The 92,206-nt window shown below is 61.3% G+C and carries 91 protein-coding genes and 1 pseudogene (1 of these 92 only partly in view); 48 read left to right on the top strand and 44 right to left on the bottom strand.

What is annotated here, in order from left to right; genetic code table 11:
• Positions 1–56: 56 nt before the first annotated feature.
• Entirely contained in the window at positions 57–1,079 is a 1,023-nt protein-coding gene (locus tag G9X64_RS35945; RefSeq protein ID WP_168310673.1) for an NAD(P)H-binding protein, read from the bottom strand.
• A gap of 94 nt (positions 1,080–1,173) precedes the next feature.
• Between G9X64_RS35945 and G9X64_RS35940 the strand changes: the two genes are divergently transcribed.
• Both G9X64_RS35940 and G9X64_RS35935 read left to right on the top strand, forming a co-directional pair.
• Positions 1,174–2,073, top strand: a complete 900-nt coding sequence (locus tag G9X64_RS35940; RefSeq protein WP_171378369.1) for a LysR family transcriptional regulator — start codon at positions 1,174–1,176, stop codon at positions 2,071–2,073.
• A gap of 105 nt (positions 2,074–2,178) precedes the next feature.
• Positions 2,179–2,694, top strand: a complete 516-nt coding sequence (locus tag G9X64_RS35935) for a GrpB family protein (protein ID WP_168310671.1) — start codon at positions 2,179–2,181, stop codon at positions 2,692–2,694.
• Here the strand turns inward: G9X64_RS35935 and G9X64_RS35930 are convergent.
• Positions 2,691–2,978, bottom strand: a complete 288-nt coding sequence (locus tag G9X64_RS35930) for a DUF2188 domain-containing protein (protein WP_003541669.1) — start codon at positions 2,976–2,978, stop codon at positions 2,691–2,693. The genes G9X64_RS35935 and G9X64_RS35930 overlap by 4 nt on opposite strands.
• Positions 2,979–3,209: 231 nt before the next feature.
• On the opposite strand from G9X64_RS35930, the gene G9X64_RS35925 reads away from it, so the two are divergent.
• Positions 3,210–4,307 (top strand): calcium:cation antiporter, encoded by a 1,098-nt coding sequence (locus tag G9X64_RS35925; RefSeq protein ID WP_171378368.1) that lies wholly within the window; start codon positions 3,210–3,212, stop codon positions 4,305–4,307.
• 105 nt (positions 4,308–4,412) lie between these two features.
• Here the strand turns inward: G9X64_RS35925 and G9X64_RS35920 are convergent, their stop codons facing one another.
• The 5 genes from G9X64_RS35920 to G9X64_RS35900 form a co-directional block, all read right to left on the bottom strand.
• Positions 4,413–5,282 (bottom strand): 3-deoxy-manno-octulosonate cytidylyltransferase, encoded by an 870-nt coding sequence (locus G9X64_RS35920; RefSeq protein WP_168310669.1) that lies wholly within the window; start codon positions 5,280–5,282, stop codon positions 4,413–4,415.
• 46 nt (positions 5,283–5,328) lie between these two features.
• Positions 5,329–6,315, bottom strand: a complete 987-nt coding sequence (locus G9X64_RS35915) for a glycosyltransferase family 8 protein (RefSeq protein WP_168310697.1) — start codon at positions 6,313–6,315, stop codon at positions 5,329–5,331.
• A 100-nt stretch (positions 6,316–6,415) separates the two neighbouring features.
• Positions 6,416–6,802, bottom strand: a complete 387-nt coding sequence (locus G9X64_RS35910; protein WP_168310668.1) for a type II toxin-antitoxin system VapC family toxin — start codon at positions 6,800–6,802, stop codon at positions 6,416–6,418.
• A 2-nt stretch (positions 6,803–6,804) separates the two neighbouring features.
• Positions 6,805–7,065, bottom strand: coding sequence for a type II toxin-antitoxin system Phd/YefM family antitoxin (locus G9X64_RS35905; RefSeq protein ID WP_003593113.1), 261 nt, complete (start codon positions 7,063–7,065; stop codon positions 6,805–6,807).
• A 97-nt stretch (positions 7,066–7,162) separates the two neighbouring features.
• Complete coding sequence (locus tag G9X64_RS35900; protein WP_168310667.1) at positions 7,163–8,365, bottom strand: pyridoxal phosphate-dependent aminotransferase; 1,203 nt, start codon at positions 8,363–8,365, stop codon at positions 7,163–7,165.
• A 378-nt stretch (positions 8,366–8,743) separates the two neighbouring features.
• Here G9X64_RS35900 and G9X64_RS35895 point away from each other — a divergent pair, with 378 nt between their 5' ends.
• From G9X64_RS35895 to G9X64_RS35885, 3 genes are read left to right on the top strand one after another with little or no spacing between them, the layout of a single operon-like run.
• Positions 8,744–11,137 (top strand): marine proteobacterial sortase target protein, encoded by a 2,394-nt coding sequence (locus G9X64_RS35895; protein ID WP_512700270.1) that lies wholly within the window; start codon positions 8,744–8,746, stop codon positions 11,135–11,137.
• Positions 11,127–11,900 carry a class GN sortase gene (locus G9X64_RS35890; protein WP_168310665.1) on the top strand — a complete coding sequence of 258 codons (774 nt, stop codon included), beginning with the start codon at positions 11,127–11,129 and terminating at the stop codon, positions 11,898–11,900. The genes G9X64_RS35895 and G9X64_RS35890 overlap by 11 nt, the downstream gene beginning before the upstream one ends.
• A 59-nt stretch (positions 11,901–11,959) precedes the next feature.
• Positions 11,960–13,102 (top strand): PQQ-dependent sugar dehydrogenase, encoded by a 1,143-nt coding sequence (locus tag G9X64_RS35885; protein ID WP_168310664.1) that lies wholly within the window; start codon positions 11,960–11,962, stop codon positions 13,100–13,102.
• Positions 13,103–13,106: 4 nt separating this feature from the next.
• Here G9X64_RS35885 and G9X64_RS35880 read toward each other — a convergent pair whose 3' ends face one another.
• Positions 13,107–13,574, bottom strand: coding sequence for a DUF3052 domain-containing protein (locus G9X64_RS35880; RefSeq protein WP_168310663.1), 468 nt, complete (start codon positions 13,572–13,574; stop codon positions 13,107–13,109).
• A gap of 99 nt (positions 13,575–13,673) precedes the next feature.
• On the opposite strand from G9X64_RS35880, the gene G9X64_RS35875 reads away from it, so the two are divergent.
• The 3 genes from G9X64_RS35875 (at position 13,674) to G9X64_RS35865 (ending at position 15,866) form a co-directional block, all read left to right on the top strand.
• Positions 13,674–14,564: a DMT family transporter gene (locus tag G9X64_RS35875; RefSeq protein ID WP_168310662.1), complete on the top strand. Its 891-nt coding sequence runs from the start codon at positions 13,674–13,676 to the stop codon at positions 14,562–14,564.
• A gap of 486 nt (positions 14,565–15,050) precedes the next feature.
• The gene (locus tag G9X64_RS35870) at positions 15,051–15,266 is read left to right on the top strand and encodes a cold-shock protein (RefSeq protein ID WP_003561293.1); all 216 of its coding nucleotides are present in this window, start codon (positions 15,051–15,053) and stop codon (positions 15,264–15,266) included.
• Between the two features lie 147 nt (positions 15,267–15,413).
• Positions 15,414–15,866 carry a BA14K family protein gene (locus G9X64_RS35865; RefSeq protein ID WP_168310661.1) on the top strand — a complete coding sequence of 151 codons (453 nt, stop codon included), beginning with the start codon at positions 15,414–15,416 and terminating at the stop codon, positions 15,864–15,866.
• 60 nt (positions 15,867–15,926) lie between these two features.
• Here the strand turns inward: G9X64_RS35865 and G9X64_RS35860 are convergent, their stop codons facing one another.
• On the bottom strand, positions 15,927–16,793 hold the full coding sequence (locus G9X64_RS35860; RefSeq protein WP_171378366.1) for an oxidoreductase: 867 nt from the start codon (positions 16,791–16,793) through the stop codon (positions 15,927–15,929).
• Positions 16,794–16,827: 34 nt separating this feature from the next.
• On the opposite strand from G9X64_RS35860, the gene G9X64_RS35855 reads away from it, so the two are divergent.
• A complete protein-coding gene (locus tag G9X64_RS35855; RefSeq protein WP_168310659.1) occupies positions 16,828–17,289 on the top strand; it encodes a winged helix-turn-helix transcriptional regulator in 462 nt (153 codons plus the stop codon).
• Here the strand turns inward: G9X64_RS35855 and G9X64_RS35850 are convergent.
• The 5 genes from G9X64_RS35850 to G9X64_RS35830 all read right to left on the bottom strand — a co-directional run bounded on the left by G9X64_RS35850 (position 17,286) and on the right by G9X64_RS35830 (position 21,537).
• The gene (locus G9X64_RS35850) at positions 17,286–18,662 is read right to left on the bottom strand and encodes an ATP-binding protein (protein ID WP_168310658.1); all 1,377 of its coding nucleotides are present in this window, start codon (positions 18,660–18,662) and stop codon (positions 17,286–17,288) included. The two genes, G9X64_RS35855 and G9X64_RS35850, sit on opposite strands and share 4 nt — an antisense overlap.
• A gap of 24 nt (positions 18,663–18,686) precedes the next feature.
• Positions 18,687–19,388, bottom strand: a complete 702-nt coding sequence (locus G9X64_RS35845) for a response regulator (protein WP_168310657.1) — start codon at positions 19,386–19,388, stop codon at positions 18,687–18,689.
• Positions 19,389–19,880, bottom strand: coding sequence for a MarR family winged helix-turn-helix transcriptional regulator (locus G9X64_RS35840; RefSeq protein ID WP_168314121.1), 492 nt, complete (start codon positions 19,878–19,880; stop codon positions 19,389–19,391).
• Positions 19,881–20,471: 591 nt separating this feature from the next.
• Positions 20,472–20,741 carry a hypothetical protein gene (locus tag G9X64_RS35835; protein ID WP_003541697.1) on the bottom strand — a complete coding sequence of 90 codons (270 nt, stop codon included), beginning with the start codon at positions 20,739–20,741 and terminating at the stop codon, positions 20,472–20,474.
• A 178-nt stretch (positions 20,742–20,919) separates the two neighbouring features.
• Entirely contained in the window at positions 20,920–21,537 is a 618-nt protein-coding gene (locus G9X64_RS35830) for a DUF1236 domain-containing protein (RefSeq protein WP_168310655.1), read from the bottom strand.
• Between the two features lie 286 nt (positions 21,538–21,823).
• Here G9X64_RS35830 and G9X64_RS35825 point away from each other — a divergent pair, with 286 nt between their 5' ends.
• Complete coding sequence (locus tag G9X64_RS35825; protein WP_168310654.1) at positions 21,824–22,519, top strand: MBL fold metallo-hydrolase; 696 nt, start codon at positions 21,824–21,826, stop codon at positions 22,517–22,519.
• Between the two features lie 113 nt (positions 22,520–22,632).
• Here G9X64_RS35825 and G9X64_RS35820 read toward each other — a convergent pair whose 3' ends face one another.
• The 4 genes from G9X64_RS35820 to G9X64_RS35805 all read right to left on the bottom strand — a co-directional run bounded on the left by G9X64_RS35820 (position 22,633) and on the right by G9X64_RS35805 (position 24,964).
• The gene (locus G9X64_RS35820; protein ID WP_168310653.1) at positions 22,633–22,974 is read right to left on the bottom strand and encodes a tRNA-binding protein; all 342 of its coding nucleotides are present in this window, start codon (positions 22,972–22,974) and stop codon (positions 22,633–22,635) included.
• Between the two features lie 10 nt (positions 22,975–22,984).
• On the bottom strand, positions 22,985–23,812 hold the full coding sequence (gene proC / locus G9X64_RS35815) for a pyrroline-5-carboxylate reductase (RefSeq protein ID WP_168310652.1): 828 nt from the start codon (positions 23,810–23,812) through the stop codon (positions 22,985–22,987).
• Between the two features lies 1 nt (position 23,813).
• A complete protein-coding gene (locus tag G9X64_RS35810; RefSeq protein WP_003541709.1) occupies positions 23,814–24,314 on the bottom strand; it encodes a type III secretion system chaperone family protein in 501 nt (166 codons plus the stop codon).
• Positions 24,315–24,703: 389 nt separating this feature from the next.
• On the bottom strand, positions 24,704–24,964 hold the full coding sequence (locus tag G9X64_RS35805) for an accessory factor UbiK family protein (RefSeq protein ID WP_003541711.1): 261 nt from the start codon (positions 24,962–24,964) through the stop codon (positions 24,704–24,706).
• A gap of 201 nt (positions 24,965–25,165) precedes the next feature.
• Here G9X64_RS35805 and lgt point away from each other — a divergent pair, with 201 nt between their 5' ends.
• From lgt to G9X64_RS35775, 6 genes are all read left to right on the top strand, one after another.
• Complete coding sequence (gene lgt, locus G9X64_RS35800) at positions 25,166–26,014, top strand: prolipoprotein diacylglyceryl transferase (protein ID WP_168310651.1); 849 nt, start codon at positions 25,166–25,168, stop codon at positions 26,012–26,014.
• A 20-nt stretch (positions 26,015–26,034) separates the two neighbouring features.
• The gene (locus G9X64_RS35795) at positions 26,035–27,135 is read left to right on the top strand and encodes a class I SAM-dependent methyltransferase (protein WP_168310650.1); all 1,101 of its coding nucleotides are present in this window, start codon (positions 26,035–26,037) and stop codon (positions 27,133–27,135) included.
• A gap of 111 nt (positions 27,136–27,246) precedes the next feature.
• On the top strand, positions 27,247–28,041 hold the full coding sequence (pgeF, locus tag G9X64_RS35790; RefSeq protein ID WP_168314124.1) for a peptidoglycan editing factor PgeF: 795 nt from the start codon (positions 27,247–27,249) through the stop codon (positions 28,039–28,041).
• Between the two features lie 5 nt (positions 28,042–28,046).
• Positions 28,047–29,198 (top strand): M24 family metallopeptidase, encoded by a 1,152-nt coding sequence (locus G9X64_RS35785; RefSeq protein WP_168310648.1) that lies wholly within the window; start codon positions 28,047–28,049, stop codon positions 29,196–29,198.
• A 91-nt stretch (positions 29,199–29,289) separates the two neighbouring features.
• Entirely contained in the window at positions 29,290–30,111 is an 822-nt protein-coding gene (locus G9X64_RS35780) for a hypothetical protein (RefSeq protein ID WP_168310647.1), read from the top strand.
• Between the two features lie 105 nt (positions 30,112–30,216).
• A complete protein-coding gene (locus tag G9X64_RS35775) occupies positions 30,217–31,149 on the top strand; it encodes a ribose-phosphate pyrophosphokinase (RefSeq protein WP_011652946.1) in 933 nt (310 codons plus the stop codon).
• 224 nt (positions 31,150–31,373) lie between these two features.
• Here G9X64_RS35775 and G9X64_RS35770 read toward each other — a convergent pair whose 3' ends face one another.
• Positions 31,374–32,915 (bottom strand): hypothetical protein, encoded by a 1,542-nt coding sequence (locus tag G9X64_RS35770; protein ID WP_171378365.1) that lies wholly within the window; start codon positions 32,913–32,915, stop codon positions 31,374–31,376.
• 406 nt (positions 32,916–33,321) lie between these two features.
• Here G9X64_RS35770 and G9X64_RS35765 point away from each other — a divergent pair, with 406 nt between their 5' ends.
• From G9X64_RS35765 to G9X64_RS35745, 5 genes are all read left to right on the top strand, one after another.
• The gene (locus G9X64_RS35765; RefSeq protein WP_168310645.1) at positions 33,322–33,930 is read left to right on the top strand and encodes a 50S ribosomal protein L25/general stress protein Ctc; all 609 of its coding nucleotides are present in this window, start codon (positions 33,322–33,324) and stop codon (positions 33,928–33,930) included.
• A 183-nt stretch (positions 33,931–34,113) separates the two neighbouring features.
• Positions 34,114–36,465 (top strand): EAL domain-containing protein, encoded by a 2,352-nt coding sequence (locus G9X64_RS35760; RefSeq protein WP_171378364.1) that lies wholly within the window; start codon positions 34,114–34,116, stop codon positions 36,463–36,465.
• Between the two features lie 26 nt (positions 36,466–36,491).
• On the top strand, positions 36,492–37,205 hold the full coding sequence (locus tag G9X64_RS35755; RefSeq protein ID WP_168310643.1) for a substrate-binding periplasmic protein: 714 nt from the start codon (positions 36,492–36,494) through the stop codon (positions 37,203–37,205).
• Positions 37,206–37,396: 191 nt separating this feature from the next.
• On the top strand, positions 37,397–38,128 hold the full coding sequence (pth, locus tag G9X64_RS35750) for an aminoacyl-tRNA hydrolase (RefSeq protein ID WP_168310642.1): 732 nt from the start codon (positions 37,397–37,399) through the stop codon (positions 38,126–38,128).
• Positions 38,125–38,586, top strand: a complete 462-nt coding sequence (locus G9X64_RS35745; protein WP_171378363.1) for a GNAT family N-acetyltransferase — start codon at positions 38,125–38,127, stop codon at positions 38,584–38,586. The genes pth and G9X64_RS35745 overlap by 4 nt, the downstream gene beginning before the upstream one ends.
• 14 nt (positions 38,587–38,600) lie before the next feature.
• Here the strand turns inward: G9X64_RS35745 and clpS are convergent, their stop codons facing one another.
• The gene (clpS, locus tag G9X64_RS35740) at positions 38,601–38,912 is read right to left on the bottom strand and encodes an ATP-dependent Clp protease adapter ClpS (protein WP_113545299.1); all 312 of its coding nucleotides are present in this window, start codon (positions 38,910–38,912) and stop codon (positions 38,601–38,603) included.
• Positions 38,913–39,254: 342 nt separating this feature from the next.
• Here clpS and ychF point away from each other — a divergent pair, with 342 nt between their 5' ends.
• On the top strand, positions 39,255–40,358 hold the full coding sequence (ychF, locus tag G9X64_RS35735) for a redox-regulated ATPase YchF (RefSeq protein WP_168310640.1): 1,104 nt from the start codon (positions 39,255–39,257) through the stop codon (positions 40,356–40,358).
• A 98-nt stretch (positions 40,359–40,456) separates the two neighbouring features.
• Here the strand turns inward: ychF and G9X64_RS35730 are convergent, their stop codons facing one another.
• Positions 40,457–41,575, bottom strand: coding sequence for a hypothetical protein (locus tag G9X64_RS35730; RefSeq protein WP_171378362.1), 1,119 nt, complete (start codon positions 41,573–41,575; stop codon positions 40,457–40,459).
• 81 nt (positions 41,576–41,656) lie between these two features.
• Between G9X64_RS35730 and G9X64_RS35725 the strand changes: the two genes are divergently transcribed.
• Together G9X64_RS35725 and G9X64_RS35720 are read left to right on the top strand one after the other, a co-directional pair.
• A complete protein-coding gene (locus G9X64_RS35725) occupies positions 41,657–42,148 on the top strand; it encodes a MaoC family dehydratase (RefSeq protein WP_168310638.1) in 492 nt (163 codons plus the stop codon).
• Positions 42,145–42,612 carry a MaoC family dehydratase gene (locus G9X64_RS35720; protein WP_168310637.1) on the top strand — a complete coding sequence of 156 codons (468 nt, stop codon included), beginning with the start codon at positions 42,145–42,147 and terminating at the stop codon, positions 42,610–42,612. The genes G9X64_RS35725 and G9X64_RS35720 overlap by 4 nt, the downstream gene beginning before the upstream one ends.
• A 21-nt stretch (positions 42,613–42,633) precedes the next feature.
• Here the strand turns inward: G9X64_RS35720 and G9X64_RS35715 are convergent, their stop codons facing one another.
• The 4 genes from G9X64_RS35715 to petA all read right to left on the bottom strand — a co-directional run bounded on the left by G9X64_RS35715 (position 42,634) and on the right by petA (position 46,072).
• A complete protein-coding gene (locus G9X64_RS35715) occupies positions 42,634–43,176 on the bottom strand; it encodes an adenine phosphoribosyltransferase (protein WP_168310636.1) in 543 nt (180 codons plus the stop codon).
• Between the two features lie 115 nt (positions 43,177–43,291).
• Positions 43,292–44,173 carry a cytochrome c1 gene (locus tag G9X64_RS35710; protein ID WP_168310635.1) on the bottom strand — a complete coding sequence of 294 codons (882 nt, stop codon included), beginning with the start codon at positions 44,171–44,173 and terminating at the stop codon, positions 43,292–43,294.
• 25 nt (positions 44,174–44,198) lie between these two features.
• Positions 44,199–45,479, bottom strand: a complete 1,281-nt coding sequence (locus G9X64_RS35705) for a cytochrome b (RefSeq protein WP_168310634.1) — start codon at positions 45,477–45,479, stop codon at positions 44,199–44,201.
• A 14-nt stretch (positions 45,480–45,493) separates the two neighbouring features.
• Positions 45,494–46,072 (bottom strand): ubiquinol-cytochrome c reductase iron-sulfur subunit, encoded by a 579-nt coding sequence (gene petA, locus G9X64_RS35700; RefSeq protein ID WP_138330388.1) that lies wholly within the window; start codon positions 46,070–46,072, stop codon positions 45,494–45,496.
• Positions 46,073–46,356: 284 nt separating this feature from the next.
• Here petA and G9X64_RS35695 point away from each other — a divergent pair, with 284 nt between their 5' ends.
• On the top strand, positions 46,357–47,289 hold the full coding sequence (locus G9X64_RS35695) for an endonuclease/exonuclease/phosphatase family protein (protein WP_168310633.1): 933 nt from the start codon (positions 46,357–46,359) through the stop codon (positions 47,287–47,289).
• On the opposite strand, the gene G9X64_RS35690 is transcribed toward G9X64_RS35695, so the two are convergent.
• Positions 47,245–49,158: an ABC transporter ATP-binding protein gene (locus G9X64_RS35690; RefSeq protein ID WP_168310632.1), complete on the bottom strand. Its 1,914-nt coding sequence runs from the start codon at positions 49,156–49,158 to the stop codon at positions 47,245–47,247. The two genes, G9X64_RS35695 and G9X64_RS35690, sit on opposite strands and share 45 nt — an antisense overlap.
• A 162-nt stretch (positions 49,159–49,320) precedes the next feature.
• On the opposite strand from G9X64_RS35690, the gene G9X64_RS35685 reads away from it, so the two are divergent.
• The gene (locus G9X64_RS35685; RefSeq protein WP_168310631.1) at positions 49,321–49,551 is read left to right on the top strand and encodes a CopG family ribbon-helix-helix protein; all 231 of its coding nucleotides are present in this window, start codon (positions 49,321–49,323) and stop codon (positions 49,549–49,551) included.
• Positions 49,552–49,660: 109 nt separating this feature from the next.
• Here the strand turns inward: G9X64_RS35685 and G9X64_RS35680 are convergent, their stop codons facing one another.
• Entirely contained in the window at positions 49,661–51,517 is a 1,857-nt protein-coding gene (locus G9X64_RS35680; protein WP_171378361.1) for an ABC transporter ATP-binding protein, read from the bottom strand.
• Between the two features lie 386 nt (positions 51,518–51,903).
• Here G9X64_RS35680 and G9X64_RS35675 point away from each other — a divergent pair, with 386 nt between their 5' ends.
• The gene (locus tag G9X64_RS35675; RefSeq protein ID WP_168310629.1) at positions 51,904–52,365 is read left to right on the top strand and encodes a tRNA (cytidine(34)-2'-O)-methyltransferase; all 462 of its coding nucleotides are present in this window, start codon (positions 51,904–51,906) and stop codon (positions 52,363–52,365) included.
• Positions 52,366–52,572: 207 nt separating this feature from the next.
• The gene (locus tag G9X64_RS35670) at positions 52,573–54,219 is read left to right on the top strand and encodes a Na/Pi cotransporter family protein (RefSeq protein ID WP_168310628.1); all 1,647 of its coding nucleotides are present in this window, start codon (positions 52,573–52,575) and stop codon (positions 54,217–54,219) included.
• Positions 54,220–54,222: 3 nt separating this feature from the next.
• Here G9X64_RS35670 and G9X64_RS35665 read toward each other — a convergent pair whose 3' ends face one another.
• Positions 54,223–54,483 (bottom strand): hypothetical protein, encoded by a 261-nt coding sequence (locus G9X64_RS35665; protein ID WP_168310627.1) that lies wholly within the window; start codon positions 54,481–54,483, stop codon positions 54,223–54,225.
• A 174-nt stretch (positions 54,484–54,657) separates the two neighbouring features.
• Here G9X64_RS35665 and hemF point away from each other — a divergent pair, with 174 nt between their 5' ends.
• The 3 genes from hemF to G9X64_RS35650 all read left to right on the top strand — a co-directional run bounded on the left by hemF (position 54,658) and on the right by G9X64_RS35650 (position 56,242).
• The gene (gene hemF, locus G9X64_RS35660; protein ID WP_168310626.1) at positions 54,658–55,569 is read left to right on the top strand and encodes an oxygen-dependent coproporphyrinogen oxidase; all 912 of its coding nucleotides are present in this window, start codon (positions 54,658–54,660) and stop codon (positions 55,567–55,569) included.
• Positions 55,570–55,672: 103 nt separating this feature from the next.
• Complete coding sequence (locus tag G9X64_RS35655) at positions 55,673–55,942, top strand: hypothetical protein (RefSeq protein ID WP_129419701.1); 270 nt, start codon at positions 55,673–55,675, stop codon at positions 55,940–55,942.
• 114 nt (positions 55,943–56,056) lie between these two features.
• The gene (locus tag G9X64_RS35650) at positions 56,057–56,242 is read left to right on the top strand and encodes a DUF1059 domain-containing protein (protein ID WP_003565542.1); all 186 of its coding nucleotides are present in this window, start codon (positions 56,057–56,059) and stop codon (positions 56,240–56,242) included.
• On the opposite strand, the gene G9X64_RS35645 is transcribed toward G9X64_RS35650, so the two are convergent.
• The 3 genes from G9X64_RS35645 to G9X64_RS35635 are packed head-to-tail and all read right to left on the bottom strand — an operon-like array spanning position 56,243 to position 58,763.
• Positions 56,243–57,496 (bottom strand): CCA tRNA nucleotidyltransferase, encoded by a 1,254-nt coding sequence (locus G9X64_RS35645; RefSeq protein WP_168310625.1) that lies wholly within the window; start codon positions 57,494–57,496, stop codon positions 56,243–56,245.
• Positions 57,493–58,143 carry a CoA pyrophosphatase gene (locus G9X64_RS35640; RefSeq protein ID WP_168310624.1) on the bottom strand — a complete coding sequence of 217 codons (651 nt, stop codon included), beginning with the start codon at positions 58,141–58,143 and terminating at the stop codon, positions 57,493–57,495. Before G9X64_RS35640 ends, G9X64_RS35645 begins: the two co-directional genes overlap by 4 nt.
• Complete coding sequence (locus tag G9X64_RS35635; RefSeq protein ID WP_168310623.1) at positions 58,140–58,763, bottom strand: DUF1285 domain-containing protein; 624 nt, start codon at positions 58,761–58,763, stop codon at positions 58,140–58,142. Before G9X64_RS35635 ends, G9X64_RS35640 begins: the two co-directional genes overlap by 4 nt.
• 158 nt (positions 58,764–58,921) lie before the next feature.
• Here G9X64_RS35635 and G9X64_RS35630 point away from each other — a divergent pair, with 158 nt between their 5' ends.
• The 5 genes from G9X64_RS35630 to G9X64_RS35610 all read left to right on the top strand — a co-directional run bounded on the left by G9X64_RS35630 (position 58,922) and on the right by G9X64_RS35610 (position 66,436).
• Complete coding sequence (locus tag G9X64_RS35630; protein WP_168310622.1) at positions 58,922–59,932, top strand: AAA family ATPase; 1,011 nt, start codon at positions 58,922–58,924, stop codon at positions 59,930–59,932.
• Positions 59,933–59,945: 13 nt separating this feature from the next.
• Positions 59,946–60,866 carry a DUF58 domain-containing protein gene (locus G9X64_RS35625; RefSeq protein ID WP_168310621.1) on the top strand — a complete coding sequence of 307 codons (921 nt, stop codon included), beginning with the start codon at positions 59,946–59,948 and terminating at the stop codon, positions 60,864–60,866.
• Positions 60,863–63,676 (top strand): DUF4159 domain-containing protein, encoded by a 2,814-nt coding sequence (locus G9X64_RS35620; protein ID WP_168310620.1) that lies wholly within the window; start codon positions 60,863–60,865, stop codon positions 63,674–63,676. The genes G9X64_RS35625 and G9X64_RS35620 overlap by 4 nt, the downstream gene beginning before the upstream one ends.
• Before the next feature lies 1 nt (position 63,677).
• Complete coding sequence (locus G9X64_RS35615) at positions 63,678–65,747, top strand: hypothetical protein (protein ID WP_168310619.1); 2,070 nt, start codon at positions 63,678–63,680, stop codon at positions 65,745–65,747.
• Positions 65,748–66,019: 272 nt separating this feature from the next.
• A complete protein-coding gene (locus tag G9X64_RS35610; RefSeq protein WP_168310618.1) occupies positions 66,020–66,436 on the top strand; it encodes a GNAT family N-acetyltransferase in 417 nt (138 codons plus the stop codon).
• A gap of 14 nt (positions 66,437–66,450) precedes the next feature.
• Here G9X64_RS35610 and G9X64_RS35605 read toward each other — a convergent pair whose 3' ends face one another.
• The gene (locus tag G9X64_RS35605; RefSeq protein WP_168310617.1) at positions 66,451–67,014 is read right to left on the bottom strand and encodes a GNAT family N-acetyltransferase; all 564 of its coding nucleotides are present in this window, start codon (positions 67,012–67,014) and stop codon (positions 66,451–66,453) included.
• Between the two features lie 193 nt (positions 67,015–67,207).
• On the opposite strand from G9X64_RS35605, the gene G9X64_RS35600 reads away from it, so the two are divergent.
• Positions 67,208–68,218 (top strand): glutathione S-transferase family protein, encoded by a 1,011-nt coding sequence (locus G9X64_RS35600; protein ID WP_171378360.1) that lies wholly within the window; start codon positions 67,208–67,210, stop codon positions 68,216–68,218.
• Positions 68,219–68,241: 23 nt separating this feature from the next.
• On the opposite strand, the gene G9X64_RS35595 is transcribed toward G9X64_RS35600, so the two are convergent.
• Positions 68,242–68,721, bottom strand: a complete 480-nt coding sequence (locus tag G9X64_RS35595; protein ID WP_168310615.1) for an NUDIX domain-containing protein — start codon at positions 68,719–68,721, stop codon at positions 68,242–68,244.
• Between the two features lie 70 nt (positions 68,722–68,791).
• On the opposite strand from G9X64_RS35595, the gene G9X64_RS35590 reads away from it, so the two are divergent.
• From G9X64_RS35590 to G9X64_RS35575, 4 genes are all read left to right on the top strand, one after another.
• On the top strand, positions 68,792–69,700 hold the full coding sequence (locus tag G9X64_RS35590; protein WP_168310696.1) for a metallophosphoesterase family protein: 909 nt from the start codon (positions 68,792–68,794) through the stop codon (positions 69,698–69,700).
• 159 nt (positions 69,701–69,859) lie between these two features.
• A complete protein-coding gene (locus G9X64_RS35585) occupies positions 69,860–70,420 on the top strand; it encodes a tetratricopeptide repeat protein (RefSeq protein WP_168310614.1) in 561 nt (186 codons plus the stop codon).
• A gap of 187 nt (positions 70,421–70,607) precedes the next feature.
• The gene (locus tag G9X64_RS35580; protein WP_129419689.1) at positions 70,608–71,117 is read left to right on the top strand and encodes an RNA polymerase sigma factor; all 510 of its coding nucleotides are present in this window, start codon (positions 70,608–70,610) and stop codon (positions 71,115–71,117) included.
• A gap of 2 nt (positions 71,118–71,119) precedes the next feature.
• Complete coding sequence (locus G9X64_RS35575; protein WP_168310613.1) at positions 71,120–71,965, top strand: anti-sigma factor family protein; 846 nt, start codon at positions 71,120–71,122, stop codon at positions 71,963–71,965.
• 343 nt (positions 71,966–72,308) lie between these two features.
• On the opposite strand, the gene leuA is transcribed toward G9X64_RS35575, so the two are convergent.
• The 3 genes and pseudogenes from leuA to G9X64_RS35560 form a co-directional block, all read right to left on the bottom strand.
• Positions 72,309–74,039, bottom strand: coding sequence for a 2-isopropylmalate synthase (gene leuA / locus G9X64_RS35570; RefSeq protein ID WP_168310612.1), 1,731 nt, complete (start codon positions 74,037–74,039; stop codon positions 72,309–72,311).
• A 345-nt stretch (positions 74,040–74,384) separates the two neighbouring features.
• Positions 74,385–75,615: pseudogene (locus G9X64_RS35565) on the bottom strand (benzoate/H(+) symporter BenE family transporter).
• 160 nt (positions 75,616–75,775) lie between these two features.
• Positions 75,776–76,360, bottom strand: coding sequence for an ATP-dependent Clp protease proteolytic subunit (locus G9X64_RS35560; RefSeq protein ID WP_168310610.1), 585 nt, complete (start codon positions 76,358–76,360; stop codon positions 75,776–75,778).
• Positions 76,361–76,589: 229 nt separating this feature from the next.
• On the opposite strand from G9X64_RS35560, the gene G9X64_RS35555 reads away from it, so the two are divergent.
• Complete coding sequence (locus G9X64_RS35555) at positions 76,590–77,348, top strand: DUF2076 domain-containing protein (protein ID WP_171378359.1); 759 nt, start codon at positions 76,590–76,592, stop codon at positions 77,346–77,348.
• A 125-nt stretch (positions 77,349–77,473) separates the two neighbouring features.
• Here G9X64_RS35555 and queF read toward each other — a convergent pair whose 3' ends face one another.
• From queF to G9X64_RS35525, 6 genes are all read right to left on the bottom strand, one after another.
• Complete coding sequence (gene queF / locus G9X64_RS35550; RefSeq protein ID WP_003541825.1) at positions 77,474–77,938, bottom strand: preQ(1) synthase; 465 nt, start codon at positions 77,936–77,938, stop codon at positions 77,474–77,476.
• Entirely contained in the window at positions 77,938–78,852 is a 915-nt protein-coding gene (gene emfA, locus G9X64_RS35545; protein WP_168310608.1) for a CDF family cation efflux transporter EmfA, read from the bottom strand. Before emfA ends, queF begins: the two co-directional genes overlap by 1 nt.
• Positions 78,853–79,006: 154 nt before the next feature.
• Positions 79,007–79,678: a DUF2161 domain-containing phosphodiesterase gene (locus G9X64_RS35540; RefSeq protein ID WP_168310607.1), complete on the bottom strand. Its 672-nt coding sequence runs from the start codon at positions 79,676–79,678 to the stop codon at positions 79,007–79,009.
• 15 nt (positions 79,679–79,693) lie between these two features.
• Positions 79,694–79,933: a hypothetical protein gene (locus G9X64_RS35535; RefSeq protein ID WP_003561395.1), complete on the bottom strand. Its 240-nt coding sequence runs from the start codon at positions 79,931–79,933 to the stop codon at positions 79,694–79,696.
• A gap of 127 nt (positions 79,934–80,060) precedes the next feature.
• Positions 80,061–82,250, bottom strand: a complete 2,190-nt coding sequence (locus tag G9X64_RS35530; protein WP_168310606.1) for an anthranilate synthase — start codon at positions 82,248–82,250, stop codon at positions 80,061–80,063.
• A 265-nt stretch (positions 82,251–82,515) separates the two neighbouring features.
• Positions 82,516–84,774, bottom strand: coding sequence for a TonB-dependent hemoglobin/transferrin/lactoferrin family receptor (locus G9X64_RS35525; protein WP_171378358.1), 2,259 nt, complete (start codon positions 84,772–84,774; stop codon positions 82,516–82,518).
• A gap of 269 nt (positions 84,775–85,043) precedes the next feature.
• Between G9X64_RS35525 and G9X64_RS35520 the strand changes: the two genes are divergently transcribed.
• Positions 85,044–85,997 (top strand): extensin-like domain-containing protein, encoded by a 954-nt coding sequence (locus tag G9X64_RS35520; protein WP_168310604.1) that lies wholly within the window; start codon positions 85,044–85,046, stop codon positions 85,995–85,997.
• A gap of 87 nt (positions 85,998–86,084) precedes the next feature.
• Positions 86,085–86,312, top strand: coding sequence for a hypothetical protein (locus G9X64_RS35515; RefSeq protein WP_168310603.1), 228 nt, complete (start codon positions 86,085–86,087; stop codon positions 86,310–86,312).
• On the opposite strand, the gene G9X64_RS35510 is transcribed toward G9X64_RS35515, so the two are convergent.
• Positions 86,291–87,970 (bottom strand): formate--tetrahydrofolate ligase, encoded by a 1,680-nt coding sequence (locus G9X64_RS35510; RefSeq protein ID WP_168310602.1) that lies wholly within the window; start codon positions 87,968–87,970, stop codon positions 86,291–86,293. The genes G9X64_RS35515 and G9X64_RS35510 overlap by 22 nt on opposite strands.
• A 258-nt stretch (positions 87,971–88,228) precedes the next feature.
• On the opposite strand from G9X64_RS35510, the gene G9X64_RS35505 reads away from it, so the two are divergent.
• Positions 88,229–88,759 carry a TIGR00645 family protein gene (locus G9X64_RS35505; RefSeq protein ID WP_168310601.1) on the top strand — a complete coding sequence of 177 codons (531 nt, stop codon included), beginning with the start codon at positions 88,229–88,231 and terminating at the stop codon, positions 88,757–88,759.
• A gap of 84 nt (positions 88,760–88,843) precedes the next feature.
• Here G9X64_RS35505 and G9X64_RS35500 read toward each other — a convergent pair whose 3' ends face one another.
• Positions 88,844–90,541 (bottom strand): COG3904 family protein, encoded by a 1,698-nt coding sequence (locus tag G9X64_RS35500; protein ID WP_171378357.1) that lies wholly within the window; start codon positions 90,539–90,541, stop codon positions 88,844–88,846.
• 482 nt (positions 90,542–91,023) lie between these two features.
• Between G9X64_RS35500 and G9X64_RS35495 the strand changes: the two genes are divergently transcribed.
• Positions 91,024–91,749 carry a helix-turn-helix transcriptional regulator gene (locus G9X64_RS35495; protein WP_168310599.1) on the top strand — a complete coding sequence of 242 codons (726 nt, stop codon included), beginning with the start codon at positions 91,024–91,026 and terminating at the stop codon, positions 91,747–91,749.
• Positions 91,750–91,795: 46 nt separating this feature from the next.
• Positions 91,796–92,206, top strand: the 5' portion of a protein-coding gene (locus G9X64_RS35490; RefSeq protein WP_168310598.1) for a PAS domain-containing protein. The gene runs 51 nt beyond the window's last position; 411 of the gene's 462 nt are visible here — the first part of the coding sequence; it begins with the start codon at positions 91,796–91,798; its stop codon lies beyond the right edge, outside the window.

Genomic DNA, 92,206 nt, shown 5'->3' with positions numbered 1-92,206 from the left:
ATCACAAAACAGCCAAAAACGGAATCCCCTCCGATTCAACTAAATCCGGATACGCTCTAACCGGCGTTCTGCGACGGGTGCCCGATAAAGGCAACTGCCGTGTCACGATGCGGTTCGGGCAGGCAGCCGAGCGCCACGAGCGAAGCCCTGACCGCCTCCTCGATCGGCGTCTGCGGCTCTTTGCCGAGTTCGGCCGTAACCTTGTCATTCCTCATCCGCAGCGGCACCTTCCAGAGATAGCGCATCTCCTTGAGCTCCCGCATGATGGGAACGAAGGGCGCCGCCAGCGGCACGATCCACCAGGGGAAGTTGCCGATCTTCGCCTTACCACCGGCAACGCGCTTGATCGCTTCGGCCATCTGCATGCCGTCCGCATCCCAGAAGCCCTCCATGTGATAGACGGCGAAGGCCGGCAACCGGTCGGCCCGCTCGATGAGCTGGGCGATGGTTTCCGCCATGTCTGGCAGGTAGGCCCATTGATGACCGATGCCGCGCCGACCCGGGTTCCTGATCGTGCCGACCGGCTTGCCTGGAGTCACGAGACCAGACGAAAACCAGCTATTGGCCGTCGTGCCTGGGCCGAAGAAATCCCCCGCCCTGACCATGATGACGCCGGCGCCGCACTGTGACGCCGCCTTCAGCCGCTTCTCCATTTCGACCCGGATCGCCCCCTTCTTCGTTACCGGATGCTGCGGGCTTTCTTCCGTCGGCGCCGGCAGCGCATCGGGACCAAAATTATAGACGTTGCCCGGCAGCACGATGCGCGCACCGACGGCGCGAGCAGCGGCGATGGTATTGCCGAGCATCGGCAGCACCAACGTTTCCCAGTCGCGGTAGCCGGGGGGATTGACGGCATGGACGATCAGGCCGACGCCTTCGGCGGCCCTCAGGACGTCACCGGCATTCATCGCATCGCCCTGCACCCATTCGAAAGCCGGCTCGCTCCTCGACGCCTTGGCGGCATCACGGTTGAGCGCCCGGATGCGCCAGCCGCGCGCAAGCAGCTTGCGGGCAACCGCGCTGCCGATACCGCCAGTCGCGCCAAGAACGAGGGCCATCGTCTTCATTTCACTGCTCATGACAATCATCTCCTTCAATCGGATGAGAGGATCATGCCATCAGAGCCGCATAAACGAAATTGACGAAAGAAATACATCTGCTATACAAAAATATATGGGCGTGGAGCCGAGCTGGGATTTCTACCGCAGTTTCCTGACCGTGCTTCAGCAGGGGTCGCTTTCGGCCGCCGCCCGCGAACTGGGGTTGACGCAGCCGACCATAGGCCGCCATGTCGATGCACTGGAGCTGGCGATCGGCGCCGAACTCTTCACCCGCTCACCGAACGGTCTGCTGCCGACCGACGCCGCACTGGCGCTGAAACCCTATGCCGAAACGCTGGCGGCAACCACCGCCGCCCTTTTGCGCACCGCATCCGGTGAGCGCGAGCGCGTGGCGGGAACGGTCAGGGTCAGCGCCAGCGAGGTCATCGCCGTCGAAGTGCTGCCGGCGATTCTCGGACCGCTGCAGGAGACCTATCCCGAACTGCAGATCGAGCTCTCGGCATCCGATATGATCGAGGACCTGGTGAACCGCGAGGCCGATATTGCCGTGCGCATGGCCGAGCCGCAGCAGGCTGCACTCGTCGTACGCCGCATCGGCGATATCCCGCTCGGCTTTCATGCCCATCGCCGCTATCTCGAGCGACACGGCATTCCGCAAACCCTGGCTGACCTCGCAAACCACCGGCTCATCGGCTTCGACCGACAGACGGCCTATGTCCGCATGGCGATGAAACGCTATGCGGTGCCCGGCATCGAGTTCTCCTACAGAACCGACAGCAATCTTGCCCAGCTTTCGGCGATCCGTGCCGGCGTCGGCATCGGTCTCTGCCAGAACGGACTTGCCCGGGGGAACGTTGACCTTGTCCACGTCCTGCCCGATGCCTTCGCCATACCGCTCGGCACCTGGGTGGCGATGCACGAGAGCCTGAAGACTTCGCCGCGCTGCCGTGTCACCTTCGATGCATTGGTCAGGGGCCTGCAGGACTATCACCAATATTCGGCCAGTGCGTGACCGCCAAATCGGAATCGATTTCCGGAAAGAATCATGCGCAAATTTCGAAAATGGAGCGTCCCTAGCGCATTCTGTCGGACGCGCGCCACTCCAGGCGAGATGTATATGACAACACACAGTCCGGTTGAACTCGTGCCCTGCGATCCGCAATGGCCGCAAGCCTTCCGGCGGATCCGTGACAGGCTTCTGGCCTTGCTACCGCAGGCGCTGTCCATAGATCACATCGGCAGCACGTCGATACCAGGCATGATCGCCAAGCCGATCATCGATATCGACATCGTCCTTCCCGGCCTCGGGCATATCGACGGCGCCACACGCGTGCTCCTGGCCGAAGGCTACGAGCCACGCGGCAACCGCTATGACGATCAGGTCTGGGCGTTCCTATCGAGAAATTTAGAGCCGGCGGAACGGGTCTACCTTTGCCCGACAGGCAACGGCACGCATCGAAACAGGCTGGCTTTCCGGGATTATCTCGTCGCGCATCCACTGGCGGCGGCCGATTATGCCGCACTCAAACGCAGGCTGGCAGCCGAGTTCCGGATGGACGGCGACGGCTATACTGCGCATAAGCGCGAATTCGTCGATGCGACCGTCGCGCGGGCATTGGCGGGAGATGGTTAGCTCCCGATGCCTTGTGACGCCTCGGCCGTGCGATCCTTCCACTGGCCGTCCACCACTTCAGTTTCCGGCCGGTCGCCGCCTTCGGCATATTCCTCATGCCACTTGCCGTTCTCGTCCTGCCAACTGATCTCGGCGGAATCGCCGCCGACCTGCTGTTCGGCCGCGACGATGCGCGCAGCTTCGAGCGCCTCGGCATGGGTCGGGAATGCCTCTGAATAGACACCTCCCAGCCTGTAGGCCCAGCCGCCGTCATGCGGCACGACTTCGTAGACCACCTTGATCATGCATCCGTCTCCTCATCTTCTTGTTGCGCATTCGCACGCTTCCGGAAAGGATCCGGATCATCGCGGCCGCTTGACGAGAATTCGAGGACGCCGCGATCTGCTTTCCGGCCCCGATGACGTTCAGTATTCCATTAAACGCCGAAGACTGCAAATGGCGCTCGACCAGGACTTGCTTGATATGCGAAATCAGTGACTTAGATAGAACGCATGAATCGGGACAGGAGCTGAGGCTTGGGGATCGCGTCACGCTTTAAAGAGGAAAAGTTTCTTGTCGCCGCACTTGCCGTTGCAGCGATCGCCTATTTCTTCGAACATGCGGTGATCGGGATGGGGCGCGGCGTCGCGCTGATTGCCGCCGCTGGCCTGGTCGGCACCATCGTGCTCGCCTCGATCCGCGTTGCCCATCATGCCGAGCTGCTCGCCGTCAAGGTCGGCGATCCCTATGGCACGATGATCCTGACGCTCTCGGCGGTCGCCGTCGAAGTCATCATCCTCGCCATCATGATGAGCGGCGAAAGCTCGCCGACGCTGGTGCGCGACACGATCTATTCGGCCCTGATGCTCGATATCAACGGCATTCTCGGCCTGGCCGCCCTGCTCGGCGGCCTCAAGCACGGCGAACAGCCCTATAACGACAATTCCGGCAAGACCTATGGCGTGATGATCCTCACCGCCATGGGAATCTCGATGATCGTGCCGGAATTCGTGCCCAGCGACAAATGGCACTATTATTCCGCCTTCACCATCGTCGCGATGATCGCGCTCTACGGCCTCTTCCTGCGCATGCAGGTCGGCCAGCACAGCTATTTCTTCAGCTACAGCTATCCGCGCTCCGAACGACAGAAAGAAAGTCCGGACGCGCATGGCGCCGACGAGTTGGCCGCGGTCTCGATCGCCACCATTCTGGTCGGCGTCGTCATCATCGGCCTGCTCGCGGAGTTCATGGCGACCTTCATGACGGAAGGTCTGCGCGACAGCGGCGCGCCGATCGCCGTGACCGCCGTCGTCGTCGCAGCGATTTCGGCCGCCCCGGAGATCCTGACAGCATTAAGGGCGGCACTCAGGAACCGCATGCAGGCGACGGTCAACATCGCCATGGGCGCCTCGCTGTCGACGGTCATCCTGACGGTGCCCGTCATGGAGGCGATCGCGCTCTATACCGGTCAGCCCTTCATCATGGCGATGACCCCGGTGCAGACGGTGATGGTGGCGATCACGCTGATTGCCGCCGCGATCAACCTCAACGACGGCGAGACCAACGCCATCGAGGGCATGACGCATTTCATCCTCTTCGCCACCTTCATCATGCTGACGGCGCTGGGGCTTTGAAGGCTTCGCCTTCCCGACAGGGGAACGGGTAGCAGTGATCCGCACGCGTAACGTCAACTCACAGAGCGGCTTGACAGCCCACCTTTTGAGGAGAGCTTTCGACAGTCATTCCTTCGACTTTTCGAGGAAACGCTGCTTGCGGGTTTTCGGCTTGAAGCGCCGGAAGAAACCCTCGATGGCACGGATGGATTTGGTGACGGACATGAGCCTGTCGATCTGGCTATTTGCGTTGTGGAGCCGTTCCGACAGGACTTCGGCCGCCGTCATCGCGATCTCGATCGGCGGCACCTGTGGAAACCGTCTGGCGAGTGCCGCATAGGGGCTGGCATCCACGCCGCCCATCATCGAGATCGTGCCCATCCGGGCAAAGAGACGCAGGAAGATCTGCTCGAACGTCCAGTCGTGCACGTCGAAGACCTTCCACTTCTCGCTCCTCTTGGCCGAAAAACCGGCAAGCAGGATCTTGCCCGGCAGTTGCAGCTCGGCGAGCCACAGCGCCACCGCAAAGCCACTCGTCGCGATCTTGCCCACCGGATAGAGGTCGACGAGCATTTTCGTCAGATCAAGGTGACGGGTTTCAGCGCCTTCGAAGCGGCCCTCCTCGCTGAAATTTTCCTCCGGGGAGACGCGAATGTTGACGACACCCAAAAAATCGTCGCCGGCAAAGAAGCGCAGAACATCCGCCGCCTCGCGCCGGTGGACGATATTGGCGCCCATCACGCCGCTGCGGGCAAACAGCACTGCATGGCCGGCGAAGGGTTCGTCGAGCACCTTATAAACATTGTTGAAGAAGACGTAGAGTGCCGTCTCCGGCAATTCGTTACGCAGCCGTTTGAAGTCTACGGCTTCACTGTTTGCCACCAGCACGATGTGGGAATAGTGCGACAACAGCGCCTTCCACGCATCCGGCGTCAGAAAATTGAAGCCGCTATCCGGGGCGGCCATGGTCTGCGTGTCGCTGGGGATTGCTTCCATATCGGCTCACATGCACTTTCCAAGGACGATGCGTTCTGCCGTCCCACTAGCTGTTGCTGAAATAAGCGCGTGTCCGCGCCAGCCGCGCCAGCCCGCCGATCCGCTTTCCCAAATGCGAAAGGAACCCCGCGATCCGGCCCGTCATCGATGGCTGCCTGCAGAAGGAAGTCCATGGCGTATTGGCGAGATCCTCGGCATAACGCTTGGCCATCCGGCGATGCACCCACGGCACAGTCGCCTGCCACGGCTTTTTCCGGCCGGTGAAATGGATGATCGCCGGCCGGCCGACGAAAGGCAGGAGGCCGGTCTGCGTGTTCCAGCGCGGATCGAGCACCAGCCAGTCGCCATCGAAAGCGACGTTCAGCGCATCCTGGTCGTTATTCTCGAAAAGATGCGACCGCTCCTCGAAGATCTCCCGTGCCCTGGCAAAAAGCCCCCTCGCCCGGCAGGCCGACCAGTCGAACAGCAGCACGCCGGCATTGAAATAGCGACCGCCCTCGTGCATGCCGATCTTCCGCTGCCGTGCGCCGGCCTTCTCGGGAAAGGCCATGACATAATCGTCTATGGCGGCAAGCGCCTTGCCTTGAAAATCCCTCGTGAAGAGTTCGTCGACGGACGAAACCGCCAGCACATCGGCGTCGAGGTAAAGCAGGCGCTCGATATGATCGGGTATATGCAAATCCATGTAGAGCCGCGCCAGCGTCGCACCCGACCAGCGGCCTCGCGCCTGCAGCGCCGTATCCGGCGTATTATAGGGCAGCACCTTGATTGCCATGCCGTGCAGCCGCGCGAAATTTCCGACCTCGGCGATCTCGTTCGGCTTGAGATCGATACCGAGAAGCAGGAACTCGACAGTGGAACTTGAGAGATTGCGCTTGACGGAAAGCAGGGTGCAGCAGGCGGCCGGCAGCATGTTGACATCCGAACAGACGATCACGGCACTCTGCTGCAAAATCCCGGCCTCCCGAAGCGGCGACTTAAACTGATGCCGGATATCTAGTTGGTTTGATGCCAACCCGCAACCGCAGATCACCCGCCGGACCGTCACTCTGCGTCACGTTTTGAATCGGAATTCAACGACTTGCGAGGCAAAGCGGATTCAGATGAGGAGCATATTGAATCGGAACGTGAACTTAGAGCCGCAGCGCCAATGGATGATCGACGAGCAGCCGGTCGACCGTCGCAAGCTGCAGCCCCTCGACCTTGCATTGCGCCAGCAGCAAGCGATCAAAGGGATCGCGCGTCTCCGGCTCGGGGTCGGCGGCGGTGATGACGTGCTGTATTTCTATCCGCAACAGTATCAGCCCTATCTCCTCAAGAGACCGCGCGATGTCTTCAAGCGGCATGCCAGGATCCAGCTTTCCCAATCGAGCCTTGATCGCCGTTTCCCAGAGACTTGCAACGCTGACGAAGCCCTCAGTCTTGCTATCACCAAGCAGCGTGGCAATCTCCGGGAACCGTTGCCCGACGTCCTTGCGGAGGATCGCGAGAACGATATGGGTATCAAGGAGAAGCCTCATGGCTACGGCAAAGGCTTTAGAAGAAAATCCTCGGGCAGCGGATCATCAAAATCATCCGCAATGAACGGCACGGGATTGGTGATGCCCCGTGCACGAAGATAAGCCTGACCGGCTTCCAGGTTCAAACCGCCGCGTTTTTGATGCGGCACGAGATCGAACACCGGCCGGCCGTTGCGTGTCACGACAATGGTTTCACCTTCCTCGACCTCACGGGCGAGTTCGGTCAGGCGGTTCTTCGCATCACGGATCGAAACGGTCTTCATGAGGGTAAATGTAGCTACATGCAGCTACATCGTCAACGTCGCCGCAAAGAAAAAGGTCCGCCGTCGCCAGCAGACCCTCGATCGATGCTGTATCAATTTACTTGCAGGCGCCGCAGAAGCGCTGGATGCGGCGGCAGGCCTCTTCGAGAAGCTCTTCCGACGTTGCATAGGAGATCCGGAAGTTCGGACCGAGGCCGAAGGCCGAGCCGTGAACAACGGCGACGCCTTCGGATTCCAGCAATTCGGAAACGAAATCCTCATCGGTCTCGATGACCTTACCCGACGGAGCCGTCTTGCCGATCAGGCCGGCGCAGGACGGATAGACATAGAAGGCGCCTTCCGGCACCGGGCAGACAATGCCCTTGGCCTGGTTCAGCATGGAAACGACGAGATCGCGACGGCCTTCGAAGATCTTCTTGTTCGCAGGGATGAAGTCCTGCGTGCCGTTCAGCGCTTCGACAGCCGCCCACTGGGCGATCGATGTCGCACCCGAAGTCTGCTGACCCTGGATCATGTCCATGGCCTTGATGAGCTGGATCGGACCGGCGGCATAGCCGATACGCCAGCCGGTCATCGCATAGGCCTTGGAGACACCGTTCATCGTCAGCGTGCGGTCGTAAAGCTTCGGCTCGACTTCCACAGGCGTGACGAACTTGAAGTCACCATAGGTCAGGTGCTCGTACATGTCGTCGGTCAGCACCCAGACCTGCGGATGCTTCATCAGCACATCCGTCAGCGCCTTCAGCTCGTCCTGTGTATAGGCCGCCCCCGTCGGGTTTGACGGCGAGTTGAAGATGAACCACTTGGTTTTCGGCGTGATCGCCTTTTCGAGATCGGCGGCCTGGAGTTTGAAGTTGTGCTCCTGGGTGGCCGAAACGAAAACCGGTGTGCCGCCGCACAGCGCCACCATCTCAGGATAGGAAACCCAGTAAGGCGCCGGGATAACGACTTCGTCGCCGGGGTTCAGCGTCGCCATGAAGGCGTTGAAAAGGATCTGCTTGCCGCCGGTGCCGACGATCGTCTGCTCCCAGGAATAGTCGAGGCCGTTCTCGCGCTTGAACTTGGCGGCGATCGCCTTGCGCAGTTCCGGGATACCGGAAACCGGCGTGTACTTCGTCTCGCCGCGGTTGATCGCGTCGATGGCGGCCGTCTTGATATTATCGGGCGTATCGAAATCCGGTTCACCCGCGCCAAGGCCAATGACGTCACGTCCTTTTGCTTTCAGCTCGCGCGCTTTCTGGGAGACGGCGATGGTGGCTGAAGGCTTCACACGGGAAAGAGCATCGGCAAGGAAAGCCATGATAACGGTCCTAATGGTTGAAACGGGCAGAAAGCCGGGACCGGAGTTCTGCGGTTAGCTCTATGTCCAATGTATGACGGCATTTCAAGCGGAAAGGCGTCATGGTGGCATGATTCTTATTGATCGGTTCGCCGAGCCGCCCACCCGGCACGCCGTCCCCTTCGGAGAGGCTTGCGTCACGCGGTCGAAGCGCCATGCGAAGATCTTGAATCAATCTCCGAAGTCATCCGGATTTATCCCCTGAAATCAGTGGCATCGTCGAATTCGGCCATTGCCACGAATAAGCCGCAACAAATGCCGCGCCACGCCGCAATTCGGTCGCGAGCGCGCCGAGATCAAAGCCGCATCATCCGGCATCCGAAATTGGTTATTGAGGGTATGCCAATGTTTCTGGAAGATGAGTTTGCCATAGGGCGCATTCGTGCGCGCCGAATTTCCGTTTCAGTCCTTGTTGCCGTCACCGCCTTTGCCGCCTGCATCGCCGCTATACTGGGGCTTGCCTCCGCCGCCCGCGCCGCCGAGACCCCGCAGGCATCCGCCCAGCTCGCAGCGCTTGTCCGGCCGAACGACGTCAATAGCGGCTCGCTGCTCTTTCCGTCGAAAGAGCCGGGCTTCTATGTCGAAGCGCCGCGGCTGAAAACCGATGTCGCCATCGATGTCTCCGGCCCGATCGCCAGGGTGAAGGTGACGCAGCGCTTCCAGAATCCGAGTCAGGGTTGGGTCGAAGGCACCTACGTCTTCCCGCTGCCGGACAATTCCGCCGTCGACGCGCTGAAAATGCAGATCGGCGAACGTTTCATCGAAGGCCAGATCAAGCCGCGCCAGGAAGCCCGCGAGATCTACGAGCAGGCCAAAGCCGAGGGCAAGAAGACGGCGTTGCTCGAGCAGCAGCGGCCGAACATCTTCACCAACCAGGTCGCCAATATCGGTCCCGGCGAAACCATCGTCATCCAGATCGAATACCAGCAGACCATCCACCAGTCGGGTGGCGAGTTCTCGCTGCGCTTCCCGATGGTCGTCGCTCCGCGCTACAATCCGGCGCCGATCGTCCAGACTGTAGAGTTCAACAACGGCGCCGGTTTCGCCACGCCGCGCGACCCGGTGGAAAACCGCGACAAGATCGAAGCCCCCGTTCTCGATCCGCGTGAGAACGCCAGGATCAATCCGGTTTCGCTGACCGTCGACCTCCGGGCCGGTTTCCCGCTCGGCGATATTAAATCGTCTTTCCATGCGGTCGATATCAGCCAGGATGGCGCCCAGGCGAGGACGATCAGCCTGAAGGCGGACACCGTTCCCGCCGATAAGGATTTCGAACTCACCTGGAAGGCCGCTCCCGGCAAGATGCCGAGTGCCGGCCTCTTCCGCGAAGTGATTGATGGCAAGACCTATCTGCTCGCCTTCGTCACCCCACCCACGGCCCCGGATACGGCAACGCCGCCGGCAAAACGCGAGGTGGTCTTCGTCATCGACAATTCCGGCTCCATGTCCGGCCCGCCGATCGAGCAGGCGAGGCAGAGCCTGGCGCTTGCCATCTCCCAGCTGAACCCCGGCGACCGCTTCAACGTCATCCGTTTCGACGATACGATGACGGATTATTTCAAGGGTCTCGTCGCGGCCACCCCTGACAATCGCGAAAAGGCAATCGCCTATGTCCGAGGCCTGACCGCCGACGGCGGCACGGAAATGCTGCCGGCCTTGCAGGCTGCGCTACGCAACCAGGGACCGGTCGCAACCGGGGCGCTGCGCCAGGTCGTGTTCCTGACGGATGGCGCGATCGGCAACGAACAACAACTCTTCCAGGAAATCACCGCAAACCGCGGCGATGCCCGCCTCTTCACCGTCGGCATCGGCTCGGCGCCGAACACCTATTTCATGACAAAGGCTGCCGAGATCGGCCGCGGGACCTTCACGGCGATCGGCTCGACCGACCAGGTGGCAAGCCGTATGGGCGAGCTTTTCGCCAAGCTGCAGAACCCAGCCATGACCGATATCGCAGCAACCTTCCAAGGCATAAAAGCCGAGGATATCACGCCGAACCCGATGCCGGACCTCTACAGCGGCGAGCCCGTCGTGCTGACCGCGCAACTGCCTGACGATAAGCCCGCCGGAAAGCTGCAGATCGTCGGCAAGACTGGCGATCAGCCCTGGCGCGTCGAGATGGATATCGCCAATGCCGCCGACGGCAACGGCATTTCCAAGCTCTGGGCGCGGCGCAAGATCGACGATTTCGAGGCCCGTGCCTATGAACGTCAGGATCCGGCCGCGCTCGACAAGGATATCGAGACCGTGGCGCTCGCCCACCATCTCGTCTCCCGCGTCACCAGCCTGGTTGCCGTGGATGTCACCCCGTCGCGCCCGGCCGATCAGCCACTCGGCTCGGCGAAGCTGCCGCTCAACCTGCCGGATGGTTGGGACTTCGATAAGGTCTTCGGCGAAAACACTGCCCCTCCTGGCGGCGGAGAGCGCCATGGCTCAGCCACGCCGGCAGGAAACGCCGGGCAGGAGCAAGCGGCGGCCGAAACACAGGATCTCGCCGCATCGCCTGAGATCGCAAACATGATGGCCGCAGCCCCTACCGCCAAGGCAGCCACCATGATCGCGCAAAAAAGCACGACCGTGAACCTGCCGCAGACGGCGACGCGTGCCGACGAGCAGATCATCCGCGGGCTGACCATGCTGCTCCTGGCGCTGACGGCGGCAAGCGGACTGGCCGTCTGGCGCCGCCGCCTCAAGCGCATAATCGCGGTCGGAGTCAAGCGCAATGGTCTCTAGGCTCTCCGCAAGCCAGACCGAGGAAGCGGCCGAATTCGAGCCGCTTCCGACCTATCTGGAACTCGCCATGGCCGCCGCCACGGCCCACGACATGCCGAAGCCTCGCCAGCGGAAGGGTTTCTTCCTCTGGCGTCTTTCCTCGATCGAAAAGGCGATCGCCCTTGCCATCGCCGGCCTTGCCTTCTATGGCCTGGCGCTGATCGGCGACGGTTTCCTGTTGAAGGCGAAGGCGGAACTCTCTCAGATCCTGCTGAAACGCGCCTTCGCCGCCGAATTGCGAGGCGAAGAGACAAAACCCTGGCCCTGGGCCGATTTCACCACGGAAGCCAAGGTGCGCGCTCCGCGCCTCGGCAAGGAGGCGATCGTGCTCTCCGGCGCCTCTGGGGAGGCTCTGGCCTTCGGTCCGGCCTGGCTCGTCAACACACCGCAGCCCGGCGAGGAAGGCACCTCTGTCATCGCCGCCCATCGCGACACGCATTTCCGCTGGCTGCAATACATAAGGCCGGGCGATACGATCGAGGTCACTCGCCGCGACGGCAAACTATTGACCTTCAAGGCCGGCGAGGGCCGCATCGCCCCATGGGATGCCAACGGCATCGATCCCTCCTCCGATGGCCACCGCCTGGTGCTGACCACCTGCTGGCCCTTCAACGCCACCGAACGCGGACCTTTGCGCTACATCCTCGAGGCGGAACTGGTCGACGACCAGGCGACGGGCTCGGTTCAGCCGCCGAACACAAAGCCGTTATTGCAGACCGAATGAGGTTGAAGCTCTCCCCTGCCCGCTCCACGTTCAGCCTGGATAGACGACGGGGAAGCAAGATGAAGAGAATGCCCGCCTTCCATTTCGCCGCAGCGCTGGTCCTGTTCGGCGCCGTGTCCGCGGATGCGGCCGACACCATCAACACGCAGGAACTCGCCGTCCGTGTCGAGAAGCTCGCCGACGGCCTCGAACATCCCTGGGCGGTCGAGGTGTTGCCGGATGGCGCTTATCTCGTCACCGAGCGGCCGGGCCGCATGCGTATCGTCCGCGACGGCAAGGTCTCCGACCCGATTGTGGGCGTGCCCAAGGTCAGCGCCCGTGGCCAGGGTGGCCTGATGGACGTGGCGCTCGCGCCGGACTTTGCGACATCTCGCAAACTCTATTTCACCGCCGCCATCGCCAGCAGCCAGGGCTCCGGCACCGAAGCCTTCAGCGCCACGCTTTCCACTGACGAGAAGACACTCGACGCCGTGACGCCTATCTTCACCATGCGGCGCTTCACGTCAGGCAATATCCAGTACGGCTCGCGTATTGCGATTGCCCCTGACGGTACGCTGTTCATCACCGTCGGCGATCGCGGCAACCGCGACCGCTCGCAGAACTGGCAGGACGATGCCGGCTCGATCATCCATATCAATGCCGATGGCAGCATCCCTGCCGACAATCCATTCAGGGACGGGGGCAAGGCGCTGCCGGAAATCTGGTCGAAAGGCCACCGCAATCCGCAGGGCATCACCTTCGACGCCAAGGATGGCAAGCTCTATACCGTCGAACACGGCGCGCGCGGCGGCGACGAGATCAACCAGCCCGAGGCCGGCAAGAATTACGGCTGGCCGATCATTACCTATGGCCGAGACTATTCCGGCGCCGAGATCGGCGAAGGCACCGCCAAGGAGGGGCTGGAACAGCCGCTGCATTATTGGGATCCTTCGATCGCGCCTGGCGCGCTTATCGTCTATCGAGGAGCCATGTTCCCGGAATGGGACGGCAATTTCATCGTCGCGGCGCTAAAGTTCCAGCTGCTCTCGCGCATGCAGCGTGATGACGGCGGCGCCTTCGTTACCGAAGAGCGCCTGTTCAAGGGCGAATACGGCCGCGTCCGCGACGTCGTCGTCGCACCCGACGGAGCGCTGCTGATGGTGACGGACGAGGATAACGGCGCGCTGCTCAGGATCTCGAGAGCCCAAGCTCGTAACGGCTGAGACGTCACAACGCGCCGCGCAGCTCCTTGCGGATGACGAACTTCAGCCCGGACCAGATCTCGTCGACCGCGCAGACTTTGACGTCGACCAGACCGCTTGGGAGCAGAACCTCCCGCAGCACGCCCTCAGTGATGTCGGTCGGCACGCGGGAACTCTTTTTCGGCCAAGAAATCCAGACCATCCCGTCCGGTCTCAGGGCACGGAAAAGCGCAAGCGCGGCCGCCTCCAGCGCCGCCCGTTCTGTCGTAAACAAATGCACATAGTCGAACATACGCTGAGGCGTCTCGGGAAGCGCGCGGACGACCGACGCAAAACCGTCGAAACCATTGATGGCGACGATCGTTTCAGGAATGCCGAGAAGAGCAGCCGCCTGCCCGTGTGCAAGGCCAAGTTTCCTGACGAGCGGCGTGCCGGAATAGCCTGCCGTCCTGGGCGCGGCATCACCGGCCGGCTTCCATTCTTCGCGTCGCATGGCCTCACCTCCGTCGCCAGGCATGAAATCTTCACCCTTGCCTGGAGGAAACGCAACTGCTAACCGCCGGGGCACATCTCCCTTCCCATTGAGGACGACATGACGCGCGTTCAGGCGAACCTTCTCCTATTGCTTGCAGCCGCCATCTGGGGCGGCGGCTTCGTCGCGCAGTCGACGGCGATGAAAGCGATCGGCCCCTTCTGGTTCATTGGGCTGCGGTTTGCCGTCGCCACGCTGGCGGTGCTGCCCTTCGTCCTTTTTGAAGCGCGCAGGGCAAAGGAGAAGACCAGCGCACGCCATGCGAAGCTCTATATCCTAATCGGCCTTGCCCTTTTCGGCGGCGCAGCCACGCAACAGGTCGGCCTGCAGACGACGACGGTTACGAATTCCAGCTTCATCACCGGCCTCTATGTCGTCTTCGTACCGCTGATCGCCGTGTTCTTTCTGCGCCGTGCCCCGCATTGGATCATCTGGCCGGGCGCGCTGATGGCGGTCACCGGCATCTATCTCCTGTCCGGCGGCCACCTCTCGGCGCTGACGCCTGGCGACCTGCTGACCGTCGTCTGCGCCGTCTTCTGGGCGATCCAGATCACCCTTGCCGGCACGACCGTTTCCGAGACCGGAAGGCCGCTTGCGCTCTCCGCCACGCAATTTGCCGTCACCGCGGTCTGTGCGCTGGCCGTTGCCGCAGCCGTCGAACCAGTCAGCCTTTCGGCAATACAGGCCGCGGCGCCGGAGATCCTTTATGTCGGCATCTTTTCCTCGGGCGTGGCTTTCGTGCTGCAGGTGATCGCCCAGCGCTATACGACGCCCTCGCAGGCCGCGATCTTTCTTTCTTCCGAAGCGCTCTTCGGTGCCTCGCTTGCAGCCCTGCTGCTCGGCGAGACGATGCCGGTAACAGGTTATGCAGGTTGCGCGCTCATGTTTATCGCTATGCTTGTGGTCGAGCTCGTGCCGGGATTCGCCCGCCGACGCCTGCCAGCCACGTGAACACGCGTCCAAATATGGGTGGGTCACCCATCGGGAAAAAAATTTATCGGATGCGGGAGACGCGTTCACGTTGCATTTTTGGGAAAATCTGCTCGGAACTTATATTGCAGACGATATAAAACGTTAATCATTCCCTGTCGGCGAAGGAAATTTTGCGTTTTTGCGCAAATTGGATATCGGCGGGGGTGTGCCCCGAACGACACGTTAAAAAACTTTTGCTTGCCAAAATCCTTTAAACGCAGCACTCTCAGCGCGTTCGGGCATTTTGCGAGCATGGGAAGTCCTTAAGTATTTGCGCGCCGGGAACGCTAATATCCCGGTCAGCCGGTTCCGAAAATGGCGGGCGAAAGTCCTGCCTGGAACAGGCCGAGGTAGAGGGGACCTTTTTCTCACATTTCAAGAATTGCCTGCCAACACCTCCCGCAAGGAGGCAATGCTATGATGCTGCCCGTGTGGATGGCGGGCAGAGAGAAAAGGACCTGAGGCATGGCAGAGACTGGCACTGTAAAATTCTTCAATACCGACAAAGGCTTCGGCTTCATCAAGCCGGACCGGGGCGGCGCCGATATCTTCGTTCACATTTCTGCCGTTCAGGCCTCCGGCCTGGCCGGCCTGACGGAAAACCAGAAGGTAAGCTTCGACACGGAGCCGGATCGCCGCGGCAAGGGCCCGAAGGCCGTCAATCTGCAGATTGCGGGCTGAACCCTTAACAAGGCTGGCGAATTCGAGTTGAAGCCCGGCAGCCATGCCGGGTTTTGTCGTTCAGCCTTCGTTCAGCTACAAATCTGTACGACTGCGACCATCGAGAAAGGGGCCGGCGTTCGGTTCCCGGGATTAGGATTTGTGCTTATGAACAGGCTCGCCAAGACCCTTCTGCTGACGGCAACCGCTGCCGCACTCACGCTTTCCACCATCGGTGAAGCCTCGGCCCGTGACCGCCACTGGCGCCATGGCAATCATCACGGCAACAACGATGCGTGGGTTGGCGGCGCCGTCGGCCTTGCCACCGGCCTGATCGTCGGCTCTGCCATCGCCAATGCCAATAACGGTCCGGTTTATGAAGAGCGCCGCTACATCGACCCGGCCTACGAGCCGGATTATTACGAGCCCGCTCCGGTCTATCGCGCCCCGCGCCGCGTCTATGTCGATCAGCCGCAATATTACGCGCCGGTCCGCGCGGCGGTGGAGCCCTGGTCGCCGCAATGGCAGCGTTACTGCTCCTACCGCTACCGCACTTTCGATCCGCGTAGCGGCACTTATATCGGCAATGACGGTCGCAGCCACTTCTGCACCGCCGGCTGAATCGTCGAATATCCTTGATGCAAAGCGCCGCTTTTCAGCGGCGCTTTTGTTTTGCCTGGGTCAACCGGCCTTCTTTTTCCAAGGTAGCGACTCGGCCTCTGCGTCAAAATCGGTCGAGACGCTGACGGTGCGCCACATCCGATCGGCTTCGATACGCGCCGCATCCGCCTTTTCGACATTGTGGACCGCATCGCTGCCGAGCAGCAGCCGGAATGGCGGCTCGTCGAGATCGGCGATGTGGATGATGACCGCAGCCGCTTTGGCAGGATCACCGGGCTGGCGACCATCATATTCACGCTGGAAGCGCACCGTAGCGCCGACCGTCTCCGCATAGTCCTGTCGCCCTTCGGCAAGCACCGTCGAAGAGCCGGCGAAATCGGTCCTGAAGCCGCCGGGCTCGATCACCGTTACCCTGATGCCGAACGGCGCGACCTCTTTCGACAACACCTCGGAAAAGCCCTCGACACCGAATTTCGCCGCCGAATAGGCGCCGCGCCCGGCAGGTCCAATCCGGCCGCCGACGGACGAGAACTGGATGATGTGTCCCGCTCCCTGCCCGCGCATCAGGGCGATGACTGCCTTGGTCATAATGATCGTGCCGAAGAGGTTGGTCTCGATCTGGGCCCGGAAATCGGCAAGGCTGGTATCCTCGATCGAGCCGACATTGCCGTAGCCGGCATTGTTGACAAGCACGTCGATGCGCCCGAACCTCTTCACACCAACCTTGACTGCGGCCGCTGCTGCCGCCTCGTCGGTCACGTCAAGCGCCAGCGTCAGGACCTGATTGCCATACCGCTCGGAAAGTTCGGCAAGCTGGCCGGGATCGCGCGCTGTCGCCACCAGATTGTCGCCGGCGGCCAATACCGCCTCGGCCAGCGCCCGGCCGAGACCGCGCGAACTCCCTGTTATCAACCAGACTCTGAACATCGGAAACCCTCCTTGTTTGGTTCCCGGTTCATCTATGGTCTATTGTATCCGATCGAAAGAAGGTACCCAGACGATCTATACGCACCTTGAGGTAACTGACGTGAGCAGCGACATGTTCGATTTCTGCAGCCGCATGACGGACGAACAGGATGGGCGGGCCCGTGAACTGATCGAACGGGCGGCGGCGAAATGGCCGCTGCGCATCCTGCATGTGCTCTCCGATGCCGGCGCGCCGCTGCGCTTCTCGCGCCTTATGGAGAGGGTCGATGGCATCAGCCAGAAAGTGTTGACGCAGACGCTGCGCACCCTCGAAAGGGATGGCCTCGTCATCCGCACGCTCTATCCCGAAGTGCCGCCGCGCGTCGAATACGAATTGACGCCGCTCGGACGCGATCTCCTCATGCAGGTCGCCGCGCTCTGGCGCTGGATCGTCCAACGCCTGGACGATTTCGATGCGCGCAAAGCCGTCAAGCTGACAGCTACCGCCAACGCTTAAGCCGGAATGCGGATCGTTGCCCTCAGCCCACCGAGCGGACTGTCGCCGAGCGTGACGTTGCCGCCGTGGCTGCGGGCAATGTCGCGGGCGATCGCCAGGCCGAGCCCGGTGCCTGATGCATCGAGGTTACGCGCCGTATCCAGCCGGAAGAACGGCTTGAACACGTCCTCACGGTTCTTTTCGGGAATGCCAGGCCCGTCATCGTCGAAGATGACGGTTAGCCATTTGGCATTGTGCTTGGCCTCGATGTCGAGCCTATCGGCATACCGGCGCGCGTTCGAAGCGAGGTTGGTGACAAGACGCATGAAGGCGTTCGGCCTGACGGAGATGTCGTCGTCGCCTTCGATGGAATAGCTGAATTTTTTACCGTGCAGGGCGAAATCGGATTCCAGCTTTGCGAAGATCTCGCTCAGTTTCAGCTCGCCGACATCCTCTTCGACCTCGCCGCGCGCGAAGGCCATGTAGGCTTCCAGCATGGTCTGCATATCGTTGACGTCGTCGTTCAGCCCATGCAGATCGGGATTGTCGCCGGCCAGCGCCAGTTGCAGCTTGAAGCGGGTGAGGATGGTGCGCAGATCATGGCTGACGCCGGAGAGCATCGCCGTGCGCTGCTCGATCTGTCGTTCGATTCGCTCGCGCATCAGGATGAAGGCAAGGCCGGCGCGCCTGACCTCGTCGGCGCCCCGCGGATAGAAATTATCGGGCTTCTGCCCCTTGCCGAAGCTTTCGGCCGCTCGCGCCAAGGTCAGGATCGGCCGGATCTGCCCGCGCAGGAAGAGGATCGAGATGCCGATCAGCACCAGCGAGGTGCCGACCATCCAGACAATGAAGATATGGGTGTTCGAAGCATAGGTCTGGCTGCGCTTGGTCAGCACCCGCAGGATCTTGTTGTCGAGTTTGATGCGGATCTCGACGAGGTTCGAGTTGCCGACCGTGTCGATCCAGAAAGGCCGATGGATCTCGTCGGTGATCTCGTCGCTGAGGATGCCGTCGAGGATCGAGAAGAACGGCTTGACGCGCGGTGGCGGCAGATCGCCGTCCGGCTCGATCGAAATCTGCAGGCTGAGCTGGTCGCGGGCGATGCGGATGATCTCACTATAATCCGAATTCTGCGGATAGGTCTCGATGATCTCGATGATCGCGGCGATGTCACGGGTGACAGCAAGCGACAGCCGCTCCGTCACCATTTGCCAGTGGCGCTCCATGAAGACGGCGGCGACGACGGATTGCAAGAGCACCATCGGAATGATGATGATCAGCAGCGAACGCGCGTAAAGTCCGGTCGGCAGCCGCCGGCGCAACCAGCGGACGATCGAGCGCCAGCCCGGCGCAGAAGTGCGGTCTTCCCGCCGCAAGCTGTCGATCGTCACCATCAGCGCCGGTCCCGAACCTTGAGTTTAGTCGATGCTCAGCCTGTATCCGATGCCGCGCACGGTCTGCAGCCACACGGGATTGGCGGGATCGTCCTCGATCTTACGCCTCAGCCGGTTGATCTGCACGTCGATCGTCCGCTCGCCGACTTCGGTATCGTTGCCGATCAGTTCATGGCGGGGGATCGTATCGCCGGCGCGCCGCGCAAAGAGCAGCATGATCTCCTGCTCGCGGTCGGTGAGCCGGATCACCTCGCTGGCTTTCTTCAGCTCCTTGCGGGTCAGCGAGAAAGTGTAGGGGCCGAACATCACCTGTTCGATCTTCGGTCCCTCGCCGCCGGCGTTGCGGCGCAGGATGTTGTTGATACGCAGCACCAGTTCGCGCGGGTCGAAGGGCTTGGAAAGATAGTCGTCGGCGCCTGCCTCGAGGCCTTCGATGCGGTTGCCCGATTCGGCCAGCGCCGTCAGCATGATGATCGGGACGTTCTTGATGGCGCGAAGCCCGCGGGTGACGTCGATGCCGGATTCGCCGGGCATCATCACATCCATGATGATCAGGTCGAAATCGAGACCCGTAAGCTTGCGCTGCGCCTCGGCGCCGTCGGCGGCGACGGTGACGCGGAAGCCGTTCTCGGCGAGATAACGATTGAGCAGCGCGCGGATGCGGGAGTCGTCATCAACCACAAGCAAGTGCGCCGCATCGTCGGAAATATCTGTCTTGACCGCCATTCAATCCGCCTTCTGTCTGTCCCGCATGCCGCTAAGGAAAGCTTTTACGCCCTCCCGCACCTCCGCAGAAGCCCCTTCGAATGCCCGCTCAATGCGGCGCGATTGCGGCTCGGCAAGGGCAAGCGCCAGCTCTCGCCCCGATTTCGTCGGATAGAGCTTGCGCTGCCGCCGGTCCTCCGGACCTGCCACCTGGCGAATATAGCCTGAATCGATCAGCTGTTTCAGCACCCTTGCAAGGCTCTGCTTGGTGATCTTCAGCGTTTCGAGAAGATCGGCTACCGTCATGCCGGGATTGCGGTTGACGAAATGCACGACGCGGTGATGCGCCCGGCCAAAGCCGCTCTTCTCGAGGATAGCATCAGGATCGGAAACGAAGTCGCGATAGGCGAAGAAGAACAGCTCGATGATCTCGAAATCGATGATCTCAGTGTCTTCCATCGGCGTGGCCAGCGGCTCTGGCTTGCCTGCTTTCGGGCCGGGCTGTCGTGACAATCGGCATTTCCTTTCTTTTCCGCGCGCTGCTGGAAGCTTTCGCGAAGATATGTCAGCCTCATTGACACAAATTTGCGTCGCTATTAGCTTCCGCCACCTCTGCGGGAGCCCCGTACGGTCCCTCATTTCCCTGGCATTTCCCTGGAAACCAAGGCCCGTCCGGCACTCCGACGCAATACGCGATCTCCCCTTGCGTCTGTGGATAAAACGTAATGGGGACAACAATCAACAGGCATAGCGCGTGAAGCGCCGGATGGGGTTAGGGAGGCTTCAGTTCATTTCGCCCACCCGGACGGCCAAATATGGTTCAACGGCGAGTTCGTCGCCTGGAAAGGCGCCAAGATCCATGAGCTGACCCGGCGAGCGCGCCCGTTGACGATCTCGAAACACTGATGAACGACGACACGAAGGAAGTCTATCCGGCGGCGATGGCCGCCGAATAAGGCCCTCACGCAATCGGTCCGACTACCGCATAGTTCCTTAAATCGGAATCGACTTAAGGATGAAATTATGCAGCAGTCAAAGTGCTACAGCGTCTTTTGCGCGTCTGAAAAGACGCGCGGCGCTGTAGATACAGACCCGTCGGGCCTTTTATCTATGCGCCCGTGCCATGACCAGTCCGGCAAGCGTCGACAGAATGCCGCCGCCGATCAGGCCGCCGATGCCGTCGGCGATCAGGCCGGTCATAGCCGCTTCCCCACCGACCATGCTGAGCAGCATGCCGCCGGCGACACCGCCGATCGCACCGGCGATCGTACGGGCGACGACGTTGATCGCCTGCTGCTTCAAAGCGGCGCTCGCGGCATTGCCGCCGATTGCACCGGCAATCAATTGTGTGATGAGCGGAAGTAGGGCTTCCATGATTTCCTCCTCTGGCGATCTCCCCGATCGCCGATCCACGCCGAACCTTCGGCATATTAGTATTTTATCATATTTTGGAGGAAAGCGTTAAGAAAAATCAACCGATGCGGGATTAAGGCAGGGAGAAGCGCCCCGGAACGAGGCGGTCCGATGTCCGCCTCGCCTCAGTTCCTGTCACTCATTGATAGACGTAGACGATCCGGCGCGTACCGGGATCGACCAGCACCGGCCGATCGTTGATCCTCGTATAGCGGTACTCGTAGTCGGGAATCGTCTGGAAGGTGACATCGCCAGGCACTTCCGCGCCGACGACGACGTCGCCTCCAAGCTGCACCGTCTGGCCCGGATTGGTGTCGATATAGGTGCGGACCGTCTCCGGCGGGGTGATGGTCTCGACCGCTCCGACGGGGCCGAGCAACTCGTCGCCCGGTGCCGGCTGCGGATCGGCCGGAACGACACTTGCGGTGGACTCGTAAGTCACGCTGGGAACGCCGATCTCGGCGCGGTGCTGTTCGACGATGACAGAGCTGCCGCCATGATCGACCTGCAGATAATCGGCATAGACCCAGCCGCGCATGCCGTTGACGTCGACACGGCACCAGCGGCTGCCTTCGATGCAGCCATCAAGCACCGCGGTCGAACCGCGGGTAGCAAGGCCGACCGTCGGATATTGCGGCCCCGGGCCGGCGCGAACATTGAGATCGTTGACCGTCGTGGCCATCATCTCCGCCTGCGCAAGACCACCGCTTGCCAGGAGCACGGCTCCAGCCAACAGAATGTTTCTCTTCAAGGTCATGTGAGCGTCTCCTTGGTTTCGATGGGCTGACAACGCACGGGGTTCCACGATGTTCCCCGGCACTCCGCCCAGCGAAATGCCGCTTGTGGGAGATTTCATCCAAGTGCCTTGAAGAATTGAAGAAAATTCGATTTTTCCGCTCTACGACAATGGCGAAGAGAGGCATAAACTCTTGTTTCAGTCCGTCTTTTTGCCGTGAGGCAGGCCGCAATGGCGGAAGATTCCGGCTATCCTTGCCGTGGTTTCGGACTATACCCGAAGCAACAGAGACACCAAGGAGGCACATATGGGCATGCTCCAGGCCGGCATCATTCCGGTGACACCCTTCCAGCAGAACTGCACGATCTTCTTCGATCCCGATACCAAGGAAGGCGTCGTCGTCGATCCCGGCGGCGACGTGCCGCTCATCCTGCAGGCGATTGCCCAGAACGGCCTGACCATCAAGGAAATCTGGCTGACACACGGCCATCTCGACCATGCGGGCGGTGCCAGTGAATTGAAGGAGGCCCTCGGCATCGACGTGGTCGGCCCGCATCAGGACGATCTGCCGCTGCTGCAACGGATCGAAACGCAGGCTGAAAAATACGGCATATCAGGATTGCGCGACGTCGTACCCGACCGCTGGCTGAAGGACGGCGACAAGATCTCTTTCGGCGCCCATGAATTTGAAGTCTATCACACGCCCGGCCACGCCCCCGGCCACGTCATCTATTTCAACCGTGCGCAGAACTTCGCTCATCTCGGCGACGTGCTTTTCAACGGCTCGATCGGCCGCACCGACCTGCCCGGCGGCAATCATCAGCAGCTTCTCGATTCGATCCGCGACAAGGTATTGCCGCTCGGCGACGACGTAGGCTTCATCTGCGGCCACGGCCCCGGCAGTCGCATCGGCGACGAGCGGCGAAGCAATCCATTCCTGCAGGAGATCAGACCTCGTAGAGGATCCGATGCGGCCACATCAGGCCAAGCCCCGAACAACTAATGCATTCGCCCAAGTGCGCAGCTGTTTTGGGATAACGACTTGCATCACATAAAGACTTGAAGCGTCGCGTGAATCCGAATTCGACGCGACGCGCTTTAAGTGTGAGCTCGCGCTCACATCATCTTTCGGCCGTTCGGCACCGGCTGTTCGATCGCAGCAAGCACGATCGCGCCGTTCTCGTCCTCGAAACCCAGCGTCAGCACTTCCGAGCGGAACGGCCCGATCTGGCGCGGCGGGAAATTGACGACGCCGAGCACCTGCCGGCCGATCAGGTTTTCCGGCGTATAATGCACGGTGATCTGCGCTGAGGATTTTTTAATGCCGATGTCAGGACCGAAATCGATCAGGAGTTTGAACGCCGGCTTGCGCGCCTCCGGAAAGGGACTGGCTTCGATGATCGTGCCGACGCGGATATCGACACGCTCGAAATCGGCGTAGGTGATCTCTTCGGCCATATGGTCTCCGTCAGCCAGCCAGTTCCTCGGCCCGCTTGCGCGCCGCCGCAAGGGCTGCGTCGAACAAGGGCTGCATGCCGTCTTCGGCCATCAGCACGGCGAGCGCCGCCGCCGTGGTGCCGCCGGGAGAGGTCACATTCTCCCGCAGCCGCGAAGCGTCGTCGGGGGACTGGTGCATGAGTTCACCAGCCCCCGCGACTGTTTCCCGCGCAAGACGCATGGCGAGGTCCGCCTGCAGGCCGAGTTTACGGCCTGCCTCCGCCATACATTCGACGAGATAGAATACATAAGCCGGACCGCTGCCCGAAAGCGCCGTCACGGCATCGATATCGGCTTCCGCCGGGACCCATTCGACCGGCCCCGAGACGCGCAGAAGGGAATGGACGCGTTCGTGTTGCGGATCGCTGACCCCTGAATTCGCAAAAGCGCCGGTGACGCCGCGCCCGACCATGGCTGGCGTGTTCGGCATGGCCCGCACCATGGCGGCCTTGCCGAGATGTTTCTCGAGGAAACCGAGCGTCTTGCCGGCCGCGACGGAGACGACGACCGTGTCCGGCCCGACGGCACTCTTCACCGCCGGCAACACCGTCTCCATCACCTGCGGCTTGACCGCGAGGAACAGCACGCTTGCCTTCAAATCCGTAGGAAGCGCGGTCAGATGGGTCGCGCCAGCCTCGTTGATCGTCGAAAGCATGGCCGGCGACGGGCCGGGATCGACAACGATGACGGCTGAGCCCGGAACGCCGCTTTTCAACCAGCCGGAGAGCATCGCTCCGCCCATGTTTCCGGCACCGATAAGAACGACGGGATGTGTCGAGGAAAAAGGGGGCGTCGGCATCTTATGCCTCGCCGACCGTTTCAAACAGCACGGCTTCCATCGCCTTCGTCGCTTCCATGCCGGACCAGACGACGAACTGGAATGCTTGGAAATAGGCTTCGCAGGTATCGAGCGCGCTGGAAAGCAGCACTTCCACCTGGCGATTGGTAGGCTCCGCGCCGCCCGCAAGCAGCAGCGATTGGCGGAAAATGACGACATCTTCCTGGCGCCAGAGGTCGAAATGACCCATCAGCACCTGCCCGTTGATAGCCGAGAGCAGCTTGACCACCTCGTTGACCCTGATATCGGGAACTTTGATATCGAAGGCGCACCCAAGATGCAGCGCCTCGAATTCCTCCATCCAGGAGAAGGAGACGTGGTAGTCCGTCCAGCGGCCCTCGACCGTCATCGCGATCTCGTCCTCGCCGGACCGTTCGAACGACCAGTCGTTGTTGGAGGCAACGTACTCGATCATATCGACCGGGTTCGACTGACGCTCGACTTCCAATTCCATCAGGTTCATGCAGCACCTTCTTGACCGGAACGAATGCGACCTAACTTGGTGTACGAACACAAGAAAGACACACGCAAAATACCGGAACCACCACTCGGATGATCGTTGAACCGCTGCCAGACTTAACGCAGATAACCTGCCCGGAGCTTACCAAGTCGCTTCGAATCATCATTTAAAATCAGTGTATAGCGCCCCTTGCCCCCTGCCAGCCCCCCGAACGGAAAATAGGACCGGCCACTGTGGAAAGGCTCTTCGAAATTCAATTCAGAAGGGAGAATAAGCGACTCTGCGAATTGGCTTTTTTGGCAGTGTCCACAGGTGGAAAACTCACCTGGTTTTTTTACGGAAGATGCGGCGTGTGGCATGAAGGCAACGCCGCATCTGTGTCTTATCGGGACTTAAGCGCCCTCGCCGGCAAGCTTCGCCTCGAGCGCTGCGATGCGGGCGGCAAGCGCCTCGTTCTCGTCGCGTGCCTTGATCGCCATCTCGCGCACGGCCTCGAACTCCTCGCGCTTGACGATGTCCATGCTGTTCAGCCAACGCTCGGCCTGGGCGTTGAAGGCGGTTTCGATCTCCTTGCGGACGCCCTGGGCGGCACCGGCCGCATCGGTCATCAGCTTGGCGAATTCGTCCATGATGCGGTTCGTTCCGGTCGTCATGGCGTTTTTCTCCCTTGGCATGAGGTGAATTCAGCCCTTCAGGGCCTCGAGGATTGAGGTAGGGCTTCGCCATCGACGATGCAAGCGCTTTACACGGGATAAGCTTGCCGGAACCGGCCGGGAACGGGCCATCACGAACAATGGACTTGACCGTCCGGGATCGCAGCGGCATGTTCCGCGCAACTCAACGGGTGGAAAACCTTGCCGACAGCAGCCGATCTCCTTGCCATCATGCCTTTCCCGGATATCGATCCGATCGCCTTTTCGATCGGTCCGCTGGCGATTCACTGGTACGGTCTGGCTTACGTCGCCGGGATCCTGCTCGGCTGGGCCTATGCGCGCCGCATCGCCGCCAATGACAGTCTCTGGCCCGGCAACGTCTCGCCGATATCAAAGACGCAGCTCGACGATTTCATCGTCTGGGCAGCGCTTGGCGTCGTCCTCGGCGGTCGTCTCGGCTATATTTTCTTCTATGATCTCCCCGCCGTCCTGCGCAGTCCCGTCCGTGCGCTGGAGATCTGGAATGGCGGCATGTCCTTCCACGGCGGTCTGACCGGTACGACGATCGCGATGATCCTCTTTGCCCGCCGCAACGCCATCCCGGTCTGGAGCCTGTTCGACATCGTCGCCGCCGTCGTTCCCTTCGGCCTGTTCTTCGGCCGCATCGCCAATTTCATCAATGGCGAACTGTGGGGCCGGTTGACCGACGTGCCTTGGGCCGTGGTCTTCCCGACCGGCGGTCCCTTCGCCCGCCATCCAAGCCAGCTTTACGAAGCCGGCCTCGAAGGCATCGTTCTGCTCCTGGTGCTGGCCGCCTTCGTCTATGGCTTGCGCGCGCTGAAAAGCCCCGGCTTCGTTACAGGCGTCTTCGTCTGCGGTTATGCGCTGTCGCGCATCTTCGTCGAATTCTTCCGCGAGCCTGATGCCCAGCTCGGTTACCTCCTCGGCACGAACTGGCTGACCATGGGCATGGTGCTCTCCTCCCCGATGATCCTGCTTGGCCTCTGGGCGATGCTGCGGGCCCGCCGCCAGGCTGCGCTGCAGCTGTGAGAAACGGCAGGACGCGCGACATGACCACCGCTCTAGGCGAAAAGATCAAGGCGATTATCCAGGCCAACGGCCCGATCAGTGTCACCGATTATTTCTCGCTCTGCCTGGCAGACCCCGAACACGGCTATTATCGCACCCGCGAGCCCTTCGGCCGTTCCGGTGATTTCGTCACCGCGCCCGAGGTCAGCCAGATTTTCGGCGAGATGATCGGCGTCTTCATCGTCCATGCGTGGCAGCGCCACGGCACACCGACGGGCGTCCGCCTTGTCGAGATCGGCCCCGGCCGCGGCACCATGATGGCCGACATGCTGCGCGTCATCTCCCGCATCGCTCCACCGCTTTTCGACGCGATGACCGTGCATCTCGTCGAAACCAGCGAGCGGCTGCGCGACGTCCAGAGTCAGACGCTCGAACCCCACGGCGAGAAGATCACCTGGCACGACGGCTTTGACGAAGTACCGCCCGGCTTCACCCTGATTGCCGCCAACGAACTCTTCGACGCGATCCCGATCCGCCAGTTCGTCCGCATGCCGACGGGGTTCCGTGAGCGCATGGTTGGTATCGACGCCGATGGCGAGCTGACTTTCGCCGCCGGCGTCGCCGGCGTCGATCCCACCTTGCTGCCCGAACCGGTGCAGAACGTGCCGGTCGGCACGCTCTTCGAGATTTCGCCTGCCCGCCAGGCGGTGATGATGGCGATCTGCGAGCGGCTGCGCGCCTTCGGCGGCACGGCGCTTACGATCGACTACGGCCATCTCGTCACCGGCTTCGGCGATACGCTGCAGGCCGTGCGCATGCATGAATTCGACCCCCCGCTCGCCCATCCCGGCGAAGCCGATCTGACGAGCCATGTCGATTTCCAGCAGCTCGCCGAAACGGCGCTTGCGGCCGGCCTCCATCTGAACGGCGCCCTGCATCAGGGTGATTTTCTGACCGGCCTCGGCATCCTCGAGCGCGCAACCGCCCTCGGCCGCGATCGCGAGCCGCAAACCCAGCAGGTCATCCAGGCGGCGGTCGAAAGGCTCGCCGGCGCCGGTGAAGGCCGGATGGGCGAACTCTTCAAGGTGATGGCGGTCTCCTATCCCGCCCTCGATCTCCTGCCCTTTCGTCCAGTGGATTGACAGGGCGCAGGCGGCTGGTTCAACATCCGCCTGAAACAAGAACTTGAAGCGCGCCGCATATGCGATGCGCTTGGGATAATAACAAACCCCTTAAAAACCCCGGAATCACAGATGCAGGACGCGGCCTCTCCCGCACCGATCGAAAGCGCGCTGCTGAACGAAGCGGCGGGCGCCACGATCCGGCACGGTTATTTCACTCGGGCCGGCGGCGTTTCCGAAGGGATGTATCGTGGCCTCAATGTCGGCCTCGGCTCCAGCGACGAACGCGACAAGGTCCTGGAAAACCGCCGTCGCGTCGCCGCCTGGTTCGGCTTGCCGGTCGAGCGGCTGGCAACCGTGCATCAGGTCCATTCCCCCGATGTCGTGACGATCGGCGCCGATTACAACGGCGCCCGCCCCGACGCGGATGCGATGGTAACGCGCACCCCTGGCATTGCGCTTGGCGTGCTAGCCGCCGATTGCGGACCCATCCTGTTTGTCGACCCCGACAATCGCGTCATCGGCGCTGCCCACGCCGGCTGGAAGGGCGCGCTGACAGGCGTGCTCGAAAACACCATCGCCGCCATGGAGGCTCTGGGTGCGGACCGCGCCCGCATCGTCGCTTGCCTTGGCCCCTCGATCAGCCAGGCGAGTTATGAGGTTGGCCCTGAGTTCGTCGAGCGTTTCGTCGCCGAAAACCCGGATGACGAGCGCTTTTTCGTGCCTTCCGCGACACCCGGCCACGCCATGTTCGACCTGCCGGCGCTGACGGTCGACCGGTTGACGAAAGCCGGCGTGCGTGCGGAAAGCCTCGGCCTCTGCACCTATCCGGACAATGAGCGCTTCTTTTCCTACCGCAGGACGACACATCGCAAGGAGCCGGATTACGGCCGCCAGATTTCCGCGATATCAATCAGGGAGACTTGAGCAGAATGGCACTGCATTTCGAAAAGGCCGAATTCGCAAGCCGGCTTGCGCGCCTCACCGAGAAGATGAAGGAAGAAAAGCTCGACGCCTTGTTGCTCTTCGCCCAGGAAAGCATGTACTGGCTGACCGGCTACGACACCTTCGGCTACTGCTTCTTCCAGACGCTGGTCGTCAAGAGCGACGGCACCATGGCGCTGATCACCCGCTCGGCCGATCTTCGCCAAGCCAGGCATACCTCGATCCTCGAGGACATCCATATCTGGGTCGACCGGGTCAATGCCGACCCGACGCTCGACCTGAAGAATCTGCTGGTCGAGATGGACCTTCTCGGCGCCCGCATCGGCATCGAATATGATACGCACGGCATGACCGGCCGCGTCGCCCGGCTGCTCGACGCGCAGCTGACCACCTTCGGCCAGATCGTCGACGCTTCCTATCTCGTCAGCCGCCTTCGCCTGATCAAAAGCCCGACCGAGGTCGCCTATGTCGAGCGCGCCGCCATTCTCGCCGACGATGCGCTCGATGCCGCGATCCGGCTGACAAAACCCGGCGCCGACGAGGCCGATATCCTCGCCGCCATGCAGGGCGCGATCTTTTCCGGCGGCGGCGACTACCCCGCCAACGAGTTCATCATCGGCTCCGGCGCCGACGCCCTGCTTTGCCGCTACAAGGCCGGTCGCCGCAAGCTCGACGCCAACGACCAGCTGACGCTCGAGTGGGCCGGCGCCTATGCGCATTATCATGCCGCCATGATGCGCACGATCGTCATCGGCGAGCCGACGCATCGCCACCGCGAGCTTTACAACGCCTGCCGCGAAACCATCGAGGCGATCGAGACTGTGCTCAAGCCCGGCCAGACCTTCGGCGATGTCTTCGACATGCATGCCAGGATCATCGACGAGCGCGGCCTGGCTCGCCACCGGCTGAATGCCTGCGGTTATTCGCTCGGCGCCCGCTTCTCGCCGTCCTGGATGGAGCATCAGATGTTCCATGTCGGCAATCCGCAGCCGATCGAGCCGAACATGTCGCTCTTCGTGCACATGATCATCGCCGATTCCGATACGGGCACAGCGATGACGCTCGGCCAGACCTATCTGACGACTGCGGACGCGCCGCGCGCGCTATCCCGCCATCCGCTCGATTTCATTGGGCTCTGACCGGTGAGAATCCGGAATTGACAGACGACCGTCCCCACCCGCATACATTCGGGTGGGGCTGATTGCGATTGCGGGAAGGACAGACCAAGGGATGACGCGAGCTGCGATTTTGCCCACGCTCCTGTTCGTCATGGCTCTACTGACAGCCTGCAACACGACCGATGCGCTGACGCCGCAGGTCGATATCGGCAATTCCGCCGGGGGCGCCCTGTCAAGCCCGGTGACGCAGAGCGAAGCCGAGCGTTTGGCGGGCACCCGCCAGCCGCGTTTTTCGGGAAGCTCGCAGCAGGGCGGCTACCATCCAGCCTATGATCAGTCGCAGCGGGCCTATCGACCCGGCACCGGCGCGGCGCCGACGACGATGCAGGAACAGGCAGACGCCCTGTCGAGAAGCGGCTCCTCGCCGGCCGCCTCTGCCCCGATCGACGGACAATCGCTGCCACCGCCGGCGGCCGGTGGTGAGCTTGCCGCACAGCCGGCTCCGCCGGCCGAGGCGCAACAGCCGCAGCAGACCGCCGCCCTCCCTCCCAGGTCCCCCACGGCTCGCGGCAATACCGTGCGCTTCCTACCGATCATCGGAGCGCCGGTGCAGGCCGTGACACCACTCTCGCGCCAGCTCGGCGCCGAGGCGCGGGCGCAAGGCCTTTCCATCAAGAGCTCGACCGATGCGAGCAGCGATTACATCCTCAAAGGCTATCTCTCCGCCTTCAGCGACGACGGCAAGGTCACCGTGGTCTATGTCTGGGACGTCCTCGACAGCAGCGGCGCCCGCCTGCACCGCATCCAGGGTCAGGAAAGCGTGCCGACCGCCGCGGCCGATCCCTGGGCGGGCGTTCCGGCCTCGGTGATGCAGCAGATTGCCTCGAAAACCATCGCGGAATTCTCTTCCTGGCGGCAAACTCAAGACGGTTAGTCACAAACTTTTTGCAAATATGGAAGCTTGTGGCGCCTTTGCCCTTGCATTCACAGGGAAGCTGACTAAAAAGCGCGGCTATCAGCGCGTAACAGGCGGACCAAAATGAAGGTTTTCGCAGGCAATTCGAACCGGCAACTCGCCGAAGCGATCTGCAACTATCTCAATGTTCCCTTGGGGAAAGCCAGTGTTCGAAGGTTTGCCGATCAGGAAATCTTCGTGGAAATTCAGGAGAATGTGCGCGGTGAGGACGTTTTCCTCGTGCAGCCGACCGCCTTTCCCGCCAACGACCATCTGATGGAACTGCTGATCATGATCGACGCCATGCGTCGTTCGTCAGCCCGTCGCATCACAGCCGTCCTTCCCTATTTCGGCTATGCCCGCCAGGACCGCCGTGCCTCCGGCCGCACACCGATCTCCGCCAAGTTGGTTGCAAACCTCATTACCGAAGCCGGCGCTGACCGCGTCATGACGCTCGATCTCCATGCCGGGCAGATCCAGGGCTTCTTCGATATTCCGACCGACAATCTCTTCGCCATGCCCGTGCTGACGCGCGACATCAAGAGCCACTATGACCTCAGCAATGTCGTCGTCGTCTCGCCCGACGTCGGTGGTGTGGTTCGCGCCCGCGCGCTTGCCAAGCGCTTGGACTGTCTCCTGGCCATCGTCGACAAGCGTCGCGAGCGGCCGGGTGAATCCGAAGTCATGAACATCATCGGCGACATCACCGGCAAAGACTGCCTGCTGATCGACGACATCGTCGATTCCGGCGGCACGCTCTGCAACGCGGCCGACGCGATGCTGGCCAAGGGCGCATCCAGCGTCACCGCCTATATCACGCACGGAGTTCTCTCGGGCGGCGCAGTCACCCGCGTCACCTCCTCGAAGCTTCGCGAACTCGTCATCACGGATTCGATCCAGCCGACCACGGCAGTTCTTTCGGCGCACAATATCCGCATCGTGACCACGGCCCCTCTGATCGGCGAAGCCATCAGCCGAACAGCTCAGGAAGAGTCCGTCTCCAGCCTGTTCGATTAAAGAGAGCCGGCATTCGACCGGCACTTTCGATTTTTGCATTAGATGGACCAAGCTATTATTGGGCATGCCCTCCGAGCCGCATGAATTGCTGACCGTCGATTGTGGCGGAGCCACGTTCGCAAGCGGCCGCCCGATCATTGGTTTCGGCGAAGCTTGTGACGTAAGGCGCAAAAAAGCCGGCACAAGGCCGGCTTCCTTTCATTTCGGATACCAATTGATAATGCTCAAGGCTGCTGCGGTGGCGCAGGTGCCGCATCCTGCCCCTGGTCCGGTTCCTGCTCGGTCTCCAGCCCCTGATCCTGATCCGGACCATCCGGCCCCTTGATCTGCTGGCCGTTGACGGCGACTGCACCATCGCGGCTGACACTGATGTCCCAGCGCGAGCGGCCATCTGCATCGGTCTTGGCGAAACCTTTTACCATCATGATGCCGAAGGAGACCTGACTAAGATCGGGATCCGTCTTGGCAAGCTCCTGAACCGCGGCAATCGTCTTGTCGAGATCACGGGCGAGGATCGTCGCCTCCATCGAATAATCCTTCTCGGTGTCGACCCGCCCCTCGATTTTGCCGGTCATGTCGAGGTCGTAGACATCCGATTTGGCACTGACCTTCGGGAACTCGACGACGAGCCGGCCGTCGCGGAAGAACTTCTTCGCCATCTCCTCGCCACTCGTCTCAGGCGCCTCGGCGCTGCTGAAATCCACCGCCATCAAGGCGTCGCCGAAGCTTGCGAAATCCAGATTCGGCATGGCGAGTTGCAACTCGAAGCTGGTCGGCAGGAAAGGCGAATAGCTTGCCGGCATCAAGGGCGTGTCGAGGCTGATGTCCTGGGCATTCATGCCGAAGCCGAAACGCATGGCGTCACTCGGCCCGTCCACGGCCACGTTGTAGTCGAATGCCTTGGCGCCGCCGTTGCCCATCTGGCTGCTGACAGTCAGATTGTTGACCCCGATCGTCTCGCTGAACGAAGCAAGAAGCGGGAAGGCTTGCTTGAGCATTCCCTTTATCTTGTCGCTGTTCTCCGGGCTTAGCTCCTTCTCCTCGAGATGCTCGAGAACGAAAAGGACGATCTCACGGATCTGCTTGGCCGGCAGGCCGTTCACCTTGGCCTCGAAATCGATCGAGTCGGCACGGATCTCAACAGGCGGCATTTGCAGGCCGGAAACCTGTTCGACGAAAGTCGACATCGAGCCGCTGCCCGCAAAATCGATACGCCCGTTGCCGCCTGCGCTGTCCATCGAGCTCAGCTTTTGGTCTATCCCGGCGATGCTGGCATGGACTTCCTCGGTCTCGGACTTGCTGGTGACCTTGATGTCCTTGCCGGTGAAGGTGCCGGAGCGCAGATAGCTGATCGCCGGATCGAAGACGCCGGTGTAGACAACCGAAGCGATGGAGTAGGAAAAATCCGTCGGCTTCTGGTCGGGGCCTTTGAAATGGCCGGAAACGTTGAGGTTGTTGTCACCCTCGATGTTCCAGAGCCCGCTGTCGAGCGGCGTGGCGAACATCGAGAACGGCGTCAGCCCGTTGATCGCGAATGTCGCCGGATCGGCTTTGGCAAACAGCTTCGCCAGATTGTAAATGATCTCGTATCGCGTCCCCGCCGGATTGACGGTGATCAGGCCGCTCTTCGCCAGATCCTCGGGAAGCAGCTTCGTCAGCGTCTCCTTGACCGCATTGGCGCCATCCTGATTTATCTCGACACCTTGGGCCGTGGTGACAAGGCAAAGTGCCAGCAAGCTCGTTGCCGTGACAAGTTTGAGACGCATAGTCCGATTTCTCCTCAGCCGCTTTTTTGAATGCGGGCCATCCAAAGATGCGAAGCGCGCCGATGTCAACCTCAGCTAGGGAAGAGATTGGCAATTTTGCCGTTCATACGGCCACGCATCCGGGGGAAAGGCGAGAACACCGCCCCTCGTATGCGGCATTCGGCTCACCGTTGACGATCGACGCGATGCTCGAATGCAGTCTCGGCTTGTCGAAGCGTATATATCACCGGAAAACGGCCCGAATCCGCAACTTGCGTTTCCGATCGACTTATAATATAGGCCACCGATCCGTGTAGACACCCTTGGAGGCAACGCGGATGAGGTCGGGTCATACCCGCCTCCGGTTCGTCGGAACAAGGCTTTTGCCCACCGCCGAACTCTCCAAATAACCTCGAAAGGAATAGCCATGAGCCAGGAAACTTACGAGCTCAAGGCCGAGGCGCGCGAACGGGTTGGTAAGGGGTCCGCCCGTGAACTTCGCCGCAACGGTTTGATTCCCGCTGTCATCTATGGTGACAAGCAGGCCCCCATTGCCATCGCTCTCAACACCAATGAGGTGACGAAGCGCATTCACGCCGGTGGTTTCATGACCACCGTGGCGACGATCGAAGTCGACGGCAAGAAGCACAAGGTTCTGCCGAAGGACTACCAGCTCGATCCGGTCCGTGACTTCACGATGCATGTCGATTTCCTGCGCGTCTCCGGCAACACCCAGGTGACCGTCGAAATCCCCGTTCACTTCATCAACGACGAGAAGTCCCCGGGCCTCAAGGTCGGCGGTGTTCTGAACATCGTTCGCCATGAAGTCGAAGTTCATTGCCCGGCCGATGCGATCCCTGAGTTCTTCAATATTGACCTCAGCGGCAGGAAGATCGGCGACAGCATCCATATCTCGGAAGTCACCCTGCCGAAGGGTGTCACCCCGGTCATCGACCGCGACTTCACGATCGCGACGATTATCGCTCCGGCTGCCGGCATCGACGAGAGCGCCGCGGAAGGCGAAGCCGAAGCCTGATCGCTTCGACCAATTTGTAAAGCATATGGCCCGCTTTCCCCTGGAAAGCGGGCTTTTCGTTGCCTGGAAAGCCCCCGTTTCAGCAACATTTAACAAATTCGTGAAAGCATGCTCCGTCAGCTGCGAAGAAGCCGCCTCAACGCGCGACAGCAAATATGGCCGGCCTGGGGAGTAGACGGAACCATGAACAATTCCGTTGAGAACAGATTTTTTGCGATAGTTTGTGGAGCACTGCTTGTTTTTGTCGCTCCCCTCTTTGTTCTCTTCCTTTTTCTTTCCTCGGAACGGGCCGACAAGGAAATACGCGACCATATCTCCGTTCTTCTTGTCGCCAATGCCCAGGCGCTGGCCAAACCCCTGTGGGACCTCGATGAGGACAGCGTCACCCAGATCAGCGCGACGGTCGTTTCCCAGGGCGCCATCGTCAAGGTCGAAGTGCGTGACCAGTCAGGCCAGCTCGACGTCAGCCAGTCCACCATTCCGCGCTCCTTCGACGGCAAGCTCGTGCAGGTGTCGCGCGCCATCATCTACAACACCGTCGACGGTCCGAAAAATCTCGGCAGCATCAGCGTCTATTATCCCGCGCTCGGCCTGTTTTCCGGCCTGAAGCAGGAAGAGGTCGTCTTCATCTCGATCTTCATCTTCGCGGTGCTGACCGTTTTCGGCACGGCGCTGATCGGCAACCGCTTCTTCGTCATCCAGCCGCTGATGCGGCTGACGGCGGCAATCGAGGCCACCCGCCAGCTGGGCTCCCGCCATCATGTCGACTGGCAGTCGAACGACGAGATGGGACGGCTTGCCCATAGCTTCAACGAGATGCAGACCAAGCTCGAAAGCGAGGAAAAGGAGCTGAAGCTCGCCCACCGCCGCGCCACCGACATCTACAATCTGACCCCCGCCATGCTCTTCTCGCTCGACGAGGAAGACCGCATCACCGCCGTCAGCGATTATTGGCTGCTTGCCACAGGTTATCATCGCGCCGCCGTCATCGGCCGCAACTTCGCCGATCTCGTCACCCCCGCGACCCGCGACAAATTCGTCAAGCGCCGCCAGGCCGAAAGCGGCATGACCGTCACCGTCAAGTTCGTCTGCCTCGATGGCCGCACCATGGACGTCCTCATCATGGAATCGGAGGCGGGAGCTGGCGCTCAAGACCACCTCTCGCTTTCGGTCATGACCGATGTTACCGAACTCAAGGCCTCCGAGGACCGCAACCACCGCCAGGCAATCACCGATCACCTCACCGGGCTTCTCAATCGCCAGGGCTTCGAAGCCGTCCTCGACAACAAGATCGCCGCCGCCGACGCCGCCGGCCAGGAACTCGCCTGTCTCTTCGTCGATCTCGACCGCTTCAAGTGGATCAACGACAATATGGGCCATGCCGCCGGTGACACGGCGCTGGTCGAACTCGTCGAGCGCCTGAAGACCCATCTTGCCCCCTCCGACGAGGCGGCTCGTCTCGGCGGCGACGAATTTGCCATCCTGCTGCCGGCAAAGGACGCCGAAAACCGCGCCAAGGTGATGTGCGAGCAGATCGCCTCGATCTTCGAAACGCCATTCGCCCCCGACATGCATCTGAGCGCTTCCGTCGGCATCGCCATCTATCCGCATCATGCCGAAACCGCGGCCGAACTGCTGCAAAAATCCGACATGGCGATGTATGCCAAGAAACGCGACGGCAAGAACGGCGCACAGCTCTTCGACAATGCCATGCTCGACCGTGCCCGCAGCCGCGCCGAAATCGAGGCCAATATCGAAGCCGGCCTCGTCGACAACTGGTTCGAGGCCTTCCTGCAGCCGATCGTCACCCTGAACGGCCGCGGCATTGCAGGTTTCGAGGCGCTGATGCGCCTCAACCATCCGCAGAAGGGCCTGATGCCGCCGGCCGAGATCATCAGCGTCGCCGAGGAAACGGCAAAGATCGTCCGCGTCGGCAACGTCATCATGGAAAAGGCGATCGCCAACCTCGCGAAGATTTCCCGCATATCAGGCATGCAGGATACCTATCTCGCCATCAACTTCTCGCCGCTGCAGTTCGAGCCGGCGCTGCCGGCCCGTCTTGCCGCCATCGTCGGCCGCCACGGCATCCGCCCCGAGCGCATCGTCGTCGAGATCACCGAAGCCGTGCTGATGCACGACAACCCACAGATCCGCTTGATCGTCACGGAGCTTCGTCGCTTCGGCTGCCGCATCGCGCTTGACGATTTCGGCACGGGCTATTCGTCGCTGAGCTATCTCAACCGTTTCCCCGTCGACATCATCAAGATCGACCAGTCCTTCACCCGCGCGATCAACGACGGTGACGACGACGTGCGTCAGAAGAGCCGCATGCTGATCGAAGGCATCACCACGCTTTCCCACAAGATGAACTGCACCGTCATTGCCGAGGGCATAGAGACCGAAGAGGAATGCCGCACGCTCCATCAGATGGGGCTTGACTATGGACAGGGCTATCTCTTCCATCGTCCGCAGCACGCAGCCACGCTGATCGACGAACTGACGGCCTCGCAATCGGCCGTCGCACGCGCCTCGTGAACGAAGAACCAAAGGAGATGATACGGATGAAAAAGCTCCTGCTTCTCGCATGCCTGGCGCTGCCCTGCACCGCCCATGCGCAAACGGTGACGTTCACGACCGAGGACTATGCCCCCTTCAACTATCGCGAAGGCAAGGAGATCAAGGGCGCGACCGTCGAGCAGGTCGAAAAGGTGATGGCCGCGATCGGCGTCGACTACACCATCGAGATCATGCCCTGGGCGCGCGCTTTCGGCCTTGCCCGCACGGCGCCGATGACTTGTGTCTTTGCGACCGCCCACAACGGCGCACGCGACCCGTTGTTCAAATGGATCGAGCCGCTGCTCATCGACCGCAACATCCTGATCACCCGCAAGGGCTCGGGCGTCACCGCCAGCAATCTGGACGAGGCGAAGAAGTATACGGTCGGCACGCAGCGCGAGGACTATACCGAGACGATCCTGAAGGAGAAGGGTTTCACCAAGCTCGATGTCGCCAGCGACTTCAATGCGACGCTGCGCAAGCTGCTTGGCGGGCGCATCGACATGATGCCGATCTCCGAACTCTATTACGAAAAGCTGAAGGCCGACCAGCCGGTGGAATTGGTGACCGTGCTCTCCGCCCAGCCAATGGGCATCGCTTGCGAGAAGAACTTTCCGGACGATCTGCTCGCCAGGATGCAGGCTGCTCTCGACAAGCTGATCGCCGATGGCGACCAGAAGCAGATCTTCCTGAAATACGGCATGAACCTGTCGGAATGACTCCGAAGACAACCGCCCTTTCCGCTTGACTTTGCTTTCATTTCGCGGTGGTGAACGGCGGGAAGTTCTAAAGCGCGTCGCGATCTTTCGGATTCGCTTGTCGTGCTTTAGGTCTTTGTTTTTACGCATGTGGTTGTCGCAAAACCGCTGCACCCTTTTGCGCGACATGCTTTAGCGAGGAAAGACAGGCCATGCTGATCATCGCGGGTCTCGGCAATCCCGGCGGCAAATACGCCGGCAACCGCCACAATATCGGCTTCATGGCCGTCGACGCCATCCATCGGCGCCACGGCTTTTCGCCCTGGTCGAAGAAGTTCAGGGCCGAGATCGCCGAGGGCGAGATCGGTGGTGAGAAAGTGCTGCTGATGAAGCCGCAGACCTTCATGAACCTTTCCGGCGAGTCGGTCGGCGAAGCCATGCGTTTCTATAAGCTCCAGCCGGCCGATCTCGTGGCCATCTACGACGAGCTCGACCTTCCTGAGGGCAAGGCGCGGCTGAAGACCGGCGGCGGCCACAACGGCCACAACGGCATCAAGTCGCTCGATGCGCATTGCGGCAGGGAATACCGGCGGCTACGTCTCGGTATCGGCCATCCCGGCATCAAGGAAATGGTGCAGAACCATGTGCTCGGCGATTTCGCCAAGGCCGACAAGGCCTGGCTGGAGCCGCTGCTCGACACGCTCGCCGACAATGCCGACATGCTGGTGCGGAACGAGGATTCGCAGCTCATGAACAAGATCGCACTGGCCCTGGGCGGCACGACCGAAGAGGAAAAACCGCGTAAGGAAGGCAAGAATACCGAAAAGAACTCGGGCGGCCAGTCGCATATCCACCAGGCCCGCAATCGCAATCAACCGAAGCTGCCGGCCAGCGGCCCGATGGCCGATATGCTGAAGAAGATGTTCGGCAACAAGGGGGAGTGAGGCCGGTGCCGGATCAGGACTTTGCCATCCGCCCGGCCGCCGCCGGCGATCTCCCGGGGCTAGTTGTACCCTACCATTATCTGAATCCGACCGATGCCATTCTGGATGGAGCCATCGCCGAGGAACGCTTCTCCGCCATCCTCACCCAACCCGGCATGAGGATCCTTATTGGCTTTGCAGGTGATCTCGCCGTTGCGACCGTCACACTGATCGTCGTGCCGAACCTGACGCGCGGCGGCGCCTCTTATGCACTCATCGAAAACGTCGTGCCCCACGCCGATCACCGGCAGCGCGGTTATGCCGGCGCCGTCATCGGCCATGCGTTGACGCAGGCCTGGAAAGCCGGCTGCTACAAGGTGATGCTGCTTACCGGCTCGAAGAACCCGGCGACGCTGCGCTTCTACGAGAATTGCGGCTTCGCGCAGGACAAGACCGGCTATCAGATCCGCCGGCCCTGAGCCCAAAAAAATGCCTATTCCTCCGGCTCCGTGGTGAACATCAGCGGATAGCCCATGCCCTTGGCGAGGTCGATGCCCTCCTTGGCCTTGGTCTCGGCGATGTCCCTGGCGCAGACCACGACCACGCAGGAACCGAGCTTGTGCGCCGTCATCATCACCCGGTAGCCTGTCTCCTCGCTCATGCGGAAGACGGCCTTCAGGATCATGATGACGAATTCACGCGGGGTATAATCGTCATTGACGAGGATGACCTTGTAAAGCTTCGGCTTGTCCAGCTTCGGCTTCACCTTGGTCTTCGGTTTCAGGGCGATGTCATTGTCACTCATCGGAAAAATCCACCCGTTGATGACATGGGGTTAGTAATCTTCAAAATCAGCTAATCATTGTCGATGACGAATTTTCGACCGTCAGCCGGCGTGGCTCCCGGCCTCAAACAGGCAGGAGCTGGTCGCCGGGTTCGACACCGAGAAGGTCAACTGCGTCTATGCGAACAGCGACCGGTATTCTGGTGAAATCAGCAATACGTCGAAATCTCCGTCGCTTTCAAGAATAGGCCAGCACCGATCCGTCGGCAAGTGAGCGACGCTAAAAGCTCTCTAAGACTTGACCATATTGCTCCTTTATCCCATAGGCACCAGCAAGGAATTCAAGAACAGCAGGTTTTAGCCATGGGCTTCAAATGCGGTATCGTCGGGCTGCCGAATGTCGGCAAATCGACCCTCTTCAACGCGCTCACCAAGACGGCCGCCGCACAGGCGGCGAATTATCCCTTCTGCACCATCGAGCCGAACACCGGCGAAGTCGCCGTTCCCGATCCGCGCATGCGCAAGCTTGCCGACATCGCCAAGTCGAAGGAACTGATCCCGACCCGCATCTCCTTTGTCGATATCGCCGGCCTGGTGCGCGGCGCCTCGAAGGGTGAAGGCCTCGGCAACCAGTTCCTCGCCAATATCCGCGAGGTCGATGCCATCGTCCATGTGCTGCGCTGCTTCGAAGACAGCGACATCACTCATGTCGAGGGCCGCATCAACCCCGTCGCCGATGCCGAGACGATCGAGACCGAGCTGATGCTTGCCGACCTCGAAAGCCTGGAGCGCCGCACCGAGCAGACCCGCAAGCGCGCCACAAGCAAGGACAAGGATTCGGTGGCGATGCTGCCGATCATGGAAGCCTCGCTGAAGCTGCTCAACGACGGCAAGCCGGTTCGCACCCTGCTGTCGACGCTCGATGCGGAGGAAATCGTCATCCTCAAGAGCCTCAATCTTCTGACCTCGCATCCGGTGCTCTACGTCTGCAACGTCGCCGAAGGCGATGCCTCGACCGGCAATGAATTCACCGAGGCCGTTGAGGTGATGGCGAAGGAACAGGGTGCCGAAACCGTCGTCATCTCGGCGGCGATCGAAGCGGAGGTTGCCCAGCTTCCCGAAGAGGAAGCCAAGGAATTCCTCTCTGCCCTCGACCTTGACGAGGCGGGCCTCGACCGGCTGATCCGCGCCGGCTACAAGCTGCTTCACCTCATCACCTATTTTACCGTCGGCCCGAAGGAAACGCGCGCCTGGACGATTGAGCGCGGCACCAAGGCGCCACAGGCCGCCGGCGTCATCCATTCGGATTTCGAGCGCGGCTTCATCCGCGCCAACACCATCGCCTATGACGACTACATCAAATACAACGGCGAAGTCGGCGCCAAGGATGCCGGCAAGGCACGCGACGAAGGCAAGGAATACGTCGTCCAGGACGGCGACGTCATCCATTTCCGCTTCAACACCTAAAGGAGTTCTAGGAAAAGCTGAACCGCTCTAATCGGAAACAGCTGCTATCCCGGCCAATGCTTGTTGCCCAACTGCTCAGCAGATTGGGCGACGTAGCTTTACGGGGTCGCCGCCAAGACGGCAGGCGGCAGTCTTTGCGAAATGGCGGCCGGCAGCGCCCGCAGCACGATGCGGCGCAGCGGCATCCAGCCTGTTCCGATGATGAGCACGATCGCTCCGACGACGATCAGCGTCGTGAAGACATAGGTATCAACAGTCGCACTCCCCTGCCGGAAAATGCCGTAGATCGCAAAACCGAGCGACAGCAGGCCTGACGTGACGAAGGCGCGCCGGTCGATGACAAGGCCGATCAACATCAACACCGCCACACTGATGACAATGATGGGCGTCTTGATCGACACGGTCTGGGCAACATCCAGCAAATTGCCGTCGAATGAAATCAGCAGCCTTACGCTGAAGAGCAGAGCCGGTGCCGCGCCGAGGTGAAGCCAGAAGGCGATATCGGAGCGTGTCGTCCGGCGCAACCGGTCGCCGAGGTCGAAATAGAGCGCCGTTGCAAACAGCCCGAGCGCGCAAACGAGGAAGACCACCGCGAGCAGGAGGGGATGGTTGGAGAAGAATTGCGGATCGCCACTCGCCCATTGCATGAGGCGCAACAGCAGGGTGAGCACCAGCGCAAGGGCCGACATGATGCAGAGCGCCAGCGCCAGCGGCACGCGGTACCGGGCATAATAGAGGCCGAGAATGATCGGGAAGCCGGCGACGAACTGCGTCGCCTCCGCCCCGATATCATTGAAGGCTGATGTTACCGGCTTGAAGAAGAAGGACATCAGCAGGAATGTCCAGCAGAGCAGCGCAATCGTCAGGCTGACGGCCGGCAAAGCGAGCCGCTGACGGCGCACCAGGATTTCCGAAAGCACGATGATTGCAGGCAGCACGGCATAAAGTGCGGCAAGCCCCCAGAGGCCGCCAAGCGCCACCACGACGCCGATGGTGATCAGCACGTCGTGAAAGCCGCGCACGAAGCGTGGCGTCTCGGTATCCGACCAGGCCTGCCCCTCCGCCGCCATTGCCGGCTGCGCCTCAGCGACGCCGACACCGCGCCCGGCGACGACGACCCCGCGCTCCGTCAGGAACGGCAAAAGCCGCCCGCCCGCCTCCGGCGAAATCAGCTCCTGGCGCACGGCCTCGTCGAGTATCGACCTTAGTTCAGTCATGCCGGTTTATCTCCCCGGAATCATTGAGCCCGCGCGGATGCTATTGTAAGCATTGTGCGCTGCATATGGCGGGAGGAGCGAATGTCGGCAGAAAAGCTTTCCTTCGAGGATTTCCAGCCCGGCCGCCGCTTCGCGCTTGGCCCGAAGCTGGTGACCACCGAGGAAATCATTGAGTTCGCAAGCGAATTCGACCCACAACCGATGCATCTCGATGAGGCTGCCGGCCGCGCCAGCATTCTCGGCGGCCTTGCCGCCTCCGGCTGGCATACCTCTTCGATGTTCATGCGCATGATGGCCGACAGTTATGTGCTGCATTCGCTCTGCGAAGGTGCGCCGGGCGTCGATCTGATGGAATGGCGCAAGCCGGTGCTTGCCGGCGACACGCTGTCCGGCCACTCGACCGTGCTTGAAGCCCGGCCGATGCGATCGCGCCCCGGCATGGGCATCGTCAAGTTTCGCCACGAGGTGGAAAACCAGCGCGGCGAACTCGTCTGCATCTCGGAGAATTCGGTCATGTTCGGCATGCGCGCCCGGCCCGCGGACATCGGCATAAACCCGGAGACATCAGCATGAGGATGTCGGAGCTTTACGCGGTTGGCGAGAAGGCCGAGATCGGCAGCTACACTTTTACCGAGGAAAACATCATCCGCTTCGCGACGCGCTACGATCCGCAGCGTTTCCACGTCGACAAGGAAGCTGCCAAAGACACCCTCTTCGGCGATCTCTGCGCCTCGGGCTGGCACACCACCGCCGCCTGGATGCGAACCTTCCTCGCCTTTTGGGAAAGACAGAGCGCCGCACTCGCGCAAAACGGCCTGACGTCGCCGAACCTCGGCCCCTCACCCGGCTTCCAGAAACTGCAATGGCTGCGGCCGGTCTTCGTCGGCGACGTCGTCACCTATTCCGTCGCCTTCCTCTCCAGCCGGGCGCTTGCGTCGCGGCCGGGCTGGCACCTCAACACCATCCTCTGCGAGGGCGTCAATCAGAACGGCGAGCCGGTCATCCGGTTCGAAAGCAGCGTCCTCGAATTCGACTGACACAGCCGCAATGGCACCCGGTCAGTGCCCGGAGAATTCGACCAGCGTGTGCACGTCGACGCCGAGCTCTTCCAGCTTCCTGCGGCCGCCAAGATCCGGCAAATCGATGACGAAGCAGGCGCCGACCACTTCCGCGCCAATCTGGCGCAAAAGCTTCGTCGCGCCGACCGCCGTGCCGCCGGTGGCGATCAGGTCGTCGACCAGGATCACCTTCTCGCCGGGCTGGATAGCATCGCGATGCATCTCCATCTCGTCGACGCCATATTCCAGGCTGTAGGCGATGCGCACGGTCTCGTGCGGCAACTTGCCTTTCTTGCGGATCGGTACGAAGCCTGAGGAAAGCTGGTGCGCCACCGCGCCGCCGAGGATGAAACCGCGCGCCTCCATGCCGGCGATCTTGTCGATCTTCGTGCCCGCATAGGGCTGCACGAGTTCGTCGACCGCCCGGCGGAAAGCCCGAGGGTTGCCGAGCAGCGTCGTTATGTCGCGGAAGATGATGCCGGGCTTGGGATAGTCGGGAATGGAGCGGATGCTGGCTGCGAGCTCCGAAGTCGTATTGTTCATGGAAAATCCATATCTGCGAACGCATGAAACTGGCCGGACTTTACCAATTGCCAGGGGCGGAACCAACAAAAAAGGCGGCCCGTAGGCCGCCTTTCGAAATCCGGCGGGGAACCGCTCAGTGTTCCCTATTGGCGTAGATCGAGCGCTTCGTCAGGTAGATCAGCACCGTGAAGATCGCCAGGAAGATCATGACCATGAAGCCGGTGCGCTTGCGCTCATCGAGATGCGGCTCGGCGGCCCACATCAGGAAGGCGGTAACGTCCCTCGAATACTGGTCGACCGTCGCCGGCGCGCCATCGTCATAGGTCACCTGGCCGTCAGAGAGCGGCTTCGGCATGGCAAGGACGGCGGCAGCATTGAAATAAGGGTTATAATGTCCGCCCTGCGGCACCTGGAAACCGGCCGGCGGCTCTTCATAGCCGGTCAGCAGTGCGTGGATATAGTCCGGGCCGCTTTCCTGATATTGCGTGAAAATGTCGAAAACGAACTGCGGAAAGCCGCGCTCGACTGAGCGGGCCTTGGCGATCAGCGAAAAATCGGGCGGAGCCGCGCCATTGTTGGAAGCAGCCGCGGCTTCAGCATTGGGGAAAGGCGATGGGAAGTAATCGGAAGGAACCGCCTTGCGGGTAAACATCTCGCCGCTGGCGTCGGGACCGTCCTGGACTTCGTAATTCGCGGCGAAGGCCTTCACCTGCGCCTCGGAATAGCCGAGCTCGTCGAGCATGCGGAAAGGCACGAGCTTCATCGAATGACAGGCTGCGCAGACTTCCGTGTAGACCTTGAGGCCGCGCTGGAGCTGGCCCTTGTCGTAATGGCCGAACGGACCGGCGAAAGACCATTCCTCCTCCTTCGGATGCTTCAGCGGATAATGCGGCGTCTCACCTTCCGCGTGATGGGCCGGAGCCGCACCGTTGGCGGGCGCCTCCTCGGCCAGAGCCGCGCCGCTGAGACCGGCAACGACAGCGAGCGAGAGAATGCTTGCAACAAGCGTTTTCATGTTTCTGTTCCCTTCCGTCGCGCGCTTACGCATTGGCCGCTGCACTGGCGGCAGCTGTCTTGTTGCGCTTCTCGAGCACCGCTTCGGTGATCGAGTTCGGGATGCGACGCGGCGTTTCCACCAGGCCGAGCACGGGCATGGCAACCAGGAAGAATGCGAAGTAGAGGAGCGTGCAGACCTGAGAGATCCAGACGAAGTCACCTTCTGCCGGCTGCGATCCGAGCCAGCCGAGGATGATCGCGTTGATCACGAACAGCCAGTAGAACAGCTTGTACCAGGGACGGTAGACCGCGGAGCGAACCTTGGAAGTGTCGAGCCAGGGCAGGAAGAACAGCACGATGATCGCACCGAACATCACCAGCACGCCGCCGAGCTTGGAGTCAATCGGGCCGATGTTGAAGGTGATCGAACGCAGCATTGCGTAGAACGGCAGGAAATACCATTCCGGAACGATGTGGGCCGGCGTCTTCAACGGGTCGGCCGGGATATAGTTGTCGGCATGGCCGAGGAAGTTCGGCATGTAGAAGACGAAATAGGCATAGACCAGCAGGAAGATCGATACGCCGAGCGCATCCTTCATGGTCGCATAGGGCGTGAAGCGCACCGTGTCCGTCTTCGTCTTGACCTCGACGCCCGTCGGGTTCGTCTGGCCGACGACGTGCAACGCCCAGATGTGCAGGACGACGACGCCGGCGATCATGAAGGGTAGCAGGTAGTGGAGCGAGAAGAAGCGGTTCAGCGTCGGCTGTTCGACGGCAAAGCCGCCGAGCAGGAACTGCTGGAGCGATTCACCGATCATCGGGAAGGCCGAGAAGAAGCCGGTGATGACGGTCGCGCCCCAGAAGGACATCTGGCCCCAGGGCAGGACGTAGCCCATGAAGCCGGTGGCCATCATCAGGAGGTAGATGACGACGCCGAGGATCCAGAGGATTTCACGCGGCGCCTTGTAGGAACCGTAATAGAGGCCGCGGGCGATATGCAGGTAGACGGCGACGAAGAAGAAGGATGCTCCGTTCGCATGCATGTAGCGCAACAGCCAGCCGTGGTTCACGTCGCGCATGATCTTTTCAACGGAGTTGAATGCAATCGCCGTGTCGGCGGCGTAATGCATGGCGAGCACGACGCCCGTCAGGATCTGCACGACCAGCATGACGGAGAGCATGGCTCCGAAGGTATAGGCATAGTTCAGGTTTCTCGGAACCGGATATGCCACGAAGCTGTCATAGACCATGCGCGGCAGCGGCAGGCGCGCATCGACCCATTTCTCGAAGCCGGTTGATGGTTCGTAGCTGGAATGGCCACTCATGAATCAGTCTCCCCTCAACCGATCTTGATTTTGGTATCGGACACAAATGAAAAGGTCGGGATCGCCAAGTTCTCAGGCGCAGGACCCTTCCGGATGCGGCCGGCCGTATCGTAGACCGAGCCATGGCAGGGACAGAACCAACCATTGTATTCGCCGGCCTGACCGAGCGGGACGCAACCAAGATGAGTGCAGGTACCGACCATGACGATCCAGTTTTCCTTGCCTTCGCCGCCCGAGCGGTCGACGCCCGTTGCCTGAGCCTCGGCAGGAAGGTTTGCATTGCGGGCTGCCGGATCCTTAAGGTCCGACACCGGAACATCGGCTGCGGCCTTTACTTCTTCCGGCGTGCGATTGCGGATGAAGATCGGCTTGCCGCGCCACTTGACTGTCAGCGACATGCCGGGCTCGAGGCTGGCAACGTCGACTTCGATGGAGGCGAGAGCAAGCGTCGAAGCGTCAGGACGCATCTGATCGATGAACGGCCAAGCGACCGCGACGGCGCCGACGGCGCCTGCCATACCAGTGGTGAGATAAAGGAAATCACGGCGAGTGGGTTCGCCCGTGCCCTCGCTTGTCGTTTCGTGTTCGCTCACGGCTAACATCCTCTGCGCAATTTTCGCGGAATTCCGCCCTGCCCCCTCTACCGGCGAATCTCTCCAGACACAATTCGGCCATAGATTCCCCGGCAATCCGGCGCGTTCTATGCTTGATCGCAAATTATGTCCAGCCTTGGCAAGGGGATGAGGGCACAATGTCGCGGGAAATTTCGGATGAATTTTTTAAGGCAAACACGCGCTTGCCATTATGTTGCATTGCAACAAAAATGCCCTCGTGATAGGCGCAGTCCGAGCCATGCCAGTGAGCCGGACCGGAGCGGATGAGAGACACAATTTTTTGCGTATTCAGTGTTCTTACGACGCTTGTTCTCGCCATCGTCTCCCTGCGATACGTCACCGATTTCTATCTGCTATCCTTCTTTTACAGCTTCCAGGTTCATCTGGCGGCAGCCGGCGCGGTGGCCTCGGTGGCTGCCCTTCTCGTCAAGCGGCACTGGTATGGCCTGCTGACCCTCGCGGTATCGGTGGTCCTTGCAGTCCATGGCATCGTGATGATGCGCGAATTCGTCGAGCCGGCCGTCGAGGAGAGCCGCCCGGCCCTGTTCAGGCTGATGTCCTTCAATATCGAGAACGATAATTTCGCAAACGGCCCTGACATCGCCGATATGGTCATCGCCTCAGGCGCCGACGTCGTCAACATCCTGGAGGCCGAGCCGCTGCTGTCGGAACTGCCGCGGTTGTTGAAGATCTATCCCTATTATATCGGCTGCGGTGTCGGCATGGAGCAATGCGATACGCTGGTGCTGTCGAAGCGTCCGCTGATCGAACCCCGCATCCGCAATCTCGGCCTGCTCTGGCGCAACCGGCTGACGATCTCGACGATCGATTTCGATGGCCAGAAGGTCAATTTCCTCGCCGCGCACCTGACCAAGCCTTATTACGACGAGTTCCACGGCCTGGAGGTCTGGGATCTCGCGGAGGTCATCCCTACCCTTTCGGGACCGCTCGTTCTCGCCGGTGATTTCAATACGTCGATTCTCGCGCCCGACGTGCAGTATCTCATGCGCACTCAAGGCTTGGGAACGGCATCGCTGGAGCCCGCGACATGGCCGATCCACGCCGGCGCCTTCGGTATTCCAATCGATCATGTCCTTACCCGGGCGCCGCTGCGGCTGAAATCGGTCCGCCGCATCGAGAACGGCTTCGGATCAAATCATTTTGGCCTGATGGCGGAATTCGTCATCGACCGCTGAGCCGGCATCGTCGTCCGTCGCGAGGAAGCCGCCGGACTGGCGTGCCCAAAGTTCGGCATAGAGCCCGCCGTGACGAAGCAGTGCGTCATGGCTGCCTTCCTCGATGATCCGTCCGAGATCGACGACGATCAGCCGATCGAGCGCGGCGATCGTCGAAAGCCGATGGGCGATCGCAAGCACCGTCTTGCCTTCCATGATCCGATGAAGATTGGACTGGATCGCTTCTTCCACTTCCGAATCAAGCGCCGACGTCGCTTCGTCGAGAACGAGGATCGGCGCGTTCTTCAGCATGACGCGGGCAATGGCGATACGCTGCCGCTGCCCGCCGGAGAGTTTGACGCCGCGCTCGCCGACATGCGCATCGAAACCTTTACGGCCCTGCTGATCCTGCAGACGGGCGATGAAGTCGATGGCTTCGGCTCGCCTGGCCGCCTCGACCAGCGCCTCCTCGCCGGCATCCGGCCGTCCAAACAGGATGTTGTCGCGCACCGAACGATGCAGCAGCGAGGTGTCCTGGCTGACGACACCGATTTGCATCCTGAGGGATTCCTGCGTCACGGCTGATATATCCTGGCCGTCGATGAGAATGCGGCCATCCTGAATATCGTAAAGGCGCAGCAGCAGGTTCATCAGCGTCGATTTCCCGGCGCCCGAACGACCGACGATCCCGACCTTCTCGCCCGGGCGGATGGTCAGCGAGAAATTCTCGACGACCGGCTGATGACCTTCGCCGTAGCGGAAGGAAACATTGTCGAAGCGGATGCCAGGCTGCCGGATCTCCAGGCTTTTGGCATCCGGCCGATCGACGAGTCCCAGAGGCTGCGAGATCAGCTCGGCGGCGTTCTGGATGGTGCCGAGATTGCGCATGATGCCGTTGAACTGCGTCATCAGCCGTCCGAGCAGGAAATTCAGCCTGAGCACCAATGCCAGCGAGAATGCCACGGCACCGGAGCTGACCAGGCCGCGCAGCCAGAGATCGACGCTCAACCCCGCCATCGTCACAATCATCAGGCCGGAGAGCAGCGCCATCGAGGCCCTGACGCCGGTGATGAAACGCGTGAAGCGCAGCACCGTATCCTGATAGATATCGAAGCCCTGCCGCATGTAGCGGTCGCTCTCCTCGTCGCGTGCAAACAGCTTCAACGTCTGCATGTTGCTGTAGGAATCGACCATCCGGCCGTTCAGCATCGATCCGGCTTCCGCCGTTTCGCGGGAATGATGGCGGATCCGCGGGACGAAGTGGCGGGCAAGCAGGCTGAAGGCGCCAAGCCAGAACAGCACGACGGCGGCAAGGGAAAAATCCAGCCGAGCGACGAGCACGAGCGTCGTCACGGCATAGATGCCGACGAACCAGACGCTTTCCATCAGCGAGGTGACTAGATCGCCAGTGGCCTGCCCCGCCGACCAGACCTTGGTCACGATGCGTCCGGAGAAATCGCTCTGGAAAAACGACAGCGACTGTCTGGAGACGTGGAGATAGGATTGCCAGCGTGCGAGATTGTAGAAGCCCGGCGTGATCACCTGCTGGTCGATCAGGGCAATCAGGAAGGCGACGACGAAGCGTACGAGCCCGATGAGGGCGAGCATGCCGAACAATTCGGCGCCATGGGCGGCAAGAAGGCCGCTCCAGCCGGCACCCGGCGTGATGCTGCCGAGGATATCAACGAGCCGCCCGACGAACCAGAAGAGCGCCGCCTCGATCGCCGCCGATGTTCCACCCAGAACGAGCATGGCGATGAACGGCATCCTCGCCTGGCCGATATAGAACCAGATGAATCCGAGCGTCGAGCGCGGCGGCTGGAGATTGGCGCGTGGGCGGAACGGATCGATCCAGGTTTCGAACCGGCGGAGGATGGGGTTCAGCAACATAGAAGCGATATAGGCGGATTAGCCGGACCGGCAAAGGGAATGAAAAGCAGACAGAATGTTATATTTTGGTAATTATCGGTAACATCGGCGGCATACGCATTGAATGCCCCCGAACCGGTCACAATCTGACGTTACGATCGCGCTTTACCGGAGACCACTTCCATGGAAACGAAAATGCTCGATGTGCATGTTCCGCTTCCGCTTGCAGAAAGGCTGGATGCCCTGGCATTCGCTCTGGGGTTGCCGCGCGATGAGATCGTCGCCGAGGCCATTGCCACCTGGATCGATCAGGAGGAGCACCGCCGCCTCGTCGCGCTGCGCACGATCGCCGCCGCCAACACCATGATGGTCGTCGAAACTCACCGCGTGATCGATTGGGCCGACAGCCTTTGAGCGGATAGGACGCAAACGCGCTCAGGCCTTCAGCACCGTCGGCAAGCCGGAAGCCACCCTCAGAATTCAAGAGGCCCTCTCCGCTTTCGCAGGGAGGGCCTCTTTCATCTTATTCCGCAGCCTCTTCGGCTTCGTCGGCGTGATCGGAGAGGAAGCCGCCGGACTGGCGGTTCCAGAGGTCGGCATAGATACCGCCTGCCTCGATCAGTTCGCTGTGCGAGCCGGCCTCAATGATCCGGCCCTTGTCGAGCACGATCAGCCGGTCCATCTCCGTCAGCGTTGACAGCCGGTGGGCGATGGCGATCACCGTCTTACCCTCCATCAAGGCAAAGAGGTTTTCCTGGATCGCCGCCTCGACTTCCGAGTCGAGCGCCGAGGTTGCCTCGTCGAGCACCAGGATCGGCGCGTCCTTCAGGAAGACGCGGGCGATCGCGATGCGCTGACGCTGGCCACCCGAGAGCTTGACGCCGCGTTCGCCGACCTGCGCGTCGAGCCCCGCGCGGCCCTGCATGTCGACGAGGCCTTCGATGAACTCCCAGGCATTGGCGCGTTTGGCGGCCTCGATCACCTCGTCGTCCGTTGCTTCGGGACGACCATAGGCGATGTTGTCGCGGATCGAGCGATGCAACAGCGAGGTGTCCTGCGTCACCACGCCGATCAGCGAACGCAGGCTTTCCTGCGAGACGCCGGCGATGTCCTGCCCGTCGATGGTGATGCGGCCGGCCTCCAGGTCGTAGAAGCGCAGCAACAGGTTCATCAGCGTCGTCTTGCCGGCGCCGGAGCGACCGACCAGGCCGACCTTCTCGCCCGCCTTGATGTCGAGCGACAGGTTGTCGATGACGCCCTTGCTCTTGCCATAGTGGAAGCGGATGCGATCATAGTGGATCGCGCCCTTCTTCGCCGTCAGGGTGGGCGCACCCGGCTTGTCGACGATGTCGTGCTTTTTGCTCATCATCTCCATGCCGTCATAGACCGTGCCGATATTCTCGAACAGCGCCGAGACTTCCCACATGATCCATTGCGACATGCCGTTGACGCGCATGGCAAGACCGATGGCGATGGCGATGGCGCCGACCGAGATCGCTCCGTTCAGCCAGAACCAGATCGACAGGCCCGAGATGACGAAGAGCGCAACGCAATTGTTCACGTAGACGCTGATGTGGAAAAGCGTCACCTTGCGCATCTGCTTGTGCACGGTCTGCAGGAACTCGTCCATGCCCTCCTTCGCATAGACCTCCTCGCGGCCCGCATGCGAAAACAGCTTGACCGTCGCGATATTCGTATAGCTGTCGACCACGCGGCCCGTCATCATCGAACGCGCATCCGCCTGCGCCGCCGCGATCTTGCGAAGCCGCGGCACGAAATAGGCGACGATGCTGATATAGACCGCGAGCCAGACGAGGATCGGGATCATCAGCCGCCAGTCCGCCGCCGCAATCACGATGATCATCGTCAGGAAGTAGGTGACGACATAGACGAAGACGTCGAGGATCTTCATCACCGTTTCGCGTACGGCAAGCGAGGTCTGCATCACCTTGGTGGCGACACGCCCGGCAAACTCGTTGGCGAAGAACGACATGCTGTGGCGCAGCAGGAAGCGGTGCATCTGCCAGCGTGCGATCATCGGATAATTGCCGAGCATCATTTGATGCATGATGAGAGAATCGAGCCCGGCCGTCAGTGGCAGGCCGACCAGCACCAGCGCCGCCATCCAGAAAAGCTTGTGGCCTTCTCTCTCCAGGAATGTGGCGCGATCGGCATTGGTCAGCCAGTCGACGATGTCGCCGAGGAACTGGAAGAGCGCCACTTCGCCGATAGCGATCAGCGCGGTCAGCACGGCCATCAGGCCGAGCCAGGGCGCAGCCGGCTTGCTGTAATGCCAGCAAAAGGCAAAGAGACCTTTCGGCGGGGCGACAGGGTCCTCACTTGGAAAGGGGTTGAGTCGCTGTTCGAACCAGCCAAACATGAAATTGCTCCGAAACGTCAGCATTCCGGCTCCCGGCTTCGCGCCATCCCAGCGCTATGCAAGCACATATGGGAACCGAACGTTCAAGGGGCGAGGCTGAGACAGCCGCACAATGGATCAAAAAAGGAAATTCAGGGAAGAAACCCGCACTATCGGCGGAAAATCGCACCGCTTGGCATCACGGCCGGGAGGCGCACATACAGCAAAATATTCATTCTGGCGCTCCTTGCTGGCGATTGAAGATATGCACCGATAACGCGAAAACGAGGAATTTTCCAGCCCTGTTGTGCCAAAAATTTCATCTCTTCGGGTCAAAGCGCGCCCTGTTGCGCCGAAATCACAGTTGCATTAGGCCTTGAGCGGCGAAAGCGGGAAAACGGCGCATCATGACTTCACTCAGACTGGCACTCTATCAGCCGGATATTCCCGGCAATACCGGCACTATCCTGCGTCTTGCCGCCTGCCTTGGCTTCGCGGTCGATCTAATTGAACCCGCCGGCTTCGACATCTCCGACCGCAACCTGAAACGGGCCGGCATGGACTATATCGCCACAGCCGCCCTCACCCGCCATGTCAGCTGGGACCGCTTCGAGGCGTGGCGTCTGACCACCGGCCGCCGCCTGATCCTCGCCTCGACCAAGGCCGCGGAGCGCTACACCGATTTTGCCTTCCGCCCGGACGATGTCCTGCTCTTCGGCCGCGAAAGCGCCGGCGTGCCGGATCAGGTTCATGAAGCAGCCGATGCACGCATCCTGATCCCGATGGTCGACGGCCAGCGCTCGATCAACGTCGCTGTTTCGGCCGCGATGATCGTCGGCGAGGCGATGCGCCAAACCGTCTGGGCCTGACAAAAGCAGGCGCCGGCGGAGCAAAGCCCGCGGAATTGCCGATCCACTCCAGAATATGTCGCAGAATAGCGTTGTCTATCCGTCAAACCGGCGTATATTTATTAGCCGAGCAATCAAAAATTCAGTATTGGCCTCCACGATTCCAATAAGTTGGAATGACCAAACCGCACTTCTCGATATCTGTGAAAGAAGAATAAAAACAACAAAATGGACTCTATAATCATCATGATCAACCTGTTCGGCGCCGTGGCTCTGCTGCTGTTCGGCCTCGCGCAGGTGAAGGATGGCGTGTCCAGGGCCTTCGGGGCCCGCCTGAGAACAGGTCTGGCGACCGGCACACGCGGCGGTCTTCGTTCTTTCCTGTCAGGCCTTGTCGCGACCATTGCGCTGCAGAGTTCCACGGCAACAGCGCTGATGACGGCCTCCTTCGTCGAGCGTGACCTGATCAAGCCGCGCATGGCGCAGATTGTCCTGCTCGGCGCCAATGTCGGCACCGCGATCACCGCCTGGATCGTGGCAACGGGCATCGAATGGCTCTCTCCACTTCTGATCCTTGCCGGCATCGTGCTTTGCCGCGGTCGTTCCAGCGCCAGTCAGGGCGGCGGCACAGCGCTGATCGGCATCGGGCTGATGCTGTTGTCGCTGCACCTCCTTGGCCTTGCGACGGAACCGATGCGCGCCTCTCCCGCCCTTGCCGCCTTCATCGGCCTGCTGGACAGCGCCCTGCCCGTGGCAATGATCGTCTCGGCAGCACTTGCCTTCGCGTCCTCGTCGAGCCTTGCGGTGGTGGTGCTCATCCTGTCGCTCGCCTCGGCGGGGATGGTCTCCGCCGAACTCGTCATCGTGCTCGTGCTCGGCGCCAATCTCGGCGGCGCAATACCACCAGTCGTCGCGACATTGTCCGGCCCGGTTTCGGCTCGGCGCGTCACCCTCGGCAATCTCGCCGTCCGCGCGCTTGGCTGCCTCATCGCCCTGCCGCTGGCGGGATATGGCGCGGAACTCATCCAAATGCTGCCCTTCGGCCCTGCCAAGCTGCCCGTCGACGCGCATCTTGCCTTCAACCTTCTGCTGGCGGCGCTGGCCTGGCCATTCTCCCGACCGCTCGCCGCCCTGATGGCCCGGCTGGTACCGGATCAGGCCGAGCCCGACGGCGCCCCGAAATATCTGGATGCGCAGGAGCTTTCGACGCCGGTCGTTGCCCTTGCCAGCGCCACTCGTGAAGTGCTCGGCGTCGGTGACCTGATCGAGCGCATGCTGATCCGGGTGTCCGAAGCTTTCGAGCGTAACGACGCATCGAAGCTTGCCGAGATATCCGCCCTCGAAGAGCGCGTCGACCGGCTGCAGCAGGCGGTAAAAGTCTATCTCTCGAAGCTCGGCCGTGAGGGTCTCAGCGACGAGAATGCCCGCCGCTCGATCGTCGTCATCGATTATGCGATCAATCTCGAACATATGGGCGATATCATCGAGAAGGGCTTGCTGGAGCAGGTGGCGAAGAAGATCTCCCTTGGCCTGAACTTTTCCGAGGATGGTCATCAGGAACTGCGCAAGCTGTTCGACCTGACGATTGACAACCTGCGCGTCGCCCAGACGATCTTCGTCACCCGCGATTTCAATCTCGCGCGCCAGATGATGGAGGTAAAGGTCGAGGTACGCCGGATGGAGAAACAGTCTGCCGAGCGCCACCTCGAACGCCTGCGTGACGGCCGCGCCGACAGCCTGCAGACGAGTTCGCTGCATCTCGACATGCTGCGCGACCTGAAGCGCATCAACGCCCACATCGTCTCGGTGGCGCATCCGATCATGGATGAAAACGGCCTGCTGATCGAAAGCCGCGTGCGGGCGACTGCGAAGTGAAGGTCAGTCTGCCGAAGGCAAGCGGCGCATGGTGAATTCGATCTGGTCGCCGTCGAGCTGGCGCCAGCTTTCCACCTCGGTCCAATAAGCGGCTTTCGGATATTCGTCGAACCATTCGCGCGCCTTGGCGCGTGCGTCCATGAGGCCGAGGCAATATGTCTCACGCACGAAATGGTCTTTCTTGCTCGGGGGATTTTCCGCCCGATGTCTCGCTATCCTGCGCTTCAGGCCGTCGAAGGACGGAGGCCCTGGGATTTTTTTCATCAAACTACCTCCTCCGAAAAGGTAATATCGAAATTCTCGATTTGCGAGTCGAATCTTGGAAACGCCGGGTGCTTGCCTTGGCTTGGCGAGATGCGTCACCAACTGCTAATCATGGCGCGCAATGAAGAATGAGCGAGTCGCCTCTAAAGGAGATGTCGACCGTCGGAGGCGTAAATGGAAAGACCGGAACTGCCGATCGGCTTGCCTGACGATATCGAAGACAAGAAGGCTGCCGCCCGCAATTGGTTCGAGGGATTGCGCGATACGATCTGCGCTTCCTTCGAGGCCCTCGAGGACGAATTGGAAGGGCCGCTCTCCGACCAGGAGCCCGGCCGCTTCGCCGCCAAGGACTGGTCACGCGAAAACGGTGCCGGCGGCGGTGGCCGGATGTCGATGATGGAAGGTCGTGTCTTCGAAAAGGTCGGCGTCCATACCTCCACCGTCTACGGCGAATTCACCCCCGATTTCCGCGCCCAGATACCCGGCGCCAAGGACGATCCGCGTTTCTGGGCCTCGGGCATTTCGCTGATCGCCCATCCCGTCAACCCCAACGTTCCGGCCGTGCACATGAACACCCGCATGGTCGTCACCACCAGCCGCTGGTTCGGCGGCGGGGCCGACCTGACGCCGGTGCTGTCGCGTCGTCGCACGCAGGAGGACGAGGACAGTCAGCTCTTTCACAAGGCCATGGAGATCGCCTGCCGCAATCATGCCGTCGCCGATTACGATGCCTACAAGGCCTGGTGCGACGAATATTTCTTCCTGAAACACCGCAACGAGGCCCGCGGCATCGGCGGCATCTTCTACGACTGGCTGCATTCAAGCGAGGAAGTCGGCGGCTGGGACGCCGATTTCGCCTTCACGCGTGATGTCGGCCGGGCCTTCGCCATGGTTTATCCCAAAATCGTCCGCTCCAATTTCAATAAATTGTGGACAGAGGCCGATCGCGACGAACAATTGATCCGCCGGGGCCGCTACGTCGAATTCAATCTGCTGTATGATCGCGGCACGATCTTCGGCCTGAAAACCGGCGGCAACGTTGAATCCATTCTCTCATCGCTGCCCCCCGTCGTGCGCTGGCCATGAGACTGTGATATCTCGTCGATAAATTCGAGTTGATAGACCTTCACGAAAATTCAGTGCGTCCTAACTTTATATGTATGTGCGTAACAATCGGAGGAGGATTGTCATGACGATACAAAGTGGCTCGCCAACGTCTACGGATGTCCAGGAAACATCCCGCACGATCGACACATCCGAGTTTTTGACGCGCATCGCGGAGAAACTGCGGGCCAAGAGCGGCTCGGATCTGCCGCTGTCCTGTTTCATCGAGCAGGTCAAGCTGCAACTGGCCGGCGGAAAGTCGCCTGAACAACTTCAGAACGAAGCCGCAGCCGCCAACAGCAACATGCCCGGCCACCTCTTGGATACCTACAAAGCCTGGGCGATGCCCGACTGACACGGCCTTTACTGGCCGGCATGTCGATGCCGGCCGGAACCTTCCCTCCCCTCGCACATTCATAAATCGCGTAAGATCGCGATCGTCGTTGTGTTTCGAACAGAGGAGAAGACCATGCGACTTTTCGAATGCGGCACTCTCGTTCCGGGCTGCGCCTGGCATACACGGGCAGATAGCGACGCCGAGGTGGTCCGCCGTGCCGTCGAGCACCTGAAAAATGCTCACGGCGAGACCACGATCCGCGAGAACATGGTGGATAATATCAAGGCTCGCATTCGCGACGAGGTGAACGCCGCCTGATTATTGCACGCGTTCCTGCAGCCGGGCGAGCAGCGCCGCCCGGTCGGATACGAAATTTTCCTCCACCCATTGGTTTTCCAGGCCGGCAAGCAGCTCGCCGACGCGCGGGCCGGACGCCACTCCTGCCGAAATCACGTCGCCGCCATTCAGCGGAAACCGAGGCTTCTGCCATTGCACTGCCCTGTCCAGCAGCTTGATGAGCCGCGCCGACCGCGCCATATCGTCGAAATCGCCTTCAGCTTTGCCGCGCGCAACCGCAAGCGCGAGCTTCAGCCGTGTCGTGATGCCGTCGGCGCCGTTGCGGTAAAGCAGCCGTTCGAAGGCCGCCGGTGACATGTCGTCATTAACAGGCGCTGCCATGGTCCAGGCCCTGAGAGTGGCCGCTTCCGCATTCGAGAGCTTGAGCCGGGCGGCAAGCGCCTCCACGCGCGCCGCATCGGGCGGCACGATCGCCGCAAGACGCAGCAGCGGATCGGGCGTCCAGCCGAGCGCCTTTTCGGTGGCGATCAGCGAAGGGATCGCATCGATCCCCCATCGTTCGGTTTCCGGCAGGATTTCCGTCAGCACTGCCACCTGCCGCATCCACAGCAGCGCCCGGCCAGGATCGTCGGCACCAAGCAGCTTTCGCAGTTCAGACCAGACACGTTCTGCCGAAAGCGTCGTCAGTTTCGAACGCGCGAGGGAACATGCCTTCAGTCCCTCGGCATCCGGCCGCCCGGAACCGTAATAGGCAAAGAAGCGGAAGAAACGCAGGATGCGCAGATGATCCTCGGCAATACGCCTTGCGGCATCGCCGATGAAGCGGATGTTGCGCGTCTCGATATCGGCAAGTCCGCCGACGAGATCCACCACCTCGCCGTCGGCATCGGCGTAAAGCGCATTGATCGTCAGATCCCGCCGTTCAGCATCTGCCTTCCAGTCGGCGCTGAAAGCAACCTTGGCATGGCGTCCGTCGGTCTCGACGTCGGTGCGAAGCGTCGTCACCTCGAAGGGCCTGCCGTCGATGACAAGCGTCACCGTGCCGTGCTCGAGGCCGGTTGGCACCGCCTTGATGCCGGCCGCTGCCGCCCGCTCCATCACCGCCTCCGGTCTGAGTGTCGTGGCGATGTCGACATCATTGACCGGCAGGCCCATCAGGCTGTTGCGCACCGCACCGCCAACCACCCGCCCTTCCCCGCCATCGGCGTTGAGAAGCGCTAAGATCCGGCCAAGCGCCGGGTCGCGGAACCATGCTTGCTCGGCGATGCCGGTCATGCATAAAGCCTTTCGTAAAGTGTGCGGACGATGCCGGCGGTGATGCCCCAGATCATTCTGGTTTCATAAGGCACGCGGTAGAAATGCCGGTCGATGCCGTCGATGACACGTCTGTCGCGGGTGTGATTGGCAGGATCCATCAGGAAGGAAAGCGGCACATCGAACACGTCGTCCACCTCGGTCGGGTTCAGCGTCAGCGCAAAGCCCGGCGAGACGACGCCGAGCACCGGCGTAATGCGAAAGCCCGTCGAGGCAAGATAATTCGGCAGCCGCCCCACGGTTTCGACGAAGGAACCGGCCAGGCCGATCTCCTCCTCCGTCTCGCGGATCGCCGCCATTTCCGGAGAGATATCGGCGGGATCGATCGAACCGCCGGGAAAGGCGATCTGGCCGGAATGTTTGCGCAGCGTCGCCGTGCGCTTGGTGAATATCACATGCGCCTCCTCGCCGTCGTCGACGACGGGCACGAGCACGGCGGCGTCGCGCAGCTTCAAGGTCTCGACCTCGGCGACGATATCGGGGTTGAGGATATGATCCCCGTGATCGCGCCAGGCATGATCGACCGGCCCACCATTCTGGTTGAGCGCGCGGCGGCGGAATTCGGCTGCGGAAAACAGCGGATAACGTTGGGTAATCGCATCATTCATCGGGAAAGCGCATCCAGTTCATCGGCCGGCATCATCGCAAAGACCTCTCCGGCAGAGCGGACGGCAAACATCGCCTGTCCCTCGACCTCGAGCGTCTCGCCGAGCGCCACCAGTTCATACATCACCGCACGCGACACCAGCGCCTCCAGCCGCCCGCGCACATGCAGATAGGGTTTCAGTTCGGCATTCTCGCCCGCAATGGCAAAGCGCAGCCGATGCTCTCCTCCCGCCTCCACGACATCGCCGACATTGGTGCGGAAGGTCAGCAGCTGCTGGCCCTGCCGCTCCGTCACGCTCACCTCCACGGCGATGAAAGGCGCGTCGATGACCCTTATCCCGACCTTTTCCACAGGAGTTACCAGATAGGTCTTCTGGTCGTCGTCTTTTCTTAAAACCGTCGAAAACAGCCGCACCAGCGCCGGCCGGCCGATCGGCGTGCCCATGTAGAACCATGTGCCGTCGGCCCGGATTTCCATGTCGATATCGCCGCAGAAAGGCGGATTCCACCGCTCGACCGGCGGTAACCCGCGTTTTTTACCGGAATTTTCCTGAGACGCGCGCGAAATCAGTGCGGCAAGTCCCGCCGCATCCGCCTGTCCGCTGATTTCCTCGGCTGCCATTCTTCCGTCCCGGTTTGTCCTTAACGAAGTAAAGTCACGAGATAGTCATTCGCAACGAACTTGTCAGCCCGTCACATCTCCATAACTCTATCGGGTATGAGGCACATGTATAAGTCTGCCGATTCGCTGCCGAATGATTTCAGCCGTTGGAGATACGCATGGGTATGATGAAGACCGAAGCCAGCCTCGATGAAAAGGCGATCGTCGCCGCCGCCGAAAGGGCGCTCTCCGATATCGCCGCCATCCGTGGGGAAGTCTCGAAAGTGATCTTCGGTCAGGAAAGCGTCGTCGAAAACACCATTCTCGCTGTGCTGTCAGGTGGTCATGCCTTGCTCGTCGGGGTTCCCGGCCTTGCCAAGACCAGACTGGTGACGACGCTCGGCGAGGTGCTCGGCCTTGCCGCCAACCGCATCCAGTTCACGCCGGATCTGATGCCCTCGGATATTCTCGGTTCCGAGGTGATGGACCAGGACGACAGTGGACGGCGCTCCTTCCGTTTCGTCAAGGGCCCGGTCTTTGCCCAACTCCTGATGGCCGACGAGATCAACCGCGCCTCGCCGCGTACCCAGTCGGCCCTTCTGCAATCCATGCAGGAATATCACATCACGATCGCCGGCCAGCGCTACGACCTGCCGGCGCCCTTCCATGTGCTCGCCACCCAGAACCCGCTCGAGCAGGAAGGCACCTATCCCCTGCCCGAAGCCCAGCTCGACCGCTTCCTGCTGCAGGTCGACGTCCACTACCCCGAACTCGCCGCCGAGCGCCAGATCCTGCTCGAGACGACGGGCCTGGGCGAAACCCGGCCGGAAGCCATCATCGATGCCCAGCGGCTGATCGAGATCCAGACCCTGGTGCGCCAGATGCCGGTGAGCGACACGGTCGTTGATGCCATCCTGGCGTTGGTGCGTTCCGCCCGCCCCGGACAAGGCAATGCCTCGACCGACAAGAACGTCGCCTGGGGTCCAGGCCCGCGCGCCGGCCAGGCGATGATGCTCTGCGCGCGTGCCCGCGCACTCTACGAAGGCCGTCTCGCACCCTCTCTGGACGACATCTTCGCGCTCGCCGAACCCATTCTGCAGCACCGCATGGCGCTGACTTTCGCCGCCCGGGCCGAAGGCATGTCGGTGCGCGATGTCATCGCCGGACTGGTCAAGCAGGCAAAGGGATAAGGAAGCCGGACGCGTGGCATCTATCGGACAGATCGTCAATCCGACACCCGGCAGCGATGCCCTTTCCCGCGCCAGGCAGCGGGCCGCCTTGGTGCCGGATTGCCTGGTGGAAGCCAAGCGCATCGCCAACACGGTGATCGCCGGCTGGCATGGCCGTCGCAAGCGTGGCATCGGCGAGAATTTCTGGCAGTTCCGTCCTTATGCCGAGGGCGAAAGCCTGTCGCGCATCGATTGGCGCCGCTCCGCCCGCGACGACCATACCTACGTGCGCGAGCGCGAATGGGAGGCGGCGCACACGATCTGGCTCTGGTGCGACATGTCGCCCTCGATGATGTACAAGTCGAGCTATGGCAGCGTTTCCAAGGAAAGCCGCGCGCTGGTCATCATGCTGGCGCTTGCCGAAATCCTCGCCCGCTCCGGCGAGCGCATCGGCTGCCCCGGCATCATGGAACCCGCTTCCGCCCGTAACGCCGCCGAACGCCTCGCATCCGCGCTCATGCACACGCCGCTGACCGGCGGCCTGCCCGAAACGTCGATGATCCGCGGCTGGAGCGACCTCGTCCTTATCGGCGATTTCCTCGACGATGCGCCGGCAATCATGGAACGGCTCGGCCCGCTTGCCCGCCGCGGCCTGCGCGGGCACGTGGTCGAGATATCAGATCCCGCCGAAGAGATATTTCCCTATAACGGCCGCACCGAATTCACCGATCCGGAGAGCGGCGCCAAGCTTATCTCCGGCCGTGCCGAACATATCCGCGAGGCCTATCGCAGCGCCTACCTCGCCCGCAGGGAGAGCCTCGGCCAGTCGCTGCGCCATCTCGGCTGGACTTTCGCGAGCCACCGCACCGATCATCTTGCGTCGGAGGCGCTGGTCGCAGTGCACATGTATCTGTCCGGCATGCCGGCCAAGGCAACGCATGGAGGGCAGCTATGAACGCCCTTCCCTTCGCTTTCGCCTATCCCGCCATTCTCGGCGCGCTCGTCGCCTTGCCGGTCATCTGGTGGCTGTTGCGGCTGACGCCGCCTCGTCCGAAGACCGAAGTCTTCCCGCCGCTGAAAATCCTCGCCACCGTGCTGAAGCGCGAGGAGACGCCGGCGCAAAGCCCTTGGTGGCTGACGCTGCTGCGCATGCTGCTCGCCGCCGCCATCATCCTTGCGATCGCCGATCCGGTTTTCAATCCACGCACCAGTTCGCTCGCATCCGGTGGCCCGCTCGTGCTCTTCGTCGACAACAGCTGGGCAGCGGCACCCGACTGGGAACGCCGCATCCAGACCGCCGACGCGTTGATAGACGACGCCGAATCCGCCGGCACGCCTGTGTCGATCGCCTTCACCGCCGATCCGACCAACGACGCCGTGCCCGCCACCGCCGCGAGCGCCCGCGACAAGTTGCGCGCCGCCGAGCCGCGACCGCTGGTACCGGACCGCGAACGCGCCTTCCAGGCGCTGCGCGCCGCGCTGAACGGCATCAAGCCCGGCACTCTCGCCTTCCTGACCGACGGCGCCGCCGCCAAGGCTGACGACGCGACGGTGCGCAGGCTCGCCGAACTCCAGCCCGCCGATCTCCGCCTGATCGAGGGTGATGCCGCGCGGACAGTCGCGATTACGGCGGCCAACAATGCGGCTGATGCCATGACCGTCAAGGTCACGCGGCTCAACAGTTCGCAGGCCGCATCGGTAGCGCTGAACGCCGTCGATACTCAGGGCCGCTCGATCGCCAATGGCAGGGTGGATTTCCGCCCCGGCCAGAGCGTCGCGACGAGTTCGATCACCGCCCCCTTCGAGATGCGCAACGATTTCGCGCGCGTCAGCGTCGACAATGGCGCGACGGCGGGCGCCGTCCACCTTCTCGACGACGCATTCAAGCGCCGCCGCGTCGTCCTGCTGTCGGGTGAAGGAGGGGACGAGTTCCAGCCGCTGCTCTCGCCGCTCTATTATATCCAGCGGGCGCTGCAACCCTATGCGGATCTGATCCAACCTGCCGATTCCGATCTTTCGGTCGCAATACCAAAACTTCTCGCCAGCAATCCGTCCATCATCATCATGGCCGATATCGGCCGGCTGCCGGAGGAGACCTACGAGCCTTTGACGCGCTGGATATCGAATGGCGGCATGCTCCTGCGTTTTGCCGGCCCGCGCATGGCGGCAGCCCCCGCGGACGATCCGCTGATCCCTGTCATCCTGCGTCAGGGAGAACGGGCGTTGGGCGGGACCTTGTCCTGGAGCGAGCCGCAGTCGCTTGCCGAATTTCCGAGTTTCGGACCTTTTGCCGGCATAGCGCGTCCGGCCGATGTCGTCGTCAAGCGGCAGGTGCTTGCCGAACCGACGCCCGATCTTGCCGAACGCACCTGGGCGAGCCTGGCTGACGGCACGCCGCTCGTGACGATGAAGCAGATCGCCTCCGGCCAGATCGTCCTGTTTCACGTCACCGCGGAAGCAACCTGGTCCGATCTGCCGATCTCAGGCACTTTCGTCGACATGCTGCGTCACCTCCTGCAGATATCGCGCTCGGGCGGCGTGACACCGGAGGCGCGCGGCAATGCGCGTGCCTCCGAAACCCTGCCGCCATTCCGCATGCTGACGGCCAAGGGCACACTCGTCTCCGAGACGGGATCGGCGCGGCCGCTCATTCCACTGGCCGGAGTCGAACCGACGGCAAATTTCGACAACCCGCCCGGGCTCTACGGTTCGGAGGATGGTTTCACCTCCCTGAACGTGCTGCCCGAGAACGCCGAACTGAAGCCGCTCGACACGACAGGGACCAGTGCCGTGCGCGAAGGCCTGATTGGCGGCGAAAGCTGGTCGGCAAAACCCGCGCTCTTTCTCGCAGCCTTTCTGCTGCTCTTGGCCGATAGCCTGATCGTCCTCTTCATGAATGGCGCGTTCTCGCGATTGCGCCCGGCTGTCCGCACCGCAGCGATGATCGCGGTCGCCGTCGGCGCCGGCTTTCTCATCCAACCCGGCACGCTTCACGCCGACGACTCCCAGCCCGGCGACGACCTCATCCTGCAGAGACTTGATAATACCCACCTCGCCTATGTCGTCACCGGCGAACAGGATGTGGACAATATATCCGAGCGCGGCCTCGAGGGACTGACCCAGTTCCTGACTTTTCGCACGACGCTGGAGCCGGCACCGCCCGTCGGCATCGACCTCACCAAAGACGAGCTCTCCTTCTATCCGATCATCTACTGGCCGGTTTCGGCAACGGCGCCGATGCCGTCGACGGCGGCGATCAGCCGTATCGATGCCTATATGCGCAATGGCGGCACCGTGCTTTTCGATACACGCGATCAGATCAGCGCATTGGACAATGGCGGCAATGTGAGCGCCAACGGTGAGAGGCTGCAGGCAATCCTCGCCAATCTCGACATTCCGCCGCTCGAGCCGGTGCCGTCCGATCACGTGCTGACGAAATCCTTCTATCTCCTGTCGAGCTTTCCCGGTCGTTATGCCGGCAGCCCTCTCTGGATCGAGGCCCGGCAAGGCGGTCAGGGGCCGAGCGAAAAATCGGCGGCGACGGCCGACGGCGTTTCGCCGATCTTGATCACCGGCAATGACTTCGCCGGCGCTTGGGCGATCGACGAGAACGGCGTACCGATACTGCCGACCATACCGTCGGATGAAACGCAGCGCGAATATGCCTACCGTTCCGGCGTCAACATCATGATGTACATGCTGACCGGCAACTACAAGACCGACCAGGTCCATGTTCCCGACCTCCTCGAACGGTTAGGACAATGAGATGACATTCGACTTTTCGCCCTTCCTGCCCTGGTCGGTTCTGGCTGCATTGGCTGTCGTCAGCGCGATCACCGCCGCCTTCGCGATCTGGCGCGGCATTCGCGGCGCCTGGATCAGAACGCTGGCAGCACTCGCCATGCTGACCGCGCTTGCCAACCCTGTGCTGCTGCAGGAGGATCGGGATCAGTTGTCGACCATTGTCCCCGTTCTTGTCGATCGAAGCCAGAGCCAGCAGACGCCCGATCGCGTCAAGATGACCGACGATGCGCTTGCGGCCTTGAAGGGACAGCTTGCCCGCTTCCCCCAGATTGAGCCCCGCTTCGTCGATGTCGAAGGCGACGTCAATTCCGACGTGCCGTCCACGCGCCTGTTCGACGCGCTGTCGGCCAACATTGCCGATGTCCCGCCCGCCCGTATCGGCGGCGCCATCATGCTGACAGACGGTGAAGTCCATGATGTTCCGGGCGCCAATCAGGCGCTCGGTTTCGACGCGCCGATCCATGGCCTCGTAACCGGCAAGGCCAACGAATTCGATCGCCGCATCGAAGTCATCAAGGGGCCGCGCTTCGGCATCGTCAACGAAGAGCAGCAGGTGATCTTGCGCGTCTTCGATGACGGCCCGAGCCCCGGCGGCACGGCCGATGTCACGGTAAAGCTGAATGGTGACGAGATCGCCACCCTGCAGGCAATACCCGGGCAGGATACGCCCTTCTCCTTCAAGGTGCCGGGTGGCGGTAGCAATGTGCTCGAATTCTCGGTCGCAGCACTTCCCGGCGAAGTCACCACTGCCAATAACCGCGCTGTCCACGTCATCGACGGCATCCGCCAGAATCTCCGCGTCCTGCTCGTCTCCGGCGAGCCGCATGCCGGCGAGCGCGCCTGGCGCAACCTGCTGAAATCCGATGCCTCGGTCGATCTCGTCCACTTCACCATCCTGCGTCCGCCGGAAAAGCAGGACGGCACGCCGATCAACGAGCTGTCGCTGATCGCCTTCCCGACACGCGAGCTCTTCGTCGACAAGATCAAGGATTTCGACCTGATCATCTTTGATCGCTACCAGCACCGCGGCGTGCTGCCGCTGCTCTATTACGATTACATCGCGCAATATGTCGACAATGGCGGCGCGCTGCTGATCGCCGCCGGTCCCGAGCATGCCGGCCCCGATTCCATTGCACTGACGCCGCTTTCCTCGGTCCTGCCCGCAACGCCCACCGGAGAGATGATCGAGAAGGCCTTTTATCCCCGCCTCTCCGAGGAAGGCCGCAAACACCCCGTCACGCGCGGCCTGGACGGTTCGGGCGAGGACCCACCGCATTGGGGTCGCTGGTTCCGCAGTGTTGATGTCGACCGGCCGCAGGGCGAGACGATCATGCTCGGCGCCGACAACCATCCGCTACTGGTGCTCAACCGCGCCGGCCAGGGCCGCGTCGCGATGCTGCTTTCCGATCAGGGCTGGCTCTGGGCGCGCGGCTTCGAAGGCGGCGGTCCCAACGTTTCGCTCTATCGCCGTATCGCCCATTGGCTGATGAAGGAGCCGGCGCTCGAGGAAGAAGCGCTGACGGCGCGCGCCTCCGGCCGGACCCTTGAAGTCACCCGCCAGACGATCGGCGACAATCCCGGCAATGCCACCGTGCGTTATCCCTCCGGCAAGACCGAAACCCTGCCGCTCACCCAGTCCGAACCGGGACTCTACAAGGCCGAGAAGAGGATGGACGAAATCGGCCTCTTCGAGATCCGCAACGGCCGGCTGTCGACGCTTGTCCATATCGGCGCCGTCGACGCACCGGAATTCAAGGCGATGATCTCGACGACCGATGTACTGCAGCCGGTCGCCGACAGAAGCAAGGGTCTCGTCGCCCGCGTCTCCAACGCAAATGGCGCGATCTCCGTGCCGCCGATCCTGCCGGTGCGCGGCCAGGTCCGCGTCTCCGACAACGATCGCATGATGATCCGCATGACCAGCGAGACGGTCTTGAAGGGCATCAACACGCTGCCGCTCTTTGCCGGTTTCGCCGGCGTCGGCATCCTGCTGCTCGCCTTCGGCGCCATGTGGTGGCGTGAAGGGCGTTAGAGCCTTTCCTGGTCAGATTGAAGCATTCTGTTGGCTCAAACGGAGTCGGATGGTCGACCGGCCGGCGCGTCATAGTCCAGCTCTACGGCCAAGCCGGCCGGTCGATCAGCCGGCCCGTTTCAGCCAACCCGAAGGGCCGGGCATCTTTCCGCCAGGATCAAAGGCGATCGGCTCGGACGTACCTTGGGGTATGCTCGTCGCCAATCGCCTCTGCCCTGACGAAAACCTGCTCCGGCAGAATGCTTCAATCTGACCAGGAAAGGCTCTCACTCATGCCGGAATTCGAGCTCACCGCCTCGCCCTCGCCGGAGGAACTGGCAGTGATCACCGATGCACTTTCGGCCTTCAACAACGCCGATGTCGGCCCATCGGATCGCCGGTCTCTCGCGGTCCTGATCCGCGATACCGACGGCAAGGTGACAGGCGGTCTTTCAGGCTTCACCGCCTGGGGCTGGCTGTTCACCCAGATGCTCTATATTCCCGATACGTTGCGCGGCACCGGTATCGCCGGCAATATCCTCGCAAAGGCGGAAGAAGAGGCGAGAGCCAGGGGATGCCGCAGCGCCTGGATCGACACGTTCAGCCCGCATGCCCTGCGCGTCTATCTACGTCAGGGTTATGAGATTTTCGGAGAACTTAAGGATTTCCCGGAAGGCCGCACGCGCAGCTTCCTCCGGAAAAGTCTCTAGCGGGCTGTGCAAGATCATTCGCGCCAGGCGATCGTGCCCTTCAGCCGCGCGTGCACGCCCTCGGCGATTGGAACGACGAGCACACGACCGGGATCGACGGGGCCTGGAAAAGAAAGCGCGTTGTAGGCCACCTTCTCGAAGCCGAGCGGGCCGTAATAGGGGGGATCGCCGACGAGGATGACGGCTTCCGAGCCCTTGCGTCTTGCCGCCTCCACCGCAATCCGCACCAGTTCCCGCCCGATGCCTTTGTTCTTGTGGGAGGGGCGGACGGCGAGCGGGCCGAGCAGATGTCCCTTCACCGTGCCGGCCAGCACCGGCGTCATGCGCACGGAGGCGATCGTCTCGCCATTATCGGTGCAGATGAAGGAGAGCGACAGATCATGCGGTCCCTGCTCACGGATGCGCGCGGCAGCGCGCGTGAAGCGGCCCGGACCGAAGGCTTCTTCGTTGATGAGTTCGATGGCGGCGTCATGGGACGCGTCTTCGGTGAGGTAGACGAGATCGTGCTTGTACATGATGACAGAAACCGGATGGACAGATTGATGGGTCTCGAACACGCCTTGGGCGTTCGGGAGCATCAGCGTCGTCGCGGGTTTCTGGAAATGAACATCAAGCAGGGTCCGAAAATCGTGAAAAGGCCGATAGCAGGAAAAATTTCCGTCGTCCAACGCAAAATGCACGACGTGACGCACTGTTCAATCTTTGCCGCCTGTAAAGCCCTGTCATCTGCGATATCTTCCGTTTCAACACGCAATCAAGGAAATGAAGATCATGGGAATGCTGGTGGACGGCGTCTGGCATGACGCCTGGTACGACACGAAGGAGAGCAAGGGCCATTTCAAGCGGCAGCCCTCGCAGTTCCGCAATTGGGTGACATCGGACGGTGAGGCCGGCCCTTCCGGCAGTGGCGGCTTCAAGGCCGAGGCCGGGCGTTACCATCTCTATGTCTCGCTCGCCTGCCCCTGGGCGCACCGCACGCTGATCTTCCGCAAGTTGAAAAAGCTCGAAGAGCTGATCTCGGTTTCGGTCGTCGATCCGCTGATGCTCGAGAACGGCTGGGAGTTCAAGGTCGGCGACGGCGCAACCGGCGACCACCTCTTCGGCGCGTCCGCGCTTTGGCAGATCTACGTCAAAGCCGATCCGCACTATTCCGGCCGTGTCACCGTTCCCGTGCTCTGGGACAAGAAGACCGGCACGATCGTCAACAATGAATCCGCCGAGATCATCCGCATGTTCAACGGTGCCTTCGACGGGCTGACCAGCTCGACAGCCGATTTCTATCCCGAGGACCTTCGCTCCGAAATCGATGCGCTGAACGCCACCGTCTACGACACCGTCAACAACGGCGTCTACAAGGCGGGCTTTGCCACCACCCAGGAAGCCTATGCCGAAAACGTCGGCGCGCTGTTCGAAACACTCGACATGCTCGACGAACGCCTCGGCAAGGGCCGCTACCTCTTCGGCAACCGTCAGACCGAGGCCGACTGGCGCCTGTTCACCACGCTGGTGCGCTTCGACGCCGTCTATGTCGGCCATTTCAAGTGCAACATCCGCCGCATCGCCGACTACCGCAACCTGCCTGACTATCTGCGCGATCTCTACCAGACGGCAGGCGTTGCCGAGACGGTGAACCTCAATCACATCAAGCAGCACTATTACCGCAGCCACAAGACGATCAATCCAACCGGCATCGTTCCCGTCGGCCCAGCACTCGATCTCGACAGTCCCAACGGCCGTGCTACAGCGCCGCGCGTCTTTTCAGACGCGCAAAGGACGCCGTAGCAGTTTGAATGGCTGCCTGAGGTTCACCAGCGGTGGGCGGGCTCCTGCTCGCCGCGAAGCTCGGCGAGACGGCGATGCGTCGCCTTGGTCGTGCCCTCGGGCAGGCTGTCGAGAGAAAAGAAGCCGCTGTCGGATATCTCCCAGTCCGGCGGCCGCGGCGCCGTCTGCTCGACGGTCGCGCGGTAGAAGACGACATGGTCGCGCTTTGTGGTCGTGGTATTGAAATAGACCTGGAACAGCTGCGGCTTGCCGATGATCCTGAGGTTGCCCTCCTCGCGCAATTCCTTGATGAGCGCTTCCTCGACCGTCTCGTTGCGCTCCAGCCCGCCGCCCGGCATGTGCCAGCCGCCGATATAGCTGTGGCGGACGAGAAAGATGCGCCCGTCTGCATCGAAACAGGCAGCCCGCACGCCCACGGTCATGCTGCGGACGAAACTGAAATAGACATGCAGCAGGCGCAACGCCACCCTCATGTAAAGGGGCCGGTTCTCTTTATCCACCATCGCTCCGTTTCAGCTCTTCATCGCGCCGGATGTGTTTGATTTGTCAATAAGCTGGTCTATGTCTGGTAGCATGTTCAAGCTCGCGCATATCTCCGACGTCCACCTCGGGCCGTTGCCCAGTCTTTCCATTCAGGAGCTGTTTTCAAAACGCATCACAGGCTTTGTGAACTGGCATCGAAATCGACGCAAGCACCTTTTCGGCAGCACGTTGGATCTGCTGCTCGACGACATTCGCGCCCGTCAGGCCGATCACGTGGCCGTCACCGGTGACCTCGTCAATCTGGCGAGCGGCATCGAGATTCGCGCCGCCGCTGCATGGCTGCGCGCGCTCGGCGATCCCGCGAACACGTCGGTCGTTCCCGGCAATCATGACGCCTATGTGCCAGGCGCCTATGAGAAGACGATGCGCGCCTGGTACGATTACGTCCGCGGCGATCTGGCCCCGTCGCAATGGCAGGACGACCGCCATATCTTCCCCTATCTGCGCGTCCGCGGCAAAGTCGCTATTGTCGGCTGTTCGACGGCGGTCGCCACTCCGCCCTTCGCCGCCTCTGGCTTTTTCGGCGCGCGACAGGCCCGCGATACCGTCAACATACTGCGTGCGGCTGGCGAAGCCGGTCTCTTCCGCGTCGTCATGATCCATCATCCGCCGATCCGGGGCGCCACGGCCTTCTACAAACGGATGATCGGCATCCGCCGCTTCGCTGCCGTGATTTCGACGGGCGGCGCCGAACTCGTGCTGCACGGCCATACACACCTGAACACGCTGCATTGGCTGCGTGGCCAGATGCAGCCGGTACCGGTCGTCGGCATCGCCTCTGCCTCGCAGGGACCGGGCAGCATCAAGCCGCCCGCCGCCTACAACCTCTTCTCCATCGACGGCTCCCCCGGCGCTTGGGAGCTCAGCGGCGAGCGCTTCAGCCTCAACAAGGCCGGCGACGCAGTGATGCAGGAAAGCGCCGATATTTTCGCGCCTTAACGTCACTTCCGGACTCTTTTTGTGCAGCAGTTGAATCGATCCGCGAGGACATCAAGCCACCGTCGCAACATTTGCCGTGGAGGTTGCTTACCCTCTTGGTATTTTTAGTGGTAAGCGTACAATTCGAGCAACTGCATTGCCTGCGAACGGAGCGCGCCGATGACTTCTTCTTTCCGCCACCTGTCCAGACTTTCGCTCGCCGTTGGCTTTGCCTTCGGCATCGCCACGACCGCTCTCGCGGCCGGCGACAGCAACGATGATACCAATCCGCCGCCGAAGACCCAGACGACCAAGACCTGCACCGGCGGCAAGGTCTGGGACAAGACCAAGAAGGAATGCGTCAACCCTAAGAAGAGCAGCTTCAACGACGACGATCTCTATCAGTTCGCCCGCGAGTTTGCCTATGCCGGCCAGTATGACAACGCCATCACCGTGCTCAATCTCGCTCGCAACCAGAACGACCCGCGCGTCCTGAACTATCTCGGCTACGCCAATCGCAAGGCCGGCCGCATGGAACTCGGAATGTCCTACTACCGCAAGGCGCTGCAGGCGGACGAGAATTATATCCTCGCCCGCTCCTACATGGGCATGGCGCTGGTCGAACAGGGAGACATCCAGGGCGCTCGCGTCCAGCTTGTCGAAATCCGTGATCGTGGCGGCGAAGGCACCTGGGCCTATCGCTCCCTGCTGCAAAGCTTGAACGGCTACAAAACATATTGACGCAAGCTTTGCAGGCCACAATACGAAAATCCCTTGGGAAAGAGGGATGAAGACGACCGGATGCTTGCGAAGTGCAGGAGACTTGTTTCATAAAGCACATGCATCGACGGCGTCGATAAAGTCGGTTTCGTGCCCGACGGCGAACCCTTCGTCCGCGAAACCATTGTGAATGCTTCTTGGATAGACAATGCGTCAGCCCGCAACGACCATCGATCTCCGGCGTGATCTCGTCGGCCTCCTGCCCCGCCTTCGCCGCTTCGCGATCACGCTCGCGGGTGAGGTTGCCGTGGCCGATGAACTCGTTCAGGCCGTCTGTCAGCGCGCCATCGCCAAAGGTCACCAATGGAGCGGCGAAGGCCGGCTGGAAAGCTGGATCTACACGCTTGCCCGCCAGCAATGGACCGACGACAACCGCAAGCGCAAGCCGAAGGCTTCCGTCCGCGGCAACGTCACCGATATTCGCGAGGCCGCGCGCGAACGCTCGGCCGCGGTCGATCCCGACACCATCCATCACATGATTTCCGATATGCCGGATGGCGTTTCCAGCATGTTCCTGCTGGTCGACGTCGAAGGCCACAGCTACCAGCAGGCGGCCGACATCATGGGCATTCCGGTGGCAAACGTCGTTTCGCAGCTCGCTACCGCGAGGCTGCATTTCGCCGGGCTTGCCGGCACCCACCCGATCCACAGGTTCTGAATTTGCTCGATCTTAGGAAATTGCCGCTCGAAGCCCAGCTCACCGCCCTTCTCGACGGCGAAGTCTCGCCCGAACAGCGGCACGAACTGGAGCAGCGTCTGGCAAGCGACGAGAATGCACGCCGGCTGCATGAGAAGCTGCGCCACGGGGCTGATTTCGGCCGCCGCCGCCTCGACGATATCCTGAAGGAGCCGGTGCCGCTCGCCCTCGTCCGCTCGATCAAGAGCACGCAGCCGCCGAAGACGCCGATCGCCCAGCGCGCCACGCGCCCGCAAGTGAAACTGGCGCCGAGCGGTCCGCAGGCTCTGGCCGCTGCCCTGATCCTCTTTGTCGTCGGTTGCGGTATCGGCTATTTCGTCGGCACCGCGCCGGATGCCGACGAGATTGCCAGCACGGCTACCACCAATACGGCACCCGCCAATACCAACGACTGGCTGGGCGACGTCACCGCCTATCAGCGCCTGCTGATCCGCCAGCCCCGTCATCTCGTCGAGGTGCCCGCCTCGCAGGCCGAGGAAATCTCCAGCTGGCTGACGACGGCGATCGGCGTGCCCTTCCGCGTGCCGGATCTGAGCGCCGAAGCCTGGACCTTCCAGGGCGCGCGCGTCATCCTCGGCGACAGCCGCCCTGTCGGACAGCTCGTCTATTCTAATTCCGATGGCGACATCATCTCCATTTGCTTCCGCAAGGACGCGCAGCCGCCGGAGACCGACGACTTCAAGGAAACGATCAAGGACGAGATCGGCCTCGTGACCTGGCACAATGCCGGCACCTCCTATGTGCTTGCCGGCCCCTCCGCCGAAGCAACGCTCGGCCAACTTGCAATGGAGATCGCTACCGCGATCTGATTCCACCTATCGTATGTGGCGAATGGTGAGCGTGCCGCGAAGCTGAAACGGTTTTATGGCAAAATCGACCATCAGCACCAGCCGCCCCCTCATCCGCCTGCCGGCACCTTTTCCTCGAGGGGAGAAGAGACGTGTGGCAACGTCTCGGCTCCTCAAAGCGTCTGTAGTAGGAAGGCATAGCGAAAGGCTTGCTCCCTCTTCTCCGCTCGGGGAGAAGGTGCCCGTAGGGCGGATGAGGGGCCACACGGCGCGCCTTTATTGCTCTTGCTCAGTGACGACGCAACGAAGCCAACCTAATCGTCAGGCCGCACCGACACGGGTCGCGGCCTGATTCTTTCCCGGATCAGGCTTTGCCGGCCTTCACCTCCAGCACGCGGTTGGCTGCCGAGACGATCGCTTCCAGCGACGCCGCGACGATGTTGGTATTGATGCCGGCGCCGAAGAGTTTGCCGCCGGGATAGGAGGTCTCGACATAGGAGATCGCCGCCGCGTTCGAGCCATGCTGGAGCGAATGCTCGGAATAGTCCTCGACCGACATCTCGATGCCGAGATAATGCGACAGCGCATTGATGAAGCCGTCGATCGGACCGTTGCCGCGCCCTTCGATGCGCTTGATCTCCCCATTGTCGGTGATCTCGGCTGCGACGATCCGCTGGCCCTTGCGCTCGGTGTCGGGATAGGTGTGATGGTCGATGAATTTGAGGCGCGCCTCGGGCTGCGTAACGTAACGCTCGATGAAGCGGTCGTAGATGCGCTTTGAGGGAAGTTCTTTTCCCTCTACGTCGGTGATGCGCTGGATGTCCCCGCGAAATTCGACCTGCAGGTTGCGCGGCAGGTTGAGCCCATAATCCTGCTGCAGGATATAGGCGATGCCACCTTTGCCGGACTGCGAATTGATGCGGATGATCGCCTCGTAGGACCGGCCGACGTCGCGCGGATCAATCGGCAGATAGGGCACTTCCCAGACCGGATGGTTGGCGACCTGGGCAGCCTTCATGCCCTTGTTGATCGCATCCTGATGTGAGCCGGAGAAGGCGGTATAGACCAGCTCACCGACATAGGGGTGACGCTCGGCAATCGCCATCTGGTTCGAATATTCGAACACTTCCTTGATGCGCTCGATGTTCGAGCAGTCGATGCCGGGATCAACACCTTGCGTGAACATGTTGAGCGCCATCGTCACCACGTCGACATTGCCGGTGCGCTCGCCATTGCCGAAGAGCGTGCCTTCGACGCGGTCGGCGCCCGCCAGCAGGGCTAGTTCGGCGGCGGCTATACCGGTGCCGCGGTCGTTATGCGGATGCAGCGAGACGATCAGGTTCTCGCGATTGTCGAGGTTGCGGCACATCCATTCGATCTGGTCGGCATAGACGTTCGGCGTCGCCATCTCGACGGTGGACGGAAGGTTGATGATCAGCTTGTTGTCAGGCGTCGGCTTCACCACCTCGATGACGGCATTGCAGATTTCCAGCGCCACTTCGAGTTCGGTGCCGGTGAAGCTCTCGGGCGAATATTCGAAACGGTAGCCGCCGCCTGCCCTGGCCGCCATGTCGGTGATCATCTTGGCGGCATCGACGGCGATCTGCTTGATCCCCTGCACATCCTTGGAGAAAACGACGCGGCGCTGCAACTCGCTGGTCGAGTTATAGAAATGAACGATCGGCCGGTTTGCGCCTTCCAGCGCTTCGAAGGTGCGGGTGATGAGTTCCGGGCGGCACTGCACCAGCACCTGCAGGGAGACGTCGGCGGGCACGTTGCCCTCTTCGACACACCAGCGGGCGAAATCGAAATCGGTCTGCGAAGCCGAGGGGAAACCGATCTCGATTTCCTTGAAGCCCATATCGAGCAGCAGCTGGAACATGCGCGCCTTGCGGTCGTGGCCCATCGGGTCGACAAGCGCCTGATTGCCGTCGCGCAGGTCTACCGAGCACCAGACAGGCGCCTTGGTGATGGTCTTGGTCGGCCAGGTGCGGTCGGGAATGTTTACCTGCGGATAGGGCCGGTATTTCACCGCGGCATCGGGCATGCCCTTGGCGGAAGCGTTTGCGGAGGGTCGGCTGGTGGTGTTGTCCATTGTCTTGTCTCCTCGTCCCGGCATTTGCCCCGCCTCTTAGCCGATCGCATCGGGCTTGGCGATAAACAAATGCGGACCTTCGTCGGTCGTTTAGATCAATTTTGAAAATGAGTCGCGAGGAGCGATGCCGGACGGGCTTTCGGCCGCCGGGCGCTCCTCAAAGGACCCGGCAACCGCGCGTAAGGCCGAGGAGAAGAAGCGAGGTCAGGGCGCGCGTATTGTCACGCAAGGCGATGCGGCCGCGTGCAATCGTGTCAGAAATCTTGGCGCCAGTGGTCTTCATGGCCGCGCTTATAACCTCGGGCAGCGAAACTGGCAAGCCCTCACAGCCCGCTGGCGTTCCCGTCACCTCTGCTGAGCCCGGTCTTTTGACATCTTCACCAGCCACGATAGTGCCAACATCAGCCCGCCGGCGATCAATCCCCAGAAAGCGCCTGAAATGCCGCCGAAGGAAACGCCGGATGCGGTAACGAGGAAGGTGATCGCCGCCGCCTCGCGTGAATCCGGCGCCTGGAAGGCCGACATCGCCGAGGACGAGAAGGCTCCGACCAGCGCCAGCCCCGCCACTGCCTCGATCAGGATGGGAGGCGCCAAGGCGACGAAGGCCGTCACCGCGCCGGCAAGCAGCCCGAGGATGACGTAACCGACGCCGGCGATCAGCGACGCCCAGTAGCGCCGCTTCGGATCGGCATGGGCATCTTGGCCCGCGCACATCGCCGCGGTGATCGCCGCCAGATTGACGGCGTGGCCGCCGAAAGGCGCCGACAGCAGCGAGAAGAAACCGGTGACGGCAAAGAGCGGGCCGGGTTTCGGATCGTAAAAATTGACCTTCAACACCGCGATGCCGGGAATGTTCTGAGAGGCCATGGTCACGATGAAAAGCGGCAGCGCGATCGAGATGAAACCGGCGAGGTTGAACACCGGCGGCACGATTTCCGCCGTCGGCACCAGCGATCGTTCGAGCGAGGCGAAGGCACCGTCGGGAATATCGACGCCGAAGGCAAGCACCAGCACGAAGGCCGCGAGTGCGGCCGGCACCGCCCAGAGCCGTTTGAAGGCGCCGACGACGATCCAGGAAATGACGATCGGCAGTCCGAGCAGCGGATTGAAGCCGATCGCTTTCACCGGCGCAAAGCAGAGACCAATCAACACGCCGGCAAGCATCGCATTGGCGAGCGGCGCCGGAATGGCGGCAACCGCTCGCCCGAGCGGCTTGAACAGCCCGGCGACGACAATCAGCGCAGCACAGATCAGGAATGCCCCGACCGCCGCATTGAAGCCGCCCTCGATCGCCCCGGTGCTTGCCAGCAGCGCCGCACCCGGTGTCGACCAGGCGATACTGATCGGCGATCGCGCCACCGCACTGAGCACGATCGCGCAGACGCCCATGGAGATCGACAATGCCATCAACCCGGACGCCGCCTGTGCATCCGTCGCGCCGACCGCCTCGAGCCCGTGCAACACGACGGCGAAGGAACTGGCGGAGCCGACGAAGGCGGTCAGCAGCCCCATGAACAGGGCCTGGACGGAAAAATCTTTGAGCATGGCGGAACTCTAAGCTGCGGGAATGGCGCATGGAGCATGATGGCCGCAGCACGCGCAAGCCCAGATTCAGCCCTTTCCGTTCAGCGCCCGCGTCGTCCGATCGGCCGGCCTCTCCATGCCGACCAAAACAAAACGCCCTCGCCTGCGATCGGCAGGCAAGGGCGGTTCTTGGCAGCTTTGGCCGAGAAAACTCAGATATCGGCCTGCGAGGTCACGACCCGAGAAACGAGGCCGTAGTCCTTCGCTTCTTCGGCCGACAGCCAGTAGTCGCGATCCGTATCCTTGGCGATCTTGTCGAGCGGCTGGCCGGTGGCCTCCGCCATGATCTTGTTCAGGCGCTCGTTCATCTTGATGATTTCGCGCGCCTGGATCTCGATGTCGGATGCCATCCCGCGCGTGCCGCCGGAGGGCTGGTGCAGCAGGAAGCGGGTGTTCGGCAGGCAGAGGCGCCGTTCCTTCGGAGTGGCGACATAGATCAGCGCGCCGGCCGAGGCGACCCAGCCCGTGCCGATCATCCAGACTTTCGGCTTGATGAACTTGATCATGTCATGGATGGAATCGCCGGATTCGACATGGCCGCCGGGCGAATTGACATAGATGCGGATGTCGTCGTCGCTGGCTGCGGCAAGCGCCACGAGCTGCGAGCAGACTTTCTGCGCCAATTCCTGATTGATCGGTCCGTAGATGAAGATCGAACGCGACTTGAAAAGATTCGCCTCCGTTTCCTTGCCGAGCGGCAGTTCCTTCGTCTTGTCGTCCTGGTCTTCGTCGTTCATTCGAACCTCTTGGAGATGAATTCGGGTTCCTCGCACATAGTGCGACTCAATGCCTAAAACAATGCGGGAAAAACACAAGGCACCGAAGCGATGGAGATATCCTTAAGAAGCCGCGCGCCGTTCTGCAAGCCTTACCGAATTGTAACGGCGAAAGGCTTTGAAAAGCCCAAATCGGTTCCTACCTCAACCTCACGCGGCAAACGCCGCATTCGACAATAGGAGGCAGGACATGTCACCCGAAGAAAGCCAATTGCTGACCGCCCTCTTCGACCGCGTACGCACCGCCGCGGCCACACCGCGCGACCGCGAGGCCGAAGCCCTGATCGACCAGGCGACACGCGAACAGCCCTCCGCCACCTATTATCTGGCCCAGGCCGTCATTGTTCAGGAAAAGGGGCTGGAGGCGGCAGCCAATCACATCAAGGAACTAGAGGAGCATGTCCGCCAGCTGGAAGCCGGCGCGAGCGAACACCGCCAGGCCGAACAGGGCGGCGGCTTCCTGAGCTCGATCTTCGGCAATACGCAGACGCAGCAGCCTGCCCCCGTTCCCGCCAATCCCGGTCCCTGGGGCCAACAGTCTCGCGGCTATGATGACTCTCGCAGCTACGACCGCGATGTCCGCCAACCCCAGCAGCAGCCGACCGGCCCCTGGAGCCAGCAGGCCTATGCGCCGTCGGCCGGCGGCAGCTTCCTGCGCGGCGCGCTCGGCACGGCAGCGGGCGTGGCGGGCGGCATGCTGCTTGCCAATTCGCTGAGCGGCATCTTCGGCAACCACATGTCCTCGCTCGGCTGGGGCTCGCCCTCCGGCGCCAATCCCTTCGGCAATGCCAGCGCGCCGACCGAGGAAACCGTCATCAACAACTATTACGGCAATGACGACACCCGCCAGGCCTCCGACAATGTCGACGACAAGGACAACGACAATATCCAGCAGGCCGATTACGACGACAACGACGACTCGTCCGGCGACGACACGACGGATGTGTGAGATTTAGCGGGCAGAGATGGGCAGCGATTGCCGCACCGTTGCCCGGCCCTTCGCTCTAGGCTCAGGGCGTTCGCCGCTGCAATCGATTCACTGGATCGATTGCTCGGGCTTTGCCCGACCGCGGCTCACCCACGACCGCGGTAGGTGGCAACGCCCTGTTCCGGCAGCCACACGCCTTCCGGCGGCTTGCCCGTCTGCCAGAAGACGTCGATCGGAATCCCGCCGCGTGGATACCAGTAAGCGCCGATCCTGAGCCATCTTGGGTCGAGCAGCTCGACGATGCGCTTGGCGATGTAGATCGAGCAATCCTCGTGGAAGGCGCCGTGATTGCGGAAGGAATGCAGGAAGAGCTTCAGCGACTTCGATTCCACCAGCCATTCGCCCGGAATGTAGTCTATGACGATATGGGCGAAATCCGGTTGCCCGGTCATCGGGCAGAGCGAGGTGAATTCCGGCGCGGTGAAGCGCACGACGTAATCGGTGCCGGCATGGTTGGACGGCACTTTTTCAAGCACCGCCTCCTCCGGCGACTGCGCGGTTTCGGTTTGTTGGCCCAGCATCGACAGGCTGGAAACATCGGTATTCGGCATCATGCCTCCTTGACGACTTTGACGCGGATGCCGTGAGCCTTTTCGCCCTCCGGTTCCACATGAATTGCAATGGTGGCGCCCTCGTGCACCGCCCTGATGGCATCCTCAAGGCGGTCGCATATATCATGCGCCTGCCGAACCGACATCGCGCCGGGCACCACCATGTGGAAATCGATGAAGGTGATGGTGCCCGCCCGCCTCGTTTTCAAGTCATGCACGCCGATCGAGCCCGCCGCGTGGGTGGCGATCGCCTGCTTGATCGCCTCCTCCTCCTGCGGCTCGACCGCCTGGTCCATCAGCCCGCCGATCGATTGCGAGATCACCTTCCAGCCCTGATAGAGAATGTTGACGGCAACGAGAATGGCAAGCACCGGGTCGAAGATCGCATATCCGGTTGCCAGCGCCAGCAGCAGGCCGACGAGCACGCCGACGGAGGTCACGACGTCGGACATGATATGTTGCCCATCCGCCGTCAGCGCCGCCGAGCGATGTCTGCGTCCGGTTCTGATCAGCAACCGCGCCCAGACCGCATTGATGACACCGGCCGCGAAGTTGATCGCAAGGCCGAGCACGGGTGCGTCCAACATGCGCGGCTCGGCGAGATAACCGACAGCCTCGTTGACGATCAGCAGGGCAGCGACGACGATCAGCACGCCCTCGGTGACAGCCGACAGATATTCCGCCTTGTGATGGCCGAAGGGATGGTCGTGATCAGCCGGCTTCTGCGCATAGCGGATGACGAAGAAGGCGATGAAGGCGGCAACGACGTTGACCGACGATTCGAGCCCGTCCGACAGTAGCGCCACCGACCCGGTGACCCACCAGGCCACCATCTTCAGCCCCATGACGCCGAGCGACAGCGGAATCCCCCACATCGCCAGCTTGCGAACCGTAAGATCGCCGTTGTCACTCATATCGTTCCCCTGCGGTTGCGAATGAATTGCAGCTTTCGAGCCGTTGAAACGCAAAACCGCCCACGCGAATGTCGCGCAGGCGGTTCAGTTGATGGTGATATGGGGGAAGAGAGCGGATTTGTCAAAGGGCAATGAGATTCCCCTTCCGCGTGGCTCAAGGAGCAGGCTCGAAGAGAATAGTCTGCGGCCAGCGCAAGAGTGCCGCCTGCCCTGCAGGCGTCAGGGCGTAGACACCCTTCTCCTTGCGTTCGAACCATCCGTAGACGTTGTCGAGCAGGATTCGGCCGGCATTGGGCACCTGAGCCTTCATATCCCGCGGCCGCCCGACCCCACGCTCGATTGCGGCGGCACAGAGCAGCACCTGCTGACGATAGGCGGTCATGATCGGTGCCCGCGTGCTGCCGCCGACGGCGGGATCGCCGTGGCGGCGCTGATGCTCCTTGACGAGGCGCGTGCGCCGCTTGGGATTGGTGCGCGGCATCGGCGAGACGGAACTGACGATGATGCTGACCTCGCCAGCATCGGAGACGCCGAGCATGCCGATGCCGAGCCTGCGGCAGAGATCGCGGTAACGTTTGTCGGTCTCCCGCCCCCGACCCTTGGCAGAGACGCGGGCCGCGATCCAGACCTCATCGCTCATCGCCGCGCGGTCGACCGCCTGGAGAACAAGCTCGAGGTTGAAGGAGAGCTTGAGTTCGCAGACCACCACGACCGGCGGCTCGACATCGCTGAGGCCCACGAGATCGCACCCGCCGACTTCACCCTTCACGACATAACCCGCCGCCTCCAGGAAAGCTTTGACCGGCAGGTAGAGCGACGTCTCCATAGTGAAAACCGCGCCTCAGGCGGCGTTGAGATCGGCAATCTCGCCATATCGTGCAAGCAATCGCGGCGACGACATATCGCCGGTTTCCTCATCGACGATCACGGCATAAGCCGCCACGCCGACGAAACGCTCGGCCATCGCCGAAGCGATCTTTTCCGCGCTGACGGAGTTCGATGCCTGGCGCATTTCACCGGGGACGAGATTGCCGCGGTTCTTGCGGTAAGGGAGAACGATGAACTTTTCAGCATTGGCCACGTCGAATATCCCGATTGATCGTTCCTGAAATGTTCTGATTTGCCTGAAGAAGTCAACCGGCCTTTCGAAAACGGCCTGCCCCTCCCAGCAGTGGGGGAAAGGGCAGGCCGGATAACTCTCGAAATCCTCAGGCAGCCTTCGTCTTCACCTTGCGCGCCAGATGCGCCACGACATTTTCGATCATCCGCATCCCGGCATCGCCGCCGAGCGTCATGATCGACTCCGGATGGAACTGCACCGCGGCGATCGGCTCCTTGGCGTGTTCAATACCCATGATCGTGCCGTCGTCGCTTTCCGCGGTGATGATGAACTCACGCGGCAGCGTCGAGGGATCGGCGAAGATCGAGTGGTAGCGGCCGACCGTCACCTCCTTGGCAAGGCCGGAGAAGACGATGCCCGGTTCCAGCACGCGGATGCGCGAGGGCTTGCCGTGCATCGGCACCGCCAGATGACGCAGTTCCCCGCCATAGGCTTCGGCGAGCGCCTGCAGACCGAGGCAGACGCCGAAGATCGGCAGGTTGCGCGCCCGTGCCTTCTTGATCGTCGCCTTGCAGTCGAAATCCTTCGGTGCTCCGGGTCCGGGCGACAGCACGACGAGGTCGGGGTTCAGCCGGTCGAAGATTTCCTCCGGCACCGGCGTGCGCACGGTCGAAACCGTCGCCCCCGTCTGGCGGAAGTAATTGGCGAGCGTGTGGACGAAGCTGTCTTCGTGATCGACGAGCAGGATGCTGACGCCCTTGCCGACGCTTGCGACGTCGCGCTGGACCCTGCCGGAATTGCCCGTCTTGGCGTCTCGGATGGCGGAAAGCATGGCAGAGGCCTTCAGTTCTGTTTCGGCTTCTTCTTCGTTAGGAATGGAATCGTTGAGCAGCGTCGCACCGGCGCGCACCTCGGCGATACCATCCTTGATGCGTACGGTGCGCAGCGTCAGGCCGGTGTTCATGTCGCCGTTGAAGCCGACCATGCCGATCGCTCCACCATACCATGCGCGTGGGCTCTTTTCATGGCTCTCGATGAAGCGCATCGCCCAGAGCTTCGGGGCGCCGGTGACGGTGACGGCCCAGGCGTGGCTGAGGAACCCGTCGAAGGCGTCCATGTCGTCGCGCAGCCGCCCTTCGATATGGTCGACCGTGTGGATGAGGCGCGAATACATCTCTATCTGACGGCGGCCGATCACCTTGACCGAACCCGGCTCGCAGACACGGCTTTTGTCGTTGCGGTCGACATCCGAGCACATGGTGAGCTCGGACTCGTCCTTCTTGGAATTCAGCAGCTTCAGGATCTGCTCGCTGTCGGCGATCGGGTCGTCGCCGCGCTTGATCGTGCCCGAAATCGGGCAGGTCTCAATGCGACGGCCGGAAACACGCACGAACATTTCGGGCGAGGCGCCGACCAGATATTCCTGATGGCCAAGATTGATGAAGAAGGAATAAGGCGACGGATTGATCGCCTTCAGCCGCTTGGATATGTCGGACGGCTTGCTGTCGCAGCGCTCCATGAATTTCTGCCCGGGCACGACTTCGAAAAGGTCGCCCTTGCGGAAACTTTCCTTCGCCTTGGTGACGAGCTCGGCATATTCACCCGGCCGGTGATCGCTCTTCGGCGGAATGGCATCCGTGTGTTTGAAGGGCTCCGCTGCGATATCCTGCGCCTTGCCCTCGGTCGTCACGCCACCTTTTTCGAAGTCGTAACGGTCGACCCAGGCCTTGGCGGCGTAGTTGTCGACGACGAGGATCTCGTCCGGCAGGTAGAGCACCATGTCGCGCTGGTCGGAGGGTCGCGTCAGCTTTAGATCGATCGCATCGAACTGGAAGGCGATGTCGTATCCGAAGGCGCCATAGAACCCGAGGCTCGCATCCGCCTGCGAATAAAACAGGTCGGTGACGGCGCGCAGCACGGTGAAGACGGTCGGCATCTTCGAACGTTCTTCCTCGGTGAACACCCGGTCCGGCGTCTTGACGGTGAGGTCGAGGCGGCTGGCTGAGGAAGCGCCGAGCACGATGTCGGAGACTGTCTTCAGTCGTTCGGTCACAAAGCCGAGAATCACCTCGCCGCGTTCATTATAGGCCTCGATCCAGACGTCGCGCCCGAAGGAAGAGATGCCGAGCGGCGGATCGACGACGGCGGTATCCCAGCGCGTATAGCGGCCCGGATATTCGTAGTTCGACGAAAACACCGCGCCGCGGCGCTCATCGAGCTTGTCGACATAAGAAGAGACCGCATCGCCGTAGGGGATCGCCCGCCGCTGCCGCGTGACAGTAATGCCGCCCTTGGTCTCGTAGATTTCCGCACCATCATCCCGCAGGATCGTTACCATTGTTCCACTCCGTTATCGGGGCCCGGACGACAGGCGGCCATATACAAAAAAAGCCGCCTCGAAGTTTCGGGCGGCTCACTCGTCGTCTTTGGACACGATTGGTCGAGGCCGCCTTAGCGAACCCACCACCAAACAGCAATGTTCAAGGACTTGATCATGAAAAAATTGTTAGCCTGAGATCAGCCATTGCGCAAGAGGCGAATGCGGGAATGAAAAAGGGCGGCCCGAAAGCCGCCCCTCCCCAGCCTTGAAGGCGTGATCGCGATCAGAAAGTCTTGGTGATCGAGACCTTGAACGTACGGCCCGGCTCCGAATACCACTCCCGCGGCTGGGACGCCGTCGCCGAGCTCAGATTGACCTCGCGCACGGCGAGCGCGTTGTAATGTTCCTGATCAAAGATGTTGTATACGCCTGCCTGCACGCGCAGACCCGGCACCTGTTCAGGCGTCCACCAACCGGTCAGGTCGACGATCGCGTAGCCGGGCGCATCGAAGGTCGTGTCGGCAGTGTTGGTGACGGGCGTATTGAGATGGTCGGTGAGCATGCCCGCCGAAAGCGTCGAAGAAAGATCGAAGCCGAAATTCTCGTTGCTCCAGCCGCCGCCGACGATCGCCTTGAACGGTGCCACCGAGCGTAGGCGCTGAGTGGTTTCTTCATTTCTGCCATATGCATAGGCAAGTGACGCATGCAGATTTATGCCGTTATTGAATGTCTTGGCGGCGCTGGCTTCAATACCGGAGATCGTGGCCGCAGCCACGTTGGTGTAATTAAACTCCGTAAAGCCGGTCGCGTCGACGCTCGTCACCGTCTCGATAAAGTTCTGGTAGCGGGTGTGGAAGGCCGCGACCCGACCGGTAAAATCGCCCGTGTCAAAATTAGCGCCGATTTCGACGCCGCGGCCGATTTCGGGTTCCAGATCGGGATTGCCGAGCTGGGCGTAGCGGCTCGTCGGGTTGTAGAAGCGGCTGTAGAGTTCATCCACGGTGGGTGCGCGGAAGCCGACTGACAGCTGCATGTAGAGCTGCACGTCAGGCGTCAGCTCGTATGTCGCAAGAATCTTCGGTGACAGGCCGGCTTCCGTGCGGTCGTTCAGGTCCCCGAAACGGGTAAGCCCGGTATTGCTTGCGAAACTCCCGCCGGTCGAGGGATTGTAGTTGAACCAGTCAAAGCGGAAGCCGGGTGTCAGCGCGAAGCCGGTATTGCCGATTTCGATCTTGTCTTCGACAACAAGCCCAAGATTCTGGCTGTCGACACTGGGCACTTCCGCCTGATTGTTCAGCGCCGGGCACGTTGTGGGCGTCGGGCAAAGTGCCCAGCTATACTGGCTCCAACTCGAAACGCCGACGTCGAGGCCCACTCGAACGGAGTGGCTGAGACCGGAATATTCGAAATCCTTCGTTGCCGTGCCACTGAAGCCCCAGGTTTCGTTTTCAATCTCGTTGTTACGTCCATAGGCCACATTGGCGGTCGTACGGCCCCTGCTGCCGGCTTCCTTCTTCAAATCCAGCCAATAGAGCGTGGCACGCGCACTGCTGAAGAACGCGTCGGAGGACTGCGCTTCATAATCATAATCGAGCGATACACGATCGCGGTCACGCAGTTCGCGACCGTCATAATTGTTGATCATGAAGTTGCGAGGACTGGTGCCTCCCTGGAGTTGGCGCAGGTCGGTCTTAAGATCGCGGCGGAATCGTTCCGCTGCCAAGCCGATGCGATGGCCGCCTTCCAGCTCCTGGCGCAGTTTGAAGAGCAGGTTGTTCTGATCGAAATCAGCCGGATTCGCCTCGGTGCGAAGAGCACCGTAGCTGTCGTTGTCGCCCATATTGTCGCGTTCATGGCCCTTGCGGTAGCCGCCCTGAAAGAGGATCGACGTGTTGCCGATCTTCTTGGCAGCGGCGGCCGAGCCGGAAATGCTGCGGTCTTCGCTGTCATAGGTCGACTTGACGATAGCACCCCAATCCCGGCCTTCGGGAATAAGATCCTCCGGCTCCAGGGTATTGAGAACGATGGCGCCGCCGAGCATGCCGGAACCGCCCTTGCTCGAATCCGCGCCGCGCACAATATCGAGCGAGGACAGTGAATCGAAATCGAAGGTGTCGCCGCCGCCGTTGGCGTTGGCCGGCGCGAAAGCGCCCTGACGCGAGCTGTTCGAAATATAAGGTATCGGAATGCCGTCGATGGTGGTCAGGATGCGAGCGCCGGAAAGGCCGCGCAGGTTGAAGCCTGCGTCACCACGCGAATAATTCACGCCTGCATCGACGCTGCGGCCGATATCGTCATAATTGGTGACCTGCTTTTCTTCGAGCTGCTTGGCAGTGATCTCGGTGGCAAGCGGCGTGTCGGCAACGCTGCCCGGCGCCACGCGTTTGCCCTTGACGACGATCTTCTGCAGGACAGTGCTGTCCTCAGCTGTGGCTTGCGGCTCGGTTGCCGTAGCGCTTTGCGCGAAAGACTGCGAAACAGGAAGAACAACTGTGGCTGCCGTGCAGACCAATAGAACCGAACGCCAATGCCGGACGATCATAACCTACCCTCTAATGATGATTACCGGGCTGGCTGGTCGTGGCGTGTCGCACGCTCGAGGGGCTGGCTGGGCTTTTGCGGATGAAGACGAAGTAGAATTCTGCCTTCTTTTCGCCGCATAAAAAACATGAGGAGCATTGTCAACATAACTCATCGTTTTATGTTGAATATATCTATCAAGTTTTACCGATCTTCAAGGACGTTGCACAATTGCAACGAAAAACGCCCTCATGCGTTGTCTTTAGCCACGGATAGGAGGAATCGGACGCGTTGAGAAAACTTTCGACATTGGCGATCCTTTGCGCCGCTACCGCCTTTCTTGCCGGCGCCCGCCTGCCCCCGCAAGGCCCGATGCCCGAACCTCGGCCAGATGCCGGACAGGCGACCAGCCCCACCTCCCCCTCCTCGGAAAAGGCGGAACCGCCCGCGCCTGAAGAAGTCCCGGCCCCTCAGCCGAAACCCGATGTCAACGATCCGGAGGCACCGGCATCGGGCCAGCCGCCAGCGCCGCAGGCCGCACCGTCAAAGCCCGGGCCGGCAGAGCCGATGCAAGGTCCGCCGCGGCCGTCGGGCAGCCCCGAAAGCTCGCAGCCGCCGACGGAAGAAGGTAAGCCGCCCGGCGAGCAGACACTTGAAGAGCAACACCTGACGATCGAACCCGAAAGCGATGCCGAGCATGCCGAATGCACGGCCGCACTCCAATCCCTGGGCGTCGTCTTCAAGGACACGCCGCGCATCGACGACGGCAACGGCTGCGGCATCGACAAGCCGATCATCGTCTCTGAAGCCCTGCCCGGCATCAAGCTGAAGCCGGAGGCGACGATCCGCTGCCCAGCGGCACTCGCCCTTGCCCGCTGGATGAAGGACAGCGTCATCCCCGCTGCCTCCGCTGCCCTGCCGGAGCAGGGCCGCATCACCACCGTCAACCAGGCAACGTCCTATATGTGCCGCCTGCGCAACGGCGCCGGAACCGGCAAGATCTCCGAACATGCCCGCGGCAACGCCATCGATATTGCGAGCTTCCATTTCGAAAAGGGCGATGATGTCGCCGTCCGCTCCCGCCGCGAGGATTCGACCCTCACCGGCGCCTTCCAGCGCACCGTTAGCGCCGCCGGCTGCCTCTACTTCACCACCGTCCTCGATCCCGAAAGCGACGCGGCCCACGAAACCCATTTCCATCTCGATATCATCGAGAGAAAGGGCGGTTATCGCTACTGCCACTGATCATTCAGTGGTTGCGATCCTCGCTTGAATCGCACGGCGAAATAACCACATAGAAGCTGCAAAATGGGTGGAGGGGGACTACGGCGAATGAAGATCATAGCGAACATCATCGCGGTTCTCCTGATCGTCGCTGTCGGCTTCATCTTTACCGGTGAATTGCATTGGCTCTTTGCCATCGCGATGCTGTTGCTCGGCACGCTGCAGAGCCTTTTCATCTGGCTGTTTATCGATCCAGACTTTGAAAAGCGCCGGCAGCATCGCCTGGTCGAGCGTTTTGGAAAGCCATCCCCTGATCAGAACAACCCCTCGATATAACCTTGATCATTGAGGAAAATCCGTTCCGCCGACGGCGATTTCGGCAAGCCTGGCATCGTCATGATCTCGCCGGTGATGGCGACGACGAAGCCCGCTCCCGCCGAAAGCCGCACCTCTCGCACGGTGACGATGTGGCCTTCCGGCGCGCCGCGCAGGTTCGGATCGGTGGAGAAGGAATATTGCGTCTTCGCCATGCAGATCGGCAGCTTGCCGTAACCCTGCTCCTCCCATGTCTGCAACTGGTCGCGCACCGCCTTGTCGGCCGTCACCTCGCCGGCGTGATAGATCTTCGAGGCGACGATCTCGATCTTCTCGAACAGCGAAAGATCGTCGCCGTAAAGCGGCTGGAATTTCGCCTGCCCGGATTCGGCCAGTTCCACCACCTTGTGCGCCAGTTCCTCGATGCCGGCCGAACCCAGCGCCCAATGACGGCAGAGGATCGCCTCGGCGCCGAGCCTCGAGACGAATTCCTTGACCGCCGCGATCTCGGCCTCGGTATCCGAGACGAAATGGTTGATCGCCACGACGACGGGCACCCCGAAACGGCGCACATTGGCGACGTGCCGTCCAAGATTGGCGCAGCCCTTCTTCAGCGCCGCGACATCCTCCGTGCCGAGATCGTCCTTCTTCACCCCGCCATTCATCTTCAGCGCCCGGACGGTCGCGACGATCACCGCCGCATCCGGCTTCAGCCCCGCCTTGCGGCACTTGATGTCGAAGAATTTTTCCGCTCCGAGATCGGCGCCGAAGCCTGCTTCCGTCACCACATAGTCGCCGAGCTTCAGCGCCGTCTTCGTCGCCGTTACCGAATTGCAGCCATGGGCGATATTGGCGAAAGGCCCGCCATGCACGAAGGCCGGATTGTTCTCCAGCGTCTGCACCAGATTCGGCTGCATCGCATCTTTCAGCAGCACCGCCATGGCGCCATCGGCCTTCAGGTCGCGCGCATGCACCGGCGTCCTGTCGAAACGATAGCCGATAATGATGTCGCCGAGCCGCCGCTCCAGATCCTTGAGATCGGTGGCAAGGCAGAGGATCGCCATCACCTCGGAGGCGACGGTGATGTCGAACCCGCCCTGGCGCGGGAACCCGTTGGCGACGCCGCCGAGCGAGGAGACCATACTGCGGAGCGCCCGATCGTTCATGTCCATGACCCGCCGCCAGGTAATGCGGCGGATGTCGATATTCTCTTCGTTGCCCCAGTAGATGTGGTTGTCGACCATAGCCGCGAGCAGATTGTGCGCCGATGTGATCGCATGGAAATCGCCGGTGAAATGCAGGTTGATGTCTTCCATCGGCACGACCTGCGCATAACCGCCGCCAGCCGCCCCGCCCTTGACGCCGAAGCAAGGGCCGAGCGAGGCCTCCCGGATGCAGACTACGGCTTTCTTGCCGATCCGGTTCAGCGCGTCGCCGAGCCCGACGGTGGTGGTCGTCTTACCCTCGCCCGCCGGTGTCGGATTGATCGCGGTGACGAGAATCAGTTTGCCGTCCTTCTTGCCCGCCTGCGCGGCGATGAACTCGGCGCTGACCTTCGCCTTGTCGTGACCATAGGGAACGAGCTGCTCGACCGGAATGCCCAGTTTCGCCCCGATTTCGAAGATCGGCTTTTTGGCCGCGGCGCGCGCGATTTCGATATCGGATTTGATTGATGGCATGGATGTTCCCCCGTCCGCCTCCGCGGGAGCGGAGTCGCTGTTTTTCTCCTCATCGAGATAGCGAAATATCGACGGGGTGTGAATAGCGCTGCGCCTTGCGGCCGCCACGCTTACAGCGCCGCGCGTCTTTTCAGACGCACAAAGGACGCTGTAACACTTTGAATCTACGCATCGACCCGAAAATCTGTTTCGATTTTCGGGTCGATGCGCTAGGCGTTTATGTGGCAGTCAACGATTGCGGCTTCTTAGGGTGAAGACATGAAAGCATTGGAAATCTTCGTCGAGCGCATCATCCTGTCGAGCCGCTGGATCCTCGTGGCCTTCTATATCGGCCTGGTGCTGGCGCTCGCCGTCTATGCCGTTTCCTTCGGCTATAAGCTTCTGAAGATTGCCGCCGGCGTCTTCGTACTGGACGAAGCTGGGATGATCCTTGCCATGCTCAGCCTGATCGATGCGGCCCTCGTCGCAAGCCTGATCGTCATGGTGATGATCTCCGGCTACGAGAATTTCGTCAGCCGCTTCGACGAGGTCGACGAGGCCGACAGCGAAGTCTCCTTCCTCGGCAAACTCGATTCAGGCAGCCTCAAGATCAAGGTCGCCTCCTCGATCGTCGCAATCTCCTCGATCCATCTGCTGCAGGTCTTCCTCAACGCCGACCAATATGCGGACGGCAAGATCATGTGGCTGACCTTCATGCATCTCGCCTTCGTCGCCTCCGCCGTCATGCTCGGCTTCCTGGAGAAGCTGATGAGCGTCACGTCGAAAAATGATCTGAAGGATAAGGATTGACGAGCGGCACAGAGGCGCCTTCGGAGGGTGAACAAGCGGCAGCTCGACGCAGAACGCCGAGCTATCCTCTTTCGCGTCCTGAGATCAATTGACCGAAGCAGCAACAGGAACGATTTCTGCCTCAGCCTTTCTCGGGCATCGAAGGCTTTCCTTCGCCTCTGGTCCACAGACATGCACGCCGGGCTCTTCATCATAAGGGATGATACCATTGATGATGCCAAGCTTGAGCGCCTCAGAAGGAAGTATGATACTTCCTCGCTCAGTTGATGTGGCGGGCATCATCGTCTCGTATGTCTCGGCATTGACGCCCATCTCGTCGAAATAAACGAAAAATCTCGTATATTCAGCCGTCGTCGGCCTGACGAGGCCGATCGAGGAATATCCGACAATCCGCGGCGTTCCGCTCATCAGGACAAGAGTACAGCTCGAAAGGCAGTACGCACGGCCGGCAAAGACTTCGCCCTCGGTCGGTCCGCTTTTGGCGATGCTGGTTTCGCAACGCGGATCCAGCTTTGGACAATTCGGCAACTGCGTTCTGCCAACCGAGGTCTCCAAACCTGCAGCACGGATCATACGCCCCATCGCGAAAGCCGCATCCATGTCCCCGCCATTGGACTGAAGGACGATCGGCAGCTTTCTTTCGCCGAGCGTCGTCAACACCGCCTTCAGCCGAGCCGGCGTATCCGGCGTTATGTCTCCATCCGCAGAAATCCACTGCGTGCACTCTTCCTGGCAGTTGCCATTGGACATCAGGAGGAAGTCCATCGGCTGGGTTTTCGGCAGACTCCCGCTTGTGTCTGTGGCCGCATTCTGCGCGGGCGCCTCAGATACCGGCGTCTTAGATCCAGGCGCCTCAGCCGCCACAGGCGCTTTGGCTGCCGGATGGTCGTGACAGACAGCATCGGCCGCTGCATTCGGCGCGCAGAGCGGCATCCCCGGCCATTCATTATAAGCCAGCATGTCCGTTGAAAGTCCCATTCGAAGGGCATCTGCGGGCGCTACGATGTTGATGCTGTCAGGCGTGGCGCTCATCATCAGACCAATCAGATCCTCGCTGACATCCATTTCTTTCAGATAGGCCGTCAAGGCAGCGGTGGCCTTCTTTCCAAGCTTGGTGGAACTGCTTCGCCCCGCCACCTTGCGTCCGACCTCCTTGCGGGAGATCTCCTTTTTCTTGCCGTTCACGATCTTGTATTCGATGCGATAGGAAACTCGCACCTTGTTGTAGACGGTCGTGATCTGGTGGACGCCGATAAAGGCCCATTGCGATGCGACACGCGACGTACCGCCGGCGAACGCCAGCGGACAAGCGGAAAAGCAGTATGCACCGGACGAATAGGTGTAACCGATTGCGCTACCGTCTTTGGCAATAGCGGCTTGGCAGCGCGTATCCCCAACCGGGCAATCTTTGAGCCGCGTGCCGCCGACCGCCGTTTCCAGCCCGGCCTTGCGGATCATCCGGCCCATCGCATAGGCGGCATCGACGTCGCCGCCTTCCGAACGGAAAACGACAGGCAATTTACGGCCGCCGATCTTCTTGAGTATTTTTCTCAGCCGCGCGGGCGTATCGGACGTTATGCGCCCCTCCGCCGATATCCATTCCGGACAGTTTTCCTGGCAGAGAAGACTACGCACAAGGATGAAGCTCATCGGCGGCTGTGCCGCCTTCTTCTCCTCGGCAGCCTGCGAGGTTGCCGCTCCGATCGGCAAGGTCAAAAGGAGAAAAACAAGTAATAATGTGGAAAATAGACACTTCACCAAAAAAGAAATTGCAAAGCGCACGATTAAATTGCCTCAGTTGTACTGAGCATACGCTTAGCAATTGGACCGACTGCCAGCAAGTCGGATTTCGACGCCCGCTGCGGTCCTCTTATCTTTGTTCTCTCATTCGCAATCCGGCTGACATGGCGACCCGCTGCGGCCGTGTTCACGGCAGATCACCCGGCCAACGCAAAGCGCTGCAGGCGGACCGGCCCATCGCCTTTACGCCGGTGCCTGAGGGATCCGTGTTCTGTCCCCGAAATTCTCCAAAGTGATTCTCTCCCTGCCCAGCTGGGCGAGATCTATAGCTAGGCGGCAATGGAGGAACTCAAAGTGATACCGCGACGCTATCTTTGCAAGTCGAAACTCAACCGAAGCGCGAGCTGCTGTGGCTAATTTTTCACAATTTGAATGAATCGGCTTGCGTTAGGTCAATTGGGGCTAGCATCCCGCCGATTTTCTGTATTTGATAGCGGTAACATGGGGCTGCCGGGGGCGTACAAATGTCTTACATGACTACCTCTGAAAGACAGTCATTGCTTTCGGCAGAGCTTGCGACCGCACGGACGCGCAGCCTGTTCGCGCAGGCACTCGGCAGGGTCTCCACAGCCTTCGGATTGTCGCATGCGACGCTGATGCACGCTCCTTCCCCCGAAGACCTCCTCTTGAAACCCCTGCTGATCGAGAGCTCGCTTCCGGCAGCCTATGTCAGGGATTTCGACCGAGCCCACATGATGCGCGGCTGCCCTTTCGGCGTAAGGTTAAGAGCGTCTGCCGTGCCGCCGGCCTGGCACCTCAACGACGCCTCCAATGGTCAGGCTTTCCCCGCCGAACTTCGTGCCCTGATGCTGCGCCATTCCATACCTGCAGGCGTTGCCATGCCGACCATTGCAGCCGACGGCCAGCGTTTGGTCTTCTGGTTCTGCGGCGAGCGCGCCGCACTCGGCCAGAGCGAAATCAACGAGCTGGCAATGATCATTCTCCATGCACTCGATGCATACAATGCAGTCAAGCGCAGCGAGGAATGCGCGCATAACGCGCTGTCGACTCGAGAACTAGAGGTTGTGCGCTGGACTGCCCAGGGCAAGACCTCGATCGAAATCGGTCAGATCCTCACGCTCTCGGATCATACGGTGAACGCCTATATGACGAACGCGATCAAAAAACTCGATTGCGTCAACCGGACCCAGTTGGTAGCTAAGGCAATTCGATTGAAGCTGATCAACTGAGGAATCAGAAGAGAGTCGGCACGTCGTCCCGTGATCTGGGGGAATCGTGCCTCTTCGCTTCGAACAGCCCGTTATTGACAAGACAGAACAATCCCGTGCCCACATCGGCATCACCGATGGGGAAGTCGTCCAGATGCTTGCTGCCTATCGTCTTTTCGGCTTCTGGCGCATCGACATCGAGACAGGACATTTCTTTGCAAGCGAGGATGTCCATGCGATCTTCGGCCTCTCCTACAGCGACGGTCCTGTCAACCTGACAGAGCTGATGTCGCGCATCCACGAGGAGGATCGCAGCCTGATCGCCCAAACCTTCGAAGAGGCGAGCCTTCACGGCCTCGGCTTCCATTTTGTTTATCGTGTCGACAACCGGCTTGGCGGCTACAAGCTGGTGCGCAGCGTCGGCCGCTTCCGAAACGATGAAAGCGGCGGCGGCATCGTCGGCATCACCTATGAATTC

The sequence above is a fragment of the Rhizobium sophorae genome (genome assembly GCF_013087515.1).
In the GTDB taxonomy this organism is placed as follows: Bacteria; Pseudomonadota; Alphaproteobacteria; order Rhizobiales; family Rhizobiaceae; genus Rhizobium; species Rhizobium sophorae.
Note: the sequence above shows the minus strand (reverse complement) of the source record. Positions and strands in the feature narration are given on the sequence as shown.

Coding starts and splice junctions, on each gene's coding strand:
- G9X64_RS35945 (WP_168310673.1), bottom strand. CDS start 1,079: ATGAGCAGTGAAATGAAGACGATGGCCCTCGTTCTTGGCGCGACTGGC.
- G9X64_RS35940 (WP_171378369.1), top strand. CDS start 1,174: ATGGGCGTGGAGCCGAGCTGGGATTTCTACCGCAGTTTCCTGACCGTG.
- G9X64_RS35935 (WP_168310671.1), top strand. CDS start 2,179: ATGACAACACACAGTCCGGTTGAACTCGTGCCCTGCGATCCGCAATGG.
- G9X64_RS35930 (WP_003541669.1), bottom strand. CDS start 2,978: ATGATCAAGGTGGTCTACGAAGTCGTGCCGCATGACGGCGGCTGGGCC.
- G9X64_RS35920 (WP_168310669.1), bottom strand. CDS start 5,282: ATGGAAGCAATCCCCAGCGACACGCAGACCATGGCCGCCCCGGATAGC.
- G9X64_RS35910 (WP_168310668.1), bottom strand. CDS start 6,802: ATGAGGCTTCTCCTTGATACCCATATCGTTCTCGCGATCCTCCGCAAG.
- G9X64_RS35905 (WP_003593113.1), bottom strand. CDS start 7,065: ATGAAGACCGTTTCGATCCGTGATGCGAAGAACCGCCTGACCGAACTC.
- G9X64_RS35900 (WP_168310667.1), bottom strand. CDS start 8,365: ATGGCTTTCCTTGCCGATGCTCTTTCCCGTGTGAAGCCTTCAGCCACC.
- G9X64_RS35895 (WP_512700270.1), top strand. CDS start 8,744: ATGCCAATGTTTCTGGAAGATGAGTTTGCCATAGGGCGCATTCGTGCG.
- G9X64_RS35890 (WP_168310665.1), top strand. CDS start 11,127: ATGGTCTCTAGGCTCTCCGCAAGCCAGACCGAGGAAGCGGCCGAATTC.
- G9X64_RS35885 (WP_168310664.1), top strand. CDS start 11,960: ATGAAGAGAATGCCCGCCTTCCATTTCGCCGCAGCGCTGGTCCTGTTC.
- G9X64_RS35880 (WP_168310663.1), bottom strand. CDS start 13,574: ATGCGACGCGAAGAATGGAAGCCGGCCGGTGATGCCGCGCCCAGGACG.
- G9X64_RS35875 (WP_168310662.1), top strand. CDS start 13,674: ATGACGCGCGTTCAGGCGAACCTTCTCCTATTGCTTGCAGCCGCCATC.
- G9X64_RS35870 (WP_003561293.1), top strand. CDS start 15,051: ATGGCAGAGACTGGCACTGTAAAATTCTTCAATACCGACAAAGGCTTC.
- G9X64_RS35865 (WP_168310661.1), top strand. CDS start 15,414: ATGAACAGGCTCGCCAAGACCCTTCTGCTGACGGCAACCGCTGCCGCA.
- G9X64_RS35860 (WP_171378366.1), bottom strand. CDS start 16,793: ATGTTCAGAGTCTGGTTGATAACAGGGAGTTCGCGCGGTCTCGGCCGG.
- G9X64_RS35855 (WP_168310659.1), top strand. CDS start 16,828: ATGGTCTATTGTATCCGATCGAAAGAAGGTACCCAGACGATCTATACG.
- G9X64_RS35850 (WP_168310658.1), bottom strand. CDS start 18,662: ATGGTGACGATCGACAGCTTGCGGCGGGAAGACCGCACTTCTGCGCCG.
- G9X64_RS35845 (WP_168310657.1), bottom strand. CDS start 19,388: ATGGCGGTCAAGACAGATATTTCCGACGATGCGGCGCACTTGCTTGTG.
- G9X64_RS35835 (WP_003541697.1), bottom strand. CDS start 20,741: ATGGAAGCCCTACTTCCGCTCATCACACAATTGATTGCCGGTGCAATC.
- G9X64_RS35830 (WP_168310655.1), bottom strand. CDS start 21,537: ATGACCTTGAAGAGAAACATTCTGTTGGCTGGAGCCGTGCTCCTGGCA.
- G9X64_RS35825 (WP_168310654.1), top strand. CDS start 21,824: ATGGGCATGCTCCAGGCCGGCATCATTCCGGTGACACCCTTCCAGCAG.
- G9X64_RS35820 (WP_168310653.1), bottom strand. CDS start 22,974: ATGGCCGAAGAGATCACCTACGCCGATTTCGAGCGTGTCGATATCCGC.
- proC (WP_168310652.1), bottom strand. CDS start 23,812: ATGCCGACGCCCCCTTTTTCCTCGACACATCCCGTCGTTCTTATCGGT.
- G9X64_RS35810 (WP_003541709.1), bottom strand. CDS start 24,314: ATGAACCTGATGGAATTGGAAGTCGAGCGTCAGTCGAACCCGGTCGAT.
- G9X64_RS35805 (WP_003541711.1), bottom strand. CDS start 24,964: ATGACGACCGGAACGAACCGCATCATGGACGAATTCGCCAAGCTGATG.
- G9X64_RS35795 (WP_168310650.1), top strand. CDS start 26,035: ATGACCACCGCTCTAGGCGAAAAGATCAAGGCGATTATCCAGGCCAAC.
- pgeF (WP_168314124.1), top strand. CDS start 27,247: ATGCAGGACGCGGCCTCTCCCGCACCGATCGAAAGCGCGCTGCTGAAC.
- G9X64_RS35785 (WP_168310648.1), top strand. CDS start 28,047: ATGGCACTGCATTTCGAAAAGGCCGAATTCGCAAGCCGGCTTGCGCGC.
- G9X64_RS35780 (WP_168310647.1), top strand. CDS start 29,290: ATGACGCGAGCTGCGATTTTGCCCACGCTCCTGTTCGTCATGGCTCTA.
- G9X64_RS35775 (WP_011652946.1), top strand. CDS start 30,217: ATGAAGGTTTTCGCAGGCAATTCGAACCGGCAACTCGCCGAAGCGATC.
- G9X64_RS35770 (WP_171378365.1), bottom strand. CDS start 32,915: ATGCGTCTCAAACTTGTCACGGCAACGAGCTTGCTGGCACTTTGCCTT.
- G9X64_RS35765 (WP_168310645.1), top strand. CDS start 33,322: ATGAGCCAGGAAACTTACGAGCTCAAGGCCGAGGCGCGCGAACGGGTT.
- G9X64_RS35760 (WP_171378364.1), top strand. CDS start 34,114: ATGAACAATTCCGTTGAGAACAGATTTTTTGCGATAGTTTGTGGAGCA.
- G9X64_RS35755 (WP_168310643.1), top strand. CDS start 36,492: ATGAAAAAGCTCCTGCTTCTCGCATGCCTGGCGCTGCCCTGCACCGCC.
- pth (WP_168310642.1), top strand. CDS start 37,397: ATGCTGATCATCGCGGGTCTCGGCAATCCCGGCGGCAAATACGCCGGC.
- clpS (WP_113545299.1), bottom strand. CDS start 38,912: ATGAGTGACAATGACATCGCCCTGAAACCGAAGACCAAGGTGAAGCCG.
- ychF (WP_168310640.1), top strand. CDS start 39,255: ATGGGCTTCAAATGCGGTATCGTCGGGCTGCCGAATGTCGGCAAATCG.
- G9X64_RS35730 (WP_171378362.1), bottom strand. CDS start 41,575: ATGACTGAACTAAGGTCGATACTCGACGAGGCCGTGCGCCAGGAGCTG.
- G9X64_RS35725 (WP_168310638.1), top strand. CDS start 41,657: ATGTCGGCAGAAAAGCTTTCCTTCGAGGATTTCCAGCCCGGCCGCCGC.
- G9X64_RS35720 (WP_168310637.1), top strand. CDS start 42,145: ATGAGGATGTCGGAGCTTTACGCGGTTGGCGAGAAGGCCGAGATCGGC.
- G9X64_RS35715 (WP_168310636.1), bottom strand. CDS start 43,176: ATGAACAATACGACTTCGGAGCTCGCAGCCAGCATCCGCTCCATTCCC.
- G9X64_RS35710 (WP_168310635.1), bottom strand. CDS start 44,173: ATGAAAACGCTTGTTGCAAGCATTCTCTCGCTCGCTGTCGTTGCCGGT.
- G9X64_RS35705 (WP_168310634.1), bottom strand. CDS start 45,479: ATGAGTGGCCATTCCAGCTACGAACCATCAACCGGCTTCGAGAAATGG.
- G9X64_RS35695 (WP_168310633.1), top strand. CDS start 46,357: ATGAGAGACACAATTTTTTGCGTATTCAGTGTTCTTACGACGCTTGTT.
- G9X64_RS35690 (WP_168310632.1), bottom strand. CDS start 49,158: ATGTTGCTGAACCCCATCCTCCGCCGGTTCGAAACCTGGATCGATCCG.
- G9X64_RS35685 (WP_168310631.1), top strand. CDS start 49,321: ATGGAAACGAAAATGCTCGATGTGCATGTTCCGCTTCCGCTTGCAGAA.
- G9X64_RS35680 (WP_171378361.1), bottom strand. CDS start 51,517: ATGTTTGGCTGGTTCGAACAGCGACTCAACCCCTTTCCAAGTGAGGAC.
- G9X64_RS35675 (WP_168310629.1), top strand. CDS start 51,904: ATGACTTCACTCAGACTGGCACTCTATCAGCCGGATATTCCCGGCAAT.
- G9X64_RS35670 (WP_168310628.1), top strand. CDS start 52,573: ATGGACTCTATAATCATCATGATCAACCTGTTCGGCGCCGTGGCTCTG.
- G9X64_RS35665 (WP_168310627.1), bottom strand. CDS start 54,483: ATGAAAAAAATCCCAGGGCCTCCGTCCTTCGACGGCCTGAAGCGCAGG.
- hemF (WP_168310626.1), top strand. CDS start 54,658: ATGGAAAGACCGGAACTGCCGATCGGCTTGCCTGACGATATCGAAGAC.
- G9X64_RS35655 (WP_129419701.1), top strand. CDS start 55,673: ATGACGATACAAAGTGGCTCGCCAACGTCTACGGATGTCCAGGAAACA.
- G9X64_RS35650 (WP_003565542.1), top strand. CDS start 56,057: ATGCGACTTTTCGAATGCGGCACTCTCGTTCCGGGCTGCGCCTGGCAT.
- G9X64_RS35645 (WP_168310625.1), bottom strand. CDS start 57,496: ATGACCGGCATCGCCGAGCAAGCATGGTTCCGCGACCCGGCGCTTGGC.
- G9X64_RS35640 (WP_168310624.1), bottom strand. CDS start 58,143: ATGAATGATGCGATTACCCAACGTTATCCGCTGTTTTCCGCAGCCGAA.
- G9X64_RS35635 (WP_168310623.1), bottom strand. CDS start 58,763: ATGGCAGCCGAGGAAATCAGCGGACAGGCGGATGCGGCGGGACTTGCC.
- G9X64_RS35630 (WP_168310622.1), top strand. CDS start 58,922: ATGGGTATGATGAAGACCGAAGCCAGCCTCGATGAAAAGGCGATCGTC.
- G9X64_RS35620 (WP_168310620.1), top strand. CDS start 60,863: ATGAACGCCCTTCCCTTCGCTTTCGCCTATCCCGCCATTCTCGGCGCG.
- G9X64_RS35615 (WP_168310619.1), top strand. CDS start 63,678: ATGACATTCGACTTTTCGCCCTTCCTGCCCTGGTCGGTTCTGGCTGCA.
- G9X64_RS35610 (WP_168310618.1), top strand. CDS start 66,020: ATGCCGGAATTCGAGCTCACCGCCTCGCCCTCGCCGGAGGAACTGGCA.
- G9X64_RS35605 (WP_168310617.1), bottom strand. CDS start 67,014: ATGCTCCCGAACGCCCAAGGCGTGTTCGAGACCCATCAATCTGTCCAT.
- G9X64_RS35600 (WP_171378360.1), top strand. CDS start 67,208: ATGGGAATGCTGGTGGACGGCGTCTGGCATGACGCCTGGTACGACACG.
- G9X64_RS35595 (WP_168310615.1), bottom strand. CDS start 68,721: ATGGTGGATAAAGAGAACCGGCCCCTTTACATGAGGGTGGCGTTGCGC.
- G9X64_RS35590 (WP_168310696.1), top strand. CDS start 68,792: ATGTTCAAGCTCGCGCATATCTCCGACGTCCACCTCGGGCCGTTGCCC.
- G9X64_RS35585 (WP_168310614.1), top strand. CDS start 69,860: ATGACTTCTTCTTTCCGCCACCTGTCCAGACTTTCGCTCGCCGTTGGC.
- G9X64_RS35580 (WP_129419689.1), top strand. CDS start 70,608: ATGCGTCAGCCCGCAACGACCATCGATCTCCGGCGTGATCTCGTCGGC.
- leuA (WP_168310612.1), bottom strand. CDS start 74,039: ATGGACAACACCACCAGCCGACCCTCCGCAAACGCTTCCGCCAAGGGC.
- G9X64_RS35560 (WP_168310610.1), bottom strand. CDS start 76,360: ATGAACGACGAAGACCAGGACGACAAGACGAAGGAACTGCCGCTCGGC.
- G9X64_RS35555 (WP_171378359.1), top strand. CDS start 76,590: ATGTCACCCGAAGAAAGCCAATTGCTGACCGCCCTCTTCGACCGCGTA.
- queF (WP_003541825.1), bottom strand. CDS start 77,938: ATGCCGAATACCGATGTTTCCAGCCTGTCGATGCTGGGCCAACAAACC.
- emfA (WP_168310608.1), bottom strand. CDS start 78,852: ATGAGTGACAACGGCGATCTTACGGTTCGCAAGCTGGCGATGTGGGGG.
- G9X64_RS35540 (WP_168310607.1), bottom strand. CDS start 79,678: ATGGAGACGTCGCTCTACCTGCCGGTCAAAGCTTTCCTGGAGGCGGCG.
- G9X64_RS35530 (WP_168310606.1), bottom strand. CDS start 82,250: ATGGTAACGATCCTGCGGGATGATGGTGCGGAAATCTACGAGACCAAG.
- G9X64_RS35525 (WP_171378358.1), bottom strand. CDS start 84,774: ATGATCGTCCGGCATTGGCGTTCGGTTCTATTGGTCTGCACGGCAGCC.
- G9X64_RS35515 (WP_168310603.1), top strand. CDS start 86,085: ATGAAGATCATAGCGAACATCATCGCGGTTCTCCTGATCGTCGCTGTC.
- G9X64_RS35510 (WP_168310602.1), bottom strand. CDS start 87,970: ATGCCATCAATCAAATCCGATATCGAAATCGCGCGCGCCGCGGCCAAA.
- G9X64_RS35505 (WP_168310601.1), top strand. CDS start 88,229: ATGAAAGCATTGGAAATCTTCGTCGAGCGCATCATCCTGTCGAGCCGC.
- G9X64_RS35495 (WP_168310599.1), top strand. CDS start 91,024: ATGTCTTACATGACTACCTCTGAAAGACAGTCATTGCTTTCGGCAGAG.